The 83404-nt window shown below is 38.0% G+C and carries 107 protein-coding genes and 1 pseudogene (1 of these 108 only partly in view); 76 read left to right on the top strand and 32 right to left on the bottom strand.

All coding sequences use genetic code 11. The features are described from left to right. Nucleotides 1-22 precede the first annotated feature (22 nt). From AC27JP_RS09455 to AC27JP_RS09335, 25 genes and pseudogenes are all read left to right on the top strand, one after another. Nucleotides 23-490: a hypothetical protein gene (locus tag AC27JP_RS09455; RefSeq protein WP_487114353.1), complete on the top strand. Its 468-nt coding sequence runs from the start codon at nt 23-25 to the stop codon at nt 488-490. Between the two features lie 111 nt (nt 491-601). Beyond that, nucleotides 602-919, top strand: coding sequence for a hypothetical protein (locus AC27JP_RS09450; RefSeq protein WP_487114351.1), 318 nt, complete (start codon nt 602-604; stop codon nt 917-919). Nucleotides 920-1047: 128 nt separating this feature from the next. Continuing rightward, nucleotides 1048-1467 (top strand): DUF4124 domain-containing protein, encoded by a 420-nt coding sequence (locus tag AC27JP_RS09445; RefSeq protein ID WP_487114349.1) that lies wholly within the window; start codon nt 1048-1050, stop codon nt 1465-1467. Nucleotides 1468-1577: 110 nt separating this feature from the next. Then, nucleotides 1578-1886, top strand: a complete 309-nt coding sequence (locus AC27JP_RS09440) for a DUF6980 family protein (protein WP_487114347.1) — start codon at nt 1578-1580, stop codon at nt 1884-1886. Between the two features lie 101 nt (nt 1887-1987). Next, nucleotides 1988-2353 (top strand): hypothetical protein, encoded by a 366-nt coding sequence (locus AC27JP_RS09435; RefSeq protein WP_080915118.1) that lies wholly within the window; start codon nt 1988-1990, stop codon nt 2351-2353. A gap of 546 nt (nt 2354-2899) precedes the next feature. Beyond that, nucleotides 2900-3337 carry an Imm63 family immunity protein gene (locus tag AC27JP_RS09430; protein WP_487114345.1) on the top strand — a complete coding sequence of 146 codons (438 nt, stop codon included), beginning with the start codon at nt 2900-2902 and terminating at the stop codon, nt 3335-3337. A 135-nt stretch (nt 3338-3472) separates the two neighbouring features. Next, nucleotides 3473-3907, top strand: coding sequence for a hypothetical protein (locus AC27JP_RS09425; protein ID WP_487114344.1), 435 nt, complete (start codon nt 3473-3475; stop codon nt 3905-3907). Between the two features lie 122 nt (nt 3908-4029). Further along, nucleotides 4030-4977 (top strand): hypothetical protein, encoded by a 948-nt coding sequence (locus AC27JP_RS09420; RefSeq protein WP_487114342.1) that lies wholly within the window; start codon nt 4030-4032, stop codon nt 4975-4977. Nucleotides 4978-5093: 116 nt separating this feature from the next. Next, the gene (rcsF, locus tag AC27JP_RS09415; RefSeq protein ID WP_487114340.1) at nt 5094-5465 is read left to right on the top strand and encodes an Rcs stress response system protein RcsF; all 372 of its coding nucleotides are present in this window, start codon (nt 5094-5096) and stop codon (nt 5463-5465) included. 126 nt (nt 5466-5591) lie between these two features. Then, the gene (locus tag AC27JP_RS09410; protein ID WP_487114338.1) at nt 5592-6035 is read left to right on the top strand and encodes a hypothetical protein; all 444 of its coding nucleotides are present in this window, start codon (nt 5592-5594) and stop codon (nt 6033-6035) included. 113 nt (nt 6036-6148) lie between these two features. Further along, a complete protein-coding gene (locus AC27JP_RS09405; RefSeq protein WP_487114336.1) occupies nt 6149-6583 on the top strand; it encodes a hypothetical protein in 435 nt (144 codons plus the stop codon). 125 nt (nt 6584-6708) lie between these two features. Next, entirely contained in the window at nt 6709-7038 is a 330-nt protein-coding gene (locus AC27JP_RS09400) for a hypothetical protein (protein ID WP_487114334.1), read from the top strand. A 107-nt stretch (nt 7039-7145) separates the two neighbouring features. After that, complete coding sequence (locus AC27JP_RS09395) at nt 7146-7451, top strand: hypothetical protein (protein WP_487114332.1); 306 nt, start codon at nt 7146-7148, stop codon at nt 7449-7451. 122 nt (nt 7452-7573) lie between these two features. After that, complete coding sequence (locus tag AC27JP_RS09390) at nt 7574-7993, top strand: hypothetical protein (protein WP_487114330.1); 420 nt, start codon at nt 7574-7576, stop codon at nt 7991-7993. Between the two features lie 124 nt (nt 7994-8117). Beyond that, nucleotides 8118-8321, top strand: a complete 204-nt coding sequence (locus AC27JP_RS09385; protein WP_487114328.1) for a hypothetical protein — start codon at nt 8118-8120, stop codon at nt 8319-8321. 443 nt (nt 8322-8764) lie between these two features. Next, a complete protein-coding gene (locus tag AC27JP_RS09380) occupies nt 8765-9106 on the top strand; it encodes a hypothetical protein (RefSeq protein ID WP_487114326.1) in 342 nt (113 codons plus the stop codon). Between the two features lie 128 nt (nt 9107-9234). Continuing rightward, nucleotides 9235-9411: pseudogene (locus tag AC27JP_RS09375) on the top strand (DUF6984 family protein); the annotation flags it as partial. 213 nt (nt 9412-9624) lie between these two features. Continuing rightward, nucleotides 9625-10023: a hypothetical protein gene (locus AC27JP_RS09370; RefSeq protein ID WP_487114324.1), complete on the top strand. Its 399-nt coding sequence runs from the start codon at nt 9625-9627 to the stop codon at nt 10021-10023. A 125-nt stretch (nt 10024-10148) separates the two neighbouring features. Continuing rightward, nucleotides 10149-10487 (top strand): hypothetical protein, encoded by a 339-nt coding sequence (locus AC27JP_RS09365; RefSeq protein ID WP_487114322.1) that lies wholly within the window; start codon nt 10149-10151, stop codon nt 10485-10487. A gap of 299 nt (nt 10488-10786) precedes the next feature. Then, complete coding sequence (locus tag AC27JP_RS09360) at nt 10787-11698, top strand: TolB family protein (RefSeq protein ID WP_487114320.1); 912 nt, start codon at nt 10787-10789, stop codon at nt 11696-11698. A 121-nt stretch (nt 11699-11819) separates the two neighbouring features. Then, nucleotides 11820-12239 carry a hypothetical protein gene (locus tag AC27JP_RS09355; protein WP_487114318.1) on the top strand — a complete coding sequence of 140 codons (420 nt, stop codon included), beginning with the start codon at nt 11820-11822 and terminating at the stop codon, nt 12237-12239. 111 nt (nt 12240-12350) lie between these two features. Beyond that, the gene (locus tag AC27JP_RS09350) at nt 12351-13010 is read left to right on the top strand and encodes a hypothetical protein (protein WP_487114316.1); all 660 of its coding nucleotides are present in this window, start codon (nt 12351-12353) and stop codon (nt 13008-13010) included. Nucleotides 13011-13521: 511 nt separating this feature from the next. After that, complete coding sequence (locus AC27JP_RS09345; RefSeq protein ID WP_487114314.1) at nt 13522-14037, top strand: P-loop NTPase family protein; 516 nt, start codon at nt 13522-13524, stop codon at nt 14035-14037. A 213-nt stretch (nt 14038-14250) separates the two neighbouring features. Then, a complete protein-coding gene (locus tag AC27JP_RS09340; RefSeq protein WP_487114312.1) occupies nt 14251-14880 on the top strand; it encodes a DUF1906 domain-containing protein in 630 nt (209 codons plus the stop codon). Between the two features lie 793 nt (nt 14881-15673). Next, the gene (locus tag AC27JP_RS09335; RefSeq protein ID WP_487114310.1) at nt 15674-17494 is read left to right on the top strand and encodes an acyl-CoA dehydrogenase C-terminal domain-containing protein; all 1821 of its coding nucleotides are present in this window, start codon (nt 15674-15676) and stop codon (nt 17492-17494) included. Nucleotides 17495-17647: 153 nt separating this feature from the next. Here the strand turns inward: AC27JP_RS09335 and AC27JP_RS09330 are convergent, their stop codons facing one another. The 4 genes from AC27JP_RS09330 to fadE all read right to left on the bottom strand — a co-directional run bounded on the left by AC27JP_RS09330 (nt 17648) and on the right by fadE (nt 23535). After that, nucleotides 17648-18700, bottom strand: a complete 1053-nt coding sequence (locus AC27JP_RS09330) for an aldo/keto reductase (protein WP_487114308.1) — start codon at nt 18698-18700, stop codon at nt 17648-17650. Between the two features lie 35 nt (nt 18701-18735). Further along, entirely contained in the window at nt 18736-20103 is a 1368-nt protein-coding gene (locus AC27JP_RS09325; protein WP_487114306.1) for an aldehyde dehydrogenase family protein, read from the bottom strand. Between the two features lie 76 nt (nt 20104-20179). After that, nucleotides 20180-20845 (bottom strand): TetR/AcrR family transcriptional regulator, encoded by a 666-nt coding sequence (locus AC27JP_RS09320; protein ID WP_487114304.1) that lies wholly within the window; start codon nt 20843-20845, stop codon nt 20180-20182. A 272-nt stretch (nt 20846-21117) separates the two neighbouring features. Next, nucleotides 21118-23535, bottom strand: coding sequence for an acyl-CoA dehydrogenase FadE (gene fadE / locus AC27JP_RS09315; protein WP_487114302.1), 2418 nt, complete (start codon nt 23533-23535; stop codon nt 21118-21120). 416 nt (nt 23536-23951) lie between these two features. Here fadE and AC27JP_RS09310 point away from each other — a divergent pair, with 416 nt between their 5' ends. The 5 genes from AC27JP_RS09310 (at nt 23952) to AC27JP_RS09290 (ending at nt 26927) form a co-directional block, all read left to right on the top strand. Beyond that, on the top strand, nt 23952-25211 hold the full coding sequence (locus AC27JP_RS09310; RefSeq protein ID WP_487114300.1) for a tyrosine-type recombinase/integrase: 1260 nt from the start codon (nt 23952-23954) through the stop codon (nt 25209-25211). A 302-nt stretch (nt 25212-25513) separates the two neighbouring features. Continuing rightward, nucleotides 25514-25726, top strand: a complete 213-nt coding sequence (locus AC27JP_RS09305; protein ID WP_487114298.1) for a hypothetical protein — start codon at nt 25514-25516, stop codon at nt 25724-25726. A 2-nt stretch (nt 25727-25728) separates the two neighbouring features. Further along, a complete protein-coding gene (locus tag AC27JP_RS09300; RefSeq protein WP_487114296.1) occupies nt 25729-26238 on the top strand; it encodes a hypothetical protein in 510 nt (169 codons plus the stop codon). Beyond that, on the top strand, nt 26238-26546 hold the full coding sequence (locus AC27JP_RS09295) for a hypothetical protein (protein ID WP_487114294.1): 309 nt from the start codon (nt 26238-26240) through the stop codon (nt 26544-26546). The genes AC27JP_RS09300 and AC27JP_RS09295 overlap by 1 nt, the downstream gene beginning before the upstream one ends. A 72-nt stretch (nt 26547-26618) precedes the next feature. Next, a complete protein-coding gene (locus AC27JP_RS09290) occupies nt 26619-26927 on the top strand; it encodes a hypothetical protein (RefSeq protein ID WP_487114292.1) in 309 nt (102 codons plus the stop codon). A 125-nt stretch (nt 26928-27052) separates the two neighbouring features. Here the strand turns inward: AC27JP_RS09290 and AC27JP_RS09285 are convergent, their stop codons facing one another. The 8 genes from AC27JP_RS09285 to AC27JP_RS09250 all read right to left on the bottom strand — a co-directional run bounded on the left by AC27JP_RS09285 (nt 27053) and on the right by AC27JP_RS09250 (nt 32114). Continuing rightward, nucleotides 27053-27649, bottom strand: coding sequence for a hypothetical protein (locus AC27JP_RS09285; RefSeq protein WP_487114290.1), 597 nt, complete (start codon nt 27647-27649; stop codon nt 27053-27055). A gap of 92 nt (nt 27650-27741) precedes the next feature. After that, nucleotides 27742-28458: a hypothetical protein gene (locus AC27JP_RS09280; protein ID WP_487114288.1), complete on the bottom strand. Its 717-nt coding sequence runs from the start codon at nt 28456-28458 to the stop codon at nt 27742-27744. Nucleotides 28459-28582: 124 nt separating this feature from the next. After that, on the bottom strand, nt 28583-29191 hold the full coding sequence (locus AC27JP_RS09275) for a BRCT domain-containing protein (RefSeq protein WP_487114286.1): 609 nt from the start codon (nt 29189-29191) through the stop codon (nt 28583-28585). Nucleotides 29192-29232: 41 nt separating this feature from the next. Further along, complete coding sequence (locus AC27JP_RS09270; protein WP_487114284.1) at nt 29233-29493, bottom strand: hypothetical protein; 261 nt, start codon at nt 29491-29493, stop codon at nt 29233-29235. Between the two features lie 24 nt (nt 29494-29517). Then, nucleotides 29518-29826 (bottom strand): hypothetical protein, encoded by a 309-nt coding sequence (locus tag AC27JP_RS09265; protein ID WP_487114282.1) that lies wholly within the window; start codon nt 29824-29826, stop codon nt 29518-29520. A 31-nt stretch (nt 29827-29857) separates the two neighbouring features. After that, nucleotides 29858-30817, bottom strand: a complete 960-nt coding sequence (locus AC27JP_RS09260) for a hypothetical protein (protein ID WP_487114280.1) — start codon at nt 30815-30817, stop codon at nt 29858-29860. Between the two features lie 116 nt (nt 30818-30933). After that, nucleotides 30934-31578: a hypothetical protein gene (locus tag AC27JP_RS09255; protein ID WP_487114278.1), complete on the bottom strand. Its 645-nt coding sequence runs from the start codon at nt 31576-31578 to the stop codon at nt 30934-30936. A gap of 53 nt (nt 31579-31631) precedes the next feature. After that, the gene (locus tag AC27JP_RS09250; RefSeq protein WP_487114276.1) at nt 31632-32114 is read right to left on the bottom strand and encodes a helix-turn-helix domain-containing protein; all 483 of its coding nucleotides are present in this window, start codon (nt 32112-32114) and stop codon (nt 31632-31634) included. A 194-nt stretch (nt 32115-32308) separates the two neighbouring features. On the opposite strand from AC27JP_RS09250, the gene AC27JP_RS09245 reads away from it, so the two are divergent. From AC27JP_RS09245 to AC27JP_RS09220, 6 genes are all read left to right on the top strand, one after another. After that, nucleotides 32309-32587, top strand: coding sequence for a helix-turn-helix transcriptional regulator (locus tag AC27JP_RS09245; protein ID WP_487114274.1), 279 nt, complete (start codon nt 32309-32311; stop codon nt 32585-32587). Between the two features lie 35 nt (nt 32588-32622). Continuing rightward, the gene (locus AC27JP_RS09240) at nt 32623-33000 is read left to right on the top strand and encodes a hypothetical protein (protein WP_487114272.1); all 378 of its coding nucleotides are present in this window, start codon (nt 32623-32625) and stop codon (nt 32998-33000) included. Continuing rightward, complete coding sequence (locus AC27JP_RS09235) at nt 32997-33173, top strand: hypothetical protein (RefSeq protein ID WP_487114270.1); 177 nt, start codon at nt 32997-32999, stop codon at nt 33171-33173. The genes AC27JP_RS09240 and AC27JP_RS09235 overlap by 4 nt, the downstream gene beginning before the upstream one ends. Nucleotides 33174-33273: 100 nt before the next feature. After that, nucleotides 33274-33537: a hypothetical protein gene (locus AC27JP_RS09230; RefSeq protein WP_487114268.1), complete on the top strand. Its 264-nt coding sequence runs from the start codon at nt 33274-33276 to the stop codon at nt 33535-33537. A 3-nt stretch (nt 33538-33540) separates the two neighbouring features. Next, on the top strand, nt 33541-35982 hold the full coding sequence (locus AC27JP_RS09225) for a replication endonuclease (protein WP_487114266.1): 2442 nt from the start codon (nt 33541-33543) through the stop codon (nt 35980-35982). A gap of 135 nt (nt 35983-36117) precedes the next feature. After that, complete coding sequence (locus AC27JP_RS09220) at nt 36118-36615, top strand: hypothetical protein (RefSeq protein WP_487114264.1); 498 nt, start codon at nt 36118-36120, stop codon at nt 36613-36615. On the opposite strand, the gene AC27JP_RS09215 is transcribed toward AC27JP_RS09220, so the two are convergent. Beyond that, nucleotides 36612-37016 (bottom strand): hypothetical protein, encoded by a 405-nt coding sequence (locus AC27JP_RS09215; RefSeq protein ID WP_487114262.1) that lies wholly within the window; start codon nt 37014-37016, stop codon nt 36612-36614. The genes AC27JP_RS09220 and AC27JP_RS09215 overlap by 4 nt on opposite strands. A gap of 202 nt (nt 37017-37218) precedes the next feature. On the opposite strand from AC27JP_RS09215, the gene AC27JP_RS09210 reads away from it, so the two are divergent. The 4 genes from AC27JP_RS09210 (at nt 37219) to AC27JP_RS09195 (ending at nt 39744) form a co-directional block, all read left to right on the top strand. After that, nucleotides 37219-37341: a hypothetical protein gene (locus tag AC27JP_RS09210; RefSeq protein WP_487114260.1), complete on the top strand. Its 123-nt coding sequence runs from the start codon at nt 37219-37221 to the stop codon at nt 37339-37341. Between the two features lie 142 nt (nt 37342-37483). Further along, entirely contained in the window at nt 37484-37642 is a 159-nt protein-coding gene (locus AC27JP_RS09205; RefSeq protein ID WP_487114259.1) for a hypothetical protein, read from the top strand. 503 nt (nt 37643-38145) lie between these two features. Continuing rightward, nucleotides 38146-38715, top strand: a complete 570-nt coding sequence (locus tag AC27JP_RS09200) for an SOS response-associated peptidase (protein WP_487114257.1) — start codon at nt 38146-38148, stop codon at nt 38713-38715. A gap of 471 nt (nt 38716-39186) precedes the next feature. Next, a complete protein-coding gene (locus AC27JP_RS09195; RefSeq protein ID WP_487114255.1) occupies nt 39187-39744 on the top strand; it encodes a hypothetical protein in 558 nt (185 codons plus the stop codon). Here the strand turns inward: AC27JP_RS09195 and AC27JP_RS09190 are convergent. Then, the gene (locus AC27JP_RS09190; protein WP_487114253.1) at nt 39741-39989 is read right to left on the bottom strand and encodes an ogr/Delta-like zinc finger family protein; all 249 of its coding nucleotides are present in this window, start codon (nt 39987-39989) and stop codon (nt 39741-39743) included. The two genes, AC27JP_RS09195 and AC27JP_RS09190, sit on opposite strands and share 4 nt — an antisense overlap. A gap of 321 nt (nt 39990-40310) precedes the next feature. Between AC27JP_RS09190 and AC27JP_RS09185 the strand changes: the two genes are divergently transcribed. After that, entirely contained in the window at nt 40311-40586 is a 276-nt protein-coding gene (locus AC27JP_RS09185; protein ID WP_487114251.1) for a hypothetical protein, read from the top strand. 27 nt (nt 40587-40613) lie between these two features. On the opposite strand, the gene AC27JP_RS09180 is transcribed toward AC27JP_RS09185, so the two are convergent. Genes AC27JP_RS09180 through AC27JP_RS09140 form a run of 9 tightly spaced genes read right to left on the bottom strand, consistent with a single transcriptional unit; the run spans nt 40614 to nt 47358 of the window. Beyond that, complete coding sequence (locus AC27JP_RS09180; protein WP_487114249.1) at nt 40614-41111, bottom strand: hypothetical protein; 498 nt, start codon at nt 41109-41111, stop codon at nt 40614-40616. Nucleotides 41112-41120: 9 nt separating this feature from the next. Beyond that, nucleotides 41121-41486 carry a hypothetical protein gene (locus AC27JP_RS09175; protein ID WP_487114247.1) on the bottom strand — a complete coding sequence of 122 codons (366 nt, stop codon included), beginning with the start codon at nt 41484-41486 and terminating at the stop codon, nt 41121-41123. Nucleotides 41487-41499: 13 nt separating this feature from the next. Continuing rightward, a complete protein-coding gene (locus AC27JP_RS09170) occupies nt 41500-41823 on the bottom strand; it encodes a hypothetical protein (RefSeq protein ID WP_487114245.1) in 324 nt (107 codons plus the stop codon). 1 nt (nt 41824) lies between these two features. Then, nucleotides 41825-43501: a hypothetical protein gene (locus AC27JP_RS09165; RefSeq protein WP_487114243.1), complete on the bottom strand. Its 1677-nt coding sequence runs from the start codon at nt 43499-43501 to the stop codon at nt 41825-41827. Further along, entirely contained in the window at nt 43501-43857 is a 357-nt protein-coding gene (locus AC27JP_RS09160; RefSeq protein WP_487114241.1) for a hypothetical protein, read from the bottom strand. The genes AC27JP_RS09165 and AC27JP_RS09160 overlap by 1 nt, the downstream gene beginning before the upstream one ends. After that, nucleotides 43850-44128, bottom strand: a complete 279-nt coding sequence (locus tag AC27JP_RS09155) for a hypothetical protein (RefSeq protein WP_487114239.1) — start codon at nt 44126-44128, stop codon at nt 43850-43852. Before AC27JP_RS09155 ends, AC27JP_RS09160 begins: the two co-directional genes overlap by 8 nt. 24 nt (nt 44129-44152) lie before the next feature. Beyond that, nucleotides 44153-44491: a phage holin family protein gene (locus AC27JP_RS09150; RefSeq protein ID WP_487114237.1), complete on the bottom strand. Its 339-nt coding sequence runs from the start codon at nt 44489-44491 to the stop codon at nt 44153-44155. 9 nt (nt 44492-44500) lie between these two features. Then, on the bottom strand, nt 44501-45574 hold the full coding sequence (locus AC27JP_RS09145) for a phage portal protein (RefSeq protein WP_487114235.1): 1074 nt from the start codon (nt 45572-45574) through the stop codon (nt 44501-44503). Beyond that, complete coding sequence (locus tag AC27JP_RS09140; protein WP_487114233.1) at nt 45574-47358, bottom strand: terminase large subunit domain-containing protein; 1785 nt, start codon at nt 47356-47358, stop codon at nt 45574-45576. Before AC27JP_RS09140 ends, AC27JP_RS09145 begins: the two co-directional genes overlap by 1 nt. A 200-nt stretch (nt 47359-47558) precedes the next feature. Between AC27JP_RS09140 and AC27JP_RS09135 the strand changes: the two genes are divergently transcribed. The 22 genes from AC27JP_RS09135 (at nt 47559) to AC27JP_RS09030 (ending at nt 63492) form a co-directional block, all read left to right on the top strand. Beyond that, complete coding sequence (locus tag AC27JP_RS09135; protein ID WP_487114231.1) at nt 47559-48491, top strand: GPO family capsid scaffolding protein; 933 nt, start codon at nt 47559-47561, stop codon at nt 48489-48491. A 45-nt stretch (nt 48492-48536) separates the two neighbouring features. Further along, complete coding sequence (locus AC27JP_RS09130; RefSeq protein WP_487114229.1) at nt 48537-49577, top strand: phage major capsid protein, P2 family; 1041 nt, start codon at nt 48537-48539, stop codon at nt 49575-49577. A 91-nt stretch (nt 49578-49668) separates the two neighbouring features. Beyond that, entirely contained in the window at nt 49669-50430 is a 762-nt protein-coding gene (gpM, locus tag AC27JP_RS09125; RefSeq protein ID WP_487114227.1) for a phage terminase small subunit, read from the top strand. Nucleotides 50431-50538: 108 nt separating this feature from the next. Next, entirely contained in the window at nt 50539-51012 is a 474-nt protein-coding gene (locus AC27JP_RS09120; protein ID WP_487114225.1) for a head completion/stabilization protein, read from the top strand. Nucleotides 51013-51022: 10 nt separating this feature from the next. Beyond that, the gene (locus AC27JP_RS09115) at nt 51023-51493 is read left to right on the top strand and encodes a phage tail protein (protein WP_487114223.1); all 471 of its coding nucleotides are present in this window, start codon (nt 51023-51025) and stop codon (nt 51491-51493) included. Then, entirely contained in the window at nt 51494-52141 is a 648-nt protein-coding gene (locus tag AC27JP_RS09110; protein WP_487114221.1) for a phage virion morphogenesis protein, read from the top strand. A gap of 18 nt (nt 52142-52159) precedes the next feature. After that, entirely contained in the window at nt 52160-53272 is a 1113-nt protein-coding gene (locus AC27JP_RS09105; protein WP_487114219.1) for a DUF2586 domain-containing protein, read from the top strand. A 9-nt stretch (nt 53273-53281) separates the two neighbouring features. Further along, complete coding sequence (locus AC27JP_RS09100; RefSeq protein ID WP_487114217.1) at nt 53282-53734, top strand: phage protein; 453 nt, start codon at nt 53282-53284, stop codon at nt 53732-53734. An 18-nt stretch (nt 53735-53752) separates the two neighbouring features. Then, on the top strand, nt 53753-54346 hold the full coding sequence (locus AC27JP_RS09095; protein WP_487114215.1) for a hypothetical protein: 594 nt from the start codon (nt 53753-53755) through the stop codon (nt 54344-54346). A gap of 14 nt (nt 54347-54360) precedes the next feature. Continuing rightward, the gene (locus AC27JP_RS09090) at nt 54361-54663 is read left to right on the top strand and encodes a putative phage tail assembly chaperone (RefSeq protein ID WP_487114214.1); all 303 of its coding nucleotides are present in this window, start codon (nt 54361-54363) and stop codon (nt 54661-54663) included. Between the two features lie 5 nt (nt 54664-54668). Further along, entirely contained in the window at nt 54669-54815 is a 147-nt protein-coding gene (locus AC27JP_RS09085) for a DUF6890 family protein (protein ID WP_487114212.1), read from the top strand. A gap of 139 nt (nt 54816-54954) precedes the next feature. Further along, nucleotides 54955-57144 (top strand): phage tail tape measure protein, encoded by a 2190-nt coding sequence (locus AC27JP_RS09080; RefSeq protein WP_487114210.1) that lies wholly within the window; start codon nt 54955-54957, stop codon nt 57142-57144. Continuing rightward, nucleotides 57144-57470: a DUF2590 family protein gene (locus AC27JP_RS09075; protein ID WP_487114208.1), complete on the top strand. Its 327-nt coding sequence runs from the start codon at nt 57144-57146 to the stop codon at nt 57468-57470. The genes AC27JP_RS09080 and AC27JP_RS09075 overlap by 1 nt, the downstream gene beginning before the upstream one ends. Beyond that, on the top strand, nt 57467-58612 hold the full coding sequence (locus AC27JP_RS09070; protein ID WP_487114207.1) for a baseplate J/gp47 family protein: 1146 nt from the start codon (nt 57467-57469) through the stop codon (nt 58610-58612). Before AC27JP_RS09075 ends, AC27JP_RS09070 begins: the two co-directional genes overlap by 4 nt. Further along, nucleotides 58605-59234: a hypothetical protein gene (locus tag AC27JP_RS09065; protein ID WP_487114205.1), complete on the top strand. Its 630-nt coding sequence runs from the start codon at nt 58605-58607 to the stop codon at nt 59232-59234. Before AC27JP_RS09070 ends, AC27JP_RS09065 begins: the two co-directional genes overlap by 8 nt. 11 nt (nt 59235-59245) lie before the next feature. Further along, a complete protein-coding gene (locus AC27JP_RS09060) occupies nt 59246-59818 on the top strand; it encodes a phage tail-collar fiber domain-containing protein (protein WP_487114203.1) in 573 nt (190 codons plus the stop codon). Further along, nucleotides 59818-60306: a hypothetical protein gene (locus AC27JP_RS09055; protein WP_487114201.1), complete on the top strand. Its 489-nt coding sequence runs from the start codon at nt 59818-59820 to the stop codon at nt 60304-60306. Before AC27JP_RS09060 ends, AC27JP_RS09055 begins: the two co-directional genes overlap by 1 nt. Before the next feature lie 10 nt (nt 60307-60316). Then, nucleotides 60317-60505: a phage tail assembly chaperone gene (locus tag AC27JP_RS09050; RefSeq protein WP_487114199.1), complete on the top strand. Its 189-nt coding sequence runs from the start codon at nt 60317-60319 to the stop codon at nt 60503-60505. A gap of 91 nt (nt 60506-60596) precedes the next feature. Then, nucleotides 60597-61079: a baseplate complex protein gene (locus tag AC27JP_RS09045; protein WP_487114197.1), complete on the top strand. Its 483-nt coding sequence runs from the start codon at nt 60597-60599 to the stop codon at nt 61077-61079. 29 nt (nt 61080-61108) lie between these two features. Then, nucleotides 61109-61786: a hypothetical protein gene (locus tag AC27JP_RS09040; protein WP_487114383.1), complete on the top strand. Its 678-nt coding sequence runs from the start codon at nt 61109-61111 to the stop codon at nt 61784-61786. After that, entirely contained in the window at nt 61783-62544 is a 762-nt protein-coding gene (locus AC27JP_RS09035; RefSeq protein WP_487114195.1) for a hypothetical protein, read from the top strand. The genes AC27JP_RS09040 and AC27JP_RS09035 overlap by 4 nt, the downstream gene beginning before the upstream one ends. Nucleotides 62545-62706: 162 nt before the next feature. After that, on the top strand, nt 62707-63492 hold the full coding sequence (locus AC27JP_RS09030) for a class II glutamine amidotransferase (RefSeq protein WP_487114193.1): 786 nt from the start codon (nt 62707-62709) through the stop codon (nt 63490-63492). A gap of 61 nt (nt 63493-63553) precedes the next feature. Here the strand turns inward: AC27JP_RS09030 and AC27JP_RS09025 are convergent, their stop codons facing one another. From AC27JP_RS09025 to purM, 3 genes are read right to left on the bottom strand one after another with little or no spacing between them, the layout of a single operon-like run. Next, entirely contained in the window at nt 63554-64321 is a 768-nt protein-coding gene (locus AC27JP_RS09025) for a DUF3108 domain-containing protein (protein ID WP_487114191.1), read from the bottom strand. A gap of 23 nt (nt 64322-64344) precedes the next feature. Beyond that, the gene (purN, locus tag AC27JP_RS09020; RefSeq protein ID WP_487114189.1) at nt 64345-64989 is read right to left on the bottom strand and encodes a phosphoribosylglycinamide formyltransferase; all 645 of its coding nucleotides are present in this window, start codon (nt 64987-64989) and stop codon (nt 64345-64347) included. Between the two features lie 6 nt (nt 64990-64995). Next, nucleotides 64996-66042 (bottom strand): phosphoribosylformylglycinamidine cyclo-ligase, encoded by a 1047-nt coding sequence (purM, locus tag AC27JP_RS09015; RefSeq protein ID WP_487114187.1) that lies wholly within the window; start codon nt 66040-66042, stop codon nt 64996-64998. A gap of 142 nt (nt 66043-66184) precedes the next feature. Between purM and AC27JP_RS09010 the strand changes: the two genes are divergently transcribed. Both AC27JP_RS09010 and hda read left to right on the top strand, forming a co-directional pair. After that, nucleotides 66185-67306: a DUF2066 domain-containing protein gene (locus AC27JP_RS09010; protein ID WP_487114185.1), complete on the top strand. Its 1122-nt coding sequence runs from the start codon at nt 66185-66187 to the stop codon at nt 67304-67306. Next, complete coding sequence (gene hda / locus AC27JP_RS09005; protein WP_487114183.1) at nt 67303-68016, top strand: DnaA regulatory inactivator Hda; 714 nt, start codon at nt 67303-67305, stop codon at nt 68014-68016. Before AC27JP_RS09010 ends, hda begins: the two co-directional genes overlap by 4 nt. Before the next feature lie 23 nt (nt 68017-68039). Here hda and AC27JP_RS09000 read toward each other — a convergent pair whose 3' ends face one another. From AC27JP_RS09000 to AC27JP_RS08980, 5 genes are all read right to left on the bottom strand, one after another. Continuing rightward, on the bottom strand, nt 68040-69980 hold the full coding sequence (locus tag AC27JP_RS09000) for a hypothetical protein (RefSeq protein ID WP_487114181.1): 1941 nt from the start codon (nt 69978-69980) through the stop codon (nt 68040-68042). 288 nt (nt 69981-70268) lie between these two features. Continuing rightward, nucleotides 70269-70661: a DUF2069 domain-containing protein gene (locus AC27JP_RS08995; protein ID WP_487114179.1), complete on the bottom strand. Its 393-nt coding sequence runs from the start codon at nt 70659-70661 to the stop codon at nt 70269-70271. A 9-nt stretch (nt 70662-70670) separates the two neighbouring features. Beyond that, nucleotides 70671-71018: an arsenate reductase (glutaredoxin) gene (gene arsC / locus AC27JP_RS08990; RefSeq protein WP_487114177.1), complete on the bottom strand. Its 348-nt coding sequence runs from the start codon at nt 71016-71018 to the stop codon at nt 70671-70673. 61 nt (nt 71019-71079) lie between these two features. Beyond that, a complete protein-coding gene (bepA, locus tag AC27JP_RS08985; protein WP_487114175.1) occupies nt 71080-72552 on the bottom strand; it encodes a beta-barrel assembly-enhancing protease in 1473 nt (490 codons plus the stop codon). Nucleotides 72553-72554: 2 nt separating this feature from the next. Further along, nucleotides 72555-73190 carry a hypothetical protein gene (locus AC27JP_RS08980; protein WP_487114173.1) on the bottom strand — a complete coding sequence of 212 codons (636 nt, stop codon included), beginning with the start codon at nt 73188-73190 and terminating at the stop codon, nt 72555-72557. Nucleotides 73191-73320: 130 nt separating this feature from the next. Here AC27JP_RS08980 and AC27JP_RS08975 point away from each other — a divergent pair, with 130 nt between their 5' ends. The 11 genes from AC27JP_RS08975 to AC27JP_RS08925 all read left to right on the top strand — a co-directional run bounded on the left by AC27JP_RS08975 (nt 73321) and on the right by AC27JP_RS08925 (nt 82920). Continuing rightward, entirely contained in the window at nt 73321-73545 is a 225-nt protein-coding gene (locus AC27JP_RS08975; protein ID WP_487114171.1) for a sulfurtransferase TusA family protein, read from the top strand. 5 nt (nt 73546-73550) lie between these two features. Continuing rightward, nucleotides 73551-74624 carry an AI-2E family transporter gene (locus AC27JP_RS08970; protein WP_487114169.1) on the top strand — a complete coding sequence of 358 codons (1074 nt, stop codon included), beginning with the start codon at nt 73551-73553 and terminating at the stop codon, nt 74622-74624. 672 nt (nt 74625-75296) lie between these two features. After that, a complete protein-coding gene (locus AC27JP_RS08965) occupies nt 75297-75650 on the top strand; it encodes a c-type cytochrome (RefSeq protein WP_487114167.1) in 354 nt (117 codons plus the stop codon). Continuing rightward, nucleotides 75634-76878, top strand: a complete 1245-nt coding sequence (locus AC27JP_RS08960; protein WP_487114165.1) for a cytochrome D1 domain-containing protein — start codon at nt 75634-75636, stop codon at nt 76876-76878. The genes AC27JP_RS08965 and AC27JP_RS08960 overlap by 17 nt, the downstream gene beginning before the upstream one ends. A 2-nt stretch (nt 76879-76880) precedes the next feature. Beyond that, the gene (locus AC27JP_RS08955) at nt 76881-77360 is read left to right on the top strand and encodes an Lrp/AsnC family transcriptional regulator (RefSeq protein ID WP_487114163.1); all 480 of its coding nucleotides are present in this window, start codon (nt 76881-76883) and stop codon (nt 77358-77360) included. Nucleotide 77361: 1 nt separating this feature from the next. Then, on the top strand, nt 77362-77955 hold the full coding sequence (ahbB, locus tag AC27JP_RS08950) for a siroheme decarboxylase subunit beta (protein ID WP_487114161.1): 594 nt from the start codon (nt 77362-77364) through the stop codon (nt 77953-77955). Beyond that, nucleotides 77948-78433 (top strand): Lrp/AsnC family transcriptional regulator, encoded by a 486-nt coding sequence (locus AC27JP_RS08945; protein ID WP_487114159.1) that lies wholly within the window; start codon nt 77948-77950, stop codon nt 78431-78433. The genes ahbB (AC27JP_RS08950) and AC27JP_RS08945 overlap by 8 nt, the downstream gene beginning before the upstream one ends. Continuing rightward, a complete protein-coding gene (gene ahbB, locus AC27JP_RS08940) occupies nt 78408-78953 on the top strand; it encodes a siroheme decarboxylase subunit beta (RefSeq protein WP_487114157.1) in 546 nt (181 codons plus the stop codon). The genes AC27JP_RS08945 and ahbB (AC27JP_RS08940) overlap by 26 nt, the downstream gene beginning before the upstream one ends. A gap of 75 nt (nt 78954-79028) precedes the next feature. Continuing rightward, nucleotides 79029-80225 carry a heme d1 biosynthesis radical SAM protein NirJ gene (gene nirJ, locus AC27JP_RS08935; RefSeq protein WP_487114155.1) on the top strand — a complete coding sequence of 399 codons (1197 nt, stop codon included), beginning with the start codon at nt 79029-79031 and terminating at the stop codon, nt 80223-80225. Nucleotides 80226-80375: 150 nt separating this feature from the next. Continuing rightward, nucleotides 80376-81263: a uroporphyrinogen-III C-methyltransferase gene (gene cobA / locus AC27JP_RS08930; protein WP_487114153.1), complete on the top strand. Its 888-nt coding sequence runs from the start codon at nt 80376-80378 to the stop codon at nt 81261-81263. 46 nt (nt 81264-81309) lie between these two features. Further along, a complete protein-coding gene (locus AC27JP_RS08925) occupies nt 81310-82920 on the top strand; it encodes a cytochrome D1 domain-containing protein (protein ID WP_487114151.1) in 1611 nt (536 codons plus the stop codon). A 97-nt stretch (nt 82921-83017) separates the two neighbouring features. On the opposite strand, the gene bcp is transcribed toward AC27JP_RS08925, so the two are convergent. Continuing rightward, nucleotides 83018-83404: the 3' portion of a thioredoxin-dependent thiol peroxidase gene (gene bcp, locus AC27JP_RS08920; protein WP_487114149.1), read on the bottom strand. Its footprint extends 87 nt past the window's final position; 387 of the gene's 474 nt are visible here — the last part of the coding sequence; the start codon falls outside the window, past its right edge; its stop codon occupies nt 83018-83020.

Genomic DNA, 83404 nt, shown 5'->3' with positions numbered 1-83404 from the left:
GCTTTCTAATTAAATCGAGCATATGGAAACTATTTACCAGATATCTTTTATTCCAAGTTTAGAGCAAGTAAAAGTCTTTTTGATTTTTTCTATTTTGGGACCTGTAGCTCTATATTGTGCGTATAAAAAACAGAGTTTTCCTCGACGAAAGTTTACTATATTTTGGGGAAGTACAGTTACGGTAACAGCTCCTCTAATGTTGCTTTATATAGTTATTAGCCATATATCGACCTATCTATCATTTCAAGCTCAAAACTATGAAATAGTCAGAGGTAAGATTGATGTTCTTCGTACACAACCTAAAGAGGGGCACGCACCGGGAGATTTGATCAAGATTGGTACAAGAGAAATCGAAATTGATTACTATGTTAATTCACCCTGTTATCATCAAACTATCTCAAATGGCGGAGCGTTAAATTCAGGTAAGTATGTAGCATTGTATATATCTGACGGATGTATTCTAAAAGTTGATGTGAGCACCGAAAGCTAACAAGAAAATAAAGCGGGACTGCTAACAGTTTGCTCAGTTCCGCTCCGCTTCACATTTTAGCAAACTATTAATCAGCCCCTTATTTGGGCGTTAGGGTTACAGGGAAAGTAAGTGCAAAAACTCAGGTTCATTTGTTTATCGCTATTTATATTCAGTATCTTTGGCTGTGGCGAAAAGCCTTCTGATATTGTCACTTGCATTGGTGAAGTTTCCGAGGGAAGTGTTTGGGTTTCTATTTCAAACGATAATCAAGTAACAATTGGTAACTCCCAATTCTCTGAAAGTTTACTTCGTTCTAAGCATCAATTGGTTAAACAGTCTTGTGAATCAGTTACTGTTATAGTTCGGGCTGACAAATCAGCTAAAAACAAAGTGGTATACGACACAATCCAAACCATAAAATCAATGGGTTATCAGGTGTCACAGTAACCCTAACAAGTCGCTCAAGAGGGAAAATTTACAGTTGGCTGTTTTCACTCCGTTCAACATTTTAGCCAACTATAAATTTCCCCTTAGCGGGGCGTTATATTTTTTAGCTTACAACTAGTTTTGAGAACATGATGATAAAAATTGTTTTATTAATACTTATTTTATTTATCTCTGAAGCCTCTTCTGCCAAATCTATTTATCAGTGCACTGTTGATGGAGTCGTTACTTTTAGTCAAACTCCTTGTGATGATCAGTATAAAGAAATAGATGTAAAGGTATCTTCTATCGGAGAAATAAATCAAAGTGGTAGTACTGAGGAATGTGTAACGTATCTAAAAACAAAATATAAATTTAAAGACCCTGAGTCTATACGAGTTGAAAGTTCAAAAAAAGTATGGATGTCGGATAAGAGTGGAGCTAGACAAGTTCTTGTTTTGGAATTAAATGCTAAAAATAGTTATGGTGCTTATGGTGGTTCAAAGCCGTATAGTTGTTTTTTAAATCATAACGGAACTAAATTGAGCAAAATACAGTATTTGGTTAAATAAAAAATATAACAAGCTGTTCAAGCGGGACAAATAAAAGTTGGCTGGTTCCGCTCCGCTTCACATTTTAGCCAACTACAATTTGCCCCTTAACAGGGCGTTATAGGTACTACATGGTTCAGCACTGTTGTCAGAATATGGATGATTCATTAAAGTTTGAATGCACTGAACATGCTAATGAATTTGAGTGCCCTGATACTTTAGTTACATATAACGAAAAATTTGACGAATATGGGCTTATTATTCATGACGGTGGTAGTAGCTCTAAAGCAATTTATTATTGTTCATGGTGTGGTTCAAAGTTACCAGATTCAAAGCGAGATTTGTGGTTTGATACTTTAGAAAGCTTAGGTTTTGATAATCCGGCAGAGCAAAATATCCCAAAAGAATTTAAATCAGGCACTTGGTACAAGTACCTATAACAAGCTGTTCAAGCGGGACAAATAACAGTTGGCTGGTTCCGCTCCGCTTCACATTTTAGCGAACTACAATTTGCCCTTTAACAGGGCGTTAGGTTTTCAAAATGGAATTGGAGCAAATGAACAATTATCTTTCCAAACTCGAGGGTCCTGCTGATGTAGAAAATATATCAGTAGAGAAATCCGATGTTGCAGGATCATTGTTAATTAAATTTAATGGAGATACCGGAACCAAAGATGATGGTGAAATTGAACTAGAGTTTTATGGCATTGATTCAATGTGTCTTTCATTCCGTCTATTAGCCCCTGTAAAGTTAGAACTATTAAACGAATTAGCGGTTCAGGTATTAGACTCTAATTATCTGGAAAACGACCTTAATTTCTACCAATTTACTGACGACGTTGGTGCTAAGTGGTGGATTTATGCTAAAGGGTTTAAGGCAAGGTTATTACCTGTATACTATGGGTAAAGAAAACCTAACAAGCTAATTAATAAGGACAAAAAACAGTTGGCTGTTTTCGTTCCTCAACATTTTAGCCAACAATTTTTTACCCATTATTAGGGCGTTATATGCTCAAGTGTAAACTATGGATTTTTGGCATCGATATCGAATTCACTTACTAATTATAATATGTGTAGTGCTTTCTCCATTTATATTTCAGTTTTCGTTATTTGATGGGAAATATATAGGCGAAACAAAAGGAGTTGTTAAAAAAACATACTACAAAACTTATGGAGTCTCACGAGGGAGATCAAGTTTACCAAAAGCTAAATTAATGATTGAAGGTATAGGTTTAGTAAACGTAATATGTGAAATGTGCTGCATTGTTGGCTCCAACATAAATGTTCAAATATATCGTCCATTTTTCTTTGGTGAAGATATTTACATATATGAAGACGCATATAACAAGCTGTTCAAGCGGGACAAATAACAGTTGGCTAGGTTCCGCTTCGCTTCACATTTTAGCCAACTACAATTTGCCCCTTAACAGGGCGTTAAATTGCAAAGGATAGCATGTACCAATTATCTGAAATTAGAGCCAAAGTTGAAGAGTTAGGAAAGCTAATTGGCGCAAACCAGCATCAATTACCAACATATGGTAAAAGCCGTGATTTCGGTTACTCGCATGTTGAGGTAGACAAACTTTCATATCATTTGGTTACCGTTGAACGTGGGCAAGAGCTAGAAAGAAGATCAACGCCTGAGTTAGATGAACTTCTATATTACATTTTCTTAGATGCAACTAGCGATATTGCGGGTAACTTCGAACTAAAAAATAGAATCGAAGGTCAAGATAGCAGACGTATAGCTTTCTCAAAGCAAATTGAGTTAATGCACTCTTTAAACTCTGACTTTGGTAAAAAGGTAGAATTATATCTATCAAAAATCTTAGAAAAGTATCCGTACGACGATGAGCTTATAAAAAAGTTAAATCAAAGTTCAGGTGCTTAATGCAACTTAACAAGCTAATAAATAAGGACAAAAAACAGTTGGCTGTTTTCGTTCCTCAACATTTTAGCCAACAATTTTTTGCCCATTATTAGGGCGTTATATTTTCTCAAACATTTGAGTAGGACTTAAATATTGGTGTTTAAAAAGGATAGTGAACAATCGATAGTTTTTATATTTGAATTTCCTACTTTAATATCCTTACGAAGTAGTTTTAAAAAACTACAGCGTAGCTTCGGAATTCAAGAGCCTGATATCAGGGAAAATAAAGATGGTACATTTCAACTAAGAGTCACTCGTATTATTCTTTATAACAAATCTAATATTGATCAAAATAAAAATGAGCTTGTCGAAGACCTAACTTATTATGGCGGCAAGTTTATAGGTTACAAGGTACATAAAGTTGCATTAAACGGTAAGTTTACAAACAAAAAAATGAGTCGTTATACCAAAATATTAACGTTCTTATCTAAGGTTGGTGGTACTAAGGTTTACAAAAAATATGAAATGCCTTTATTTTCAGTAATATTAGTAATTGTTTTAATAATTATGTTTAGTGTAATAAAAATATAACAAGCAATTTAAGCGGGACAAAATACAGCTGGCTGTTTTCACTCCGTTCAACATTTTAGCCAGCTATATTATTGCCCCTTAATGTGGGCGTTAAGCTTCTTTAAAATTTGGGTTCAACTTTAATGAAAATATCTAGGACGTATATTAGTAGCTTTGCAGAATTAAAAGAAAGCTTTAGAAATGACCACATGAAGCTCTGTTTCTTATGGCATGATGAAATTATGCTAGAAATTGATAATGAGTATAGAAGGCAAAACTATGTGGAGCAAATTGTAGGTGAAAAATCGTTAAACCTACAACAAGTAAAAACTTTTACTGACATAGTTGTTCCGTTAAAGGATAGGGTATCTACGGACTTGATTGAGCATCACAGTAATACTCGTAAGCATGGATACCCTCGCTGGGGGAAAGATCGTGAAAACTTTACCTACCCTGAACCTAAAAATGCTGAGGAGTTTTCTCATAATATGCTTCTTTCTCATATCCAGAGAGAATGGAAAGGGTTTAGCTCTATGGATATAGAGCATGCAGAAGGCAGAGCAAGAGTTGCTAACGACTCTGTTAGCTTGTGGGAGCACTTGCAAAAGGAAATTGATTGTGTGATGGAGGCAAATTATGATGAGAGACTGGCTATGGCCTCAGCCAGAATGTTTAATTCAAAAGCAAATAAAATAATTGAGCCTTTTAAGCTATTTGAAGCAAGTATTCCGAGCATGTCAGATGTTCCATGGTCTGAAGTTGTAGAATTAAAGAAACAAGGTAGTTTTGATGATTTACGTCATAAATTGAAAGAAGTTGTGTCTGTATCTGAAAGTGATTTAAAAGTAGCTCAAAAAAATTTAAATGAAGCTGAAAAAAAAGCAACAGAAGAAATAATTCAAAAATATAGACCGAACGTTAGAAAAGTAGCTCTGGAGTCTATTGTAGCTAACATTCCATTTGTTCCTGTTCTAAACCCGGCTAGTGTATTCTTTGGTGTTAGAGATACCCTAGAAGAAAAAAGAAAGATGGAAAGTTTAAACTGGGTTTATCTACTTAGAGATGTACGTGAATTAGTTATACCGAAATAGAAGCTTAACAAGTTGCTCAAACGGACAAAAAACAGTTGGCTTTTGCTCGTTCCTCGCTATTTTAGCCAACAATTTAATGCCGCTTAGCAAAGCGTTATATGCAATATGGAGGTCGCATGAAAATCGTACTTTTAATAGCCACTCTAATTTTGGCTGGTTGTTCTTCAGTTAAATTTAATTCTAACATGGGGGGATTTGTTAAGAATAAAGTAGAGAATACTGTTAGAAAAGGTAGCGTAAAAAGCTACACCAATACTGAAGTTTGGGAGCTTGGAGCTTCGCAAGTTGGTTATGTCGAAACAAATTATTGCCAGAAAGACTTTAGAGATCGAGAGCCTAGCAAAAATTCATTGATTTCTTCTCTAAAAATTAAAGCTCAAAAGCTAGGTGGTAATGCATTAGTCTTTGACTCTTGCATTGTTAATAATAGTACCGCTAGCTGTCACAGTCACACAAAGTGTAGAGGTATGGCATATCTAGTTGAATAGCAGTTTGCATATAACAAGGCAATTAAAAGTCGGACACGCAACAGCTGGCTGCGCTCACTCCGTTCACAATTTTAGCCAACCATTACTTAGCCTGTTATTTAGGCGTTATATGCAACGGAGATGCATTTGAAGTACCTACCATCACTAATATTAGGTATTGTTTTATGGGTAGCCTTAGTTTACGCTTTTTCTTTTGCTGGTATCTATAGTCCATTATTAGACTTTTTAGGTTCTGTGCCAGAACTAAACTCAAATAGCCCAGAATATTTGTTGTTAGGGCTTCATGATTCTCTTATTAAACTATTCGTAAGTTTTGTGTTTTTATATGGTTATAATAAGTTATTACCTAATTTTCCTTTTAACGTAATTAGCTCGTTAATTGTTCAAACTCCGACATCCTTGATGATTATAGTAATTACTATACAGACATTGAAATATTCTAAATTGCCAAACTTTTCATCTGTTTATGGGGTTGTAGATGTAATAGCTTTTATAGTAAGTTGCACATCTGTTTTAATCGTATATTGGTTAATGGTTGCATATAACAAGCAACTCAAACGGGACTGCTAACAGTTGGCTCGGTTTCGCTTCGCTACACATTTTAGCCAAGCATTATCAGCCCCTTAGTTGGGCGTTATAAGTACAGTCAGGTTTGGCTGTGAAAATCTAATTATGAGAAATATATGAAAGTTATTGTGAACTTAGTTGCAGTTTTGTCTTTATCGGCGTGCATGAGTGTAAATACTATCAAAAGTGTCAAATCTAAAAATACTAAGATCGAGATTGAAAGTGTACTTTCTTCTGAACAAGTAGAAGGTAAAATCTATGATTATTTAAGTAAGTGTTTTAAAACTAGTGTTGTTAAATTAAACGGTAACAAACTTGGTGAAACAATTAGTGTACAAAAAATTAAAAAAGCAGATGAGACAGACATAGTGGTTAAAAATATTCTCTATAAAGGACCGCATCACTTTTTAATAGTTAATATTAAAAATAATAATGATAACGTTAAATTGACATCATATGCGGCTACTGGTCGTGGAGAGTCAGCATTTCCCAAGATAATCGACATTGCTAACGGCACTAATCCAGAGAAGTGTCCAGGAGATATTTTTTAATATAATCAATGTACTTATAACAAGCCACTCAAGCAGAACATATAACAGTTGGTTTTGCTCCTGCGTCGCTTATTTTAACCAACTATTATTTGCCCATTATTAGGGCGTTATATGCCAAAATCAACATGAAGTTAACTTATCAAATATTAATGTTTATAACTTTAGCTGCAATAGTTGCTTCAGGGGTTTATACAATCGATTTATTTAATGGTTTAGGTTCAGCTTCTGGTAATGGTGGTTCATTTTTATCGGCACTTTTATTGGCGGTAGGTTCATTCGGTTTATTGGTCATTACTATTCTAAGTACGCTAGCTTTCTCTTTGGCATTTGTATTCCAAGATAAACTTCCAAACGACAAAATTTATCACTGGTATATACCTTTAGGTTTTTCTATTCCAGGTTATGCTGTATGTTTATTTATAATTTACAAATGGATAGCAGCCGTTGGCATATAACAAGCTGTTCAAGCGGGACAAATAACAGTTGGCTGGTTCCGCTTCGCTACACATTTTAGCCAACTACAATTTGCCCCTTAACAGGGCGTTAGCTTAAAGGAGTATATATGAGAAAACTTTTAATTTTGGTTTTGTTTTTATCAACACCAGCCTTTGCCGGGTGGCATAGTGGAACAATTGAAATGATAGCAATAGGCTATGATGGAAAAACTATTTCGATAGCTCAAAAGGGGTCTACAAAAACAGATTGCACTTGTTATCCTACCTGGCCTAATAGGTATTGCCTAGATCGCTCTAGAGAAAGCTTTAAAGATGAATATGCTTTGATTTTATCTGCAAAGGCAAGGAGTAACCCCTTAAATATTAATATTGATGAAACATCGTGTAAGGTCATCGCTATTTATGAGAATTAAGCTAACAAGCTGTTCAAGTGGGACTGTTTAAGTTTGGCTCGGTTTCGCTTCGCTCCACATTTTAACCAAACATTATCAGCCCCTTATTGGGGCGTTAGGTTACACGGAGGCTTCACCTAAGCATGAATGTTTTTCTCATAGTTGCAGGTACATTAAGTGCAATTGCTGCAATTCTACATTTAGGTTGTATTTATTTTGGGGTATCTTGGTATCGATTCTTTGGTGCTGGGGAACAAATGGCGTTGCTTTCTGAGCAAGGGAGCATTCAGCCAACTCTGATAACTAGCGGAATTGTTCTTGTTCTCTCTATCTGGTCAATTTATGCTTTTTCTGCCGCTGGTATTATTTTCAAACTGCCGTTAATTCGTTTAGCTCTTGTGTTAATAACTTTCATTTATTTAGCTCGTGGTATCGCTGGTTTTTTCTTAATAAATTCCCCTATGGGGCGCTCACCTGAGTTTTGGATTTGGAGTTCAGTAATTTGCTTATCTTTTGGTATTGTTCATTTAATAGGGCTAAAACAACAATGGCGAAGCTTGTGAGTAAAGTTCAACCTAACAAGCTGATTAATAATGATAAAAAACAGTTGACTATTTTCGTTCCTCAACATTTTAGCCAACAATTTTTTGCCTGTTAATTAGGCGTTATACATAAAAAGGTCATTTGGTGAAAATCTCTGAATCGGCACTATTAAGTAAATCGGTCTGCTTACTTGCTATCGGTTTAATTATCCTATTTCTTGGTGTAGTAATTAACAAAATCATTGGCTTTGCTGATGCAGGTGTCATTGTTAGCTTTGTTGGTTTTTTTATTTTTGTGCTTGGACTTCTAATAAGTTTCTTTAACATAATCAAAAGTTGGCTTACTTAAACTCAATATTTGTCGAAACTATTGGCGTCTAATTTATGTATAATAAGTCATTTAAAAGGAAAAAAAACAGTTGGTTTTTGCTCCTTCGTTGCTTATTTTAACCAACTATTTTTAGCCTCTTAATGAGGCGTTATGTGTTTAGGGTAGTATGTCACCTAAAAATCAAATTATCTTGAAATCCGCAATCGGTAATTCTGCTGTTTTTTATTGTGGTTTGGTTGGGGATCTTATTAGAAGCTTGGATAGATGTTGAGGATGAAGTGAACCTTAAAGGTGCCTTATTATCCTTTTTATTACTGCAAGGGTTAGCTTTAGTTTTAACTTTAAGAGTAAAGTTGGAAATTAGATCGTAATCCAATACAGTAGTAAAAACACATAACAAGCTGTTCAAGCAGGACATTATATTTTTAATCAATCTTCATTCATTTAACAAAAGGAATAATATGAAATCTAGTTCTCCTGTACTCGTCTCTTTTTTTATGGCTATTATATCATTATCGGCTTTTGCTACGGAGCCATCTCCTACAGCAAAAGTAACAAAAATAATGTCTTATTCAGAATATGGTGGGGGTGATCTTGTTTTTATTCTTGAAACGAATGGTAGTATTTGTAAGTCTGGATATTTCCTAAAAAAAACTGATCCAGGTTTTGAGGCTGGCTTATCTATCCTTCTTTCAGCATATCATGCCAAAACACCTATCAGAGTTGACGGTCATACAAATCAAAAATGGGCAGGTTCTTCAGGATATTTCTGTCACGTTTACGATATCGGTCTTGGCTATTAAACTTAGTATATGAATTCGCAAATATAACAAGTCAATCAAGCAGGACAAAAAACAGTTGGCTTTGTTCGTGCCTCACAATTATAGCCAATTACTTTTCGCCTCATATTGGGGCGTTATGTGTATCTCTAATGCGGAATTTGAATTCAACTGAAATTGAAATAATGAATAGGTTGCTTGAGATAGCTAGCTTGGAAATAGATATCACCCAATTACTTGTCAACCCTATGGGTGACGGTGGAATGGGGAGTTTATCTATCGGCGAGAACTATGAAAATCGTCAATTTGGGCAGGAGATCGTGGAATACACGTTGCTTGTCTATTAATACACTTATGAAAGCTCGTACTCGGTTTGTATTAGGAATAATTTGTTCATTTGTAACGGTAATTGCTGCGGCGATATTGTAGTTATAACAAGCTATTCAAGTAGGAAAAATTACAGTTAGCTGGTTTCGCTTCGCTACACATTTTAGCCAAACATTATTAGTCCCTTAACAGGGCGTTATTTAGCAAGGATAATTATGAGTGCGTACGAAACAGTGGTTGACTTGATGAGCTTATATCAAAATCAATATACGCAAGTTGATAAGTTGTGGGGATATTTTAGTGTCGTGAGTATTGCTGTTGCTGGTTTTGTGATCAGTAATGAAAAGGCTACTAAATCCTCTAGGGAAGCTATAGCCGTTGTCATTGCTTATGCAGTTTTTTGTATCGGAAATAACATCGCTTTAGTGAAAGGTCAAACGTTGCTTTATGATTCGTCTTGCAAAGCTAGCGAAGTTGCAATTAAGACAAATGTTGTGAAATCCGGCTTCATAGCTCTAGAACCAAACGAAGTTTTTTGGTTTCATTTTGTTGTAGCCACCAGTGTTTGCGTAGGTATATTGGTAATAGCAAGGCTTCGTCAAATAGCTGCATAACAAGCCATTGCAAAGGGCCGTTAACTGCTTGTTCGGTTAAACTGCGCAATATATTTTAAAGCAAGCTATTAATCGGCCCCTGAATGGGGCGTTATGTTTACATCAGCAATTAGGGATACATTCCGATGTTCAAGTATATATTTGGCCTTTTATTTATTTTAAGCCTTTCAGGTTGTGACTTTGAAGTTCCAGGTGCAGATGAAAAATTTGGTACACAAAATTTTGTTTCAGCTATATCACTTATCGAACTTCATAAAGTTAGAAATGGGGTTTATCCAAAAAGCTTGGATGAACTTGAATTCCTAGGTGATTGGGATGGAATTTGGATTTCTGCAGTCAAATATGAAAAATCTGAAAATGGATATAACCTGTATTTAGAGCGTGGATGGGCTGGTAAACCTTCTTTAGAGTTTCCAATTAAATTTAAGAGTGGTTTAGGTATTCAAAAAACAAATGTAAAGTGATTAACAAGTAAATATGAAAATCCAATTAAGCGGGACTAAAAACAGTTTAGCTTGGTTTCGCTTTGCTTCATATTTTAGTCAACTATTTTACTGCCTCTTAGTAGGGGGATATGTACTTAATAAGTTGGTTGTCGCCGTCAGGATTAAATCATCTAAAAATCACAAGTACGTCAGGTATTTTAAAGTCGATTTGTTTAGGCTGACCTCTGGTTCAATCAAATATAAGCATTATATCAATAGAAATCGACCATCAAGATGGAAGTGAAATAATTCGTTGATTTCAAAATAAGGAATAAATTATGAAGTTGGTTAGCACTGCAATTGTTCTACTATTTTCTGCTTTAGCAATGAGCGGCACTAGTTATAGCCAAGATGATATTTCCATCCCAGATGGTCCCTATCTAGGTCAAACACCACCCGGTTCAACACCTGAAATTTTTGCCCCTGGAGTTGTTAATAAAGAAGAATCTATTGATCTTGAGGGAATGTTCGGATCGGATATGAATACCTTTTATTTTGTAAGAGAAGGTGAAGAATACGCCGGCGTCGTTAAAGTTGGAACATTTAAAGGAGATGAGGTTTCCTATGGGCTGGCAGTTATTGAATATAAAAATAATAAATGGCAGCAGTCTGTTGTCACGGAAGCAGTGAGTGAACCATCTATCTCTCCCGATGGGAATGTCATTTTGTTAAAAAATGGATATATAGAACGCATAAGCGATGGTTGGTCTGAGGTGAAAAGCCTCGGTGAGCCTTTTGCAAGTATCGATATTATGCGCTCTGCAATTTCAGCCAACGGAACCATTTATTTTGATACCTATACCAAAAAATTGGACACTCCTCTGCGCTATTCACGTTTGATAGACGGCAAATATGAGACACCGAAATCACTGGGACCTCAGTTTGGCATTGGCAGGTATAATGCCCATCCTTACATTGCCCCGGATGAAAACTACATTGTTTTCGATAGTGTAAGAGAAGGTGGCTATGGCAGTTCTGATCTCTACATCAGCTTTCGGGAGGCTGACGGTGCATGGGGTTCTGCCATAAACTTGGGAGACCAGATAAATACCACTGCCTCTGAAAAAAATCCAAGTGTGTCACCAGATGGAAAATTTCTCTTATTTGATCGTCGAACAAAGCGCGGAAACGAAGACGTAACTATCTATTGGGTGGATGCACAAATTATTGAGACTCTCCGGCCCAAGTAGCGAACATATAACAAATTAATTAATAAGGAGAAAAACAGTTGGCTGCTTTTGTTCCTCATCATTTTAGTTAACTATTTTTAGCCGTATAATAGCGGCGTTATATTCCCTAAATGGAGTTTAGATGAAGTCTGAAATAATCTATAAAATATCAATCATTGTTCTTTGCTTTTCTAGTTTTTTCTTGAACTATATGAGCGGGGGTTGGGAATATAGTAATGACATTATCGATGCTATGGAGTGGCATGGCTTTAATTCGCAAATACCGCACTGGTTTAAATTGTTGATAATTGGCCCTTTACAGGTTGCAGCTTTGGTTATGCTAAGTTTTAACCTGGTAGCTAGGAATATATTTGCAGTTTTAAGTCTAATCGGATTATCAATTTCATTGTTTGAAGGTGTGGCTGCATACAGTGCTTATGAAATTTTTATGGTACAAATTTACTATTTTTCTACTGGTGTTGCTCTGACTCTTTCATTTACAAATTTGAGTGAAAAATTTCGGTCACCCTTTAGTGGTAGGGCTGTGCAATCGGAAATATAACAAGAAATTTAACAGGACAGATAACGCTTGCTCGGTTCTGCTTCGCTCGACAATTTTCGCAAGCGTTATTCGGCTCTTTATTTGGGCATTATACTCAAGGAACTATCGGTCATGAAACAATATCTAAACATATTTTTTATACTTTTTTTAACTGTATCAAGTCTTAGTTGTACCAAAACTATTACCGAAGCAAAGACTTCTTGGGATAAGGCTTATAATAGTTCAACAAAAGAGCGGTTCATCCCTGTTGAGCTTTTTACGGGAGGAAAATGGGATGGAAAACATAAATTAGCACTAAAAGAGGTTTCCAACACTGCCTGTGCATCTTTCAGTGGAAAACCATGCGACAATTATTACATAGAAGGTCCTTTCAAAACGGAAACCAATAACACCAAAATTGCATGGGCTGGCAATGAAGTTGCCTATTATAAAAGAACCTTTAGTACTAGGCATATGGGAAAAGTTGAATCTTATTTCACCATTAATAATTCAAGAGATGGACTAGTGAGAATTTATGATAAGAGAAAACAGTGGGGTGCTAGAACTTATAGTGGACTAGGGAGTAAATTCCCACTTGGTTACTGGAAGCAGGGTGAGGTACGCACTTATGCTTCGCGTATGCCAATAAAAATTGAAATCATAGAACTTGATGGGCCTGATCACTGCCTTACTTTTCGGTGGATAATTGGAAACGGTGAGAAAAAGAATATGGATAATAATTACACTTATTGTCCTGAGCGTGGCTTTACAAAAATTAGCCACAATAACTAATGTGCTTACCCAAAGAAAGTGAGAACCATCATAAACTAATGCTGAATCGTAGCGCGGCACCGCCATTAAGAACGGACACATGAAAGCTTATGGCGGTGTTATGTGTTAAAGGCCGATAGATGAAAATTAATTACCTTTGTTTACTCATTTTTGTTTATCAGTTGGTGCTGCTGCTAATGAAAGCTTAAATTATTATCCTCCGCTTATCTATTAACTTTTAGTGTTTTTGGTAGTGTAAGTTTCATAATTATCAAATGCATAAAGAACAATGAATAGAGGCGAAAATAGTTGGCTATTTTTGTAAACACTTATACTCGATAAGCGGTTGACATTAATATACTCATCTATCAGGATGAACTCATGAATATAAACCTTACGCAACTGACAGCTCGAATTATCATCATTCCATAGGAATGGTGGGTTTTGCTGTGCTTTTAAGTTGTCAAACCCGCCCAAAAGGCGGGTTTTTTATTTCTGCCTTATGGGATTGATTTCAGTTAAAGGAGGACGTATGAAGAAAATAGCAGTTTTTGGTAAGCCGGGTAGTGGTAAATCGACGTTGAGCAAAAAGCTGGCATCAGCGACTGGAATAAAATTGCATCAATTAGATGCCATTGTATATAAAAAAGATGGCGAGCTGGTAGATCGAACGATTTACGATAGGGAGCATGGCAATATCCTATCCTCTAGTAGTTGGATTATTGATGGCTTCGGTCCAATTGAGTCATTTAATAAACGGCTAGAAGTGGCCGATACGCTGGTCTATATAGATCTACCTTATTTTGTCAGTTACTGGTTGGTGACAAAGCGACTTCTAAAAGGCTTGTTTATTAGACCCGAAGGTTGGCCGGATGGTAGTTCAGTTTTAAAAGGAACATTACAAAGTTACAACGTGTTAAAACTTTGTCCAAAATTTTGGAATGATGATTTTTTACAAAAACTAGAAGAAATATCAACGAACAAGTCTTTATATGTGATCCGGGAGATTTCTGAATTAAATAACTTTATTACTGATAATGTGAAATAAACCTATATCGTAAGTCAGTTAAAAGGAAAAGTTGCGATTGCTAGTTCCTTGCTAATTTTAAGTGACTATTATTTACCCATCAACAGGGCGTGATGTGGCTGAATTAAATCGCTGCAAAAATAAATACTCACGCCAAATAAGAACTGAAGTATACTGTTACAGATCATGACGAAAAAGGATATTTCTATGACTCTACCTGGACGGATAACAACAATGTCTTCGGCGTTGGGTTTCGACACTGATACCGTTTTGAATTTCGAGATTGCAAAGCAGTTTTACAACGATGGCTACCGATTTTGTCTTCGCTACCTTTCCTTGGGTACCCCTGAAGGAAAGAATGAACTCAGCTACCACGAAGCGCTTTCGATCTTACAAGCTGGTCTTGGCTTGATGGCCGTTCAGCATGTGCCTTATTCAGGTTGGTCCCCAACTGCAAATCTGGGCACAACCTATGGCACCAATGCTGCTAAAAATAGCAAGGCAGTCGGTTTACCTCCCGGTGTAAATATATGGTGTGATTTAGAAGGAGTCAGCAATATCGTTGATGCCGATACCGTGATTGCCTACTGCAATAATTGGTATGATGCGGTAGTGAAGGCGGGTTATGTTCCTGGTTTATATGTCGGCTCTGGCGCGATCTTGGACGGGGCACAATTATACCACAGCTTGAAATTTCAGCACTATTGGCAGTCCGCAAGTAAGGTACCTGAAGTTCTAGTACGCGGGTATCAACTCGTTCAGTCTGATCCCAATGCAAGGGTTAATGGCACAGCGGTTGATAAAGACATGGCGAAAATTGACAATTGCGGTGGGCAAATTCAATGTCTGGTAGCTGTTCCTTAAACTATTAAGTAACAAATTCTTTTACCAAAATTTTACCTGCGCTTATTCCTTACTAGGATAAAATCCAGTTAATTCAGGGTGATGTTGCAAAGTCGTGTTATTGTCGAGGTCAAGTCGTTAGCGACAGTGAGCTAGGTGATTGATGATGTCTTCACCGAGTGACAATGAACTATTATGATTGCAAAAGCTAAGAGATAAAACAATTGCTCGCAGCAACAGCTTGCTGAATATTTAGGTTTAAATGTTTTTACAATTCAATATATTGAAAGTGACAAGCAGAGCCAAGAGTAATTTTGGCTGGCTTACGGAACAGAACGGAATTGAGTTGAATTGTAGTGGAGACATACCAGCCACTGCAGAAAGTTTAATTGACGTGTAACGGCACAACCTTATCAATAGTGATTCATTAAGGCCTAGAATAGGTTTTCTTTTAGTCATCGTTTTGACAATTTTTGTTTGTTATTCCTACGACATTATCGCCTTTTTATGCTGAACTGCTACAGCACAAAGGCTCTGTGCTATGTAAAAAGCGAATAAATCATTGCAAGTAAAGTCTCACCAGATCAACAGCCACCAAGTTAAATGTACCGTCTTTCATAATTTTAGCCCTATGTTCTTTAATTCCCTTGAACTTTTTTGTATTTGATTGTTAAGGATTTATTAGCCAATTTAGTATTGTTTTGCTGTTAAAGTTGATTACTGGTTTGACCACTGGTCGGATGTGTGTGTATACTCGTTATCACTTATGCAGAAATGCAAAAAAAATTATTATTAAAAGTGTTAGGAGTTATACATGCTGAGTTATAAAGCGCCGGTTGCAGATATTAAATTCTTGTTTGAAGATGTATTTGACTATTATGGACATTACAAAAAGCATCCTGAGTTTGAAGAGGCTACACCTGATTTAGTCGATGCCATTATCGAAGAATGTGCCAAATTCAGTGAAAATGAACTCCTGCCACTTAATCAAAGCGGCGATGAAGAAGGCTGTACTTTTGATAATGGTACGGTAACCACACCAAAAGGCTTTAAAGGGGCATATCAACAATTTGTTGAAGGTGGTTGGCCTAGCTTGTCACACCCTATTGAACATGGTGGCCAAGGCTTACCATCGTCATTAGGCATGGTGGTTTCAGAGCTTATGGGTACCGCAAACTGGTCGTGGGCGATGTATCCTGGCTTAAGTCATGGGGCGATGAATACCATTCACACTCATGGTACTGATGAGCAAAAAGAATTATATCTTACCCGCTTAATTGAAGGTTCATGGACAGGCACCATGTGTTTAACTGAGCCACAATGTGGTACGGATTTGGGCCAAGTTAAAACTAAAGCTGAGCCAAATGGCGATGGTACCTATAACATCACAGGTACTAAAATTTTCATCTCAGCAGGTGAACATGATTTAACCGATAATATTGTTCACATAGTATTAGCGAGATTACCGGGTGCCCCAGAAGGGACTAAAGGTATTTCGTTGTTTATTGTGCCGAAAATGCAAACCGATGAACAAGGTACCATTGGCGAATTTAATAACGTTTCATGTGGTTCAATTGAGCATAAAATGGGTATTAAAGCATCAGTAACCGCAGTTTTAAATTTTGATAATGCAAAAGGTGTCTTGATTGGTCCTGAAAATAAAGGGCTAGAATGTATGTTCACCTTTATGAATACCGCACGTGTAGGTACGGCATTACAAGGGGTTTGTGCGGCTGAATTGGCTTACCAAAACTCATTAATTTACGCGAAAGAGCGTTTATCTATGCGTTCATTATCGGGGACTAAACACCCAGATAAAGTTGCTGATCCGATTATTTGTCATCCTGATGTTCGTAAAATGTTAATGACACAAAAAGCCATCAGTGAAGGTGGTCGTGCGATGATTTATTACACGGCGAAACTCGTTGATGAAATTGAAAATGCAAAATCAGAACAAGACCGTAAAAAAGCGGACTCTACTTTAGGTTTTATCACACCAATCTTAAAAGCATTTTTAACAGAACTTGGCTCTGAAAGTGCCAACCATGGTTTACAAATATTTGGTGGTCATGGTTTTATCAAAGAGTGGGGCATGGAGCAAATTGTTCGTGATACTCGTATCTCGACACTTTATGAAGGTACTACCGGTATTCAAGCGCTTGATTTATTGGGTCGTAAAGTCTTGATGACTCGTGGTAAATCATTGAATACGTTTGCTAAAGAAATTCTTATTTTCTGTAAAGATAAAAGTATGCTGTCGAGCAATCCGCATAAACGTCAAATGAATAAGTTTATCTGGCCACTAAGTAAAACTGTGGCTAAATGGCAACAATATACGATTCGTCTTGCGCTTAAAGCGAAGAAAGATCGTGATGTTGTAGGTTCAGCTTCCGTCGACTTCTTAATGTACTCAGGCTATGTGGTTATGGCGTATTTTTGGGCACAAATGGCACAAGCAGCATATGAAAAGCTAGCAACCGATGTTGAGAATCGTGATTTTTACCGTGCGAAAATTAAAACCGCTGAGTTCTATTTCGAGCGTTTATTGCCACGCACTAAGTCACTTGCAACAACTATGATGGCTGATCCTAAAACTTTAATGCAGTTAGACGAAGAGTTATTGTCTTTCTTATAATGCGTTAGTCAAATAAAATTAAAAAGCCGTATTTCCTTTGAAATACGGCTTTTTTGATCTGAGCACTGAAACTAGTGAGGAGCGAGCTAATTTAAGCGTCAACCACAAGTAAGCTACTAAATGTCGCTTCTTATCCCATGTTCAGGTTACTTATTAAAATGTGCTAGGGTATTGTCGTAAGACTTGATTGATATCTTCAAGAATATCGGTATTAAGTGGTTGCTTAAAGGCAGCAATATTCTCAGTTAATTGTTGCATATTTGTTGCGCCAATAATGGTTGATGTCACACCATTTATTTGCTCGCACCACGCCAACGCTAAATGCGCAGGTGAAATATTATGCTGTTGAGCAATATCCAAATAAGCTTTTACCGCTGAGTCGCTATATTGGGTATCGCGAAAAAGTCCGTGTCGTTGCATTAAAGTAAAACGGCTGCCACTCGGGCGCTGACCGTTAAGGTATTTACCGGTCAGTAAGCCGGTTGCTAATGGCGACCAAGGTAAATAGGCAACATCTTCATGCACGCAATTTTCAATTAAATAAGGCCAATCTTTAGTGTGTAATAAGCTGAACTCATTTTGTATCGATACCATACGTGGTAAATTGTGTTCTTGGCTGAGTCGTAAGTATTGATTAATGCCCCAGGGGGTATCGTCAGATAAGCCACAATAGCGAATTTTACCGGCTTTTACGCAGCTATCTAGCCCTTGTAAAATGTCGAGCATTTCTTCTGTTTGTTGCTCGGCATTAACTTGGGTGAAATTGTTAGTATTTGGCCAATGGTTGCCAAAATGAGGGGATTGCCGGTTAGGCCAATGTAATTGATAGAGGTCGATATAATCCGTTTGCAGTCGCTTTAGCGAGCTTTCAACAGCAGAAATTACAGACGCGCCAGATATTTTACTGCCGTCACGGATATAGGAAAATCCAGGTCCGGCAATTTTTGACGCTAAAATAATATTTTGACGTCGAGATGGATTAGCATTGAGCCAGTTACCTATTATTGTTTCTGTTTTTCCGTAGGTTTCAGCAGAGGGAGGCACGGCGTACATTTCTGCGGTATCAATAAAGTTAATTCCCTGCATTTGCGCATAATCAATTTGTGCGTTGGCATCAGCTTGATTGTTTTGCACACCCCAGGTCATGCTACCTAAACAAATACGAGAAACTTCCAGCGAGCTACTACCTAGTCGTTCATATTTCATCACGTTACCTTACTACGGTTGATTGCAAGCTCAACTTATCGTATCCATCTTAGAAACTTAAATTTCATTTTGCTATAAGGAGCGAACCTGACCGGCAAGTCTTTAATAAATGGTCGAGCCAATACCGATTTTAAGTGACTAAAATTGTCAAAGCCGGCCTTGCCACTATATTGTCCCATGCCACTTGGTCCGACCCCGCCAAACGGTAATTCAGGCACAGCATTAAACATAATGACATCATTGATGCATTGGCTACCTGAGCTTATTTCATTGACCCAAGTTTGGCATTGCTCATTGTCTTTACTGAAAATATATGAAGATAATGGCTTGTCACGTTCTTTGACAAAGTGCTTGGCGTCATCAAAGTTTTCAATGGTGATGATAGGTAATATTGCGCCGAAAATTTCGTCAGTCATTAATGCGCTATCTAGAGCAGGGTTAACCACTATGGTTGGCTCTATGTAGCGTTCAGCGACGTTAAAGTTGCCACCGACATCTGCGGTTAATCCTGATAAATATTGACTAATACGCTCGGCGTGGCGCTCGTTGACTACTTTTCCGTAACTTGTGCTTTGCTGTGGATCTTTACCAAACATTGTTTCAATTTGTTTTTTTAACGCTGCTACTAGCGGTGCAACCATGTCTGTTGAAGTTAATATATAATCAGGAGCAATACATGTTTGCCCGGCATTCATCCACTTCCCCCACGCTATGCGCTGAGCCGTGATGGTTATGTCGGCAGTGTTATCAACATAGACCGGACTTTTACCACCTAACTCTAAAGTTACCGGTGTTAAGTGTTTTGCTGCAGCGCTCATAACGATTCGGGCGACCTGACCATTACCAGTATACATAATATGATCAAAGGGTAACGCTAACAGGGCCGTTGTTTCTTCTACAGCGCCTTCAACAACTGATACCGCTTGCGGGTCTAAATACTGGGGAATTAGTTTGGCAATGAGTTTAGAGGTAGCAGATGCCAGCTCAGAAGGTTTTACAATAGCGCAATTACCAGCAGCAATAACCGCAACTAACGGTGCAAGTATTAGTTGCATTGGGTAATTCCAAGCACCGATGATCAGTACCGTGCCTTGTGGCTCAGGTTGTATATATGAACGACCGGGTTGGGCAACTATCGGTGTGGCAACGCGGCGCTTTTTAGCCCAGCTTTTTAAGCGTTTACAAACATGGTCAACATCACCAGTAACATAGGAAACTTCAGTAACCCAAGCTTCTTGCGCTGGCTTACCTAAATCACTGGCAAGTGCGTCGAGAAAAGCTTGCTCATTTTCATTGACTAAGCGTTTAATCTGCTGAAGTTGCTGTTTACGCCATTCAATATCACGTGTTTTGTTGCTGGTGAAGAATTGCTGATGTTTTGATAATTGCTCGCTAAAATCCACGGAGATGTCTCACTAGGTTAGATGGTCGGATGACTTAATCTAACCCATTTGCCAAGCGAGTACAAAACTTTAATTATTATGGTTTTAGCCGAATAACAATTGCTAAAATTTGCCTTATGACATCCGCAAGTCTATCAATGTTTTCGTTATTCTCAGCCAATAACTGTCGGTAGGTGACTTGTTGGATTTGGCTTAACAATATTTCAGCATTCACTGCTACGCCGTCTTGTGTAAAATATTGACACAATTGCAGGCAAGGTTGCAGTTGGGCTAAATAATGTTGTTTGGCAATTAAGCTCAGCGCCGATGTTACCTGAATTTCACTAAATAATTGTTGTTCAACGATAAGTTGTTGGCGATTATTAGTCGCGTTATCCGTTATCATTTTTACTAACAAGTTGGCTATTTTTTCTCTTAATTCGACCCTTACGCTGACTCTACGTAAATCTGCTTTACTGTATTTGTCGACCAGATCTAATGTCGGCTGCCATAAATCGGTGACTTCATTAATCACATTAGCAGAATTTAGCTCGAATGCTTGCTGCACCAATTCTTGAATATCTTTAAAGTAGTAGGTGGTCAAGGATAACTGAATGTTAGCATGAGAAGCGATAGCACGGTGTGTTGCCCCTTTTATACCTTGTTTTGCCAAAATGGCAATGGCAGATTCTAAAATAAGGTGTTTTGTTCGTTCGCCTTTACTGCGTCTCTTTTTTACCGTTAGTTCATTAGTTACAGACATCGATTTATTTTACTCGTAGTGTTACGTTTGTTAATAGGTTGTAATAGTGGCAATTTATAGTGTTTTGAGAGAACTTACAATATTCAGTCGCAACTGTTTTGTTACAAACTAGAAACAATGTTATCAAATCTTTTCGGTAAGTATAAGGGGAATCGTATTTGCAAGCCGATATCGCTTTAGAGTTTTAAAGGCTGTAAAGAAAAAAATACCTCTTCACTATATAACATAATGAAGAGGCATGGATTGGAGCGATGTAACTTAATGTAAAAGCTTTAGCCGGCTTTTAAATAATCGGATTCAAAATCATCAACGTTTATTGCCGCTTTTCTTGCAACTTCGGTGGCAATTAATAACTCAGCCTCAGTTTGATTGATGATATTCGCCGCGAGTCCTTTTTCTGCAACAATATCAAGGTTGTAGAAAGGTAGTTTTTCTCCTAGTTCACGACAGACTTTGTCAAAAATAGGCTCGCAAGCGATAATATCATCAAGGGTTTGCTCTAATTGCCCCAAGACATTTTCTGACTCACGAGTTAGATATTGTCCTTGCCCTAAACGGGTGCGACTATCATTTGGCGACTGCATTAGCTTAGCAACTTTATGATCAGTAATATCTGAAGGTTTTTTCAGGTTGCAACCTAAAGGTAAAATAATAACTCTTAGTACTTTCGCAACTAACTTATTCGGAAAATTACTAATTAGTTCATTTATTGCTTGTTGAATATTGTACAAACTATCCTCAACAGCCCATTGCAACAATGGCAAATCAGCACTTTGTCGGCCTTCATCGTTATAACGTTTAAGCGTTGCTGAGGCTAAGTATAAGTAACTTAGGATATCACCAAGCCTTGCTGAAATGCGCTCTCGGCGTTTTAAATCACCACCTAAGGTCAACATAGCAACATCAGATAGCATGGCTAGGTTCGAACTAAAGCGAGTCATTAGTTGGTAGTAGCGTCTTGTTTCGTCGTTGTAAGGAGTACTAAGTGCATAACTGCCGGTGAAAGAGAACCAAACACTACGGCAAATGTTACTAATGGCAAAACCAACGTGACCAAACAGGGCATGATCAAAGTCGTTTAATGCTTGTTGCTCGTCTTGGTTGCCAGCGGCAGCAAGCTCTGCGAGTACGTATGGGTGACAACGAATAGCCCCTTGACCATAGATGATCATGCTGCGAGTAAGAATATTGGCACCTTCAACCGTAATGGCTACGGGAGCACCTTGGTATCCGCGGGCTAGGTAGTTACCTGGCCCCATACAAATACCTTTACCACCGTGGATATCCATGGCATCAGCAACACAGTTACGCATTTTCTCGGTTAAGTGATATTTTGAGATGGCAGAAATAACACTCGGTTTTTCGCCCATATCAATAGCACCAGTAGACATAGTAGTTACCGCATCCATCAAGTAAGCATTACCACCAATTCTGGCTAGTGCTTCTTCAACACCTTCCATTTTACCGATAGAAATTTTGAATTGTCTACGTATGCGGCTATAAGCGCCTGTTGCTAAAGCGAGAGACTTTATACCACCTGCGCTATTAGACGGTAGGGTAATGGCACGGCCAACGGATAAACATTCAACCAACATACGCCAACCTTGGCCAGCCATTTCTGGACCACCAATGATGAAGTCTAAAGGAACAAATACGCCATCACCTTGGGTTGGGCCATTTTGAAATGGCACGTTAAGTGGGAAGTGACGACGACCTGTGATCACGCCGTCAATATCGGTTGGAATTAAGGCACAGGTAATGCCTAAATCTTCTTGCTCACCTAAAAGGTGATCAGGGTCTTGTAATTTAAAGGCTAAACCCAAGACGGTTGCGATTGGTGCTAAGGTGATATAACGCTTATTCCAAGTAAGCTTCATACCTAATACTTCTTCACCATTAAACTCACCTCGGCAAACCACACCAAAGTCAGGGATGGCACCAGCATCTGAGCCGGCTTCAGGGCTAGTTAATGCAAAACAAGGAATTTCTTCACCTTTAACTAGGCGAGGTAAATAGTAATCTTGTTGTTCCTTCGTGCCATAGTGTTGTAATAATTCGCCAGGACCTAAAGAGTTTGGTACGCCAACGGTTGATGATAATACCGTACTAACACCTGATAACTTTTGTAGCACGCGAGATTGAGCATAAGCACAAAATTCTAAACCGCCATATTGCTTTTTAATGATCATGGCGAAGAATTTATTGTCTTTTAAATACTGCCAAACTTCCGGCGACAAATCCGCCAATTCATGGGTAGTTTGCCAATCATCTGTCATGCGACAGACTTCTTCAACTGGGCCGTCTAAGAAAGCTTGTTCTTCAGCGCTTAGACGAGGCTGTGGGTAATTGTGCAGTTTTTTCCAATCCGGGGTGCCACGAAATAGCTCCGCTTCAAACCAAGTGGTGCCGGCGTCAATTGCTTCCTGTTCGGTCTTTGACATTTCTGGCATAATACCTTTGAACAGGGCTAGCAGTGGTTTAGTGATATATTGCTTGCGTATATCGGCAACGTTAAGTGGAATAACAATAACAGCGAATAGCAGCCATGAGAAAAAAGAGATAATATTAAAAAATGTTCCTACAACCATAAGTAGGGTAAAAGCTATGGTAAATGAAGTGAGCGAAGCCCTAGAATAGGCCATAAAACCGCTAAGCGCGATGGCAATTAATGCCCAAGTTAAGTAGTCCACAAATTTTCCTTAATGTTGTTGCTTAATAGTGTTTAGTATCATCAAATGGTATTGAGGTCTGACCAGATTGATGCTTTAAGCTTAATTGCTATGAAGGATAATTTCAAATTATTTGTTAATAAGACGTAGCCGACGTTTAATAATACCTAATGGAGTTCAAAGAGTGTGTGAATTATTAGCCATGTCTAACTCCTAAGTCATTGTTGTCATTGATGTAAGCACAGGCCACTTATACCGGTTGCACCTTAAAATATCCCCGTCTATACTGTCCTCACTGTCAAACAAGTAAAGGGACTAAGTGACACTTTAACTGACACTGTTCCTTATTTTATTTCCATCGTTTCAATGATATACAAAAGTAAATTGCGCATGTTCAATGTGTAAGTTAATCATTTAAATGCAATTAAAAATACAATATGAGATTTACGGATAAATACATAAAGTCAATTAAGGCTAAGGATAAGCCCTTTGTTGTAACCGCTGATAGCGATGCCCGTGGTGTTGGACGCTTACAACTTAAAGTTTATCCTTCGGGTAATAAAAAATTTCAATTTCAGTTCTTTTTTGACGGCAAACGTAAAAGAATGGAAATAGGTGCTTATGGTGCATGGACTTTGGCTGCAGCAAGAAAAGAAGCTATGCACTTATCCGAAATATTACAACAAGGAAAAAGCCCGTTAGCAACTCGTGAGTTACTTAGAACTGAAAAAGTAAGCATTGATTCTCAGCGAACATTATTAGAATTGATAGATGACTTTTATCAATTTATTGGACAAAAATGGGCTCCGAATACAATCAAGAGAACAACCAATTCGTTTAAATCTAATTTGTTGCCTTTTATACCTTCAAAAATGATGCCTAATGAATTTACATCTGATGTAGGCAGGGAATTGATTTACAAGGTTTATAACCGAGGTGCAAAACAGCAAGCGGCTATTTTTAGAAGTGACTTAATGTCTCTTTTCAAATTCGCGATTAACTTTGATAAATCACCAGAGCGATTTAAGAAACCAAATTTTTATTGTGTTGAAAGCAATCCTATTCATGATATTCAGTTTGATATACCGAAAAGTGTTGGCAATAGATGGTTATCAGAAGCTGAGATTCATAAGTTATGGAATGCACCTGACTTACCGCTTAATACTAAACGATTTTATCAATTGGCCATTGCATTTGGTGGTCAGCGTGTACTTGAACTCTATCATTGCAAGGATGCAGAATTTGATTTTGAAGATGATATTTTTACTATTCCAACTGAACGAATAAAAATTAGAAAACGTGGTGATCATATTGTGCCAATTTCTTCATTAGCCAAACCAATTATTCAAGAAATGGTGATATCTAGAGGAAAAATAGGGCACTTGTGGCCACACAGAGACAGACTAGAAGAACCAGCACACATATCAACAATTAGAATGGCAACCCTGAGATGGTGTAGAAAGAACAAAATACCTGACTTTAACCCAAGAGATGTTAGACGAACATGTAAAACACTAATGGGGAAAGCAGGCATATCAAAAACAGATAGAGATTTATTACAGCAACATAATAAGGTTGATATTTCGACGGTACATTATGACCGATACGATTACATGAGAGAAAAAAGAGATGCCATGAATGTGTGGACGAATTATTTAACCGACACAGTATTAACCCCAAAAAGTAAAAAAGAGTAGGCGATGCCTGTTCTTTTTACTCTACGGATAAACATTTCAAACTTATACATTTCAACGTATTGCAGCATATAGTATATCTGTTTATACTGCCAAATCATTGCGTGTAATGAAATCCACACAGCGGGGCGCGATATTATGAGTGACAGAATAGACTACTTATTTAAATATTAAATAAATCATTTAGTTAAAATAGTAATTACACTGTTTAAAAGTACAGTTATCTCTTGATGTAGATACACATAGAAGGTATGTTAGTCACTTAATATCTTGATTGAAATTTTAAAAAAAGGAGAAATTGCAATATGGAAATATCACCTAATAAGCCAATTGTGAATAACGAAAAAATTACCAATACGTCTGCAACAAATAAAGCTACAAAAGAAGAGGTAAAAGTTACCGAACCTTCAGTAACTGACACTGTAATCTTAAGTGAAGAAGCTATTGCTGCAGCGGCAGCAGATGATGGAAATGCGACTCCTTATCATGGCGGTGGCGGAATACATATCCCAGACTAATTATGTATTTTTTAGACGCTTTATCTAAGCCGGATGTAACAGCAACTATTAGTGTATTAATAATGCTTGCTTTTGCTGCGGCTTTTTACTTTTCGTACCAAAATAATAAACTTAATCCATCTGTTTTTATTATATCCGCCGCTTTATTCATAAACTTTGTTATAGCAAATAACGCATTATATGAATTCTTGGCTGAGCGTAAGCCTGATGTTGATTACTACTTAAGGTGGGTTCAATATGACTCATTAACAATTATTGGTAGCATTATTGCTCACTATGTTTTCAAAGTGAAACATCATAAATTAACATCAATTCTGATGTATCTACTTTTGGTTAATATTTGCATGTACATGGCAATGCATATAGACATAATCGAACATGGGAATCGCAAACCATGGTGGCTTTGGACACTTTATACGCCAGTTATAAATGTAGTCGAAATTGCTATCGCATTTCTAATTATATTTAAGTCTAGAAAAGAAATAGCTAGTAACACAGGAAGGGTTGTTTAATGTTGTTTGTTTATTATTTTCTGGCTATTGCAGTAGTAATGGTTATTTGTCATAAGTTTATTGAAGATAATATTATTGGTAATGAAAGTAACAATGCAGAAAGCGGCGACACTTATGCACATAACCTAATTGTAGATATTGGTGATACTTTGATTAATAGCCATGGTATAGAGCAATATCAAGAGCTTAAGCCCAAGCTTGAACAGGCTAAACGATATTATCTGAACAGTGAAAATAGAAGATTGCATCACAAAGTAAAGTCTAAATTGGATGATGGTAAAGCGGTAGAGTTAAAAATTGTATCGTAAAATAATTGCTGAGAAAATGCCGATATTTGTCAGTTTTGACAAATTATCAAATGCTTATTGAAAAGAGTTTGTATGTTACTAAAAACTATAGGATGGGGTTTAGGCTTTTTTACTGTTGGAATCATCGAATACTATTTTGAGAAAGGTAATAATATATCTGCACTTATTTGCGTGATCGCAATCATTTTCTTTGTGCCGCCACTACATAAGGAATTAAATAACAATGCTAAAAATGTTGCTAAAGAAAGAGGGAGATCGATTAAAGAATTTACATTAAAGGCTAGCATCGTTGGTGGTTTATTATTGCTAGTTTTAGCGTATTCTCTTACCAAATTGACTACAGACGCAAGGGAGTTAGTGATGTATCAACAAGCGTTGTAACTAAGTATGAAGAGTCAAACAGTACTTAGTATCAGTTTTTGTACCGGTAGCACCCAATCATATTTACGTTAGATAGTTCTTGTTAGAAAAACACCAATAACTGTCTGCTTTTATGATTAGATATGTCAAAATGCGCTTAATGAATTAAGTAAACTAAAGCCAGTACCGTCATAACAATAAATCAAAACGATGCCAGCGATAAAATATGGTAATAAGTAATCAGTCACTACACTGCTATTGATACAAACGTTAATCCAAGAAGTTAGTTTAAATTTAAAAATAACAAAAGGATTTAGTGTTATTTCTCGTTCTTCTGCATCACGTCGATTTGTAGGATCCGGAATTCTTACTGTAATACTCCAATCTTTACGTTTTATTGAGTCGAGGTTATTAGGTGTATAGCTTGCATGCTCATTAATTTTTTGAGTAACTTCTGCAGAATAATTCTGAATTTTAGATCCAAATGAGGCATTGATTTGTGAAAATAATGAGCCTTTACCTTCTTGTGCATAGTACTGGTGATACCTAAATAAGAAATAGAAAAACAAAACCCAAATCATTACATAAATAGATGATGGATTGCCCAGCTCTTCAAAGCTTAAGCCAGATATCGTAAGCTTTTTGACTTTAAATTCAGAAAATTTAATAAATACCATTAGAATAGAAATAATCATTAGATTACGTCTTTGACGTAGTAGTCCGTCAGTCATTCCTTGAGTCAAGTAATACTCCTGAAATATTTTAGAAAAATATGATAATTGGTTAAGTACGTGGCAAAGTGCAAAAGCTTAGTGTCTTGTCTCTTTATACCTTGCTAGTTCAACAACCCATTTTTAAAGCCTAATTCTCGCAATAAAAGCCTGCCAAGAGGAGTTATTTTAAATTGTTTAACCTTAAGTTTTACATTTTTTGATGAAGAATCCATATTATATTCTTTCTCTAGCAAGCCAAGAGTTGCCAGATGTTCTTTGTAACTTTTTTGAAGGGTAGATTTGTCAAATTCACTCTGAGATGATCCCATATGTGCTCCGACAGGCTCAAGAATATGCTCATGCTTTTTAGTAAACTCAACGTCACGGCCATAAAAAGGATCTAAATAAGCTCTTAGCCAGATTACTTCAATATCATTTATTTCACCTAACATACGAAGTAAATGTTTTGATTCAAAATACTCAATATCTACTGAAGAAATACTATTCACAACCAATGAAGATATATAATTTCGTCTTTCATCAGATAGAGATTTAGATGCTTGAATTAAACTTTCTTCAACCAAGTCAGTGAAATTTTCATTAGTCAGATTAGTTTTAATTATCGATTCTTCTAGAATTTTAAGTTTATCTTGCAGAGATTCTGCAAACTTCACTATTCTCTCTATACGTTGATTTGGAATAATTGATCCAGCTATTTCAGCCAATAATGAACCCGCAAAAGGAACCATTCCTAAAGCAGACTTAGCTGCGGATGCAACATAATCGCTTCTACTGGGCTCCAAATTATTATCTTTTCCGTTTTTGGTTAAATTTTCCATTAAAGCTCCATATGTACGTAAATGTGTTTAACACCTCGTTAAGAGGTGTAATGCGTTCTTCTCTTAATTGCGAATGAAGAATAAAGCCAATAGCTTATTGGTTAAATTGAGTTTTTTGGTAATTTTATATTCCGGCTTCGTTAGCCCAGTGTTCTTCGGTGATAATAACCAAAGGAATGCCGTTATCACGGTACTCCATGGCCTTTTCAATTTTTCGACCAAAGTTTTCATGTATCCAACTATCTGTTACGTATGTACCAAGTACCAAATAATTTAACGTTTTAGTTACGCCTTTAGCGTTAGTTCCACCAAGTTTATCGATAGCGGCTTGGCATTCTTTACGAGTGCCAAATGCACATGTACCCGTGAATAGAAATGAGGCGCCTTCAAATTTGACTTCAGGAAGAGGGGTGTTGATAGGTAGAGAGGTTGTTTTAGCGAGTTCGCCATGTTCCGACTCTTCGCCTGAAATTATTTGAAGAATTTCTTTGAGTTCAGCAGATTCTTCTTCATCTAATACGCCGTCTTCTAGCATAACGCTAACTTTTTGCAATAAGTTATCTATGACAGGGTTTTGGTTGTTTTGTTGGTTTTGAATTAACCAAGACATTAGAAACTCAGCTTCACCTTGAACAACCTTTCCGTCGGCTAGCAAACCTTTACTTAAGCCTATTAATGTATCGATTTGTCTATCTTGTATATTTTTATTATTAAATCTTGTGAAAATGTCCATATTCTCTCCGGTAATGACAATTTTAAATTAGTTCTGTTTATTTAACGTTGACCTACAATATCAACTTTTATATTTCTGTCTTCGTAATAAATATCAGCAATCTTATTTTGCAAATTATAACTGCGCACTAAGGCTTGGAAGTTCTCTTTAGCATATAAATGCTCTTGAATGGCTTCACTCGCCCTAACTGATATTTCATATCTTCCACACTCTTTAGAAGTACACTGTACAAATATTATATTATCGTGATCTTTTAATTTATGCTGCGACGGGCTATTACAAATAAAACATTCACTTTTCAATTTGATTCCTTATTTAACAGCTTGTTATATATTTTCTACGCGTTTTTCTAGTAAGTTATTTAGTGTCATCAATTCACCATGAGCCCAGGAAATATAACTAGATTTTTCGTGCCCGTTGGTCACATCATATCCAACTGCTGCATTTATATGCCAACAAGTATTAGAAACCTTTTCAAGTAGGTAACTATCAAATTTTTCTTCAGCATCATTAAATTCTTTCAATATACAAGTACTAGCAGAATAGACGGAAGCCTTTTCAAAACCTGTTGATGCAATCTTTGCCAGTTGAACTAATTCATTCAATTTTTTTGCTAGTAGTAAAGGGTCGTTCATACACCATCCTTTTAAATAATTTGTTATATTGTTATATTGTTATTACTGTTGGTACTTCATTCAGGGCACCGCGGTATATTTCATGCCTAATAGCTTCATGAACACGTTCACGAGAAAATATATCTACTGATGCCCATAATTCTGGTCCGATGCAAATATCCTCAGACTCACATATTGCTATATAATTAATAAAACTCTCCAAATCCGTATTCATAGCATTTTCGATCCATTCATTTTCGCTTGAGTGCTCTTCGAGCCATGAAACAACTACATGAGTTTTATTTTCAGCAGGAACCAAATTAAACGACGAAAGAACTTGAGGAACAGCAGTAGCTTGATGTTTGATTCGCTTTTCAAAGTCTCTCATAGGTGAAAATACAGTACAACTTGAAGCTTTTATTGTTCTAGGGATAACAACCCACTTGGTTCTCAATATATTTTCACTTGGGTTGTTATAAGCTTCATAGGATTTATCAAGGTAGAAAGGTAAGTCGTGCTTAATAAATTTATCGCGCCCTAAATTCATCTTTTTTAGATCAGAAATTATCTCTTTCTGCATTAAATGATTACATTTTTCAATAATATTTTGCGTAGTAAAATATATTAGTTTTTTTCTAGTTATTTCATATGTCAAGGAACGAAGAAAAAACGTAGATGCTTGTTTGTTATCATTTTGTATAAGAGCGCTTTTTTCAATAGGATAAAAGATTTGCCCATCATGCTTTTGACAAAAACCTGGATAAATAGATGCATTCTTTATTTTAGTCTTAACTAAGGAAGAGGCACTACTACCTTGAGTTAAAGCATGGTACATATTGAAATTTACACAATAAACCTCATCATTTTCACTTATGATTTTTAATTGGCCACCTCGTTGTTGTGAATGTGACCCTATTGATAGGCTTTTACAACCAGGATAAAGGCACTCAAATCTTCTATTATTTTTAAGTTTCTCTATTTTACCTATTACTCTTTTTAGCCGGTAATCCACCAATCTCTCCTTGATTCATAACAGCTTATTATGCAGACGTCTTAGTAATATCCATCTACCTGACTACAAGATAAAGTACTCAAATTTCTTATAATATCAAGCTCTTGTTGTGATATTTATTGATTTGTATCAGTATTAATGTTTTTAGATTGAGCGGGTGTTTTTTCTACAGGTACGGTTTGTTCTATCTTGGCTTTGTCGATTAATGAATTTTCAAGGATTGTTAATCGCTTAAAAGACAAGCTTGTGCCGTATACAGCAACACAAAAAGCTAAAACTGAGATACCAACCGAGATGTTACTATTTCTTTTTAAGTGTTTACTAATGCCTGTTTGAGTATCAAAACGTTCTTTATTATCGTCATGTTCAATGAACTTTAATACAGTATCTAAGCCTTTCTCATTTAGCGTGTATTCGTAGATAGGTATGTCATTACGTTCAGAATCATATACTTCAGATTTTTTTTTATTCACCAATTTTAGTTTAGACAATCTATATATTAGCTTTTGAGCTAGAATTATTGTCGATTGTTCTTTGGTAAAACCAGGATATGAGTAGCTTACAGACTCAGCTTTGTTTGAAAGTATGAAGAAATCGAGTTTTGCTCCTAATTCAGGGAATCTTTTATATGTAAAGCGTTCTGAATCCTCACGTGAACTAGAAATAAAAGTTAGGCTTCCAATCTCATAAAGAGATTTAAGTGAATTTTTCCATTGTGAATTGATCGCAATCTCTTTTTCGATCATATTTATATTTTGCATTAGCAACCTCCTTGTTTTGCTAAATAGATAGATGCAACTTTACTATGATCTAATTAAGCGCTTTTAGTACTGTTTGTTTGTTGGTTATTTTGATAGCGGCTTTCGATAACAGGGCGTAGGTCTTTAAGAATGATTTTTCCGCAATCGTCAAAAAGCTTTTCACTATCACTTTTCGGTGTAAACCAGTCTAAATGACAGAACATTAATAATGAGTCGCCAACCGTTTTAACAAACTTTTCTTCGTATTCTTCTTGCACTACTTTTTGTTTTTGTTCTGCTTGCTTTGGTAATTCGTCACCAGGGGCAATTTGTCCGGCTGCTGAATTTGTAGTATCAGATATTAACCATAAAGCGAATTTATTAAGCTCTGGGTGACTCGCTATCTTATGAATAGTTTGTAGGCCAACCTCGCTAAATCCACCTTCATTTTTTTTATAAGAACTAATCCCAAGTCCTACAAAATCTGCAAATTTTTGCTGGCTTAAGCCTGTAGACGTTCTAATTAATTTTAACTTCTCACCAAAAGTAATTGACATGGTTCACCGTAAGGATATATATTTGTTCTTGTTGTCACTCAGGGGATACTTAATGGTTATATCGTATCATCAGGGTGATAATTATGTCGTTGTTTTAGAACAACTTTAAATACTTTAGCATAAAAGATTCATGATAAGGAACCAGAATAAATGTTCCTAATATGAACCAACAATACAATACCAGGATGAATATTATGAGTATTATTGTCAGAAAAAATATTAAAGGCGAAGAAGTCACTATTAAAGATCGTTACATGCGCGCAAAAGAAGTAGTCAAAGTATGTGGCAATTCTCGTCCGTCAATTTACAAAATGATGGCTGCATTTAAGTTTCCACCTAGTCATTCAATTTCAGAATGTAGTGTAGGTTGGTTGGAGTCTGACATTGAAGAGTATATGAAGCTTGGCCCAATTGCTTTTTTCGCCAAATATGGTGAACAACTTGCACAAGCAAAGCGCGATTTAGCTGCGTAGTTATTATTTTTGTTCTGAAATGAAAGTGGAGAATTATGATGTTAGCCAATACAGAAAATTTACCCGCAGTTGAAGAAAACCAAGTACACAAAAGTCCAGTTGAGTTAAAGCTTATTGAAAATACTCAACATGAATTACCAGAAGGGCTGTTGAAAATAAGAGCTCTTTTAAACAATACAACACGCTCACCGGCGTACTTATATAACAAGGTACTAACAGCGAAGCAGCGCACTTTATTGTGCTATGCCGCGGGATTAACTCGACTTGATATAAGTCGGTCGTTTGAAGAGTTGAGTGAAAACTCACGTATTGAAATTCATAAAGCTATTCTACTCGTTGGCAAACTCTATGAAGTGTTTAGCAATGCGAATGTACTCTCGCGTATCGAATTTATTGCAAGTAAGCCGCAATGAAAATAGCAGCGTTTGAGCAAGCTACATTGGAGCAACTTGTTAGCTATAAAGCTAAAGATGAAAACGATATTCAGCGATTGCTGAACTGTGAAAAATTAAAGCATGAAGCCATTCAGCTTTGCAAAAAATGGAATGACCAAAGGAAGACAATAAGGTTGGAGCCATGGATATAGTTACTAGGTAATGACTCTTAGCGAGTGAGTTACAGCCAAGCATTAAACAAGCCCAAAACTACTAAAGCATATTAAATTTTAAAACTAAGGAATATTAGTCATGGATAAGTGCACCCTAAATTTAGTGAATGACGTAATTAACACTGTATTGAATAACGTAAATACGGCTGTTTGTTTTTATAGAAAACGCCCAACGGTAAATATGCGTTTGAGTTTGGAAGAAACCTTAATCGAAAATATGCCTTTTGCTGAGTTAGCAGCTAAACATTCAGAACATGGAAAACTGCTATTAGAGAAGTTGAAAGAACTAAACAGCACATTGATGGAGCATTTACCCATTTTCCCTATTGAATTAGGGGCCTAAACCTTGATTTGTGATCAGAAAATTGCACTAGATAATTTAAACCTGTCTAGTATAGCTAGCGGTATTGTTAGCTCAATTGATGATGTTCGTGATCACAATTTTATTGCAAAAGGTTTAGGTAGTGTGCCTTATCCTTTGCAATCACGCATTGCTCGTAAGTATGTTGAACGTTACAAAGAAACCAACCCTAAATTAAAGTATGAAGCCAACCGTTGGTTTGACCGCACCATTAAAAAACTAAAACCCCGTTTTAGTGTGTTATTCCGTATTACTCAGAATATGCCATTGCCATGGCATATTCTGAGTAATAAAGATAAAACCAAGCATTACGCCAACGAAACAGTAAAAGAGTGTATTAGCATTTTGCTGCAATCTTCAGATGATGACATTAATGAAGCCTATGAAACCATATTAAGAAATGCGTTTGAAAGCATCGGTGAATACACCTTAACCATGCAGATTACACCCGACCATTGGGAAAAGCGCAAAAAAGCAACCAACGAACAAATAGAGTCAGCATTGTTAAAAGTACAATGTGAAAAATGGTGGGCTACGAAACTTAAAACCGTTCGGGCGCAGTACTTAGAGTTACTTGAAATATCAACGGGTGAAGTTGGAAGAGATTTATACCGTGTTCGTAACAAAAAAACGAAAAAGGTAACGGTTAAACGCAAAGGTATAAGCCCATATTCGTCAAAACAAGCGCAAAGCGAGTATAGAGATTCGCAAAAATCAGGTCGTGAATATTTAAGCCGGTTGGAACTTGAAAACCAGCACGGTGAAGTAATTCCGTTACTTAAAGCCGTAGATAAGGGCATGGCTAACCCAGTTAACCGACGTAATGAATTAATGCTACGTTTGCGTGAAACTGAAGAACTTGCCGACGAGATGAATTACGTTGGTGTGTTTTACACGATGACTTGTCCGTCAAAGTATCATGCAAATTCTGATAAATGGCAGGGGTCGAGCCCGAAAGAAGCACAACGTTATTTGGTAAAAATTTGGCAACGAGCTCGGGCAAAACTAAACCGATTAGGTATTAATTATTTTGGTATGCGAGTGGCAGAGCCGCATGCTGATGGTTGCCCACATTGGCACATGCTGCTGTTTATGCCTCGTAATAAACACCAGTGGGTAACAGCTATTTTACGTAAGTATTTTATTGCAGAAGATACCGAAGAACTACGTAAACGTTACGGGCCGTTAGTGCGAGCAGGGCGTATGCGTTGCAAAATTACTACAAAGCCTAATCAATGGAAAACAGGTTTTGTTACCGAATATAAAGAATTCAGTAAACCCCGAAGACAACCCACCGAACGAAAAATACTTTTTAAAGCATATAAAAACAAACGCCGTTTATACGGTAAAAAGAAGAAAGATGGTGCAAAACCTAAAGCACCAGATAAATTTTATAGAACATTTAATCCACGGTTTACTGCTATTGCTATCGATAAAAATATAGGTAGTGCAGCGGGTTATATTGCTAAGTACATTTCAAAAAATATTGACGGGTACCAGGTACATGATCACGAAGATGCTGAAACGGGCGAAAACATTAAAGTTAACCCTGTTTTAGCGTGGGCCAGTACGTGGGGGATTCGTCAATTTCAATTTCAAGGTAGCCCAAGTGTAACTGTTTACCGTGAGTTAAGACGAGTACGTGAGCCTGTTGAACAATTTGATTTAGAACGTATACGACAAGCCGCAGACAATGCCCAGTGGAAAACCTTTGTAGAGTTAATGGGCGGAATGTGTATTGGCCGTAATGCCAATTTTAAAACCGCTTATGAAGAAACGATGCTCGGTAATAAATATGCTGAAACCACCAAAGTAATTAAAGGTGTTGCCACTAGCACCAATGCGGTCTCACAAGCCATGCGTGAAATGCGAGGTGAAGTAAGCGTAAGTGAAGATGCAACGCTTTTAACTAGAGTTACCCAATGGACTAAGCAGCTTAAGGGAACAGCGGAAAGATTAGCGGCACAGGACAAAGGTTTTGTCGGCTTTGCCGACCAGTCTTGGACTAGTGGGAATAACTGTACGCCTTTAAAATTAACCACTAGCGCAGAGTCTAGGCTCGGCATGTTGGGTTTATCTGAAAATCAGATATCAGCCCTTAAAAAGGGTTGTAGGGTGAATGTTGATGACAGAATTTATGCCTTTATTGATCATCAACTGCAAATTTTTACCATTGATCACTTATACGAAAAGCGTAAAAAGGACGAAATCAGCCATTTTGCATCCGTTAACGCCATAAAAGCAGGTAGAAGCGAGCCCAATAAAGCTGATTGGCGGCATGCACGTGACTTTGTAAGTACTGCTTTTAGCCATGCAATGAACGATGGACGAACATTACCAAATGACATTGATTGGCAATACGCACGTAACGTTGAAGTGGGAGAAGTTGAGCTAGATTGGTGGGATGCAGGTTTAATGTTAGCGTAAGCATGTGTATACATTATATTTAGAGAACTCTGAATTAGTCAAAACACTAAACGTGTAAATTTGCTGTTGTTGCAATAAGCATAGTCATATTTTTGCACTAAACTTAGAGAACAGTATCTTTATGGATGTAAGATTATGTTTGCCAAGCTAATTGCTGGTTTGCTACAAGATTATTGGATAAGCAGATCCTATATTTATGCAAAGTTTATATATTACAGTGAAGCAACTATAGGGATTATCATAGGCCTAAATTTTTACAATATGCTCCACACTTGGAAATTTTTTCCAGCATATTTTCTTTATACTACATGGAATATATTGCAATTTACTGAGTGGGAAAGAAAAAAATCTATAAAAGAAAATAATTATTGGTTTCCTAAGGATTCTGACTTTTTTTACGCTTACCTATATGTCCTTGGTTTACTAATTTGGGGGTATTTTTTATTCCATTTTTTTTTAGCATCTTTTGAAATATCTGTAGATCCAACGCAATTTTCATCTGTTGAAAGTTCAATGCGAACAGAGATCGGAGGAATTCTTTGCTTTGTATTTAGTATTGGTATATTTACTTTATGTTTTTATGCATTAAAAAAATTGTTTAAAGGGGAGTGGCCAAGTAATCAAATTCTTTAATTCATATCAATGACAACGGAGTCTAAAATACGTGGTTTATCATATTCAAGAACGCAATATAAACCATTGTTCAATATACAACCTTGCAATAAGCAACTTTTAGGCAAATCTATAAAACTAAAGTTAAGTTTAGAGTACGCTGTTATCGATTTTATTTTGCAAGAAATTGCCTGATTAGATAATTTTGCCTCTTCTCGCTCAATAAAACCTAGAAATTTAATCATAACGACTTCACCGTCTTTTAGCAGTACCGGTAATTTGTCAGAACTGCCGGTGTGCACGGTGGAGTATTTATAATTTAATCGGTAACGTAAAAACATGGGCTGTATATTAACACAGTGGTTTGGTGTGGTAAATTTATCAGGCTTGCTGTATTTGTTAGTATATTGAATGATTCTCAAATCTAGTCTTGAAAATAATAGTACAAAGCCCTCAATCATGCACTGGGAGGGTAGCATGAAAATAAATTTATGATAACAAAATAGGTGTTTTTGTGTTGTTTATTCTGTTGTTTTAAGTATGTTCGCGTGTATTGTTAGTTGAATTTAACTTAGATTGAATTTTAATTGTTAAGTGTATATTTATTAAGGATGTTGTTATAAAGTGTTTAAAGTTAAATTGCCAAATACCACTCATTTTGAGTTGATTTTGTTTGATGTTTTACGGATTTATCATAACGAGTTGTGTGAACAAGGTGAAATGCTAAGTGTTGGAGATCTGGAATAGGTGTTGACGGTTGTTTTTAGGTATGTAATTCTTGCGCTACGTTTTGATAAAAAACGTATTAAAGAGTGCAAAAGAAAGGTCTTAAATTGTTGGCGCAACCAGACCTGACTTTTGCGAGTTATCAACCAAAAGAGGTTAATCCATGAATAGTACAACACAAGCTTGTGAACACAAAGAAGATTTAGAAATTGCTCGGAATTATCTTGAAGGTGCAGATATGCTGCTTTGCTACAACGGTGAGCATGACGCCATTCGTTGTTTGGTACAATCGGCGAGTAGCATTATTGCGCAACAAGATTAAGAAACGACTATTTTGCAGTAGTAGGCATATCTACTCTACCTACCTTTGATGAAATAACTTGGTTTTTTTCATCAAAGGCTCTGCTAATGATGATAAACCACCACCAAACGGGCCCGTATTTGGTTTCTGGCTTTTTTCAATTATTACTTCTATTATTTTTAAGGTGTGTATTACCTTTTATAATATTAATTAATGTTAATAAGCAAAATACTGACCGATAATGTAAGTAATGTCAGTGCTGTAACGAATTGAGTTACATGGAGTAACTCAACTCGTTTCAGGTTTATTGCCTTGAAGAATATTTTAAGTACAATCTTATATAAATAATCCATATTACTTTCCTTATTGTTAGTTAATGATAAAGACAATTTATGCTGCCTTAATTTAAGGTTAGTTGGAGTTTTTTGAAACTGACGCATTTAAACTTGTTTAGTAATGAAGCGAAGTGTTACTTGCATGAAAGTGTTATTAAGATATGTGCTGTATTGCTAGGAGCAAGATAAGTGTGCGGTAGACTAAATGTTATTGATGACCCTCTGATTAAAATAGTTAGTGAGGTATTTGGGTTTAAGTTTAGTGTTAAAACTAACACCGATTTATGTCCTTCTCAGCCTGTTGCAACAGTAACTGGCATTGAAAATAAATTCAGGCAAGTTAATGCTAATTGGGGGATTCAACCAAATTGGTCTAGTCGATTATTGATTAATGGCAAATCAGAAACTGTTAGTGAAAAATCAACATTTAAAACCGCCTTCGCACATAGTCGTTGCTTGGTACCTTGCTCTGGTTGGTATGAATGGAGATCCGAACAAGGTAAGAAAGTTAAATACTTATTTAGTCATCAAAAAGAGCAACCATTTTATATGGCTGGCTTATTATACAATCCTGAATCACCACAATTAGTTACTTTAACTACAGCACCTAATAAGTGTTGTGGTGAAATACATCATCGTATGCCTGTTTTGATAGAGCCAGGTAATATTGAGCGTTGGTTTAATTCTAGTGTTGCCGAACTCAACCCATTAATGAAGGCTGTGAATGATGAATCGATCACAGTACAAGCTTGTAATTAACAACCTTTTGGCAAATCCGTAAAACTAAAATTTAGCTTTAAATAAGCAACAATAGACTTGATTTTACAAGGTATGGCACGACTCGAAATTTGGCCTTTCCACGTTCAATAAAAACGATAAACTGTACCATTGCAACTTCACCATCTTTTAGTAGAACCGGTAGCTTATCAAAAGAGCCTGTATTCACGGTGGCAAGTTTGTAATTGAGTTTGCAGCGTAAAAACATAGCTGTATATAAAATATTCGGTGTCTTATTTCCAATAAAATGAATATATTAAGCAAAGTGCTAACAGGTAGGTGAATAAGAGAATTCAAACAAGGAACACGTAAAGTTCAGTTTGATATATGGCGTAAATTCTTGGTGATCACTGGCCGAGCACCACAAGAAATAACTAAGGTTATATGTTTTACAGGAACTTAATTACTATTAACTAAAGCAGTGTAATAAATTAAAACAGAGTGAAAGGATACATGAAAAAATCAGAAGCCATTTTATTAGTTATAGGGGTTTATATCGGGTATGTAATTGCTATTACACAAGTATCAAATGGAACTACAGTAGAGTTAGTATCAATAAGTGTAGCGTTTATGGCTATTTGCTTAACGGCATACACCATATACATGTCTAAAAAGCACAATCGGTTATCAGTAAAACCTGCGCTTTCTAATTTATATAGTTGGGAAGAAAATCTTTTAAAATACACATTACATAATAAAGGATTGGGACCCGCAAAAATAAAATCATACAAAATGTTATTTGATGGGAAAGAAGTCAAAAGGGACGAACTTGTAAAAAAGATTCAAGGTTTTTTTATGGGGTGTGGTTCAGCTAATATAACGATTTCAACATTGTTGGTTGATGAATACTTATCAATTGGTGATGAACTTTTAGTATTAAAAATGGATTTTAAACAAAAAACTGACACCCAAATATTAAGGGATTTTCAATCAAAATTTAAACTTAGTATTGCTTATGAGTCGTTGTATGGAGATAAAGAAATTTATTCATCTAAAGTAGAAGAAGCTTAACAATCGTTTAAGAGGTTTAATTGCTGTTGTCTTGGTAAGTTCTTTATCAATTGGGCAGCAATTTGTGCGGTAGTTGCAAGTGGCGGGTTAAGGTAGTGATCAAACCCTTGAGTGATTCTAAATGTGGCTCCACATTCTTTCGTGTTATTACATGAACAATATAAATGAACTGCGTGCGAACTTATTTCCTCACGTGAAGTTATAGTTGATTTACTTAAACAATTCGGACAAGTAACGCGAGCCATTCAATTCACCTGGTAGTTCAATTAGCTGTAATTATATACAGCCCCAAATATATCTCAATAAATATCTGTACACATCGAAGAGATAGAAAAAATCACTCCTCTTCGCCTCCCGCTTTCGTAAAAAAAATTGATGTTTTTGACATTGGTTGTGACATAGCAATTATTAAAAGCTGCGCTTTTTCTGATAGTTAGAGGATCCGTTCGATGATCGCAATGTCAAAGTTGTGACAATAAATGTCAATAAACGATCACTAAACATTGCCAAAACAGCCCAAAAGCAGTAAATTCAACCCTAGTTATCACCTAGGAGATAATAATTTTATGAATTATCTAATTCAAGGACAAGAATGTCGTGAAAAAATAGGCATAATAATTAAGCACGCGAGGCTTGAAAGTGAAAATATGATCGCTGCAATTGTTGACCACTACTGCTTTAACATGACTAAAACTGAAGCGGCATTAGTGAATGACGTTAAGTTGCCAAACCTTAGCAGAGACATTAAAAAAGTGAACGTAGTAGCGGGTGACATAGAGCGTGTTAAGGAATTAGATTGGCCTGATTATCAAGAATTGAAAGCCAATAAAAAAGCCGCATAAACTGCGGCTTTTAGAAAACTTACAAAGTTACTTTTTAACTGGCCTAGAGGCAAACCACCAAGATACAGCCATTATTGTTAAAAATAATAATTGTTGAATGCTATCACCATAAAGTTTAGTAAGTTCTTCTTGTGGCACCGAATCCAAGCCATTCACCAATTCATGAATGTTAGATAACAAAACAAAGCTAAATACCAGCAACACTATTGTTAATAATGGTCGCATTAATCCACGAATTGCATCAACGAACATTATGCCTGTATTTACTGCACCATTTTTAAGGCTTTCTTGGAATGATTGCGCATCAGTGTTATCAACTTGTATTTGACCTTCTAACTTTAAAGTTTCACGGTTACTATCATCTTGCTGTGATTTTTGTTCAGCTTTAAAAACAGCCATTTTTAATTGATGTTCGTTGTCGATAATCTTATTTTTACGCTCTTCAATTTTATTTAGCCAATTGCCAAATGTGCCAACAATAGCGCCTAGGCCACCGGTAGAAAATAACGTTAAAATATCATCCATGGTCATTCCTTAGTTACTCGTTGACTTAATGTTTTCAGCTTCATACGTGCCATGGCCGTTGTAGTCTTCGGAATTTGGCAAAGCTGCATATTCAACGCATTCATCACCTTCCCATAAAGCATAATGTGTAATGCTCTCACCAGCAGGAATATTAAATTTCGGTGTAACCGTTGCATTGCGAACACCATTTACAGCTGCACCTAAAGTAATAGGCTGGTCTGAATAGGGTGTTTTGCCATCGTCTATTTCTTGCTGAGTTAGTGCTCGAATAGTATTGGCCGAACCATCAGCACCAGGTGAACCTGTGTGAATTGATGCCTTGCTAAAATTAATGGCGTTTGCGCGTTTGTTTTTTGCAAATACTGTTGCTGTCATAATAATTACTCGCTTAGTTTTTAGTTGCTTTAAATCGTATGTCTTTTTGAAAAGCCGTACCTACACCGTGTTCACTGTCTGTAATGGTCAGTTCGTGGTAATACGTACCGGCTAAATTTTCGCTTTCGTCTTTACTAATGCTGATCGCTAGGTTTGAACCTTCGGCCACAATGCCGCTATTTAATGTTTTGCTTATTAATATTTGCCTTTTGTTAAAGCTGTATAATTTGTAATTAGCTTCAGTTAGTTTTGTTGCATCAATAACAACGCCTTGCCTTGTCAAAGGTACAATTATTTTTTGGTCATTTTTTTGCAGTAAAGAGCCGTCAGAACCCATGCTAAAATTTTCCTTCAATGATTAATGTGTTGTCCAAATTGCAAGGTATTTGCAGTAAATAAAGTTTCCCTTCAATGGTGATGCTACGAACCAAAGGAATAGTGAAATTGCTATAAGCAAATAATTCAATAGTGTTGCTGTGGCTACTGTTAAGTTGACCAAAGGCAGCTTTAACACCAAGCATTGTTGTTAAATTGGAGTTTTCAGTTTCAATGGTGTTAGATACGGATTTAGAGCCAACAACACTGTGTTGAGTGTTGTTACTAATCTCAATTCGGCCAGTTTTTCTGATTAAGCTATTGGCAATACCACTAACAGTAAATGTTGTCGTGTGAACTAAAGATATGAAACTAGAACTCGCCTTAAATCCGTTTATTTCGCTAAACGAATTTTGACTAATACTGATATTGCCATTTGCTGATTTACTACCGGCTAAACTAAAAGTTGAATTGTTGCTTATAGATAAAATTGCCGACTTGCGAATAATGTTGTCGGCAATACCTGAAATGGTATAGGTTGTAGTATTGGACAAATTTAAATACGCATAAACATGTTTAATACCTGTAACATTGACTTGATTCGATGTTAATAAGCTCAATGGTTGAGATACTGATTTAGCACCATCTAAATTTATAGCGTTGTTGGTAGCAATTAAAATATTTTCGAATAATGATTTTTGACTAGCGAGCTCTAGTTGATGTTCAGCTATTACAGACAATTCATGAACACTATTTTTTATACCTTTTAGCGTAATAATGTTCTCATGATTTAATGATAAAGATTGACTGATATTTTTACTTATTTGACCTAAAATCGCTCCAATATTGCGACCATTTATACCCGCACCAAAAAGCCCTGATGATTGCTTTAAATTCAAGTCTTTTACAATACCGTCGGGATCGACTAAGTCATCGGTAATATTTCGATTATCAAAACCTAGCGTGATACTGTTCGCTGATGCCGATGCATCTGAACTTGCATTGCGATCTGACTCAAACACTTGCATTGACGAAGATGGTGTAGGAAAACCATCACCACCATTTGGAAACGCTAAACAGTTGGTGTAAATCTCCTTTCGTTCTTGAGTTAAAGTGGAGCCACCACGGTCAAATGCTCTTATTGTTCCACCAACTGCTGTTACTCGGTTTATGGTTCTGGTTAAGCCATCACCACCACCTGACCAATCTAAACACATTGCGCCAGTAGCGTTGTATAATATGTTGTTATCTAATGTTGCCTCACGCCCTTGGCCGTTAACACACTCTATCGTGTCACCAGAAACCGAGTCTAACCTACAATTTTTTATCGTAAAATGACTACCCGATAACAAAACACAACGACTACTGCCTTTTTGGTTGACATAAAGGCCATTAATTTCAACGTAATTTGTTGATGAATTACCACGAATTGCGCCAAGACTGTTGATTGTTTCTATCGTAGCACCTTCGCCTTTACCGTTGGTTTCATCTCCTTCAAAAGCTCGAACAACTAAATAATGGGTGGGGTTTGTTAATATAGTGGGAATAGTGAAACGAGCATGAATTTGGTCGTTTCTTGCTTCAATAACATAATCACCTGACGTGCCCGTAGTATCTGATGGTGTGGCGGCAACCGCAGCTGAAAGAGTACTGTAATCATCACCATGCTGTAGACCGGCAACAACAATTGTCCCGTCCATTATGTTAGCCTCATGTATTTTTCAAACTCAGAGAATGTGAGCTCTATTTGCCCTGTATTTCTTAACGTCCAATAATCTTCGCTATCAAATTCAGGCTCGATAAAGGTATACTTATTTATGTAAGTATCTGATGGCGTTAAGTGAATAACATCTTGTAAATATGATAATTCCTCTCTGGTTTTATCGGTAACAATGACCAGTGAAAACGGATATTTCCAACCCTCACTTGTTCCATGAAAGGCGATATATGCTTGCATGGTTTCATTGTGCGTAAAGGGGTGTCCTGCATCCAACACCGACACAAGGGTTGTTTTAATAGCGCTTGGGGCTAAATTTGCAAAATGTAGATTAACCATGTTTACTCTTTATCACCCTTAGTCCATCTTTCATTTGGCTATACTGGGTAAAATCAAAACCAGCCAAGTTAAAAAATTCAGTAAATGCTAAATAATCGTTGCGGGAAAAGTCGGCATCAGCTTTAGTTAATAAACCTTCAATATGGGGAACACCATCAGCAATGGTGATATATGCGCTAGCGTCATATGGTTGACCAAATTCAGGTGCACGAATGGCGCGAACTTGTTTAAGTTCAAATATCCATTTACCTATTTGTATATAGCGTTCCATATTCACCCTTTTAACGTTTAATAGTTACCGTTTGAGTTTTAGTAGCATTAAAATGGCACTTTTAGGATTTTGTGATAATTGCTGCACAAGCCGATTAATGCCATCCAATATATGCGGCGCAGTGTAAGCGCAAATAGCAACAAAACCTGTTGTAAGGTCTTCATCTATGTTTTGCCATTTGCACAAAGCTGTAGCGATATAAGCCGCTAATACCGCAACCAAAACCCCCATTAAATGATGAAAAAAAGCGTATTCTTTGCCACTCATATACATGTGCACAGTTGCGGCGATGAATGAAATCATAAATAACTTCCCCCATTGCTTAATAAAATCCAGTAAATCGACAGCATCAAACCAATTCATTAAATATCCTTATTTATCATCTTCGGTGGCTAATTCAGGGTGTAAATCTGAATAGGTAGGAATTTCAAAATCTAGGTGAAAGTGTTCAGGTAAATAGTCATTTAACTGCGACACTTCTTGCTGAAGCGGTACCACTTCATTGTTGTAGTAGCTTCGTGTGATTTTATCTAAATCACCAAAGCCCGGGCTATCACCAGACGACTGACCGCTTAATGCCTCACTTGCTCGGTGCATACTTAACATATCGTTTAGAGTTATTTTCTTAATACGCTCAAATTCGTCTTTGGTAGATATGTCGCCCACAGGTGTTATTTTGATCGCTTTTTCGGCGTCAGCTTTTGGTACTTTAGTATTGATAAATAGACTTCTAAAATTACCAACACCCTTGCTTTGAGAAATCGCATTTTTAAGCGCTTCTTCGTCTTTAGGTGTTAAATTTGGATCAGCCATAGAAAACACAAACCCCATGTGCGCGCCGTTCTTGAAATAACGACGCCTAAATAGCGTTGCATCTTCATTTAGTAAGGCTGACTGAATACCACCGTAGTATTGCGGTATGGCGTAAATACCTTGGCGCGGATCGTATTCTTTTATTTGAATCACTTCACCTGGTTGGAACTTAATAACTTTACCGTTGCTTTGCAGTTGCGCATAAACGTTATGTTCTTTCGTATAACGCATATTTAATGCTGGTAAATGCTTAAGCTTAATAATTTGCTTAAACGGGTTTCTGATCACCTGAAAGTAACCCATACCCGACCACAAATAGTCAAAAGCGAACTTACTAAAGTTGTTTCTATTTAAAATGGCATTAGGTTTGAACCACTTTAAAATCATATTGCGCTTGAAATATAAAATGGGGCCATGCTGGGCATTTACTGTGAGTAACTTTAATAACCCGCTTAGTGATACAGGAGGCGCATAAACGCCGTTAATATCAGCATAAACCCCAACATAATCAGTCAATCGGTTGTCTAAACACGGCTCAGGATCACCAAAGCTAAATGTTGATATCGCCGACTGATTGCTTAAACTTTCCGAGCTGCTTGTTTTCTTTCGATTTTTGTATTGTTTTTTTCGCATTACGCGGCGATTCCTATTGATGTTCGTGTACTGTCTATACCACCAGAAAGCGGTTCATAAATTAGTCCATGCATAATTGCCCAAGCTATATCGGCATGACCGTTAGCCGCAGTTCTATTGGTTGCATAAGTAATATTGTCATTAACCACCTTTTTACGGATATTGATAAAACTACTGGCTATACCGACTGACTGCTCGTCAAATTCCAAGCGTTTGTTATGAATAATATTGATAGCTTTTTGAACCAAACGGTTTTTTAAAATTGGGTTGTAATGAAGGGCCATTGCCATAGGGAAAAACTTTTGAATTAACTCAAATACGCCAAGACCTATACCAGTTGTATCAACACCGATATGAACCACATAATATTTTTTTGTTAGTTCTTCTATTTCATTTGCCATGCTTTCAAAGTCATTACCTGTTAGATTCAGTGTTTCAATTATTCTGAACTTCTCAGATGCATTAGCGGGTAGAGTCATTACGACCACGGCAGCATTATCTCGGGTTCTTGCAGGGTCAAAGCCAATAACTACCGGCTTCATGGCGTATGGCCTTTCCCATGTAAGGTCTACATCTTTCCATTTGCGTGAATCACAAACACAGGCCATCACTTGTCGTAAACTAAAGGCTGAGTGTGCATCATCGATAAACTTACCCATAAACAAGTTGTCGAACTCGTCTTTTGAATATTCATTTTCGAGCAGTTCAATATCAATGCGGTCAAACCCTTGATTAACCACATCATGCACATTTAACCTCTGTCGCCAAATACCATCAGCGCATGCCACCCCATTTTTTAAGTGTTTGTGACTGGTATCAATTTCAAACTCGGGGTCATTACAGGCTTTAGTTTTTCTATACCATCGACCATTCCATAAGTCGTAAGCTTCATGGCTCGTCACAGAAGGGGTGCTAAAGTACGTAATGCGAAAATCTTTATGCGTTGCCATTGCTTGTGCAAGTGAGCGTAACTCTTTAAATTTTGGTATCCAAAACACCTCATCAATATATAAATCACCACTGGCTGACTGTGCTGTTCGCGCATTGGTTGATTTGAAATAAAGCGTAGTGGTTTTGCCGTTATTGTTAAGCGTAAGCGGTGAGCCACTTAATTCGATGCCAAAGTATTCACGGCAAAGGGAAATAATATTGGCTTTGAATATTTCTGCTTGATCGCGTGAAGCGGAAATGAATATTTTATTACGGCCATTAACAATCGCGTCATAAAAAGCTTCAAAGGCAAAATAGAAAGTCGCACCGATTTGGCGAGGTTTTAATATAAAACGGCTGCGGTGGTCTTGGTTGTCAAACCAAAATAACTGGTGCGGATAAAGTAATTCTTGTTTTAATTCATCAAGCATTTCCTTGGTAATGCTTGAAATATCATTCTTAAGTTTCTTTTTACGTTTTTTCTTAGAAGGCCGCTCACTATCTTCATTATCAGTGTTTCGTTGCGCAGCTGTGCCATATTTCTTGGTAAGTCCAGCACTGGGTAAACGAGACTGATTTAGTGCACATTGCTGTTTAGTTAAAAAATCTAACTCTTTATAGTCAGCATCGGTTTTTTCTTCACGATCAGTAAGTAAAACAATTCTTCGTGCTATAGCTGTTTCTGCATTTAAGGAAGGGCAAAGGTCATTCCAAGCACCATCATCAGCCCAACGTCGCAAAGTACGTGCGCTAGGCATGTTTGGCATTTCTGAAATTTCATCAAACGTATACGCACCAAATACATAGTGATCACGCGCTTGTTTAATTGTGCTTGGGTCATACCTAAGTTTCATTAACGAATAAAACAACCATGTATTGAATGAATACGGTCAGTTTATAGCGCTAAATTGCTTAATTCTTTAATCAAAACTCCAGAGAATTCCTAAAACAAAAAAATAGGAATTTCAAAAAGTTAAACCGTTGGAAAGGGGCGAAAACTCGGTGCAAACTGCGAATATAAATTAACACACAAATTTGATTCAAGGTTATTTAAATGCCAGGTAGTTTACGCACAACACCACAACATATTGCATCAGTTGGATTGACCGTCGATGGTCGAGAAATAACGGAGCAAGACGTTGACGATATTGTCGAAACTTACAATCGAGAATTATATGGCGCAAGGATAAACCTTGACCACTATGGTAATTGGGGCGCATGGGCTGCTGATTCACAAGGTATTGATTTAAACGGCTGTATGCTTGGTGATGTCATGAGTGTCGCCAAAGGTAAGGCTAAAGATGGAACAGTAGTGTTAACCGCTATTTTATGTCCAAATGAATCGCTACTTAAGCTTAATCAAGCAGACCAAGCAGTTTATTACAGTATTGAAATAGCCCGAAATTTTATGGACACAGGTAAAACCTATCTAACCGGCTTAGCCATGACAGATTACCCCGCATCGACTCGAACAACCCGCGCAAAATTCGGTAAACAATCCCCTACAACAGAAGGTGCTATTGAACGTTCAGTGTTATCTATTGAGCCAGAATTAAACCAAGAGCCTGAATCCAAATTTAAAAGTTTTATTAAAAACATTTTTCACAATGAAAAGGACGACGAAATGAAGCCAGAACAATTCAATCAGTTACAAACCGCGTTAACTGAGCCATTAACACAAATCGCAACTGGCTTTACCGCTATGCAAGCGTCAATGCAAAACATTGAAGCAAAGTTTAGTAAAGAAGCGCCTGTAGCTACAGATGATGATCAGACGAACGATAGTGATTCGGAATTTTCATTAAATGAAAACGAAGATTTCAAAAGCATGCAGTCGCAACTTTCAACGTTAGGTGAACAAGTTGGAAAATTAGCAACCGACTTTTCCAAGGCACTTGGCACACCAGGTGATAACACAACGGAAACTGACGATAACAACGTTGACGCGGCCCAATTCACAAGTAAGTCAGGCCAACCGCTTTTATAAGTGAGTTTGTAAAAACTTTCTATTAATTAACTATTTGGAAAAGAAATGAAACTCAATACAACTAAAGTATTTTCAGCGGTATTAGCTGGTTTAGCGACTAATTATGGTGTTGCGTCAATGTCCGAGCAATTTTCGGTTGAACCAACTGTCGAGCAAGCCCTTTACGATGCTGTGTATGAATCTGCTGAATTCTTGCAGATGATCAACACCGCTATGGTTGACGATATTGTTGGTCAATCTGTAATTATGAGTGTAAACGGTTCCGTAACGGGCCGAACGGGTGTTGAAACTGACGATAGCAAAGAGCGACAAACCAAAGACGTATCAGGTTTAAAACAACGCGAATATCGTTGTTATCCCGTTGAATGTGATGTGCATTTAACGTGGCAAAAAATGGATCAATGGTCGAAGTTCAAAGACTTTCACAATCGCTACCGCAATCACGTAAAACAAGCAATTGCCTTAGATATTATTAAAATTGGTTTCAATGGTACAAGTGCAGCCGCTACGACTGATTTAGCCAATAACCCTATGCTGCAAGACGTTAACATTGGTTGGTTGCAATTGGTACGTCGTGATGCTGAAGAACGCGTTATGAAAGAAGGTGAGCAAGTACCAGGTGAAATTCGCATTGGCAATGGTGGAGACTACGAAAACCTAGATCAAGCGGTGCACGATGCACTACAAGCTATTCCCGAGCATAAACGTGTTGGCATGGTTGCCATTATCGGTGACGAACTATTAGCCAATGATAAAAACAAGCTATATGCCAAACAAGCCCATACCCCAAGTGAAAAAACAAAAATCGAACTTGAACAAGTTATTGATACGTATGGCGGCTTACGTAGTTACAAAGCACCGTTCTTTCCTTCACGCGGTATTTTAATAACCAGTTTTGACAATTTAAGCCATTACGTGCAAGCCGGTTCAACTCGCACAAGTATTGAAAACAATGCAAAGAAAAAACGTGTAGAAGATTATCAATCACGTAACGACTGCTTTTACGTTGAAGATATGGAAAAAATTACTTTCTTTGAATCTGCCAACGTGAAATTGCCTAATTCAGCCGGTGATGGCTGGGTATAACTTCCTGGTAGCGTTTAGCTATAAACGCATTCGCTACCTAGCAATTATTTGCTAGGTAGCATTTTTAAAAACTAACCGAGAACTATTTAAAATGAGTTTAGTTAAAAGAAATATCGCTAAAGCGTTAGCGGCAAAGTCGAAAAAAAGTGCTAGTGCGCCAACTGCGACTGAAAGCACTGTTAACAATTCAGCTAAAGCCGTAATTGCTACATCACAGAATAACGATGTTGCACGCGACAAAATCATGAAAGCTTTTGATATGTACCAAATCGGTATTGAAAGCGACTTAGCTCAACTTAAACAGTTTTCTGACTTAGAACAAAAGCATCAATATAAACGCGAAGCATTAGCGAATAACGGCTACTTAGAGTATATCGAAGAGTATCAAAAATGCGGCGCTAATCATCCTAATAACGTTTTAGCGTGGGTATTCGTTTGGCTTGTCGACTTACAACGTTGGGACCAGGTGCTTGAACTTTTACCATTAATGACCGAACAACAACAGCCATTACCTACCAAATTCAACACCAAACATTGGGGTACATTCGTAATCGACCAACTTTACGATGTAGGTGCTGCAACACTAGAGAAATCGCCAAAGTACAACGAACTGTTTGACATTGTTCGACCGTTTTATGTCCTGATTGAATTGTGTGAAAAAAACAAGTGGGACGTTAACGATATTGTCAAAGGCAAGCTGTATGCCATGGCCGGAAAGCTTGAGCATTTATGCTTTAACTTCGGCAATGCATTACATCATTACGTTAGTGCGACTCAAATTAACGACAAAGCCGGTGTGAAGAAAGTGGCAAAAGATTTAGCCAAACAACTAAATATTGAAATAGAAATTTAAACGTCTCTATCGCCATGCAGCCAGCGGCAACAGGCTAACGAGTTGAATCACGTTTAACCAACGTTGTCGGGGCGGCTGCACCTAATTTAATCGAATGTGAGAGCTAATTTGTTAAATGTAAGCGCAATGCCATTTACTGAAACACCTGAAAACAAGGTGACAAGTAATAGTTTTTATCCTGTTCTGTGCATTAAAGAACTAACTGAAAACTACGGCATAGCGACAAATTACAGCGCAAATATTGAAATGGTGGTTGAAAAGTTAACGCATGCTGCATTGTTCGTAAACGATGAACTTGCGCAATACCACACTTTATATTGGTCAGATAAAGAAAAGCTCGAAGACGTATACGACGCCCATATTAATAACGAAAATCGATTAGTAATTTTATATAAAAAGGCCGTTTATAGCCTAGCAAAAAGCAAATTACTAATATCAAAACTTGGTGAAACGCACCGTGATAACAAAGCGGCTCAGCAAGAAAGTGCTGCCGATAACGCTCAGCATTGGCAAACCGAATGTTTTCAAGCAATACGGGCGATGCAGAACATTAAAGGCAACTTGTCCGTTGCATTACTGTAAGGAATGTTAAGTGTCACAAAATAAATTACAACACCTGGCCAAACATTTAATGGATGCTAACTATCACGGTAGAAAGCTCGCCTTACCTACGCAGTTTGATGCACACATCGAAGGTGGTCGAATAGAGCCGAGAAGCAAGAATATTAATGGCAATGGCTTGCTCGCCGCAACTTTTTATTACAGTGGTGTGATCAGCATTAACCCGTGCGCTGCACCGGCTGAACTAATCGCTGCCTACGCTGCTTTTTGGTTACATGAAAACTCTACTAATGATGAAAGTAGTGAAATTGAATTTAGTTGTGATGTTAATGAAGACGAAACCAATGACATAGAACTAACCATTGAAACGCTTATTGAAGATATTGAGTTGATCGAATGCTCCAATGGGCCATTCATGTTAGATGGAAAACATTATGACTTTGGTGAACAAAGCTTGTGGATAGCTGAAAGTTTTGAACTCAGTCCAGAAGTCGAGAAATAAATGCTATCGGTTGGCATCAATACAAGGCAAGCAACAAGACAGCTTGAATTACTGACGCTAGACCCGCGAAAAAGAAGACGAATAATCCGAGGCGCAGCCCGAAAAGTAAGGCGAGACTCTAAAAAAAGAATTAAAAATCAAAAAGACTTAGTTGGAAGAAATTGGCAACAAAGGGCCAATGGCAGAAAACAAAGAATGTTGAAAAAGTTAGGTAAGCATTTGCAAGTTAGAAGTAACCCTAATAATGCTCAAGTAACCTTTGGTAACGCGTTGGTAGGCAAAATTGCACGAGCCCACCAAGAAGGTGTTGAAATGGAAATGACTGCCAGTGAGGCGGCTCGTAAATATGGCACACCAAGTGAAGACGCATTAGCGAGTAGAAAGCAAGCCAAAGCGTTGAAAAAAGAAGGTTACAAAGTCAGAAAAAATAAAGGCAAAGGTTGGAAAACTGCAAGCCTTAAGTGGATACAAGAAAATATATCAATGCGACAAGCTGGACTCATTTTAAGGCTACTTCGCAACGATAAAACCGTTAAAAAGAAATGGGCGATACCTTTACCGCAACGCTCATTTTTAGGCCAAAGTCAAAGTGAATTAGTTCAACTAAAAAATTACATGTTAGATGAAGCGATGCGATTAGCCGCTTAAATCAAAAAAGGAAAAGTCATGAGTCAAGGTCAAGTCAATGTAACCGCTCTGCAAACAGGTAGCGGCGAAACAAAGGAAGTTGAACGTTCGGTGTTATTTATTGGTGTAGGCACCAAGAATTTACGTCAAGTTGTCGCCATTAATGCGCAATCAGATTTTGATGATTTGATCGGTAGCGATGAATCAGCATTAAAAACTCAGTTAGCGTCATGGGTTAGAAATGGTGATGACTTAGTTTCTGGCTGGGCAATACCTATTGAAGCGGCTGATGATATTCATGCACTGATTAACAATGCAATGGATTTAGATGTTAGCCCCGAAATTATTGTTATTTGCAAACCCGTAACGGGGAAAGCCGAAGTTGAAGCATATCAAGCGAAAGCATTAGAGCTTTTATCAACGCACGCTCGGCGAGTACGGTTTTTAGTAGCTGTACCAGGTTGCGATCCAACAGCCGATACAGGTCAAACATGGGCAGAGCATTTAGCCGCAATTCAGCCATTGCAAGATGGTGTTAAGGCCGAACGAGTAGCACTTGTGCCATTGCTTTTTGGTGATGAACTTGGTGGTGTAGCAGGGCGCCTATGTAAAAGCTCGGTCACTATTGCCGATAGCCCAATGCGAGTACAAACTGGCTCGCTGTCGTTATTGCCATCACCTGTTGATAAAAGTGGCTCACCACTCACTAATGCCGTAACCAAAGCGCTAGATGCCATACGTTTTTCGTGTACTCAATTTTATCCAGACTTTGACGGTATTTACTTTGGTGATGTCAACATGCTTGACGCTGAAGGTGGCGACTTTCAAAAAATTGAAGATGGTCGCATTGTCGATAAAGCTGCAAGGCAAGTTCGAATTATAGCGATTTATCAAATTAAAAATCGACGATTGAATAATTCACCTTCGGGTATTGCGCTAGGTAAACGTTTACTGTCAAAACCACTTCGCGCAATGGCTGAAAGTACAAACCTAGGAGCAGAAAAATTCCCCGGTGAAATTAAAGAGCCGTCAGAAGACGCTATCGGCCTAACGTGGCTTAGCGCTTCAAAACTTCAAATTATGATGAAAGTAACACCTTATGAATCAGCAAGTACGATTCTTGTCGGTATTATTTTAGATAAATCACAGTAAGGAATAGTTATGTCAGTTAAGCATTTAGGCGGTAAGGATTTCGACGTATTTATCGGCGACAAGTTAGTTCATGTTGTTGAAGCTACGGTAAAAGTTACTGATGGTCGGCAACCAAAATTTGTACGTGGTGTACCTGTTGGTTATATCGATGGCAAGGTCGAAGCGGAAGTTACGTTAAAACTTGATCACGAAAACTTTTTATTAGTTGAAGCGCAAGCAAAACAAGCGGGTAGCTGGAAAGGCATTGAACCGTTTGATATTTCATTTTTAGCAGAAGCTAAAGCAGGTTCAAAAAATGTCGAAGCGTTTGGCGTATTACCATCATTAGAAGACATTCTAAATCTAAAAGCTGAAGGTGGTGAAGAGGACCTTACCACCATCAAAGGCATGGTAACCAGTAAAGATTTCGTCAAAATCAACGGCATTCCGTACTTAACTGCCGATGAAGTTCGTGATTTGTAGCACGAAGTAAGGAAAAGCATGAGCAAATTAACCGTCACCATTGAAGCGTTATTAGCCGCCATGAATACTTTGAATTACAAAGTATTCGAAGGGGATTTAAACCTGAATATCATTGGTATTCGCAACAAGAACAAGCGAGCGAATTCATTTAATGACTTAATGTGCATGCTTTACCAAATTAACGGCAAGTGGCAATTAAAGCAATTTAAATGCACCACTGACCCAGGTGTTTATTATCGTAAAAATCCAATTAACGTTAATGGCACCGCAATTGTTGCACCGATGCAGCATAGAAGTTTATGGACCTTTGGTTACCACCAAGGGAAATATCCGGCTCTTGTCCAAAATAAGCCGGTGACAGTTTTTCGCGACGGAAACAAGGACGAAGCGATAGACACGGATGTCAATAAACAAGTGGGGTACTTCGGTATCAATTGCCATCGGGCGAACGCTCATGTCGAATCAAAGCTTGTGGATAAATGGAGCGCGGGTTGCCAGGTAATTGCTGATCCAGATGATTACGGCGAGTTTATGGCCCTTTGTCGTGAGTCAGCAGCAATACATGGCAACACGTTTACCTACACGTTGTTAGAACAACATCAATTAAATTAACTAACGAGAATCTTATGGCATTCGAACAAAAGATAGTACTTGAAGTCAACAGCATTGATTTGCAATTCAATGTAAATGTTGCTGCATACAATAAATATCAAAATAGCACCACTATGGTTAACAAGGTGCAACCGGCAACTAATTTTTTAATGGCCGTCGTTGATGATCAGTCAAAATCAGCGTTGAAGGATATCGTTAAACAACCAGGTGCAGCTTTGCATATTGCTGCAGCGATAGTCGATGAATACCAGCCGGAGTTTGAAATAACGGTAAAAAAATCGAGCAGCGAGCAAAATGCTACGAAAGAAACCAAGTAGATAGAATGCTCGCATATCATGCAAAGTGGTTACCGAATAGCACAATAAGTGAAGAAAGCTTGGCTCAAGCACTATTTTTAGAAAATGAAAGTCAACAAAATTTCACTATCGCAATTAATAACGGTATTTGCATGTTTTTTAAAAACACTTAGTTCACATATTAAGGCAGAACGATGCTAGAGAAATTTAAATCACTAAAAGGATTAGGTTTATATGCTATTTCTGCCGCTTTTTCTTGGTTGCTATTAACCACCATATTTGCACAAGTATTTAGTTGATTGGGGTAATTAAATGAGCGGGTTAAGTAAACTTGAAAAGTTGATGTATTCAATTGGTGTTGTTGATAAAGCAACAGGGCCAGTGAATAAAATCATGTCAAAAATTAACCAACTCAGTGCGCAAGCGGGTAATGCTCAAAACCAAATGATGAAAGGGTTTATGGGGGCGGCCGGTGGTGCAATGATGCTTGTTGGCTCGTTAAATCCCGCAATCGCAGCCAACCAAAGTTTAGGCGAAGTTAATTCGCTTGGTGTTGCTGAACAATCGTTGCAACAATTAAATAACACGTCGATAGATTTTACGGCCAAATATGGTGGTAATGCTGCGAATGTGATCAGCGCTTCCTATGATATTCAATCATCAATTGCGGGTTTAACAGGTGACGAATTAAGCGCTTTTACAAATGCATCAGCCATTATGGCAAAAGGCACCAAGTCAGATGCATCTACCGCAACAAATTATCTCGGCACTATGTTTGGCATTTATCAAGACAATGCCAATGCCATCGGTAAAACACAGTGGGTTGAGCAACTAGCAGGTCAAACGGCTACCGCTGTGCGTATGTTCAAAACCAATGGTAATGAAATGTCTGGTGCCTTTACCAGCTTAGGGGCGAGTGCACAAAGTCATGGTATTGATATGGCTGAATCTATGGCTGTACTAGGCCAATTACAAGCCACTATGTCAGGTAGTGAAGCCGGCACAAAATACAAAGCATTCTTAGCCGGTGTTGGTAATGCGCAAAAGGTACTTGGTGTTCAAATGACCGACGCACAAGGCAAGCTTTTACCAATGGCCGGTGTTCTTGACGCCTTACACAATAAGTTTGGATTGATTGATACGGTAGCAAAATCAGACGCACTAAAAAAAGCCTTTGGCAGCGATGAAGCGACGGGACTAATTAAATTACTCTTACCCCAAGTTGACCAGTTAAAAAACAATATAGGCCTGTTGAACAAACAATCAGGTATGCAAGCAGCCATCGACATGGCTAATGCACAAACAGACGCATGGCAGAGATTAAGCGGCGGCTTTAATTCTGCCGCTACTTCATTAGGACAAGCCGTATTGCCAGTTATAGAGCCTGTGGTTGAAATTCTTGGTTCGATGTTACGTGGTGTTATATGGCTAAGTCGAGAATTTCCAACGCTAACCGGCATTTTAGCCACAACTGTTGTCGGTGTAACGGGACTGATAGTCGCCATGGGCTTAATGAATATGACGATTGGGTTTGCCAAGTTTGGCATGATTGGTTTCGGTGGCGTAACTAGTGTCTTGACTAAATCCACCACATTACTTGCCAGTGCATGGGGATGGGCAACGTTAGCATTATCACGCTTTCAAACGACAGCCGTTTTAACCGGTGGTTATTTTGGCGCTATCAAAGCGTTAATACTCGGTGCAACAACAAGTGTTTGGTCATTCAGCGCCGCGTTACTTGCCAACCCAATTACATGGATAGTTGCACTTGTTATCGGGCTAGCCGCAGTGGTCTACCGATATTGGCAACCCATTAAAGCGTTTATGTCGGGGTTTTGGGATGGTCTTAGTATTGGGCTACAGCCTATTTTCAGTGTCTTTTCACAACTAACCGGGTCACTATCGTTTATTGGCGATTTGTTTTCATGGTTGGGTGAAAAAGTCAGCACGGTTGTTAGCTGGTTTGGTTCATTGTTAACCCCAGTTGAATCAACAACACAGCAACTCAATGCCGCAAATAATGCAGGGGTGAGTTTTGGTAAAAATGTCGCAGCAGCACTTGATTTCATACTAATGCCTTTGAAAGCAATTCTCGCCATTAATGCGAAAGTGATTGAAGGTTTAGGCTATGCCGGAAATGCGATAAAAGACTTCTTCGGCTTTGGTGATACCGAAATTGTGGCAAACAAGGTTAATAGTGTTCAAGGAACGTTATCCACAAATATTGTGGATAACATTGGGCAACGCGCTACTTCAAATGTCATTCCAATTAATTCTGCCTTTGCTGCCGCACAAGCTATAGAAAACAATAAGGAAACTAATTCCTCATCTTCAATAACGGGCGTCAAAGTTGAAACTTCAGAAGTGGCTAAACAGTTTTCCAATTCATTATCAAACAGTACAACGACAGATCAAAGTAAGCGTGTTCTTATCGACAGCTTAACCATTAAGTCTGACAACGTAGAGCAAGATTTTGAACAGCTATTAGAAATGGCGGGATAATGAGTAGTAACCATATTGATTTAAATATTGTTGATGGTGACTTTGTTACCAGCCCAACGTTAACCATAGAGCAATTAAACAGTGCGAATGTGGTTGCTCAAGATGTTAAACATCGTGTTCTTGAAAGTGGGTTATTAGTTCGACTAATTAAACTGAACAATCAGAATTTTATTTCAGCGGTGTTAACCGAAATAGAGTTAGAAGTTGAAAAAGATGAACGGCTAGTACCTGGTAGTGTATTTGTGAATATGAACAAAGATAAAACGTTGTCAATTGAAGCCGATACGCACCTTTATGGCAATGTCACATTGGGGGTCTCGTCATGACTCCAAATTTTGAACAAATGATGATAGATGCGGGATTACCTGTCACTGAAGAAACGGCAAAAACGCAGTGGGATGCGGAATTAATCAAGCAAGATATTACCATCGAAAACAATAGTCCTTTTAGCCCTTTTTGGCGAACCATAAAAGCGATCATTACTTTACCTGTCGTTGCACTATTCGAATGGATAGCAAAAGTGCTTATGCCAGATTTATATATTGCAACAGCGAGCAGAGACGCTTTAATAAATCTTCATGGTCCGAGCAGAAATGTAAAGGTGTTTAGTTCAACCTTTGCAAAAGGAGTACTTAATTTAAGCCGAGTTGATGGCAGTGGTACGCTCAGTATTCCCCTTGGCTCTGTTGTTAGTTCTGATGCCTATGCAAATAAAGTGTACAAGGTTCAATTACTCGACAGCGCTGTGTTTAAAGATGGAGAGCTATCGACACAAGTAATTGTGCAAGCTACAGAGCCCGGACAAGCACACAATTTACCTGAAAATAGTTATTACAAACTAGATACACCCATCGAAGGTGTTAGTGTTAAAAATTCAGAAGATTGGTTGATTTTACCTGGTAGTGATGAAGAGACAACCGAAGACTATCGAACACGGATTATTAATGTTTTCGGTACGGCTGGCCGCTGGCATACCAACGCAGTTTATAAACAAATAATCAGTGATTTTGGTATTGCCATAGACAATATAGAAATTATAAATGGTGCCCCCAGAGGACCAGGCACAGCCGATGCCTATATCTTTCTAGAGGTGGGCACCGTATCAAGCACTTTAATTAATGTCATTAGTGAGCATATTCGAGCAAAAGGTTATCACGGCCACGGTGATGATTTTATGATTTACGCGATGCCACTAAATGACTATGCATTGCAAATGAGCTATTCATTGCACGACAACAGCGAAGATATAAGCGCAGAATTAGAGAATTTTGTGCGCGCTGCTTTTCGTTTAAATGATGCATATCAGCCGACAAAACCAAGACCCAACACCACCTTTAGTTTTAGCTTGCTAAAAGCAGAATTACATTATCAATTCCCATCTTTAAAAACGTGCTCGTTTGATAAAGCAGATATTGAATGTGGCTTGTGGTTACCAAAATTAACCAACTTGGTGATGAACCATGAGTAGCAACCCAGTTGTCGTTCAACCTGTCGCGACGTGGCTAAACAAAGGGCACGCAGAAAAGCTTGTAAAAGCAGCGCAAGGGTATTGGGATAACACAAGAAACTGGCTTTTGTGGGCAACAAGTCAGCGTAACGAGCAACACAGTATTGAGCCCATTTTAAGTTTATTGGCTTACGAGCGGTTAACCAGTCAGTTACCAAACGAGAATACAGAACTATTTCGAAAACGTGTTCAACATGCCTTTGTCAATACCGTTGAAGCCGGTGAAATATCGTCAATAGTCAGTATATTCGACAGACTGGGTATTGACGTGATCAACGTAACTGAACGTATTGATGGTCGTGACTGGGACGTTATCGCATTAGATTTTAGTAGCCATACCGTTTCAAAGTATGGCGATGTATTGCCAGAATTAATTCAGTTGTATGGCCGTGCCTGTCGCCGTTATGAATTTACCGTGCATAACGTAGTTGAAAACAGTATGGGGCTAGGGTGTTGTGATGTTCAGTGGGATGCCGTTCATGTCAATCATCAGCTTAATATAGATGGCAAAAGTAACTTGGATGCTTGCGCTACATTAGCATTTCTTGGTGCTCAATATGATATCCACGAAGCGATTTTATAAAAGGAAATAACATGTCAGAAGTTACGGGAATACTTACCAGCGCGGGGAAAAATTATATAGCCTCACAAGCGTTATTAAATAGCGGACTCGACGTTGAAAAAATCATACTGGCTAATATTCCGAACTTGAGTGAATCTTCAGAGCGCGACGAAAACATGGCAATCCCAACAAGCCATATTGTCCATGAAGAAAGTAACCTAATTGATGGTTTCATTGATGATAACACCGTCGCTTGGGCTTGTGTGCTTGATCAGGACTTAGGTGATTTTGATTATAACTTTATCGGCCTAGTAACTCAGGGCGGCACGTTGTTAGCGTTGGACTATTTACCATTGCAGCGAAAACGCCAAGGGGTAAACAACGTTCATAATCGCAGTTTTGTTATTAAGTTTGGCGCAGCAAAAGCACTATCAAAAATAGAGATACCGGCTGCAAGTTGGATGTTTGATTATTCTATTCAATTAAACGCGATTCAGAGCGCTTTAATGTCCAATGCAACGGCGCAAATCAGCAACATGTATCGAACACTTAGAAACTTTTTTAAAACAACTGAATTTGTTCAGTTAAACAAGGAATTTAAATAATGACCATTGAACAGAAAATAAGTGACCTGGTAACGTCAAGCAATCAGCTAACAAGTGCGGTTGAAGGGAAAGTCGGTGAAATTGATGAAAAGATTGAAACTTCAATAGATGAATTAACAAGATCATTAGTTGAAGGACAAGGAAAGTACATTATATCCGGTAGTGATTTCGCTAATGTTTGGTGCGACATAGCAGACTTAGGGGCGTCGGCAACATTTATGATTTCGGTATTATCTACTGAAAATAGTGCAATTCAGCCACAAGAATGGGCATTCATTTACCAAGCTCAGCACGGTTATGAAACCTCTGTACGCATAGATACATATCAAGAGTTACATAGTCATTCTAACGATTTGTTTTTCCGAGTGAATGGAGAAACTGCCACGCTACAAGCCAAAAAGACACTATTAACTGGGAGAAATTTCTCAGTGCATTTAAAAATAAACACAGGTTCGATAACAATGAGACCTTCACAAACTTTTGCATAGGTATTTGACAATGACTAAATGGGAAATTCAAATAGAACGAAACCGTAGAATTAGAGAGACTGACTGGACTCAACTTACAGATTGCCAATTGTCTCAACAACAAAAAGATGACTACGCCGTATATCGACAAGCATTACGAGATATTCCAAATAACTACGTTGAAGGAATAGAAGTTGTTTGGCCTGTCAAGCCTGAATGATTATGGCCGCCGTTAATTCGCGCGCTGATTTTATCAGTGCGTGTTTATCTGTTTATAAAATAAACCTTAACTATCATGAAGTAGATAAATAATGATCGCATTAGACGGTTGGCAAGTACCAGGTTATGAAACAAAGGTACGGTGTGGGTTTAAATTAGCCGGTGAAGATTTAAGCGGTGCCGGTTCATTTTTAATCACGACGGACAATGGAGTTAAAGCGTCAGTTTTGTCGGTAACGACAAAGGTGGCCTTTATAGACAAAGCGCAGCTAACCGAATTAATAACCAAATCGAAAAAACTAGACCAGAACGGTGCAAGAGCTTTGCTCACTGTAAATTGTGATATTGCCGAAGTTTTCAAAGTGAGAAAAGTTAAGTTTGACGGTGAAATAAAAGCCGTTGAAGACGAACAAGTAAAGGCATGGAATGTTAGTTTTAATTTACTGGAAGTTTTAAGTAAATCGGAGCGTGAACAGCAACAGATTGATAACAACGCAGCACAAAACATAAAAACGCAAGCGAATGACGGACACAACAGCGTGCAAGAACAATTTGAAAAGGCTACGGGTCCATAGTGGAAACAACTCGATTAACAAAAGTGCTGATGATAAATGGGCTGCAAGTAAAGAGCATTGTAAAAGATGCTATTAGCCTTGATTTATTTAGCCATGGTCGCGCAAGCTTTACTTTTGTTCATGATTTGGAGCCAAAAGGCATAGTTGAATTCCATTGTGGATACAAACTAGACAACTTAATTCCTTATTTTCTAGGCGTTATTGAATCTAAGCATTATGCAAACGGGCAATGGTTTGTAACATGCCGTGAACTCATTGGTGCATTATCGTTTCCCGCCTCAATTGCCATCCGTTTTGCGACGGCTAAAAAGGTACTAGATGAACTAAGAAAGCTAGGTATTTCCTTTATCACACCTAATGCCGATTACATCAATAAACAAGTGCCTTGCTTTTATCATCAAGGCAATGGCATTACAGTGTTGCAACAAATTGGCAAAGTGTTTGGCATTAATAATTTCATATTTCAACAGCGCCCTGATGGAAAAATTTATGTTGGTAGCTGGGATGATTCGTTGTGGTCAACGTCAGAAATTACAGATTTTGCCGAACACCCATTAAAAGTATCATCTTCGACCAAAGGTGAAATAATCGCTATTCCAAAACTAAGACCGGGCATCAGGTTAAACGGGCGATATATTACGAACGTGACATTATCAGGTAATAAGCAAGTTATTACCTGGTCAAAAACTTTAGCGAATAACGCATGATTAAAAAAGCAATTGAAAGAATACTCTATAGGCTAGCACCAGAGATACTAACAAAACTTCATTTGCCACAATTTGCGCGAATAGTTGCCTTTCCTGAGTTACCTACTGAAGATGAAAAGTCGAGTGATGAATTTTACCCGAGATATGCTGCAAATATTCAATTGCTTGATCAACACGGTAAAGATTCGAACATTGGCATATTAGAAGCGGTGCCACTGCCATTACCTGGTGTGGGGAATAATGCCGGTAGAATCGAACCGCCAGAGATAAACAGCATTGTTGAAATAGCTTTTGCTTATGGTAGAGCAGATAAACCATTTATAAGAACTGTTTTACCTTTTGGTTGGGATTTGCCAACAATTAAAGAAGGTGAAATAAAGGTTCAAACGCGAGATGGTGTATACCAGCATATTGATGAAAGTGGTAATTTTGAAAACAAAACCGATGAATCACTAAAGGATATCATTGGAAAAATTGCTCAGCTTGAATGTAGAACAAGAAAAGTAACGGCCACAAATGAACAAGATCACCGTAGCCCCAAAACTTGGTTAGGCTCAGATAGTGAAAACGTTCTTAAATTATTATCTGAACTAATGGCAACCGTAAAAGGCTTGGCAAATTACTGCGCACAACATAAGCATTTGGGCGTTCAAACAGGCGCGGGTACTAGTGGGCTATCAAATAATGCTAGCGATTTTACCAATAGTGGCAATGAAGCGAGCGAGCAAAAAGCAAGGTTAGACCCGATAACAAAATAACCGAATAAAACCTAGGTGATTTAATTTAAAGAAAATAGTAAAATAAATATGAAGAACATTAATTTAAAATTCAATTTTCCGTACTGCCACTCTTACTGACACTTTGTGGGTTTCATTCTTAAAATTCTTTATAAATAGTTGTAAAATATAGGTATTTAATCGATGTGTGAATTATTAGCCATGAGTGCTAACGTACCAACCGACATTTGTTTTAGTTTTTCTGGCTTAATGCAGCGTGGTGGCAATACAGGGCCGCATAAAGATGGTTGGGGCATTACTTTCTATGAAGGGAAGGGGTGTCGAAGTTTTAAAGACCCATTGCCTAGCGCGGAATCTCCCATTGCAAAATTAGTCACTGATTACCCCATTAAAAGTGAAACTGTGGTTTGCCATATTCGTCAAGCTAACTCAGGTGAAATATCGTTAGTGAATACCCATCCATTTATTCGTCCCATGTGGGGAAAAAATTGGACCTATGCCCATAATGGGCAACTAGCTGACTTTAAAAACGAATTGCCGATTAAGTATCACGTTCCTGTTGGTGAAACTGATAGCGAGCATGCCTTTTGTTGGTTGCTTGATCAATTGCTGTTGAAATTTGATGGTGAAGAGCCGCAAGCAAAGGTGCTGTTTGATTTTATTGTTGAGCAATGCAGAAGAGTAAATCAATTAGGTGTTTTTAACTTATTGTTAACTGACGGAGATAATTTATTTGTCTATTGTGCTAACAACTTACATTGGTTAACCCGACGTGCGCCTTTTGGTAAGGCAAGTTTGATTGACGCTGAAATGGTGGTTAATTTTGAACAAGAAACCACTGAAAATGACATTGTCACTGTGATCGCAACTCAGCCTTTAACTGATGATGAAACTTGGCAAAAAATGCAATCAGGGGAGGGCTTATTGTTTAGCAAAGGGCAATTAATTTGTGAAAGCAAACCAAAGTAATAAGTCGTGTGTAAAATAAAGTGGTTGTAAGTTTAACCACTTTATTTCAAATTACCGAGCGCTATTTACTAGTCGTTTCGTTTGGGTTTACAAGGTCAACCGATTCCAGTTGCGCTTCAAACTGCTCAACATCACCTTTGATTTGATAAAGCTTCACTAGCAGGTAATCAAGTTCAGGGGCAAACCAGGCATAGGTAATACGTTTTTTCTCAACCACTTCACGTTTAAATTTAACGGTTTTGACTAAACCGTAAGGTAACATGATTTCTTCTTCACCATCATATTGATAAACGTAATTTTTCAGTGAGCCAGATGATTTGATCACAGGGTAAACAAATTGCTTTTGCTCGGGTTTACTGATCAAGTTTAAACGATGCTGCAAATGGTAACTGAGCGAGTCCTGAATATTGTCAGGAAAGTCGATGGTTTTAGTTTTATTTTTCTTTTCATCTGTGGCGGTATTGCTGGCAGTGTCGTAACTCCATTTATAGTGCTTGTCTCGCCCCGTGCCTTCACGTTTATAGACATAGCTTGTTGGCGTAACTTTATTACCGTTAAGTTTTACAATTGAGATTTCTTCACGGATGTCAGAAAATATTAGCCATTCAATATCGGTATGATAACTATATTTCGCCATGCCATTGTCTAAATAGTCTAATTTACGTGTGGCTTTACCAACGGATTTAGAACTGCGTAAAATTGTGTAATTTGCAGTAAATGCTGGAACCAATACCTTACTTTCTTTATCTGTCGCCTGGGCGAAAGATGTGGAACTGAACAATGTTAGACTAGATAATAACAAAGTGGCATAAGGTAATGATTTCAACATATAAAATTCTCTAAAATTAAAGTTTATTCTTCGCTAGCATACCCTGAAGCAGGTAAAATTACACCATCAAACAGTGCGTTTTCACCAATCATAGTAACACGTTTGCTACAACACCAATTGACCACCATAGGGTAAATTCTATGCTCTTGTTGGTGCACGCGCTGGGCAAGGTCGTCCGCAGTGTCTTCAGGGAAAACAGGCACTTTAGCTTGTAAGACCACAGGGCCGCCATCAAGTTCCTCAGTAACAAAATGAACGCTAACACCATGCTCAGTATCGCCAGCGTCAATTGCTCGCTGATGGGTATCTAAGCCTTGATATTTTGGTAGAAGAGAAGGATGTATATTGATTAAACGACCTTGATAAGTTTGCACAAATTTTGGCGTTAATATCCGCATAAAACCGGCAAGCACGACAAGATCAGGTTGATAGTGATTAATCTCAGTGATGAGAGCACTATCGTAATCTTCACGGCTATCGAAGTCTTTATGTGACAGCACGGCGGTGGCAATATTTGCTTCTTGTGCTCGGGTTAATCCATAAGCGTCAGCTTTATTAGAGACTACGGCGACGACATCGCCGCCATAGTTTTCTTGCTTACAGGCGTCAATAATCGCCTGTAAGTTTGTGCCGCTGCCGGAAATGAGTACTACAATTCGGCTTCGCATGGCTAATTAACCTTTGTTAATAATAACTTGTTCTTGGCCAGCTTGTAGATCGGCAATTTCACCAATATGCCAAGCGTTTTCACCGTGAGCGGTTAAAATTTCAAGGCTTTGTTCAACTGCATCTGCAGGAACTACTATGATCATACCAACACCACAGTTAAAGGTACGGTACATTTCATGTTCAGTGATGTTACCGTTTTCTTGTAACCAGTTAAATATTTCCGGCCACTGCCAGCTATTGCCATCAACAATCGCTTGTGCACTTTCTGGTAATACGCGTGGAATGTTTTCCCAGAAGCCACCACCAGTAATGTGTGATAAGGCATGAACATCAACTTGTTTAAGTAGCTCTAATACTGATTTAACATATATTTTAGTTGGTTCGATTAAATGGTCACCAATTGATTTGCCATTTAATAATTCGTTAGTGTCGGTATTATTAACTTCTAATACTTTACGAATTAAAGAGAAACCGTTTGAATGAGCGCCAGAAGAAGCTAAGGCAATAAGTTGATCACCGGCAGCAACTTTTGTTCCGTCAATAACACGAGACTTTTCTGCAACCCCAACACAGAAGCCTGCGATATCGTAATCACCTTTGTGATACATACCTGGCATTTCCGCAGTTTCGCCACCCACTAAAGCACAGCCTGATAACACACAACCATCGGCAATACCTGAAACAACAGCAGAAGCCACATCAACGTCTAGTTTGTCGGTGGCGTAGTAATCGAGGAAGAATAAAGGCTCTGCACCTTGAACGATTAGGTCGTTAACACACATTGCTACTAAGTCGATACCCACGGTATCGTGCTTTTTAAGGTCAATGGCTAAACGTAGTTTTGTACCTACGCCATCAGTACCGGCAACTAGGACAGGTTCTTTATAACCCGTTGGAAGTTGGCAGATAGAGCCAAAACCACCTAGCCCCCCCATAACTTCTGGACGAGTAGTGCGTTTTACCGCACCTTTAATATTTTCAACTAGGGCATTACCTGCATCTATATCAACGCCAGCATCTTTATAACTTAAAGACTGTTTTTCTTCGCTCACGGGGAAACCTCAATTATGTAGTTAAGTAGCTTGTATAATAATGGCGCACATTCTACCAGCGCAAAGACGTGCTGAAAATCTTTAAAAGAAATTATTTTTTATAAGTGATAAAAATCAGCAACATTATGATAAGATCTTTATTATGAAACACTTGTTAATGCCATATATGCTCAGAAATTGTCTGATTTTCTTATTTTTTATACTGTCGTTTAGAATTAACGCGATTGAAGTAGAAAACTTATACAGCGCGAAAGTCGTCGTGAGCTCGCAATCAGCTGGCGATCGAAATAAAGCACTAAAAAAAGCGCTTCGTGGTGTTATTTTTAAGGTCGGTGGCAAGAAAATTGAACATCCTTTGGTTTCTCAAGCCGTAAAAAATTACAATAAATACGTCAACCAATATCAATATATTCGTCAGAACAATGTGAGTTATTTGAATGTTTCTTTTAATGAAGAAAAAATAAATACTTTATTTAAACAAAGTGACTTAGCTATATGGGGACGTTTACGCCCACAAGTCATGGTTTGGGTAGTTGAAGAAAATGGCTTTGAGCGTCGTTTACTTTCTTCAACATCAAATTCTTTAATACCGCAATCGATTGATGACTTTTCGCAATTACGTGGTTTACCCTTAGTCATGCCAATTATGGATTTAACCGATTTATCTGCCGTAACGATAACTGATGTTTGGGGACGGTTTACTCGACCTGTTGCGCAAGCGTCAGCGCGTTATTTGGCTGAAGCCGTCGTAGTGATAAGAATTTCAAATAATAGCCTTGTTGTTGAACAAGACGAAAAAAGTGATTGCCAACCCCTTTGCCAGACTCAATCGTTAGTGTTGGACTGGAGCTTGATGGCAGATGCCCAGAATGAAGACTCGCAAATATTTAGCGAGCAATATCAAGGTGAAGATGTCTTGATATTGTTGAATCAAGCACTATCAGATATTACCGATAATATTTATCAGCAATATGCGTTATCAACAACCAATAGTAACGAGTTGTTAATTGATGTTGCTAATATCGATAATTTAGCGAAATTAATTGCGGTTTCCGAGTTTCTTGCCGAATTATCGGCTGTAGAATCGGTTCAGCTGGTGAGTGTACAAGGTACAATTCGTCGTTTTAAATTGTCACTAATTGGCTCACAACAAGCTTTGTTAGCGTCGTTAAAGTTAAGTGGAGAACTTAATCAATATATTGACCCTTTAGCTGGCCCAATAGATAAAGACCAAATTGCGGTATTTTATTGGGGGCAGAAGTGAAGAAAGTTTCTCAATTAACCTTGTCGGTGCAATTACCGGATGATGAAACCTTTGCTAGCTTTCAAAGTGAAAGTAATCAATTGGTTGTTGAACAAGTTAAGCTTTTTTTAGATCATATTGCTGAGCAAAATAAAAAAGTGCACAGTTTATATTTGTTTGGTCTTTCAGGTGTTGGCAAAAGTCACTTGCTGCATGCAAGCTGTGTTTATGCCGATACCTTAGGTGTCACTAGTTTATGTTTATCTTTTTCAGAATTAACCCAGTTGTCGGTTGATGTGCTTGATGGGCTAGAAAACATCGACTTAGTTTGTCTTGATGATATTCAATTAATTGCCGGCAATAAAGAATGGCAACAAGCCATTTTTGATTTATACAATCGTATGATTGAACAAAACAAGTGCTTGATCATTACGGGTGATCAAAGTGTCGCACAATTGCAGATAAGTTTACCTGATTTAGTGTCACGTTTAAGCTGGGGCTTTACCGAACAACTTAAACCTTTAACAGATAAAGAAAAAGCCTTTGCTTTGCAATACCGTGCTCAGCAGCGTGGCTTATTTATTAGCGATGACGTGGCAAGTTTTTTAATTAATCGCTTGTCTCGTGATATGACCAGTTTACTGGCGGCACTAGAGCAGTTAGATCAAGCCTCAATTAGGGAACAGCGACGTATCACCATTCCCTTTGTTAAAGATATTCTTTTTAATTAAAAAGGCTTGTTATATAGGAAAAACTAACGTTCCTTATTAGGTAGTGGTTTTTCATAATACTTAGCACCGTTTGCATTTTTTCGATAATAAATTGTTTTATTCAATGGCGACTCATTGATGCCTTTAGCGGCAACTTGATTTGTTATTGGGCTAATAGCTAGGTTTTCAGCCCAGGTTTTACCCGCCTGCATCATAATGGGGCTCGCCAAGTTATTGATAATATCAGTCGCTGTAACGAATTCTGGCAATATTCTTCGGGTAACAAATTCAACTCTCGGTTTAATGCTGTCTTCGCCCATGCGTCCTCGTTGCCCCCAAGTCACCATATATTCTTCTTCTGCCGTTTGTGGTTGGTTTGTTACCGCGACATCTCTGTCGACATCAAAGCGCGCTTTCATCATAAAGCCATCAAATAACATGGCATAATCTTCACGTTTACTTGAGTAGTTATAAAACTGCGGTGCATGCTCAGGACTGAAAAAATTGCTGACATCAGCCGGACTATAATTTTGCTCTTCAGTAGTGGCTGTTTCGCCTTGAAAACGAACTTGTGCTAAACGGTACATTTCGCTACCGGTTAGCGGTAACGTGGTGGCGAGTATATCTGACTGGGTGCCTATACTTTGTGAGATTTCATTAACAGCGTCTAATATTCGGTCACTACTATTTAAACTGGCCCAAGAGCTCTTTGGAAAGAAATCGTTGGCGTGCGCTAATTCGTGATACATCAATGAGGCTAGGCTATATACTCCATCAGCAGCATCACGCGTTACTCGCACATCTTCAGGGTAGAAAAAACTCGCATAACTATTGTTTTTTACGTAGCGCCAAGGCAATACAAAATCTAAGTCATCACCAAAAGCCGCACGAAAATCAGGTGCTTGGTTAATGGTGTCTCTTTCTTCGGGGGTTAGCCATAGGTTATTCGGATCAAGATGAATCGCGCCAGTTACTGCCCAATAATATGATGGACGAACATCATATGAAATGACAACAGCGGTGGTAGCTCGTAATAAGTTTTTAAAATCATCGTGGTCATCGTAATTTTCTAAAAATTCTTTAAACCTTTGTCCCATCCAATCATGCGATACCACGACGCGATCCATAATATCATCAATACTCGGGCTCGTTGTATCTTGTGCAATCAGTGGTAATTCATTTAGGCGGCAAGTGCTAGCAAAGTTTATCTCATTACTATAAACGCAGTTTACTATCACATCGGCATAGGGGGAATTAGCATTAAAAGGGAATACTCTCGCTATGCGTTCGTCGTAAGCGGTATTTTCATCAGTGCTGATCGCTGGTGCGTTTTCAATTAAAATGCCAACCGTATCTTGGTAGCTATTGCTGCCGTCTGAAGCACTAACGGTAAATTCTAATAAACTATCAGCACTAACCTGTGGAGCAGTAAAAAAAACGGCAGTTTCACCTTGGGTTGTATCGCTGTAAGTAACTGCAGGACCTGAAATTTGTTGCCATTGAATGCTGTCTTGAGTAATTGTACTGTTTGCTAAACTCACTCGTAACGAAACATTATTCCCTTCTAGTACTGCGTGTCCTAGCCTAGCAGATACTTGGCTAATATCGCTATTTACACTAACCGTGTGAGTTAATTGTTCGTTAACACCATTGCGAGTAAAGCTGACTTGAAAGCTATAATCACCGGCAGCGTTAGGTGTAAATGCAATGCCTTTAGCGTTACTTGCGTGAAAAACAACATTTGTCCCTGCTGTTTGCTGCCAATTTATATTGCTAAGCTCATCGTCTGGATAATATAAAAACAAGTCGACAGCTTGCGAAGTTTTTATCGCATCATCAAAAGCAATGATGCCGGTTTGGCTGACTACTGGCGTAAAATCACCGGGGTTTGACTCGGTGCTATTGTCACTGCTTCCGCCACATGCTTGCAAGAGCATAATAGTAGATGCAAAAAAAGTACTGCGGATAAATTGCATATTCTTCATTTAAGCCTCGTGAGAGTTCCATTCTATAAACAGACCTGTTAAGCCTTATTAAAGTTCATAAAAAGCTGGTACAGATTTATATATTTATTAGCAGACTTAGTTGTAAACAATTTTATTGTTAGAGTAAAGGGGGAATATAGTTGTCGTATTTGGGAAGTGAATTATCTTTGTTAATGTAATTAAATATTGAAAAGAAAGCGGAAATTAGCACTAATTCGGCAATGCGCTGGTGTTAGTGCTATAAATAGAAGTGTATTAAGGGGCTCTTTGTAGCAAAGAGCCGTTTAATCAGTCTTTCTTTTTACGAATGCTTAAGCCTAATTCTTGGCCACGATATTTCGCATAATAACTGCCGGCGATAAACATAATACTTGCCAATATAAACTCAAGCGCTGCCCAATGTTTTTCATCAGCCGATACCCACAAAGTAGTTAAACTATGCAGAAAGTAAATCATGACAATAAAGTTAGACCACGCATAAGTGTATGGGTTACCTTGCACTAAACCTTTTAATGGGAATAGCAAGGGTAGCGTAAACATCACTAAGGTTAGTGGTGTTGATAAAGCGCTATCATTGGTGATAAAAATTAACCATATCGGCATAAAAACTAACAGTGAAAAATAGCCGAATAACGCTATATATTTCAACTGTGTGGTTGAAAACCTTTGTTCATTCTTCATATTGAGTCATTACTTATTCGTGATGAGCGAGAGAACATTTTCTGGCGGGCGACCAATAATGGCATGTTCGCCGTTGGTGACTATTGGTCGTTCGATAAGTTTCGGTGTTGCCACCATAGCAGCAATTAATGTCGCGTCGTCTGCTGTGGCAAGATTTTGTTCATTATACTCGTTTTCTTTAGTACGCATCATTTCGCGAGGAGAAAGTGATAATAGCGTTAACAGTTGTTCAATTGTTTCTTTATTAAGCGGTGTTTTTAGGTATTCTACAATACTAACATCTTGCTTGTTGTCTTCAATTAGTGCGAGAGTTTGACGACTTTTTGAGCAGCGAGGATTATGGTAAATTGTTAACATGTTTTTCTCTTTAGTAAGATTAAATTTTAATTGTAATGTCTTATTACATTGACAGTAATTTTTATAAACGCTTTAATTTTTCTTGTTGTGCTTGCAATTGCAAGATGCGGCCTTTCATGCGTTTTTTCAATAGCGGATTTTCTTCGACAAAATTATAGCCCGTTTGTAGTTCATCAATAGCTTGCGGATAAACGCCTAATAAGGCATATACTTCTGCTTTACTGGCATGCATTAAGGCTTTTTTATCTTGTTTTCTATAAATATCGGTTAATAAATCATTGGCGATAAAGTTATTGGGATAGAGGGTGATAAAATCTTGCAGCAGGACTTCTGCTTCAGTGTAGCGTTTTGCCTCTTGTAAAACATTCGCGTAGTTTAGCGCCACAACTTGGTTGTTCGGCATGAGCAGATTTAATTCAGCAAGCATATTAATCGCTTTATCAAAGGCTTTGACGGCGATAAAAGCATCTGTTAGCGCATCAACATAAAACAAATTATTCTTGTCTAATGCCAGTAATTCATTAAGCAGTGCTATTGCGCTTTGATAGTCTTTGTTTTCGTAATAAGACAAGGCTAGCCCATACTTTGCTGCCGATTCTACCGCATAAGTTTTTTTATTTAAGCTTGCTTTATAGTGGCTAATATTTCGTAGGGCATTATCTTCATAGCGTGCCTTAATACGGGCTTTAGCAAGTTCGAATTGTAAACTTGGTGCTAAAGGGTGGGGTGATAAGCTTTGTGCTCGCAATCTTGCATCTGAAATTCGTGATTCAGGTAAAGGGTGAGTCAGTAGCATGGCGGGTGGTTTTGATTTATAGCGATACTTTTCTGCCATGGTAGAGAAAAAATCTGGAGCACCTTGGGGATTAAAACCGCTATTGGCTAACAGCATGATCCCGACTCTGTCGGCTTCTTTTTCATTACCTCGGGTGTAATTTATGCCCGCTTGTTGAGAAGCCGCCATGGTGGTACTTAATGCTGCGATACCGACACTAGGGTTTACGAGAGTTAATAAAACACTCGATATCATGCCTGCCATGGTTAATGGTTGAGATTTATTTTGTGCTTCTAAACGTCTTGCCAAATGTCGTTGGGTTACGTGAGATATTTCATGTGCAACAACGGAGGCCAGTTCACTTTCGGTATTGGCCGTTGTGATCAAGCCACTGTGAATCGCGATATGCCCGCCAAAAAACGCGAAAGCATTTAATTCTTCATTACGTATGACAAAAAATTCGAAGCTATAATTAACATCTTTCGCATTTCTTACCATGCGATTACCGAGATCGTTAATATACTCTGTCAATACTGGGTCATTTAATATTGGTTGTGACGCGCGAATTTGTCGCATCATTTCACCACCAATTTGCCGCTCCTTTTCAATAGATAAGATACTAAAGCCAGCCGAACCGATTTCAGGTAACTTATTCTTATCGCTTTCGGTATTGGCGGCAAACACCTGACTTGCCATTATTGTGGAGAATGCACAAGACAGCACCATAGGCTTCAATTTAAAGGTTTTCAAATTAAACAAAATTAATTTTCCATGTCATCTGGTTTATCTAACAGTTCGGTTAGATGAAAATGCGGGCGCTTACGATAGAGCTCTTTACAAAATTCGGCGATTGAATAGCCTTTTATTTCGACTATATCAAAAGACTGATTTAGCAATTCGATTAATTGTTCAACTCTTGCGTTGGCGTAGCGCATTAGCGCAAAATCTGCTTTATCACCATTTTGAAAGGTATAGACAATAAAAGGGATCAAGGAGTTCAATCTGAATAACATTTGCATGGTTTCTGGGATCCATTTGATAAATGGGCACTCGGGGTGCTCTGATTGCCTAACTATGTTGCGTTCATTGTCTATCATTGGGTAGCAATGCAATTCGTAATTTTGTTCGTCGAAACTATGACGCAATGCTATTTTGGGTTTAACTGTTACGGTAATTTTGCCTGTAACGTCTCGCTGACCTTCTAAAAGCTCTATGTTCCAATTGTTTTTATTGAGTATCTGTTTATAGGCGCTATCAAAGCCGTGCGTTAAAATTCCGTCGATATCACCAAGAGAACTTGCCGCTAAATGGTAAATTGATGGTATATCACCCCAGTTCAATTTCTTTTTGTAGGCATTAATTTCTTTAAGATTTGGATTATCAGAAAGTTCGCTCATTTATCCTCTTTAATTTCTCTTCGTTGATTTGCTGTAAGCTATAAATAGTTTAAAAGAATTTCACTATGCCATTGTAATCAATTGTCGCAAATTAGATAATTAAACTAAAGTACTGTGCATATTTTTATTTATGTTATACGAATACGATGCCACACAAGATAAATGTCCCGTTCCATTGGTTAATTTACGCTTGTTGCTAAGAAAACTAACACCTTATGATAGTTGTTTGATACGCATTTGCGATATTGGTTCTAAAAAAGATATTCCTAAATTGTTAACGAAACAAGGGTTTTATTTTGAACAACGCATTGTCAGTCAGCATATTGTCGAATTAATGATCAAGTTGGAAAAATAGATATTATGGTTACACTGTTTAGCGATTGGTATAAAAGAAATTTTTCAGATCCCAATGCAGTCACTTTATTGGTGATATTAATTTGTACATTCTTATTTGTGTATTTTTTCAGTAATTTATTGATGCCAGTGTTTGTTGCCGTCGCTATTGCCTTTCTGCTTGACTTACCCGTGAATAAGTTAAATCAGTTCGGTTTGTCTCGGTCATTGTCGGTTGTCGTTGTTGTAACTGCTTTTGTTGGCTTCTCATTGCTCGGTATTTTAGGGTTGATGCCGGTGATTTGGCAACAAAGTAGCAACTTATTTCAAGAAGTTCCACAAATGGTCGGGCAGGGGCACACCTATTTACTTGCGCTGCCAGAAAAATATCCCGATATAGTCAGTGCCGAACAAATTGGTGATGTCATTACTTTGGTTAATGATAAGTTTATTGAATGGGGGCAAGTGGCATTAAAAGCCTCGCTAAATTCTATTTCTGATGTTGTCGCGTTATTGATTTACTTAATTCTTGTGCCTTTGATGGTGTTTTTCTTTCTAAAAGACAAAGATGGGCTATTTGATAGTGCGCGTCAGTTTTTACCCAATGATCGTCGCATGGCTAAGCAAGTCGGCAATGAAATGAATCAACAAATCATGAATTATATTCGTGGCAAGTTGATAGAAATATTGATCATAGGGGCGGCCTCAACCATAGCGTTTATTGCTTTAGGCCTAAATTACCCTGTATTACTCGGCGTGCTGGTTGGATTATCGGTATTAGTTCCTTATGTTGGCGCGACAATTGTCACTTTTCCGGTGTTATTAGTTGCGTTATTTCAATTTGGTACGACAGCTGAGTTTGGCTACGTGATGTTAGCCTACGGCATTATTCAAGCCTTAGATGGCAACTTATTGGTACCGTTATTATTTTCTGAAGCGGTTAATTTACACCCAGTAACCATTATTATTGCGGTGATTTTATTTGGCGGTTTGTGGGGCTTTTGGGGGGTATTTTTTGCTATACCGCTAGCCACCTTAGTTAAAGCGGTATTAAATGCTTGGTCAACCACCACCCAACATGATGTTATTAAAGACGTCTAATTTATCGCTAATCAATGCAGACATGGCTTAACCACCGTGCTTGCATTGATTGTTTTGTAACTCCTCCAACTTTCTCTATCCTAATTTTTTTATTCTGCTGTCAGTTGATACTCTTGCCGCTTTGATCTTTATCAAAAACCACTCTTTTTAAAGTGAGTTTTAACACTATGATTAATGCTTAGCTTTTATTCGCCTTTTTACAAATGCCAACCGATAATATGCCATAAAGGCTTTTATATAACGAACGGTTAATTTACTTCTATACCTGTTGACTAAAGCGGCTGTTAACCGCCCTTAAATTACTATCTAAAAAATTTTCTTCGTGCGAACAAAGCGGTTGTTTACTCGCTACTTTGCCATGGCGCAGCCGCAAAAATGATCTATTCTTAATGCTAGCTGTCGCTATTTACTTGCCCGTAGATATTTTAAAAGCTTAGCTAAAAAGGAAATACGGCGTGTAGTTACATTTGGCAAGAGGGTGAAGACTTTATTGATCGCGGCAATTGTTAGCTTATTAGTATAGCGCTTTCATTTGTTACTTAACTTTATTCTTTTTATTCAGTTAGCTAAGACAAAAATTCAAATTTTTACATTGTGTGATTTAAATCAAAGCAAATTATCACATTTATGCCAATATTAGGCTGCAACAAAGGTGTTGATAAGGGCAAAAGCATGACAATGGCAAAACATAAATTCATTACGGTATTGACGACTTTATTAGTCTTCAATAGCGGTTTCTCAACACAAGCCGCAGAGCTAACTTCTGAGCGTGAAGCACAACTTATTCATATGGTGAAGCAAGATTGTGGTTCATGTCACGGTATGACCTTAAAAGGTGGTCTTGGCCCAACACTTTTACCAACAGCAATGAAAAAATTACCGCAAGCGGTGATTAAAAATACCATCTTATTTGGCCGTCCAGGCACAGCAATGCCGCCTTGGAAGTCAATATTAACCGAACAAGAAGCATTGTGGATCAGTCAACAATTACAACAAGGTATCGAAACTCATGGTCAATCCAAGTAAATTATTAGCGGCAACTGTGTTGTCGGTTTTAGTGAGTGCATGTTCTCAATCAGCGCTGAAAAGTGTAAACCAAAATGAGGTTAATGCTGAATCATCTTTACGCGCCACTGGAGATTTAGGCGTCATTATTGAACGTGCCACAGGCCAAGTTCAAATTGTTAATCATTCCCATGCTACTCAATTAGCTGAAATCGACGGTTTAGGTGACTTGTCACATGCTTCTATTGTTTATTCTCGAGATGAGCGCTTTGCTTATGTTTTTGGCCGTGATGGTGGTTTAACAAAAGTTGATTTATTAAAAGATAAAATTGATCGTCGCATTATTCAATCAGGCAACAGTATTGGCGGCGCGATCAGCCAAGATGGCAAACTGGTTGCGGTATCAAATTATAGCCCAGGTGGCGTAAAGGTTTTTAACAGCGAAACTTTAGAGCTAGTAGCCAATATTGAAGCGACTATTGTACCGAGCAAGGGTGAAACGAAAGATGGCCAACCATATCGTTCTAAGGTGGTTGGTTTAGTTGATGCCCCTGATAATAAATTTGTTTTTAGTTTATTTGATAGCCATGAAACTTGGGTTGCAGATTTTTCAGCTAAGGAAGTGGCAATTACCAAATATAAAGACATAGGTTTATTCCCCTATGATGCTTTAATCAGCCCTGATGGCCGTTACTATATTGCCGGTCTTTTTGGTGAAGACGGTATGGCGTTGCTTGACTTATGGCATCCTGAAAAAGGTGTTAAACGTATTTTAAGCGATTATGGTAAAGGTGATAAGAAATTACCTGTATACAAAATGCCACATTTAGAAGGCTGGGCTATTGCCGGAAATCGTGCCTTTGTGCCTGCGGTTGGCCAACATAAAGTATTAGTTATTGACACCAATACCTGGCAACAAGTGGCAGAAATTGAGGCACATAGCCAACCTATTTTCGTTATGGCACAGCCTGATAATCGCCAAATTTGGGTCAACTTTGCTTTTCCTGACAACAACACTATTCAAGTATTTAATACCGAAACTTTAGAAAAGGTAAACACTTTAACACCGGGACCTGCTGTGCTGCATATGGAATTTACCCCGAGAGGCGATAAGGTGTGGATGTCGGTGCGTGACGCTAACGAAGTACATGTTTACGACACAAAAACACAAATTTTATTAAATACGCTTCCATCTGAAAGTCCGAGCGGTATATTTTTTACCAATCGAGCTCACCAAATAGGACTGTAATAATGGCCGTGCTACTAACCCAACTAGAGCAAAATATCATTAACCAATATCAAAAAGGTTTTCCGCTTTGTTCACAGCCTTATAAAGTTATTGCAGAAGCGCTTGATAGCTCAGAAGAAGACGTTTTATCGGCAATCTTAAAGCTAGATAATGCCGGGATCTTGTCACGTATCGGGCCGGTGTTTAATCACAAAAAAGCGGGGGCTAGCACTTTGGCCGCGTTAGCTGTACCTGAAGATTCCCTAGACGAAATAGCTGAAATTGTTAATCAATTCGAGCAAGTTAATCATAATTACGCCAGAGAACACAGTTACAACCTGTGGTTTGTTGTCACAGCTAGTGATGACGACGCCTTAACTGACGTTATTACAAAAATTGAGCAACTAACTGGTTATCAAGTATTAGTTTTACCAATGGAAGCTTCGTATCACATTGACTTAGCGTTCAATATTAACTTTTCTCAGCAATTAGGTAGCCATTAATATGAGTCAATTACCTCACTCGCATTTATGTGCGCAGGAAAATAAATCAGTTGATGGTGGCAAGTTTGACGTTATGGGAAGTGAACTAACGACTAAACTCTTATCATCAGAGCAACAACAGAAATTACGCGAAATTTTAGAGTGTGGTTTACCACACGTTAGCCAACCTTATTTAGCTTTAGCTAAACAAATTTCAGCAACGGAAGCGCAAGTGTTAGCACAAATTTATCACTGGCAAAGCGACGGTTTAGTAAAGCGCTTTGGTTTAGTCGTGAAGCACCGCCAGCTTGGATATAAAGCGAATGCCATGGTGGTATGGAACATTGCCGACGACCAAGTTGAAAGTGTTGCGGCAAAGTTTTCAAGTTGCCCAGAGGTTTCATTATGTTATCGACGCCCACGTCGTTTACCGCATTGGCCTTACAACTTATTTTGCATGATCCATGGTACCGACAGAAGTATCGTATTAGCGCAAATTGACGCTATGGTAGAGAAATTTTCCTTACAAAATATCGAAAAAGATATTTTATTTAGTTTTAAAGCCTATAAACAACAGGGCGCCCGTTACGGCAGAAAAGGGGTTGCTAATGGATAAATCATCGCGTCATTCAACGACAGCACTTGCTGAGTTAACTGAGTTAGATAAGAAGTTAATTAACTTGTTACAACGAGGTTTACCTATTGCGGAACGGCCATTTTTAGAAATTGCCCAGCAATTAAATAGCACTGAAGATGAAGTACTTGAACGCTTGAATCAGTTAATGGCCAATAAAGTACTAACGCGTTTCGGCCCAATGTTTGATGCGGTTTGCCTAGGTGGTGCTTTTACCCTAGCGGCGTTAGCAGTACCAGAAGAAAGATTTGAAGAGGTCACAGAGCAAGTGAACAGCTTTGATGAAGTCGCGCACAATTATCGCAGAACACACGATTTTAATATGTGGTTTGTGGTTGGTGCTGAATCTGAAGCAGAAGTAAATCAAGTGATTAGCAATATTGAGCAAAAAACCTCATTGCCTGTTCTTAATACGCCCAAACTGGAAGAATTTTATGTCCAATTATACCTCCCAGCCTAGTGCACAGTTATCGCCATTAGAGCGACAATACGTGTTGATGACTCAGTCCGGGTTACCTCTTGTTGCAAAGCCTTATCAACAAATTGCTGAGCAGTTACAAATTTCTGAAGCTGAAGTGCTGACAATGACCGCAGATTTAAAAGAGCGAGGCATTATTCGCCGTATCGCCGCGGTGCCGAACCACTATAAGTTAGGCTATCGTTTTAATGGCATGACGGTTTGGGATGTACAAGATCAATATGTCAGTGAGTTTGGTCAAGCGGTAGGGCGACTACCATTTGTTAGTCATTGCTATTTGCGACCACGTCATTTGCCGCATTGGAACTATAATTTATTTGCTATGGTGCACGGAAAAACCGAACAAGAAGTTCAGCAATACCGAACCCAAATCAAAGATTTACTCGAAAATGTATTCGAGCTAAGAAATGATGATGCAGATCAAGCGTACAATTTTCAAACTAATGATATGTTAACCAGCACAGAAATACTGAAGAAAACAGGCTTGCGATTAAAACGCTAGCTATACTTTAAAAAGTTTACATTTTAGTTTTTGCTGAAAAATAGTCGCAGCAAGAACGTATAAGGATCAAAGCAGATGTTTAGAATTTCACAATTATTAAAAACATTTCATGATGATTTACCGGCCAATAAAGCTCGTAAAATGCCCGGACCTGTTGTTATTTGGAATTTGATACGACGTTGTAATTTACGTTGTAAGCATTGCTATTCAACGTCTCTAGATATGGATTTCAAAGATGAATTAAACACAGAACAAGTCAAAGCAACCATTGACGATTTAAAAGTAGCACAGGTTCCTGTGTTAATTTTATCAGGTGGTGAGCCGTTAATGCGTCCGGATATATTTGAAATTACCGCATATGCCAAATCAAAAGGTTTCTATGTTGCGCTGTCAACCAATGGCACGCTTATTGATGAATCAAATATTGAGCAAATTAAAGCAGCTGATTATCAGTATGTTGGTATCAGTATTGACGGTCTTGAGGAGTTTCACGATGAATTCCGTCAACAAAAAGGCAGCTTTAAACAATCAATGAACGCACTAAAACTGTGCAAAGCCGCAGGCATTAAAGTGGGTATGCGTTTGTGTTTAACACATGATAACTTTGCTGACTTACCCGCTATGCTTGATTTAATGGAAGAATACAAGGTTGATAAATTCTACTTATCGCACTTGAATTACTCTGGACGTGGTAAGCGAAACGCAGAGAACGATGCCGTATTTAAAATGACTAAAGACGCGATGGAGATGTTATACGAGCGCGCTTGGTCTCATATTTCTCAAGGTATCGATACCGATTTTGTTACCGGTAATAATGACGCTGATGGGCCATTTTTACTGCAATGGGTTGAAAAAAGATTTGGTGATAAATACCCAGAAAGAATCGCTAATTTGAAACAGCGATTAATTAATTGGGGCGGAAACGCTAGTGGCATTAATGTTGCTAATATTGACAACACCGGCACCATTCATCCTGACACATACTGGTGGAATCATCCCATTGGTAATGTGAAAACTGAAAAGTTCTCTGATGTATGGCGCGATACACAAGATCCCCTGATGTTAGGTTTTAGACAAAGCCCACGACCAGTAAAAGGTCGCTGTGCAAAATGTCAGTACCTTAACATTTGTGGTGGGAACACTCGCACCAGAGCCTTTGCACAATCAAAAGATGCTTGGGCGGAAGATCCGGGCTGTTATCTAACAGACGCTGAAATTGGCGTACAAACGAAATATTCAGAAACAACTGAAATACCGTGTGTTGAAGTTTAAGTAAATATTTGCATTGAGTGTGTACTAATTATAACCATGCTCAATCACATTTGACTTAGTTTTATTAATGCTAAGTTATTGAAATATAGTTTTATAAATTTATTGGCTAACATTTTATAATAAACAGTAGCCGACAAGGTAATGTATAAAATGACCCAGTTATCGACTGATAAAGTATCGAGTGAAAAACAAATGAACACAGATGTATTAAGTAAGTTAACTAAGAAATCTTTTTTGCAGGCTGGTGAAGTTGCGCTAGTGGGCTCAGGACCTGGAGACGCAGAACTATTAACTATACGCGCCTTACGTTTTATTGAACAGGCTGACGTTGCTATTTATGATCGCCTAGTTAGCGATGAAATCATGGCATTGTTGCCTGATGACTGTGAACGTTTTTACGTTGGTAAAGAGCAAGCAAAACACTGTGTACCACAAGGTAAAATTAATGAGTTACTGGTGCAATATGCTCAACAAGGGCGCAAAGTTTTACGTTTAAAAGGCGGTGACCCATTTATTTTTGGTCGCGGCGGTGAAGAGGCTGAGTTTTTATTGCAAAATGGTGTTAGTTGCCATGTGTGTCCTGGTATCACGGCGGCTTCTGGCTGTACCACTTACGCTGGTATACCATTAACACACCGTGGTGTTGCACAAGGTTGTACATTTATCACAGGTCATATGCAAAATGATGGGCAGTTAAACCTACCATGGCAAAGTTTAAGTAGTGATGCTCAAACCGTGGTGTTTTATATGGGCATTAATACTTTACCTAGTATTACTGAGCAGTTAATCAAACATGGCCGTGCAGCAAGTACACCTGCAGCACTAATACGCAAAGGTACGCAACCTGAACAACAAATTTTCCGTGGCAACATTTCTAACTTAGCTGAATTAGTTGAAAAGCATCAAATTACACCGCCAACCTTGATTGTTATTGGCGACGTTGTAAACCAACTAACCGACAGCACTTTAGCAAAACCCGGCTTTTTAGACGCTGAAACATATCAGGCACAAATGCAGTTATCAGCAAAAGCTGGATAAAACTCAACATTTAAAACTAATTTGTTAATTTGCGAAGTATGAAGTCATGTTAGAAACAAAGTTAAATTGCTTAAAGCACATGCCAAAACTGATGAAGAGCGTTATTTTCTCATCAATTTTGGTGTTGCCATCGGTTGTTAGCGCTCAAGAAAAAAGTGCTGAGTCGCTTTATCAAGAGCATTGTCAAAGTTGTCATGGTGTTGACCGAATGGGCGCTATGGGGCCAGCATTATTCCCAGAAAACCTGTCTCGACTGCGCAAAAACAAAGCCACTAAGGTTATTCAAAATGGTCGTGTGGCAACGCAAATGCCATCATTTAGTGAAACGTTAAGTGTCGAGCAAACTAAGCAATTAGTGGAGTATATTTATACTAAGCCAAAAACTGAGTTAACCTGGTCAATGGCTGACATTGAAGCAAGTAACATTCAGCACTTTGATCAAAGTAAATTACCGAATAAGCCGCAATTTGAAGCCGATTTAATGAATTTATTTATCGTTGTCGAATTAGGCGATCATTCAGCTACTTTGCTAAACGGCGATACGTTTGAACCGATCACGCGTTTTAAAACTCGCTTTGCATTACATGGCGGCCCAAAATATTCTCCAGATGGTCGTTATGTTTATTTTGCCTCTCGTGATGGCTGGATAAGTAAATACGATATATACAACATGAAAGTTGTTGCGGAAGTTCGCGCGGGTATTAATACTCGAAATATAGCGATATCATCAGATGGTCAATATGCCATTATTGGTAATTACCTGCCGCATAACGTTGTTATACTCAACACTGAAGATTTATCACCGGTTAAAGCGATTGCAACTGTCGACAGTGAAGGTGTCAGCTCTCGAGTAAGCGCGGTTTACAATGCTCCACCGCGCCACAGTTTTATTGTCGCCTTAAAAGATGTTAAAGAAGTGTGGGAAATTCCATACAGCGATAAAGGCGGTGTAGAAGTATTTAAAGGCTGGGCGCATGATTATCGTAAAGACAGCGGTGAAGGAAAAGTGGAAAATTGGAAAGTGGATGAGCAGTTTCCCGTGCGTCGGATACGCACAGCTGACTTCTTAGATGACTTTTTCTTTGACCTTGAATACATTAACTTAATTGGTGCATCGCGCGACAGCCATACCGGCCAAGTTATTAATCTTGATGCTAAAAAGAAAGTCGCGACCATTCCAATGGCTGGCATGCCACATTTGGGCTCAGGCATTACCTGGGATTATCAAGGTAAAACGGTTTTCGCTTCACCAAATATCAAAGAAGGGCTGGTAACTGTTATCGACATGGATAACTGGACAGTGATCAAAGAAATTGAAACTTTAGGCCCTGGCTTCTTTATGCGTAGCCACAGTAACTCACCTTATGCATGGGTTGATGTGTTCTTCGGCCCAAATAAAAACAAAGTGCATGTTATCGATAAAAGCACCTTAGAAATTGTAAAAACATTAGCGCCTGTAGAAGATAAAACCGCAGCGCACGTTGAGTTCACAAAAGACGGTAAATACGTATTGCTGAGCATTTGGGATAAAGACGGTGCGGTAATCATTTACGATGCCAATAGCTTAAAAGAAATTAAACGTTTACCAATGAAAAAACCATCGGGTAAATATAATGTTTTTAATAAAATTAATTATGAAAAAGGCACTAGCCATTAATTAATAGAATTTTTAAACGAGATCTACCATTAGCAAAAAGGCGAAACAACATTGTTGTTTCGCCTTTTTTAATACCAACTGAATGAGTTAATACATTCTAATTTAGATCATTTAGCACGTCTAAAACCACTTGGTGATGGTCTTTTGTTTTAAACTTATTAAACACATGGGCGATTTTACCGTCAAGACCAATTAAGAAACTTAAGCGATGAATACCGTCATATTCACGGCCCATGAATTTCTTTAAGCCCCACACACCGAAAGCGTCAGCAACACTATGGTCGGGATCTGATAATAAGGTGAAGTTTAGTTCGTCACGCTGACAAAATTTAGCTAAGCGCTTAGGCTCATCAGGACTAATACCAAATACTTGGGTATTTAATGCGTCTAGTGCACTTTTTTCATCACGCAAACCTTGAGCTTGTACAGTACAACCTGGGGTCATTGCTTTCGGGTAAAAATAAACTAGAATTTGCTTTTTACC

The sequence above is a fragment of the Colwellia sp. SU-HH01172 genome (assembly GCF_057553355.1).
This window is presented reverse-complemented; position numbering and strand designations above follow the sequence as displayed.

Coding starts and splice junctions, on each gene's coding strand:
- AC27JP_RS09455 (WP_487114353.1), top strand. CDS start 23: ATGGAAACTATTTACCAGATATCTTTTATTCCAAGTTTAGAGCAAGTA.
- AC27JP_RS09445 (WP_487114349.1), top strand. CDS start 1,048: ATGATGATAAAAATTGTTTTATTAATACTTATTTTATTTATCTCTGAA.
- AC27JP_RS09440 (WP_487114347.1), top strand. CDS start 1,578: ATGGTTCAGCACTGTTGTCAGAATATGGATGATTCATTAAAGTTTGAA.
- AC27JP_RS09435 (WP_080915118.1), top strand. CDS start 1,988: ATGGAATTGGAGCAAATGAACAATTATCTTTCCAAACTCGAGGGTCCT.
- AC27JP_RS09430 (WP_487114345.1), top strand. CDS start 2,900: ATGTACCAATTATCTGAAATTAGAGCCAAAGTTGAAGAGTTAGGAAAG.
- AC27JP_RS09420 (WP_487114342.1), top strand. CDS start 4,030: ATGAAAATATCTAGGACGTATATTAGTAGCTTTGCAGAATTAAAAGAA.
- rcsF (WP_487114340.1), top strand. CDS start 5,094: ATGAAAATCGTACTTTTAATAGCCACTCTAATTTTGGCTGGTTGTTCT.
- AC27JP_RS09405 (WP_487114336.1), top strand. CDS start 6,149: ATGAAAGTTATTGTGAACTTAGTTGCAGTTTTGTCTTTATCGGCGTGC.
- AC27JP_RS09400 (WP_487114334.1), top strand. CDS start 6,709: ATGAAGTTAACTTATCAAATATTAATGTTTATAACTTTAGCTGCAATA.
- AC27JP_RS09395 (WP_487114332.1), top strand. CDS start 7,146: ATGAGAAAACTTTTAATTTTGGTTTTGTTTTTATCAACACCAGCCTTT.
- AC27JP_RS09390 (WP_487114330.1), top strand. CDS start 7,574: ATGAATGTTTTTCTCATAGTTGCAGGTACATTAAGTGCAATTGCTGCA.
- AC27JP_RS09380 (WP_487114326.1), top strand. CDS start 8,765: ATGAAATCTAGTTCTCCTGTACTCGTCTCTTTTTTTATGGCTATTATA.
- AC27JP_RS09370 (WP_487114324.1), top strand. CDS start 9,625: ATGAGTGCGTACGAAACAGTGGTTGACTTGATGAGCTTATATCAAAAT.
- AC27JP_RS09365 (WP_487114322.1), top strand. CDS start 10,149: ATGTTCAAGTATATATTTGGCCTTTTATTTATTTTAAGCCTTTCAGGT.
- AC27JP_RS09360 (WP_487114320.1), top strand. CDS start 10,787: ATGAAGTTGGTTAGCACTGCAATTGTTCTACTATTTTCTGCTTTAGCA.
- AC27JP_RS09355 (WP_487114318.1), top strand. CDS start 11,820: ATGAAGTCTGAAATAATCTATAAAATATCAATCATTGTTCTTTGCTTT.
- AC27JP_RS09350 (WP_487114316.1), top strand. CDS start 12,351: ATGAAACAATATCTAAACATATTTTTTATACTTTTTTTAACTGTATCA.
- AC27JP_RS09345 (WP_487114314.1), top strand. CDS start 13,522: ATGAAGAAAATAGCAGTTTTTGGTAAGCCGGGTAGTGGTAAATCGACG.
- AC27JP_RS09340 (WP_487114312.1), top strand. CDS start 14,251: ATGTCTTCGGCGTTGGGTTTCGACACTGATACCGTTTTGAATTTCGAG.
- AC27JP_RS09335 (WP_487114310.1), top strand. CDS start 15,674: ATGCTGAGTTATAAAGCGCCGGTTGCAGATATTAAATTCTTGTTTGAA.
- AC27JP_RS09330 (WP_487114308.1), bottom strand. CDS start 18,700: ATGAAATATGAACGACTAGGTAGTAGCTCGCTGGAAGTTTCTCGTATT.
- AC27JP_RS09320 (WP_487114304.1), bottom strand. CDS start 20,845: ATGTCTGTAACTAATGAACTAACGGTAAAAAAGAGACGCAGTAAAGGC.
- AC27JP_RS09310 (WP_487114300.1), top strand. CDS start 23,952: ATGAGATTTACGGATAAATACATAAAGTCAATTAAGGCTAAGGATAAG.
- AC27JP_RS09305 (WP_487114298.1), top strand. CDS start 25,514: ATGGAAATATCACCTAATAAGCCAATTGTGAATAACGAAAAAATTACC.
- AC27JP_RS09300 (WP_487114296.1), top strand. CDS start 25,729: ATGTATTTTTTAGACGCTTTATCTAAGCCGGATGTAACAGCAACTATT.
- AC27JP_RS09295 (WP_487114294.1), top strand. CDS start 26,238: ATGTTGTTTGTTTATTATTTTCTGGCTATTGCAGTAGTAATGGTTATT.
- AC27JP_RS09290 (WP_487114292.1), top strand. CDS start 26,619: ATGTTACTAAAAACTATAGGATGGGGTTTAGGCTTTTTTACTGTTGGA.
- AC27JP_RS09280 (WP_487114288.1), bottom strand. CDS start 28,458: ATGGAAAATTTAACCAAAAACGGAAAAGATAATAATTTGGAGCCCAGT.
- AC27JP_RS09275 (WP_487114286.1), bottom strand. CDS start 29,191: ATGGACATTTTCACAAGATTTAATAATAAAAATATACAAGATAGACAA.
- AC27JP_RS09265 (WP_487114282.1), bottom strand. CDS start 29,826: ATGAACGACCCTTTACTACTAGCAAAAAAATTGAATGAATTAGTTCAA.
- AC27JP_RS09255 (WP_487114278.1), bottom strand. CDS start 31,578: ATGCAAAATATAAATATGATCGAAAAAGAGATTGCGATCAATTCACAA.
- AC27JP_RS09250 (WP_487114276.1), bottom strand. CDS start 32,114: ATGTCAATTACTTTTGGTGAGAAGTTAAAATTAATTAGAACGTCTACA.
- AC27JP_RS09245 (WP_487114274.1), top strand. CDS start 32,309: ATGAGTATTATTGTCAGAAAAAATATTAAAGGCGAAGAAGTCACTATT.
- AC27JP_RS09240 (WP_487114272.1), top strand. CDS start 32,623: ATGATGTTAGCCAATACAGAAAATTTACCCGCAGTTGAAGAAAACCAA.
- AC27JP_RS09235 (WP_487114270.1), top strand. CDS start 32,997: ATGAAAATAGCAGCGTTTGAGCAAGCTACATTGGAGCAACTTGTTAGC.
- AC27JP_RS09230 (WP_487114268.1), top strand. CDS start 33,274: ATGGATAAGTGCACCCTAAATTTAGTGAATGACGTAATTAACACTGTA.
- AC27JP_RS09220 (WP_487114264.1), top strand. CDS start 36,118: ATGTTTGCCAAGCTAATTGCTGGTTTGCTACAAGATTATTGGATAAGC.
- AC27JP_RS09205 (WP_487114259.1), top strand. CDS start 37,484: ATGAATAGTACAACACAAGCTTGTGAACACAAAGAAGATTTAGAAATT.
- AC27JP_RS09195 (WP_487114255.1), top strand. CDS start 39,187: ATGAAAAAATCAGAAGCCATTTTATTAGTTATAGGGGTTTATATCGGG.
- AC27JP_RS09190 (WP_487114253.1), bottom strand. CDS start 39,989: ATGGCTCGCGTTACTTGTCCGAATTGTTTAAGTAAATCAACTATAACT.
- AC27JP_RS09185 (WP_487114251.1), top strand. CDS start 40,311: ATGAATTATCTAATTCAAGGACAAGAATGTCGTGAAAAAATAGGCATA.
- AC27JP_RS09180 (WP_487114249.1), bottom strand. CDS start 41,111: ATGGATGATATTTTAACGTTATTTTCTACCGGTGGCCTAGGCGCTATT.
- AC27JP_RS09175 (WP_487114247.1), bottom strand. CDS start 41,486: ATGACAGCAACAGTATTTGCAAAAAACAAACGCGCAAACGCCATTAAT.
- AC27JP_RS09170 (WP_487114245.1), bottom strand. CDS start 41,823: ATGGGTTCTGACGGCTCTTTACTGCAAAAAAATGACCAAAAAATAATT.
- AC27JP_RS09165 (WP_487114243.1), bottom strand. CDS start 43,501: ATGGACGGGACAATTGTTGTTGCCGGTCTACAGCATGGTGATGATTAC.
- AC27JP_RS09160 (WP_487114241.1), bottom strand. CDS start 43,857: ATGGTTAATCTACATTTTGCAAATTTAGCCCCAAGCGCTATTAAAACA.
- AC27JP_RS09155 (WP_487114239.1), bottom strand. CDS start 44,128: ATGGAACGCTATATACAAATAGGTAAATGGATATTTGAACTTAAACAA.
- AC27JP_RS09150 (WP_487114237.1), bottom strand. CDS start 44,491: ATGAATTGGTTTGATGCTGTCGATTTACTGGATTTTATTAAGCAATGG.
- AC27JP_RS09145 (WP_487114235.1), bottom strand. CDS start 45,574: ATGCGAAAAAAACAATACAAAAATCGAAAGAAAACAAGCAGCTCGGAA.
- AC27JP_RS09140 (WP_487114233.1), bottom strand. CDS start 47,358: ATGAAACTTAGGTATGACCCAAGCACAATTAAACAAGCGCGTGATCAC.
- AC27JP_RS09135 (WP_487114231.1), top strand. CDS start 47,559: ATGCCAGGTAGTTTACGCACAACACCACAACATATTGCATCAGTTGGA.
- AC27JP_RS09130 (WP_487114229.1), top strand. CDS start 48,537: ATGAAACTCAATACAACTAAAGTATTTTCAGCGGTATTAGCTGGTTTA.
- gpM (WP_487114227.1), top strand. CDS start 49,669: ATGAGTTTAGTTAAAAGAAATATCGCTAAAGCGTTAGCGGCAAAGTCG.
- AC27JP_RS09110 (WP_487114221.1), top strand. CDS start 51,494: ATGCTATCGGTTGGCATCAATACAAGGCAAGCAACAAGACAGCTTGAA.
- AC27JP_RS09105 (WP_487114219.1), top strand. CDS start 52,160: ATGAGTCAAGGTCAAGTCAATGTAACCGCTCTGCAAACAGGTAGCGGC.
- AC27JP_RS09100 (WP_487114217.1), top strand. CDS start 53,282: ATGTCAGTTAAGCATTTAGGCGGTAAGGATTTCGACGTATTTATCGGC.
- AC27JP_RS09095 (WP_487114215.1), top strand. CDS start 53,753: ATGAGCAAATTAACCGTCACCATTGAAGCGTTATTAGCCGCCATGAAT.
- AC27JP_RS09090 (WP_487114214.1), top strand. CDS start 54,361: ATGGCATTCGAACAAAAGATAGTACTTGAAGTCAACAGCATTGATTTG.
- AC27JP_RS09085 (WP_487114212.1), top strand. CDS start 54,669: ATGCTCGCATATCATGCAAAGTGGTTACCGAATAGCACAATAAGTGAA.
- AC27JP_RS09080 (WP_487114210.1), top strand. CDS start 54,955: ATGAGCGGGTTAAGTAAACTTGAAAAGTTGATGTATTCAATTGGTGTT.
- AC27JP_RS09075 (WP_487114208.1), top strand. CDS start 57,144: ATGAGTAGTAACCATATTGATTTAAATATTGTTGATGGTGACTTTGTT.
- AC27JP_RS09070 (WP_487114207.1), top strand. CDS start 57,467: ATGACTCCAAATTTTGAACAAATGATGATAGATGCGGGATTACCTGTC.
- AC27JP_RS09065 (WP_487114205.1), top strand. CDS start 58,605: ATGAGTAGCAACCCAGTTGTCGTTCAACCTGTCGCGACGTGGCTAAAC.
- AC27JP_RS09060 (WP_487114203.1), top strand. CDS start 59,246: ATGTCAGAAGTTACGGGAATACTTACCAGCGCGGGGAAAAATTATATA.
- AC27JP_RS09055 (WP_487114201.1), top strand. CDS start 59,818: ATGACCATTGAACAGAAAATAAGTGACCTGGTAACGTCAAGCAATCAG.
- AC27JP_RS09050 (WP_487114199.1), top strand. CDS start 60,317: ATGACTAAATGGGAAATTCAAATAGAACGAAACCGTAGAATTAGAGAG.
- AC27JP_RS09045 (WP_487114197.1), top strand. CDS start 60,597: ATGATCGCATTAGACGGTTGGCAAGTACCAGGTTATGAAACAAAGGTA.
- AC27JP_RS09040 (WP_487114383.1), top strand. CDS start 61,109: ATGATAAATGGGCTGCAAGTAAAGAGCATTGTAAAAGATGCTATTAGC.
- AC27JP_RS09035 (WP_487114195.1), top strand. CDS start 61,783: ATGATTAAAAAAGCAATTGAAAGAATACTCTATAGGCTAGCACCAGAG.
- AC27JP_RS09030 (WP_487114193.1), top strand. CDS start 62,707: ATGTGTGAATTATTAGCCATGAGTGCTAACGTACCAACCGACATTTGT.
- AC27JP_RS09025 (WP_487114191.1), bottom strand. CDS start 64,321: ATGTTGAAATCATTACCTTATGCCACTTTGTTATTATCTAGTCTAACA.
- purN (WP_487114189.1), bottom strand. CDS start 64,989: ATGCGAAGCCGAATTGTAGTACTCATTTCCGGCAGCGGCACAAACTTA.
- AC27JP_RS09010 (WP_487114185.1), top strand. CDS start 66,185: ATGAAACACTTGTTAATGCCATATATGCTCAGAAATTGTCTGATTTTC.
- AC27JP_RS09000 (WP_487114181.1), bottom strand. CDS start 69,980: ATGAAGAATATGCAATTTATCCGCAGTACTTTTTTTGCATCTACTATT.
- AC27JP_RS08995 (WP_487114179.1), bottom strand. CDS start 70,661: ATGAAGAATGAACAAAGGTTTTCAACCACACAGTTGAAATATATAGCG.
- arsC (WP_487114177.1), bottom strand. CDS start 71,018: ATGTTAACAATTTACCATAATCCTCGCTGCTCAAAAAGTCGTCAAACT.
- AC27JP_RS08980 (WP_487114173.1), bottom strand. CDS start 73,190: ATGAGCGAACTTTCTGATAATCCAAATCTTAAAGAAATTAATGCCTAC.
- AC27JP_RS08975 (WP_487114171.1), top strand. CDS start 73,321: ATGTTATACGAATACGATGCCACACAAGATAAATGTCCCGTTCCATTG.
- AC27JP_RS08970 (WP_487114169.1), top strand. CDS start 73,551: ATGGTTACACTGTTTAGCGATTGGTATAAAAGAAATTTTTCAGATCCC.
- AC27JP_RS08965 (WP_487114167.1), top strand. CDS start 75,297: ATGACAATGGCAAAACATAAATTCATTACGGTATTGACGACTTTATTA.
- AC27JP_RS08960 (WP_487114165.1), top strand. CDS start 75,634: ATGGTCAATCCAAGTAAATTATTAGCGGCAACTGTGTTGTCGGTTTTA.
- AC27JP_RS08955 (WP_487114163.1), top strand. CDS start 76,881: ATGGCCGTGCTACTAACCCAACTAGAGCAAAATATCATTAACCAATAT.
- ahbB (WP_487114161.1), top strand. CDS start 77,362: ATGAGTCAATTACCTCACTCGCATTTATGTGCGCAGGAAAATAAATCA.
- AC27JP_RS08945 (WP_487114159.1), top strand. CDS start 77,948: ATGGATAAATCATCGCGTCATTCAACGACAGCACTTGCTGAGTTAACT.
- ahbB (WP_487114157.1), top strand. CDS start 78,408: ATGTCCAATTATACCTCCCAGCCTAGTGCACAGTTATCGCCATTAGAG.
- nirJ (WP_487114155.1), top strand. CDS start 79,029: ATGTTTAGAATTTCACAATTATTAAAAACATTTCATGATGATTTACCG.
- cobA (WP_487114153.1), top strand. CDS start 80,376: ATGACCCAGTTATCGACTGATAAAGTATCGAGTGAAAAACAAATGAAC.
- AC27JP_RS08925 (WP_487114151.1), top strand. CDS start 81,310: ATGTTAGAAACAAAGTTAAATTGCTTAAAGCACATGCCAAAACTGATG.